The sequence below is a fragment of the Gemmatimonadaceae bacterium genome, from assembly GCA_016720905.1.
Taxonomy (GTDB): domain Bacteria; phylum Gemmatimonadota; class Gemmatimonadetes; order Gemmatimonadales; family Gemmatimonadaceae; genus Gemmatimonas.
The window spans coordinates 230,686-346,028 of sequence record JADKJT010000002.1; the positions used below are offsets into that span (position 1 = coordinate 230,686).

The 115,343-nt window shown below is 64.7% G+C and carries 91 protein-coding genes (2 of these 91 only partly in view); 38 read left to right on the forward strand and 53 right to left on the reverse strand.

The window, feature by feature from the left end; translation table 11 throughout:
- The 8 genes from sufC to IPP90_03385 all read left to right on the forward strand — a co-directional run.
- Positions 1-519: the 3' portion of a Fe-S cluster assembly ATPase SufC gene (gene sufC / locus IPP90_03350; protein ID MBL0169755.1), read on the forward strand. Its footprint begins 228 nt before the window's first position; only the last 519 of its 747 coding nucleotides appear in the window; its start codon lies beyond the left edge, outside the window; the stop codon is at positions 517-519.
- Positions 516-1,838 (forward strand): Fe-S cluster assembly protein SufD, encoded by a 1,323-nt coding sequence (gene sufD, locus IPP90_03355; GenBank protein ID MBL0169756.1) that lies wholly within the window; start codon positions 516-518, stop codon positions 1,836-1,838. Before sufC ends, sufD begins: the two co-directional genes overlap by 4 nt.
- A gap of 65 nt (positions 1,839-1,903) precedes the next feature.
- Entirely contained in the window at positions 1,904-2,368 is a 465-nt protein-coding gene (locus tag IPP90_03360) for an SUF system NifU family Fe-S cluster assembly protein (protein MBL0169757.1), read from the forward strand.
- 95 nt (positions 2,369-2,463) lie between these two features.
- On the forward strand, positions 2,464-2,796 hold the full coding sequence (locus tag IPP90_03365) for a non-heme iron oxygenase ferredoxin subunit (protein MBL0169758.1): 333 nt from the start codon (positions 2,464-2,466) through the stop codon (positions 2,794-2,796).
- Positions 2,797-2,839: 43 nt separating this feature from the next.
- Entirely contained in the window at positions 2,840-4,069 is a 1,230-nt protein-coding gene (locus IPP90_03370; GenBank protein ID MBL0169759.1) for a cysteine desulfurase, read from the forward strand.
- A 29-nt stretch (positions 4,070-4,098) separates the two neighbouring features.
- The gene (locus IPP90_03375) at positions 4,099-4,542 is read left to right on the forward strand and encodes an SUF system NifU family Fe-S cluster assembly protein (protein ID MBL0169760.1); all 444 of its coding nucleotides are present in this window, start codon (positions 4,099-4,101) and stop codon (positions 4,540-4,542) included.
- Between the two features lie 88 nt (positions 4,543-4,630).
- On the forward strand, positions 4,631-4,924 hold the full coding sequence (locus tag IPP90_03380; protein ID MBL0169761.1) for a hypothetical protein: 294 nt from the start codon (positions 4,631-4,633) through the stop codon (positions 4,922-4,924).
- Between the two features lie 11 nt (positions 4,925-4,935).
- On the forward strand, positions 4,936-5,451 hold the full coding sequence (locus IPP90_03385; protein MBL0169762.1) for an SRPBCC domain-containing protein: 516 nt from the start codon (positions 4,936-4,938) through the stop codon (positions 5,449-5,451).
- Here the strand turns inward: IPP90_03385 and IPP90_03390 are convergent.
- Complete coding sequence (locus IPP90_03390; protein ID MBL0169763.1) at positions 5,448-6,764, reverse strand: phosphodiester glycosidase family protein; 1,317 nt, start codon at positions 6,762-6,764, stop codon at positions 5,448-5,450. The two genes, IPP90_03385 and IPP90_03390, sit on opposite strands and share 4 nt — an antisense overlap.
- Before the next feature lie 11 nt (positions 6,765-6,775).
- Here IPP90_03390 and IPP90_03395 point away from each other — a divergent pair, with 11 nt between their 5' ends.
- Positions 6,776-7,420, forward strand: coding sequence for a DedA family protein (locus tag IPP90_03395; protein ID MBL0169764.1), 645 nt, complete (start codon positions 6,776-6,778; stop codon positions 7,418-7,420).
- A gap of 99 nt (positions 7,421-7,519) precedes the next feature.
- Complete coding sequence (locus IPP90_03400) at positions 7,520-9,448, forward strand: Na+:solute symporter (GenBank protein ID MBL0169765.1); 1,929 nt, start codon at positions 7,520-7,522, stop codon at positions 9,446-9,448.
- A gap of 235 nt (positions 9,449-9,683) precedes the next feature.
- Here IPP90_03400 and IPP90_03405 read toward each other — a convergent pair whose 3' ends face one another.
- Complete coding sequence (locus tag IPP90_03405) at positions 9,684-10,571, reverse strand: hypothetical protein (protein MBL0169766.1); 888 nt, start codon at positions 10,569-10,571, stop codon at positions 9,684-9,686.
- Between the two features lie 100 nt (positions 10,572-10,671).
- Between IPP90_03405 and ggt the strand changes: the two genes are divergently transcribed.
- Together ggt and tgt are read left to right on the forward strand one after the other, a co-directional pair.
- Entirely contained in the window at positions 10,672-12,459 is a 1,788-nt protein-coding gene (gene ggt, locus IPP90_03410; protein ID MBL0169767.1) for a gamma-glutamyltransferase, read from the forward strand.
- Positions 12,456-13,703 carry a tRNA guanosine(34) transglycosylase Tgt gene (tgt, locus tag IPP90_03415; GenBank protein ID MBL0169768.1) on the forward strand — a complete coding sequence of 416 codons (1,248 nt, stop codon included), beginning with the start codon at positions 12,456-12,458 and terminating at the stop codon, positions 13,701-13,703. The genes ggt and tgt overlap by 4 nt, the downstream gene beginning before the upstream one ends.
- Before the next feature lie 108 nt (positions 13,704-13,811).
- Here tgt and IPP90_03420 read toward each other — a convergent pair whose 3' ends face one another.
- Complete coding sequence (locus IPP90_03420; GenBank protein MBL0169769.1) at positions 13,812-14,483, reverse strand: Bax inhibitor-1 family protein; 672 nt, start codon at positions 14,481-14,483, stop codon at positions 13,812-13,814.
- Positions 14,484-14,622: 139 nt separating this feature from the next.
- On the opposite strand from IPP90_03420, the gene IPP90_03425 reads away from it, so the two are divergent.
- The 5 genes from IPP90_03425 (at position 14,623) to IPP90_03445 (ending at position 18,035) form a co-directional block, all read left to right on the forward strand.
- Positions 14,623-15,468, forward strand: coding sequence for a hypothetical protein (locus IPP90_03425; GenBank protein ID MBL0169770.1), 846 nt, complete (start codon positions 14,623-14,625; stop codon positions 15,466-15,468).
- 95 nt (positions 15,469-15,563) lie between these two features.
- A complete protein-coding gene (locus IPP90_03430; GenBank protein MBL0169771.1) occupies positions 15,564-16,130 on the forward strand; it encodes a PepSY domain-containing protein in 567 nt (188 codons plus the stop codon).
- A complete protein-coding gene (locus tag IPP90_03435; GenBank protein ID MBL0169772.1) occupies positions 16,130-16,864 on the forward strand; it encodes a peptidylprolyl isomerase in 735 nt (244 codons plus the stop codon). Before IPP90_03430 ends, IPP90_03435 begins: the two co-directional genes overlap by 1 nt.
- Positions 16,801-17,604 carry an MBL fold metallo-hydrolase gene (locus tag IPP90_03440; GenBank protein ID MBL0169773.1) on the forward strand — a complete coding sequence of 268 codons (804 nt, stop codon included), beginning with the start codon at positions 16,801-16,803 and terminating at the stop codon, positions 17,602-17,604. Before IPP90_03435 ends, IPP90_03440 begins: the two co-directional genes overlap by 64 nt.
- Complete coding sequence (locus IPP90_03445; protein MBL0169774.1) at positions 17,601-18,035, forward strand: hypothetical protein; 435 nt, start codon at positions 17,601-17,603, stop codon at positions 18,033-18,035. The genes IPP90_03440 and IPP90_03445 overlap by 4 nt, the downstream gene beginning before the upstream one ends.
- 34 nt (positions 18,036-18,069) lie before the next feature.
- Here IPP90_03445 and IPP90_03450 read toward each other — a convergent pair whose 3' ends face one another.
- Complete coding sequence (locus IPP90_03450; GenBank protein MBL0169775.1) at positions 18,070-18,912, reverse strand: Fumble domain-containing protein; 843 nt, start codon at positions 18,910-18,912, stop codon at positions 18,070-18,072.
- 230 nt (positions 18,913-19,142) lie between these two features.
- Here IPP90_03450 and IPP90_03455 point away from each other — a divergent pair, with 230 nt between their 5' ends.
- Positions 19,143-22,862 (forward strand): TonB-dependent receptor, encoded by a 3,720-nt coding sequence (locus IPP90_03455; GenBank protein MBL0169776.1) that lies wholly within the window; start codon positions 19,143-19,145, stop codon positions 22,860-22,862.
- A gap of 26 nt (positions 22,863-22,888) precedes the next feature.
- The gene (locus tag IPP90_03460; GenBank protein MBL0169777.1) at positions 22,889-24,364 is read left to right on the forward strand and encodes a hypothetical protein; all 1,476 of its coding nucleotides are present in this window, start codon (positions 22,889-22,891) and stop codon (positions 24,362-24,364) included.
- A gap of 179 nt (positions 24,365-24,543) precedes the next feature.
- Here IPP90_03460 and IPP90_03465 read toward each other — a convergent pair whose 3' ends face one another.
- The 6 genes from IPP90_03465 to IPP90_03490 form a co-directional block, all read right to left on the reverse strand.
- The gene (locus tag IPP90_03465) at positions 24,544-24,930 is read right to left on the reverse strand and encodes a hypothetical protein (GenBank protein MBL0169778.1); all 387 of its coding nucleotides are present in this window, start codon (positions 24,928-24,930) and stop codon (positions 24,544-24,546) included.
- Between the two features lie 37 nt (positions 24,931-24,967).
- Positions 24,968-25,393 (reverse strand): RidA family protein, encoded by a 426-nt coding sequence (locus IPP90_03470; protein ID MBL0169779.1) that lies wholly within the window; start codon positions 25,391-25,393, stop codon positions 24,968-24,970.
- A 158-nt stretch (positions 25,394-25,551) separates the two neighbouring features.
- Complete coding sequence (locus IPP90_03475) at positions 25,552-28,755, reverse strand: glycoside hydrolase (GenBank protein ID MBL0169780.1); 3,204 nt, start codon at positions 28,753-28,755, stop codon at positions 25,552-25,554.
- Positions 28,756-28,899: 144 nt separating this feature from the next.
- Positions 28,900-29,277, reverse strand: coding sequence for a hypothetical protein (locus IPP90_03480; GenBank protein ID MBL0169781.1), 378 nt, complete (start codon positions 29,275-29,277; stop codon positions 28,900-28,902).
- A 113-nt stretch (positions 29,278-29,390) separates the two neighbouring features.
- Positions 29,391-31,004 (reverse strand): hypothetical protein, encoded by a 1,614-nt coding sequence (locus IPP90_03485; protein ID MBL0169782.1) that lies wholly within the window; start codon positions 31,002-31,004, stop codon positions 29,391-29,393.
- 48 nt (positions 31,005-31,052) lie between these two features.
- A complete protein-coding gene (locus IPP90_03490; protein MBL0169783.1) occupies positions 31,053-32,234 on the reverse strand; it encodes a putative sulfate/molybdate transporter in 1,182 nt (393 codons plus the stop codon).
- Between the two features lie 49 nt (positions 32,235-32,283).
- Here IPP90_03490 and IPP90_03495 point away from each other — a divergent pair, with 49 nt between their 5' ends.
- Both IPP90_03495 and IPP90_03500 read left to right on the forward strand, forming a co-directional pair.
- The gene (locus IPP90_03495) at positions 32,284-33,249 is read left to right on the forward strand and encodes an ATP-binding cassette domain-containing protein (protein ID MBL0169784.1); all 966 of its coding nucleotides are present in this window, start codon (positions 32,284-32,286) and stop codon (positions 33,247-33,249) included.
- A complete protein-coding gene (locus IPP90_03500) occupies positions 33,242-34,528 on the forward strand; it encodes an ABC transporter permease (GenBank protein ID MBL0169785.1) in 1,287 nt (428 codons plus the stop codon). The genes IPP90_03495 and IPP90_03500 overlap by 8 nt, the downstream gene beginning before the upstream one ends.
- 70 nt (positions 34,529-34,598) lie before the next feature.
- Here the strand turns inward: IPP90_03500 and IPP90_03505 are convergent, their stop codons facing one another.
- From IPP90_03505 to IPP90_03595, 19 genes are all read right to left on the reverse strand, one after another.
- A complete protein-coding gene (locus tag IPP90_03505; GenBank protein ID MBL0169786.1) occupies positions 34,599-36,383 on the reverse strand; it encodes a serine/threonine protein kinase in 1,785 nt (594 codons plus the stop codon).
- A gap of 15 nt (positions 36,384-36,398) precedes the next feature.
- The gene (locus IPP90_03510) at positions 36,399-38,111 is read right to left on the reverse strand and encodes an NAD(P)-binding protein (protein ID MBL0169787.1); all 1,713 of its coding nucleotides are present in this window, start codon (positions 38,109-38,111) and stop codon (positions 36,399-36,401) included.
- Positions 38,108-39,646, reverse strand: coding sequence for a polyamine aminopropyltransferase (locus tag IPP90_03515; GenBank protein MBL0169788.1), 1,539 nt, complete (start codon positions 39,644-39,646; stop codon positions 38,108-38,110). The genes IPP90_03510 and IPP90_03515 overlap by 4 nt, the downstream gene beginning before the upstream one ends.
- A gap of 91 nt (positions 39,647-39,737) precedes the next feature.
- Complete coding sequence (locus IPP90_03520; protein ID MBL0169789.1) at positions 39,738-39,947, reverse strand: DUF350 domain-containing protein; 210 nt, start codon at positions 39,945-39,947, stop codon at positions 39,738-39,740.
- 15 nt (positions 39,948-39,962) lie between these two features.
- Positions 39,963-40,148 carry a hypothetical protein gene (locus IPP90_03525; GenBank protein ID MBL0169790.1) on the reverse strand — a complete coding sequence of 62 codons (186 nt, stop codon included), beginning with the start codon at positions 40,146-40,148 and terminating at the stop codon, positions 39,963-39,965.
- Positions 40,145-41,491 (reverse strand): DUF4178 domain-containing protein, encoded by a 1,347-nt coding sequence (locus IPP90_03530; GenBank protein ID MBL0169791.1) that lies wholly within the window; start codon positions 41,489-41,491, stop codon positions 40,145-40,147. Before IPP90_03530 ends, IPP90_03525 begins: the two co-directional genes overlap by 4 nt.
- A 15-nt stretch (positions 41,492-41,506) precedes the next feature.
- Positions 41,507-42,151, reverse strand: coding sequence for a DUF4178 domain-containing protein (locus tag IPP90_03535; GenBank protein ID MBL0169792.1), 645 nt, complete (start codon positions 42,149-42,151; stop codon positions 41,507-41,509).
- A complete protein-coding gene (locus IPP90_03540) occupies positions 42,148-42,585 on the reverse strand; it encodes an S-adenosylmethionine decarboxylase (GenBank protein ID MBL0169793.1) in 438 nt (145 codons plus the stop codon). The genes IPP90_03535 and IPP90_03540 overlap by 4 nt, the downstream gene beginning before the upstream one ends.
- A gap of 24 nt (positions 42,586-42,609) precedes the next feature.
- Positions 42,610-43,617, reverse strand: coding sequence for an SPFH domain-containing protein (locus IPP90_03545; protein ID MBL0169794.1), 1,008 nt, complete (start codon positions 43,615-43,617; stop codon positions 42,610-42,612).
- A gap of 140 nt (positions 43,618-43,757) precedes the next feature.
- A complete protein-coding gene (locus IPP90_03550) occupies positions 43,758-44,204 on the reverse strand; it encodes a BrxA/BrxB family bacilliredoxin (GenBank protein ID MBL0169795.1) in 447 nt (148 codons plus the stop codon).
- A gap of 13 nt (positions 44,205-44,217) precedes the next feature.
- Positions 44,218-44,607 (reverse strand): co-chaperone GroES, encoded by a 390-nt coding sequence (locus tag IPP90_03555; GenBank protein MBL0169796.1) that lies wholly within the window; start codon positions 44,605-44,607, stop codon positions 44,218-44,220.
- Positions 44,608-44,689: 82 nt separating this feature from the next.
- The gene (locus IPP90_03560) at positions 44,690-46,114 is read right to left on the reverse strand and encodes an aminopeptidase P family protein (protein ID MBL0169797.1); all 1,425 of its coding nucleotides are present in this window, start codon (positions 46,112-46,114) and stop codon (positions 44,690-44,692) included.
- A 5-nt stretch (positions 46,115-46,119) separates the two neighbouring features.
- Positions 46,120-46,626 carry a hypothetical protein gene (locus IPP90_03565; GenBank protein ID MBL0169798.1) on the reverse strand — a complete coding sequence of 169 codons (507 nt, stop codon included), beginning with the start codon at positions 46,624-46,626 and terminating at the stop codon, positions 46,120-46,122.
- A 94-nt stretch (positions 46,627-46,720) separates the two neighbouring features.
- A complete protein-coding gene (locus tag IPP90_03570; protein MBL0169799.1) occupies positions 46,721-47,767 on the reverse strand; it encodes a prolyl oligopeptidase family serine peptidase in 1,047 nt (348 codons plus the stop codon).
- Positions 47,764-48,258 carry a hypothetical protein gene (locus tag IPP90_03575; protein ID MBL0169800.1) on the reverse strand — a complete coding sequence of 165 codons (495 nt, stop codon included), beginning with the start codon at positions 48,256-48,258 and terminating at the stop codon, positions 47,764-47,766. Before IPP90_03575 ends, IPP90_03570 begins: the two co-directional genes overlap by 4 nt.
- On the reverse strand, positions 48,228-49,019 hold the full coding sequence (lepB, locus tag IPP90_03580; protein MBL0169801.1) for a signal peptidase I: 792 nt from the start codon (positions 49,017-49,019) through the stop codon (positions 48,228-48,230). The genes IPP90_03575 and lepB overlap by 31 nt, the downstream gene beginning before the upstream one ends.
- A 91-nt stretch (positions 49,020-49,110) precedes the next feature.
- The gene (locus IPP90_03585) at positions 49,111-49,557 is read right to left on the reverse strand and encodes a hypothetical protein (GenBank protein ID MBL0169802.1); all 447 of its coding nucleotides are present in this window, start codon (positions 49,555-49,557) and stop codon (positions 49,111-49,113) included.
- A 306-nt stretch (positions 49,558-49,863) separates the two neighbouring features.
- Entirely contained in the window at positions 49,864-50,718 is an 855-nt protein-coding gene (locus IPP90_03590) for a deoxyribonuclease IV (GenBank protein MBL0169803.1), read from the reverse strand.
- A 130-nt stretch (positions 50,719-50,848) separates the two neighbouring features.
- Positions 50,849-51,886 carry a hypothetical protein gene (locus IPP90_03595; GenBank protein ID MBL0169804.1) on the reverse strand — a complete coding sequence of 346 codons (1,038 nt, stop codon included), beginning with the start codon at positions 51,884-51,886 and terminating at the stop codon, positions 50,849-50,851.
- A 110-nt stretch (positions 51,887-51,996) separates the two neighbouring features.
- Here IPP90_03595 and pruA point away from each other — a divergent pair, with 110 nt between their 5' ends.
- A complete protein-coding gene (pruA, locus tag IPP90_03600; GenBank protein ID MBL0169805.1) occupies positions 51,997-53,631 on the forward strand; it encodes an L-glutamate gamma-semialdehyde dehydrogenase in 1,635 nt (544 codons plus the stop codon).
- A gap of 6 nt (positions 53,632-53,637) precedes the next feature.
- Here pruA and IPP90_03605 read toward each other — a convergent pair whose 3' ends face one another.
- Positions 53,638-55,161, reverse strand: a complete 1,524-nt coding sequence (locus IPP90_03605) for an arylsulfatase (GenBank protein ID MBL0169806.1) — start codon at positions 55,159-55,161, stop codon at positions 53,638-53,640.
- 68 nt (positions 55,162-55,229) lie between these two features.
- On the opposite strand from IPP90_03605, the gene IPP90_03610 reads away from it, so the two are divergent.
- Positions 55,230-56,168 (forward strand): PhzF family phenazine biosynthesis protein, encoded by a 939-nt coding sequence (locus tag IPP90_03610; protein ID MBL0169807.1) that lies wholly within the window; start codon positions 55,230-55,232, stop codon positions 56,166-56,168.
- Here the strand turns inward: IPP90_03610 and IPP90_03615 are convergent.
- Together IPP90_03615 and IPP90_03620 are read right to left on the reverse strand one after the other, a co-directional pair.
- Positions 56,152-57,450, reverse strand: a complete 1,299-nt coding sequence (locus IPP90_03615) for a GGDEF domain-containing protein (GenBank protein ID MBL0169808.1) — start codon at positions 57,448-57,450, stop codon at positions 56,152-56,154. The genes IPP90_03610 and IPP90_03615 overlap by 17 nt on opposite strands.
- Before the next feature lie 113 nt (positions 57,451-57,563).
- Positions 57,564-60,152, reverse strand: a complete 2,589-nt coding sequence (locus IPP90_03620) for a hypothetical protein (GenBank protein ID MBL0169809.1) — start codon at positions 60,150-60,152, stop codon at positions 57,564-57,566.
- A 257-nt stretch (positions 60,153-60,409) separates the two neighbouring features.
- Between IPP90_03620 and IPP90_03625 the strand changes: the two genes are divergently transcribed.
- Both IPP90_03625 and IPP90_03630 read left to right on the forward strand, forming a co-directional pair.
- Entirely contained in the window at positions 60,410-62,044 is a 1,635-nt protein-coding gene (locus IPP90_03625; protein MBL0169810.1) for a peptidase dimerization domain-containing protein, read from the forward strand.
- Positions 62,041-63,264, forward strand: a complete 1,224-nt coding sequence (locus IPP90_03630; GenBank protein MBL0169811.1) for an aminotransferase class I/II-fold pyridoxal phosphate-dependent enzyme — start codon at positions 62,041-62,043, stop codon at positions 63,262-63,264. The genes IPP90_03625 and IPP90_03630 overlap by 4 nt, the downstream gene beginning before the upstream one ends.
- 24 nt (positions 63,265-63,288) lie before the next feature.
- Here the strand turns inward: IPP90_03630 and IPP90_03635 are convergent, their stop codons facing one another.
- Entirely contained in the window at positions 63,289-64,485 is a 1,197-nt protein-coding gene (locus tag IPP90_03635; GenBank protein MBL0169812.1) for a metallophosphoesterase, read from the reverse strand.
- 129 nt (positions 64,486-64,614) lie between these two features.
- Between IPP90_03635 and IPP90_03640 the strand changes: the two genes are divergently transcribed.
- Entirely contained in the window at positions 64,615-65,268 is a 654-nt protein-coding gene (locus IPP90_03640) for a hypothetical protein (protein ID MBL0169813.1), read from the forward strand.
- On the opposite strand, the gene IPP90_03645 is transcribed toward IPP90_03640, so the two are convergent.
- Positions 65,265-66,572: a Zn-dependent hydrolase gene (locus IPP90_03645; GenBank protein ID MBL0169814.1), complete on the reverse strand. Its 1,308-nt coding sequence runs from the start codon at positions 66,570-66,572 to the stop codon at positions 65,265-65,267. The genes IPP90_03640 and IPP90_03645 overlap by 4 nt on opposite strands.
- Here IPP90_03645 and IPP90_03650 point away from each other — a divergent pair.
- Positions 66,558-66,701, forward strand: a complete 144-nt coding sequence (locus IPP90_03650; GenBank protein MBL0169815.1) for a hypothetical protein — start codon at positions 66,558-66,560, stop codon at positions 66,699-66,701. The two genes, IPP90_03645 and IPP90_03650, sit on opposite strands and share 15 nt — an antisense overlap.
- Positions 66,702-66,719: 18 nt before the next feature.
- Positions 66,720-68,951 carry a carbohydrate binding family 9 domain-containing protein gene (locus IPP90_03655; protein MBL0169816.1) on the forward strand — a complete coding sequence of 744 codons (2,232 nt, stop codon included), beginning with the start codon at positions 66,720-66,722 and terminating at the stop codon, positions 68,949-68,951.
- 13 nt (positions 68,952-68,964) lie between these two features.
- On the opposite strand, the gene IPP90_03660 is transcribed toward IPP90_03655, so the two are convergent.
- The 6 genes from IPP90_03660 to IPP90_03685 are packed head-to-tail and all read right to left on the reverse strand — an operon-like array spanning position 68,965 to position 79,251.
- Complete coding sequence (locus IPP90_03660; protein ID MBL0169817.1) at positions 68,965-69,423, reverse strand: hypothetical protein; 459 nt, start codon at positions 69,421-69,423, stop codon at positions 68,965-68,967.
- Positions 69,420-72,068, reverse strand: coding sequence for a PD40 domain-containing protein (locus IPP90_03665; protein ID MBL0169818.1), 2,649 nt, complete (start codon positions 72,066-72,068; stop codon positions 69,420-69,422). The genes IPP90_03660 and IPP90_03665 overlap by 4 nt, the downstream gene beginning before the upstream one ends.
- Positions 72,065-74,194, reverse strand: a complete 2,130-nt coding sequence (locus IPP90_03670; protein ID MBL0169819.1) for a hypothetical protein — start codon at positions 74,192-74,194, stop codon at positions 72,065-72,067. Before IPP90_03670 ends, IPP90_03665 begins: the two co-directional genes overlap by 4 nt.
- A gap of 28 nt (positions 74,195-74,222) precedes the next feature.
- Positions 74,223-74,618, reverse strand: a complete 396-nt coding sequence (locus IPP90_03675; protein MBL0169820.1) for a nuclear transport factor 2 family protein — start codon at positions 74,616-74,618, stop codon at positions 74,223-74,225.
- Positions 74,619-74,638: 20 nt separating this feature from the next.
- Positions 74,639-76,843, reverse strand: a complete 2,205-nt coding sequence (locus IPP90_03680) for a penicillin acylase family protein (protein ID MBL0169821.1) — start codon at positions 76,841-76,843, stop codon at positions 74,639-74,641.
- Between the two features lie 35 nt (positions 76,844-76,878).
- On the reverse strand, positions 76,879-79,251 hold the full coding sequence (locus IPP90_03685) for a protein kinase (GenBank protein MBL0169822.1): 2,373 nt from the start codon (positions 79,249-79,251) through the stop codon (positions 76,879-76,881).
- 127 nt (positions 79,252-79,378) lie between these two features.
- Here IPP90_03685 and IPP90_03690 point away from each other — a divergent pair, with 127 nt between their 5' ends.
- Positions 79,379-82,057, forward strand: coding sequence for a protein kinase (locus IPP90_03690; protein ID MBL0169823.1), 2,679 nt, complete (start codon positions 79,379-79,381; stop codon positions 82,055-82,057).
- 163 nt (positions 82,058-82,220) lie between these two features.
- Here IPP90_03690 and IPP90_03695 read toward each other — a convergent pair whose 3' ends face one another.
- From IPP90_03695 to IPP90_03735, 9 genes are all read right to left on the reverse strand, one after another.
- On the reverse strand, positions 82,221-82,799 hold the full coding sequence (locus IPP90_03695; GenBank protein MBL0169824.1) for a Uma2 family endonuclease: 579 nt from the start codon (positions 82,797-82,799) through the stop codon (positions 82,221-82,223).
- Between the two features lie 114 nt (positions 82,800-82,913).
- Positions 82,914-85,148, reverse strand: a complete 2,235-nt coding sequence (locus IPP90_03700) for a protein kinase (GenBank protein ID MBL0169825.1) — start codon at positions 85,146-85,148, stop codon at positions 82,914-82,916.
- Entirely contained in the window at positions 85,145-87,790 is a 2,646-nt protein-coding gene (locus tag IPP90_03705) for a protein kinase (GenBank protein MBL0169826.1), read from the reverse strand. The genes IPP90_03700 and IPP90_03705 overlap by 4 nt, the downstream gene beginning before the upstream one ends.
- A gap of 9 nt (positions 87,791-87,799) precedes the next feature.
- Positions 87,800-88,375 (reverse strand): hypothetical protein, encoded by a 576-nt coding sequence (locus IPP90_03710; GenBank protein ID MBL0169827.1) that lies wholly within the window; start codon positions 88,373-88,375, stop codon positions 87,800-87,802.
- Positions 88,359-88,553 (reverse strand): hypothetical protein, encoded by a 195-nt coding sequence (locus tag IPP90_03715; GenBank protein ID MBL0169828.1) that lies wholly within the window; start codon positions 88,551-88,553, stop codon positions 88,359-88,361. Before IPP90_03715 ends, IPP90_03710 begins: the two co-directional genes overlap by 17 nt.
- A gap of 43 nt (positions 88,554-88,596) precedes the next feature.
- Positions 88,597-91,191, reverse strand: coding sequence for a serine/threonine-protein kinase (locus IPP90_03720; GenBank protein MBL0169829.1), 2,595 nt, complete (start codon positions 91,189-91,191; stop codon positions 88,597-88,599).
- 28 nt (positions 91,192-91,219) lie between these two features.
- Positions 91,220-91,732 (reverse strand): nuclear transport factor 2 family protein, encoded by a 513-nt coding sequence (locus IPP90_03725; GenBank protein ID MBL0169830.1) that lies wholly within the window; start codon positions 91,730-91,732, stop codon positions 91,220-91,222.
- 113 nt (positions 91,733-91,845) lie between these two features.
- Positions 91,846-92,142 carry a hypothetical protein gene (locus IPP90_03730; GenBank protein ID MBL0169831.1) on the reverse strand — a complete coding sequence of 99 codons (297 nt, stop codon included), beginning with the start codon at positions 92,140-92,142 and terminating at the stop codon, positions 91,846-91,848.
- Positions 92,142-92,702, reverse strand: a complete 561-nt coding sequence (locus tag IPP90_03735) for a protein phosphatase 2C domain-containing protein (protein MBL0169832.1) — start codon at positions 92,700-92,702, stop codon at positions 92,142-92,144. The genes IPP90_03730 and IPP90_03735 overlap by 1 nt, the downstream gene beginning before the upstream one ends.
- Before the next feature lie 129 nt (positions 92,703-92,831).
- On the opposite strand from IPP90_03735, the gene IPP90_03740 reads away from it, so the two are divergent.
- Both IPP90_03740 and IPP90_03745 read left to right on the forward strand, forming a co-directional pair.
- The gene (locus IPP90_03740; GenBank protein ID MBL0169833.1) at positions 92,832-93,728 is read left to right on the forward strand and encodes a sugar phosphate isomerase/epimerase; all 897 of its coding nucleotides are present in this window, start codon (positions 92,832-92,834) and stop codon (positions 93,726-93,728) included.
- Between the two features lie 6 nt (positions 93,729-93,734).
- On the forward strand, positions 93,735-96,206 hold the full coding sequence (locus IPP90_03745) for a c-type cytochrome (GenBank protein ID MBL0169834.1): 2,472 nt from the start codon (positions 93,735-93,737) through the stop codon (positions 96,204-96,206).
- Between the two features lie 4 nt (positions 96,207-96,210).
- Here the strand turns inward: IPP90_03745 and IPP90_03750 are convergent, their stop codons facing one another.
- Positions 96,211-97,776, reverse strand: coding sequence for a hypothetical protein (locus IPP90_03750; protein MBL0169835.1), 1,566 nt, complete (start codon positions 97,774-97,776; stop codon positions 96,211-96,213).
- 303 nt (positions 97,777-98,079) lie between these two features.
- Here IPP90_03750 and IPP90_03755 point away from each other — a divergent pair, with 303 nt between their 5' ends.
- Positions 98,080-99,672 (forward strand): amidase, encoded by a 1,593-nt coding sequence (locus IPP90_03755; protein MBL0169836.1) that lies wholly within the window; start codon positions 98,080-98,082, stop codon positions 99,670-99,672.
- Positions 99,673-99,925: 253 nt separating this feature from the next.
- Here the strand turns inward: IPP90_03755 and IPP90_03760 are convergent, their stop codons facing one another.
- Positions 99,926-102,286 carry a carbohydrate binding family 9 domain-containing protein gene (locus IPP90_03760; GenBank protein ID MBL0169837.1) on the reverse strand — a complete coding sequence of 787 codons (2,361 nt, stop codon included), beginning with the start codon at positions 102,284-102,286 and terminating at the stop codon, positions 99,926-99,928.
- Between the two features lie 165 nt (positions 102,287-102,451).
- Here IPP90_03760 and IPP90_03765 point away from each other — a divergent pair, with 165 nt between their 5' ends.
- Positions 102,452-103,876: a cytochrome c gene (locus tag IPP90_03765; GenBank protein ID MBL0169838.1), complete on the forward strand. Its 1,425-nt coding sequence runs from the start codon at positions 102,452-102,454 to the stop codon at positions 103,874-103,876.
- 76 nt (positions 103,877-103,952) lie between these two features.
- Here the strand turns inward: IPP90_03765 and IPP90_03770 are convergent, their stop codons facing one another.
- Complete coding sequence (locus IPP90_03770) at positions 103,953-104,669, reverse strand: thioredoxin domain-containing protein (protein ID MBL0169839.1); 717 nt, start codon at positions 104,667-104,669, stop codon at positions 103,953-103,955.
- Between the two features lie 90 nt (positions 104,670-104,759).
- Here IPP90_03770 and IPP90_03775 point away from each other — a divergent pair, with 90 nt between their 5' ends.
- Entirely contained in the window at positions 104,760-106,217 is a 1,458-nt protein-coding gene (locus IPP90_03775; GenBank protein ID MBL0169840.1) for a vanadium-dependent haloperoxidase, read from the forward strand.
- A 942-nt stretch (positions 106,218-107,159) separates the two neighbouring features.
- Positions 107,160-109,931 carry a VCBS repeat-containing protein gene (locus IPP90_03780; protein ID MBL0169841.1) on the forward strand — a complete coding sequence of 924 codons (2,772 nt, stop codon included), beginning with the start codon at positions 107,160-107,162 and terminating at the stop codon, positions 109,929-109,931.
- A 14-nt stretch (positions 109,932-109,945) separates the two neighbouring features.
- On the opposite strand, the gene IPP90_03785 is transcribed toward IPP90_03780, so the two are convergent.
- Positions 109,946-110,779 (reverse strand): carboxypeptidase regulatory-like domain-containing protein, encoded by an 834-nt coding sequence (locus IPP90_03785; GenBank protein ID MBL0169842.1) that lies wholly within the window; start codon positions 110,777-110,779, stop codon positions 109,946-109,948.
- 261 nt (positions 110,780-111,040) lie between these two features.
- Here IPP90_03785 and IPP90_03790 point away from each other — a divergent pair, with 261 nt between their 5' ends.
- The 3 genes in view from IPP90_03790 to IPP90_03800 are tightly spaced (at most 27 nt apart) and all read left to right on the forward strand, a layout consistent with a single transcriptional unit that may run on beyond the window.
- On the forward strand, positions 111,041-113,344 hold the full coding sequence (locus tag IPP90_03790; protein ID MBL0169843.1) for a TonB-dependent receptor plug domain-containing protein: 2,304 nt from the start codon (positions 111,041-111,043) through the stop codon (positions 113,342-113,344).
- On the forward strand, positions 113,244-114,155 hold the full coding sequence (locus IPP90_03795) for a hypothetical protein (protein MBL0169844.1): 912 nt from the start codon (positions 113,244-113,246) through the stop codon (positions 114,153-114,155). The genes IPP90_03790 and IPP90_03795 overlap by 101 nt, the downstream gene beginning before the upstream one ends.
- 27 nt (positions 114,156-114,182) lie before the next feature.
- A protein-coding gene (locus IPP90_03800; protein MBL0169845.1) for a hypothetical protein crosses the window boundary here: on the forward strand, positions 114,183-115,343 show its 5' portion. 423 nt of this gene lie beyond the right edge of the window; 1,161 of the gene's 1,584 nt are visible here — the first part of the coding sequence; it begins with the start codon at positions 114,183-114,185; its stop codon lies beyond the right edge, outside the window.

The following is a 115,343-nucleotide window of genomic DNA, read 5'->3' on the forward strand; positions in this document are numbered from 1 at the left end:
CAGCAGGGGGTGTTTCTTGCCTTCCAATATCCGGTCGAGATCCCAGGCGTCACCAACGCCTACTTCCTGCGCGCGGCCTACAACGAGATCCGACGCGCGAAGGGTCTCGACGAAGTCGATCCCATGGAGTTCCTCGACCTGGTGGAAACCAAGTTGAAGCTGGTGGAGATGGATGCGTCGATGATGAGCCGCTCGGTCAACGCCGGGTTCTCCGGTGGCGAGAAGAAGCGCAACGAGATCCTGCAGATGGCGGTGCTCGAACCCACGCTGGCGATCCTCGACGAGACTGACTCGGGGCTCGATATCGACGCGCTGCGCATCGTGGCCGGTGGAGTGAATTCCCTCAAGCGTCCTGACAACGCCACGATCGTGGTCACGCATTACCAGCGGCTGCTCAACTACATCGTCCCCGACTTTGTGCACGTGCTGGCCGGCGGGCGTATTGTTCGGTCGGGCGACAAGTCCCTGGCGCTGGAGCTTGAGGCGCGCGGGTACGACTGGGTCATGGAGGCGGCGTGAGCAACCGCACTTCGCTGGCGCCATCGTTTGCCGGTCAAGTGACGGCCGCCGCACTGATCGCGACCCCGGAACCGTTGGGCGCCTTGCGGCGTGAAGGCGCCGAGGCGTTTGCGCGTCTGGGATTTCCCACGACGCGCGACGAGGATTGGCGCTACACCAGTGTGACCGCGATCGCCAGCACACCGTTTGTGGCGGCGATTGAGCGGGCGCCCACGACGCTGGTCAATCTGTCGGTGCTGCAGCCGTACACGTTTGGCGGACAATGGCCGCTGCTGGTCATTCACAATGGCCGGTTCGCGCCCGAGCTGTCGTCCATCCGCGCGCTCCCCGATGGCGTGCGCGTCATGGAACTGGCGCGCGCCGCACGGGAAGAGCCGGAACTGCTGCAGCGGCATCTCGGGCAGGCCGTTCCGGCTGATCGTGACGGTTTCTCGGCGCTGAACGCGGCATTCGCCGGAGAAGGTGTACTGATCCACGTGGCCAAGGAGATGGTCAGTGACGTGCCGGTGCATGTCCTGCATATCGTCGACGAACATGGCGCCGGGCTCATGGCCCATCCGCGGCATGTGATTGTCGTCGAGCGCCATGCCAAGGCCACCGTGGTGGAAAGCTTCATCGGCCTGGCTGATGTGGCGTATTTCACGAACACCGTCACGGAAGTCTTTGTGGAAGACGGCGCGACGCTCAATCACTCGCGCATCCAGCGCGAATCGGCCTCGGCGTTTCATGTGGGCACCATCGAGGCGCGACAGGGACGGGACAGTCATTTCATTCAGTTTTCGTTCCAGACCGGCGCCCTGCTCTCCCGCAGCAATGTGTACACCGTACTCAACGGGGACGGCTGCGGCACAACGCTGAATGGCGTCTACATCCTGGACGGCGAACAGCACGGCGACCATCAGACGCGGGTGGAGCACGTGGCACCCAACTGCTTCAGTCGCGAGATGTACAAAGGCCTGCTGGACGGCGGTTCACACGGCGTCTTCAACGGCAAGGTGTACGTGCACCCCGAGGCGCAGAAGACGGACGGCAAGCAGACCAATAACACGCTGCTGTTGTCCGAACGCGCACACATCGACACCAAGCCGCAGCTGGAGATCTTTGCCGACGACGTCAAGTGCACGCACGGCGCCACGGTCGGCCGCATCGATGAGATGGCGCTGTTCTATCTCAAGAGCCGTGGCGTGGGCAATGTGCTGTCCAAGCAGCTGCTCATGTACGCCTTCGCGGCCGACGTGCTCGAGACCATCGAGAACGACGCCGTGCGGGAGGAGTTGGAGCGGATGACGCTGGAGCGGTTTACTGGTTTGAGTACCTAGTACCTGGTACTTGGTACTTGGTACTTGGTACTTGCTACTCACTTTCCCCTTCGTCCCGACTCTCGTTGTCCGACCTCCAGGAGCTGTACCAGTCCGTCATCCTCGACCATAACCGCAAGCCGCGGAATTTTGGCGTGCTTGAGGGTGCCAACCGCTCGGCGGAAGGCAAGAATCCGCTGTGCGGTGATCAGGTGCAGGTGGAATTGCATGTGGACGGCGATGTGATCACGGACGTGCACTTCTCGGGACATGGCTGCGCGATTTCCAAGGCGTCCGCCTCGTTGATGACGGCGGCGGTCAAGGGCAAGACACGCGCGGAGGCGGAGCAACTGTTCCAGAAATTTCACGCACTCGTGATGGGACAGGACCCTGATGGAGGCGCCGCGCTGGGGCAGCTGGTCGTGTTCTCAGGCGTGTCTCGCTTCCCGGTGCGGGTGAAGTGCGCATCGCTGGCCTGGCATACGCTCAAAGCCGCGCTGGCCAGCGAAAGCGTGACCGTCGACACTGCGCAGCCGGTCAGCACGGAGTGATAGGTTGGGTCTACAGGCGTAACACCACGTCCGGGGATGCCGTGACATCCTTTCGGGTGGTTCCCGTTTGGACAGCTCCCTGACACGAGGTAGTCATGACCCAGGTCCAGTTGCAGCGAGCGGTGCGGCTCGCTGACTTGGAGGTGGGATTGCCGATGGCGGTGACACTGCCGGATGGCCAGCGCATCTGTCTGGTGCGCGACAACGGGACCGTGTACGCCGTGGCGGATCGCTGCCCGCACAAGGATTTCGCACTGTCCGGCGGAGACCTCGTCAGCCCCTGCGTCCTGGAATGCCCATGGCATGGCGCCCGATTTGACATTCGGACGGGACAGGTCCTGCACGGACCGGCAACCGAACGACTGCCCACCTATTCCGTGCGCGTGGTTGGTGAAGAAGTATTCATAGGTGCGCGTCGCCCCGCGTGAGACGACGCGACGCCGATTTCCGCGATTCTTGGCACGAGAACCAATGAGCACCCTGAACGCACTGGCGCCGCGCACCGACTTTCCCTTGCTCGTGGCCAATCCTTCGATGCACTACCTCGACTCGGCCGCCACGTCGCAGAAGCCGCGCGTGGTGCTCGATGCGATTCGCACGTTCTACGAGTCGGCGAATGCCAATCCGCACCGCGGCGCCTATGCCCTGTCCGCTGCCGCCACCGATGCCTACCAGGATGCGCGAGCCACGGTCGCCAGATTTCTCGGTGTGGCCGATGCCAGCTGCCTGATCTTCACGCGCGGTACCACCGAGGCGATTAACCTCGTGGCGTCCAGCTGGGGACAGGCAAATGTGCGCGCCGACGATGAGATCGTGGTCACGGCGCTCGAGCACCACGCCAACTTCGTGCCCTGGCAGCAACTGGCGAAGTCCAGTGGTGCCGCCTTTCGCATCGTCGAGCTGACGCCGGACCAGACCATTGATCTCGATGCGCTCCGGGCGATCGTCAATCGGCGCACCAAGGTCGTGGCGCTCACGCAGGTCTCCAACGCGGTGGGAGCCATCACGCCAGTGGCTGACGCGGTGGCCATCGTGCGCGCCCAATCGTCGGCGGTCATCGTGATGGACGGCGCACAGGCCGTGCCGCACTTGCCGGTGCACTTCGACGCGATGGATGTCGATTTCTTCGCCTTCAGCGGACACAAGATGCTGGGCCCGATGGGGATCGGCGGCCTGATCGGTCGTCGCGCGCTCCTTGAGGCGATGCCGCCGTATCAGTTTGGCGGCGACATGATCGAGTGGGTGAATGATCTGGACAGCACCTGGAACGCGCTGCCGCACAAGTTTGAGGCGGGCACGCCCAATGCCGCCGATGCCGTGGGTCTCGCGGCGGCCGCGCGGTATCTCGAGGCCTTGGGCATGGCGTCGGTGCGGGCGCACGAAGTGGCCTTGCTGGAACTGGCCGATGCGCGGCTACGCGTGATGCCGGGGGTGACGGTGCATGGTCCACCGGCCGCCCAACGCAGCGGCGTGATCAGTTTTTCGGTGGAGGGGGTCCATCCGCACGATCTGGCCACGATTTTCGATCAGCAGGGCGTCTGCATCCGTGCCGGCCACCATTGCGCGCAACCACTCATGCGGCGACTTGGCGTCAACTCGACGGCGCGGGCGTCATTCTATGTCTACAGCGATGCCGCCGACGTCGATGCGCTCTGCAACGCCGTGGTGTCCGCACAAACGATGTTCGCGGTCGTCGACTGACCGATGCGACGTGTCGAGGAACGTCAGCCGTGAACGTCCCGTCGGCGCCGCTGTCGATGATGTATCAGGAACAGCTGCTGGCCGAGTACCGCGCGCCCAGCAACCGGCGCGACATGCCCGATGCCACGGCGCGTGCCGAGCGCAGCAATCCCGTGTGCGGAGACGCCCTCTGCCTCATGGTGCGCGTGGTGGATGGGCAGTTGGCCGACATCTCGTTTACCGGACACGGGTGCTCATTGGCCACTGCATCGGCATCGCTGCTCACGCAGACCGCGTGGCGTCGCGGGATTTCCGATGGGATGTCTATGGTGGCGGCGGTGGAGGCCATGCTGAGCGGCGTGGACGTTCTCGAGGCACTGCCCGCTGCACTCTCACCGCTTCAGGGCGTCACGCCGTTTCCCGGTCGACATGGGTGCGTGATGCTGCCGTGGCTGGCGTTGCGTGACGCGCTGGGTCCATCGGCATCACGCTGACGGGAACGACGCGCCTCGGGTTGTCGTCCCGACCACACGGCGCTAGCGTGCGACATCCCGCTATCCACTCTCCTTCCGGGCCCATCGCATGTACGCCATCGCCATCATCCGCTATCGCCGACCATTCGAAGAGATCGCCCCCCACGTTGACGAGCATCGCGCGTACCTGCGCTCGCTCAAGGCTGACGGCCGATTGATGGTCTCGGGGCCGATGGACCCGCGCGTGGGTGGCATGCTGTTGCTGCGTGTGGACGATGCCGACGTGTTGGCCGAACTCGATCGGATCCGCAATGGCGACCCGTTCACCACGCGCGGTCTTGCACAGTACGAGCTGATTCCCTGGGCGCCGGTCATCGGCAAGGAAGATCTGGACCGCATCTAGAGGGCTGCCGGATGGGCAACACCGATTTTCGCATGGAACGCCACGTCATGATCTTCCGGCGACGATTCCAGGCGTCGCGGATGGCGGTGTACACCGCCTGGACCGACGCGAGTCGACTAGCGAAGTGGTTTGGCCCGCTGCGTGCCACCAATACCGTTGGTGTCCTCGACGCAAGCGTCGGCGGGGCGTGGCGTGTCGTGATGCACATGCCCGATGCTGTCGACTACCCGTTGAAAGGCGTGTATGCGGAAATCGTGCCCGGCGAGCGACTGGTGTTCACGATGGACACCAGCGAACACCCGGATGCATGGCAGGCGCGACTCGACGCGTTCCGCGACACGCCAACCGGGGCGCGTGCCGGCGGCATCGTCACCACGGTGACCTTCGTGGAGGTGGGCGAGGAGACCGAGATGACCGTGGCCCTGCGCTTCGACGAGGCGAGCGATCGGGACGCCCACTATCACATGGGCGCGCCGCAGGCGTGGGGCGAAAGTCTTGATCGACTGGAGCGCCTGCTGGCCGACTAGGGTCGCGACGCTCGGCACACGCCAAGAACGGCCAGGGCATCGGCTACCGGGCGCTCGCCAGCGGCGTCGGAAGGTCGGTTGACCAGTTGCACGAATCCGGTGTCCGCGCGTCGCACCACCATGGCGGTCGAGCCGCCGCCATCGAGGTTGAGCGCCTCGCGCGCACCCAGATCGCGCAGCAGTGCGGCGGTTTCGCGGGTCGTGGTGCCAGCGCTATAGCCATTCTGCCGACCATCAATCACCACCAGCAGCAATCGTCGTCCGTTGGCCGCAAAACCGGCAGCGGTACGCGGATTCACGGCACGAAAGCTCGCTGCGCCCATCGAGTCCACCCCGGTCACGATGACGCTGTCGTGCACCAGCATCGGGAAACCGCCCACGACCTCCAGCGGCGCCACTGGCCCCAGTGCAACCTCAACGCGCACCGTATCGCGCTCCAACAGAGACGCGCGGGCACTTCCCACCAGCATCAGCGTATCGCCGCGCGCCAACCCGCTATGCGCCAGGGGTACCGGCGCAATGCGATACCGGCGCTCGCCGAGTGGCACGAGCATCATGGCTCCGGGGCGCGACAAACTGTCGAGCGCCTGTCCCCAGGCGGCATCGACCACGCCGATGGCGTTGGCGGTAGGCCGATTCCACGTGATCACCGGCACCCGCGCCCGCGATGTCGTCAGGGTGCCCGCGGCCCGCATCACGCCGATGAACGGTCGATTGGACGCGTCAAACGCGATGACGGGCCGGTCGATAGGACCGGCGATCACTTGTCCCGACCGTACCAGCGCACCAACCGGTACGCCCGGCGGTGCGAAGAGGAAGAAATCGGCATTCACCGCCGCCAACGGCGTGTCGGAGGACGCCACCGCGCGCAGCAAATCGCTGGTGGTGGTGCGACCGACGGCCGTGGAGCCACCCTTGAGCGCGCGCACCGACACACACGATGCCAGGTCGACGTCGAGCACGTGCACCCGCAGCGGGACTGATGTGCGCACGAGGTGATGCAGCCAGACACCGGAGGCCAGTCGCTCGGAGGTGATCGAGTCCGCCACCGTGCGTGGGATCGTCCATCGTGCATCGTTGCGCGCGCGTCGACCCGTGGCGCAGGCGGCGAGCAGCACCAGCAGCCAAGGGAGGCAACGTGTTCGGCGACGAACGCGGCTGCGCGCGGCGACGCCATATGGCCCTTGGCGATATGGCCCTTGGCTAGATTGGCGGATTGCCTGGCCAGCGAGAGAAACCATCCGAGTCACTCCAACGTCCCCGCATCGCCAACGCCGTGTCATACGCAGCTGGACCAACATTGCCCGCTCCATGGTGAACTCCCGTGTCCCGTCGCTGCGGTTCCGTCAGCGCGAACCGGCGCCGCGACGCGCCGAATCCGGTCACCACTATGGTGGGTGACAACGGCGCCGCCGGCAACGGGCGTTTGCGACTGCAACATATCTTCGCGCGATTACAGCACTGGGCCGACGCCGGATGGTCGGGAACCGTGGTGTTCGCCTGGGGACTCCTGCAGGGGTGTGTGTTCCCCGGTCTGGCGGATGTGTTCTTCCTCCCGCTCGCGATCGCTCGACCCCAGCGAGCCTACGTGCTCGCGCTGATTGCGACGGCGGGAACGCTCATCGGCAGCCTGTTGCTGTATGCCGGCGGAGAACGCGCGCTCACGGTGCTGCATGGACCGTTCATCGAGTGGATGGGCATCACGGCAGACCATCTCGACCGCTACCGGTCGTCGCTCGCACGCTATGGGGCATGGGCAATCTTCGCGAGCACGATGAGTCCGCTCTCCACCAAGCTCACGAGCATCGCGTCCGGTCTCGTTGGGGTACCGTGGCACGAGTTTACCGCGGCGCTGCTGGCCGGTCGTCTGGTACGCACGCTTGGCCTCGCCTGGCTGGTGCGGAACGGCGGAGCGGCCGCTGTGGAGCGTTGGATCGGTCGGTCGCCCGCCAGATCGGCGAAGCCCTGAAGCGGGGTGGCGTGGGGATGGTGCGGGGGCGATACTCGGTGACGCCTGATCGATGGGCGCATCGACTGTCCGCCTGGCTCCCCTGAAACGCTCCCGCCCATGAACATTTCCTGGATCGATTGGGTCATCGCCGCCGCGTCCATTCTCATCTGCTTCGTGCCGGCCCTGTTTCTTGCCAAGCGATCGGGGAAGAGCACGACGGAGTTCTTCGGCTCCGGTCGCTCGGTGCCGTGGTGGCTGGCCGGGCTGTCGATGGTCGCGACGACCTTTTCGTCTGATACGCCCAACTGGGTCACCGAGCAGGTGCGTCGCTACGGCGTCGCGGGCAACTGGCAGTGGTGGGCGTTCGTACTGACCGGTGTGTCGACGGTGTTCTTCTTTGCGCGCATGTGGCGCCGGTCGGGTGTGCTCACCGACCTCGAGTTCTACGAGCTTCGGTATTCCGGCAAGTCGGCCTCGGTCGTGCGCGGTTTCCGTGCAGTGTACCTGGGCCTGTTCTTCAACTGCTTCATCATGGGGATGGTGACGTTGGCGGCGTGCAAGATCGCCAACATCCTCTTCGGGTTGCCGGCCTGGCAGACCATCGTGATCTGCGGGTTGCTGAACGTCGTGTTTGCCGCGCACTCGGGGCTGTGGGGCGTGCTGGTCATCGACATGATCCAGTTCTTCATCAAGATGACGGCGGTGTTCGCGGCGGCGTGGTTTTCACTGGTTGAGGTGGGTCGACGGCTGGCCGGTGAGGCCAACGGCTGGGTGGGTCTCAAGCTGCTCGTCTCCAAGCTCTCCACGCTGCAGGTCGTGCAGAGTACCGCCACCAATGCGCAGCCGGTGATGTCGGCCAAGGACGGCGCGGGACAGCCCATTCTCGACCTGCTTCCCAATTTCAGCATGTCGGAGTTGGCGCTCATGATCTTCATCATGCCCATCGCCATCAGCTGGTGGGCCAACTGGTATCCCGGCGCCGAGCCAGGCGGTGGGTCGTATATCGCCCAGCGCATGCTGGCGTCCAAGTCAGAAAAGGACTCGCTGGGCGGTACGCTCTTTTTCAACCTCGCCCACTACGTGCTGCGTCCGTGGCCGTGGATCATTACCGCGCTCTGCTCGATCATCGTTTACCCCGACTTGGCGTCAATTCAGGCGGCGTTTCCCGGCGCCGACGCCACGCTCATCGGGCACGATTCGGCCTTTCCGGCCATGCTCAAGTTCCTGCCCGTCGGGTTTGTGGGGCTCATGATTGGCGGGCTGCTGGCGGCCAACTCGTCCACCATTCTCACGCATCTCAACTGGGGCTCGTCGTACCTGGTGCACGATTTCTATCGGCGCTTCATCAGGAAGGACGCCGCAGAGTCCCACTATGTGAATGCCGGACGGCTTAGCACGGTGCTCTTGTACGTCGTCGCCGCCCTGCTCAGCCTCACCATGAGTTCCGCGCAGCAGGCGTTCCAGGTGCTGCTATCGATTGGCGCCGGCACGGGCCTGCTGTACATCGCGCGATGGTTTTGGTGGCGTGTGTCGGCATGGTGTGAAATCGTGGCCATGGTGATGTCACTCATCACGTCGCTGGCGGTGCCAAAGCTCATGCCCGGTGCCGACTTCGCCACCACCACCATCATTCAGGTCGGCATCACGACCATCGCCTGGCTCATCACGGCATTCGTCGGGCCGGTCACCGACCGCACCACGCTCATTGCGTTTGTGCAGAAAGTGAAGCCGGCGGGACCGGGGTGGACCGCACTGCGCGCGGCCGCCGGAATCACCGACGCCGAGATTGCGCAGGAGAATCGAATGGGCGCGGCGTTTGCTGGCTGGATTTCCGGATGCGTGGTGATCTGGTCGTCGCTGTTCGCCATCGGCAACTTCCTGTACGCCTCCGGCGATCCGTCACGCTTGCCCACCGCATGGATGCTGACCGGCGTGCTGGCGGTGAGTGGGTTCGTGCTGCTCAGGGTCACGCGGCAGTTGTGGTCGGATAGCACAGCGTCGCAGGCGCGAGCGGACGCGCGGGCGGCAGACGCGTCGGTGATCTAGTGTCTCCGCCATTTCCTGACATTCGTTGCTGAGGGGGAGCGGTGCGGGTCGTGAGGGGTGAGCAACTGAAGCGTCGAGCGTGAGAGGGGCGAGCCGGTGAGGGCAGGACTGGTTCCACCCTCGCGGGCTGGCCCCTCAACGCTCGACGCTTCAGTTGCTCACCCCCTCTTGCCCCTTATCGCTCCTCACCTCACCGCTCGGCGCCCCCCCGGTCGACTCCGGTTTCGGCGCCCCCCTAAAGCACCCGCGTCAACCAATGCAAAACGTTCAGCACGAACTGAGCGTTCTGCGCCGCGCTGGGACGATTGAATCCCATCAGCCCCTCGCCCTTGGGTCCCGAGCGCTGGGCCGAAAACATCGCCGCCTCGCCGGCCAGAAATACACGCCCTTCTCCCACCGAGAGCGCCGCACCGAAAAGCAATCCATCGCCTGCCACCGACGGTGTTGATGGCAGAAACTCCCATGCCGTGGTCGGCTGCAGCACGCGCGTGTGCGCCGGAAGCCGCAACACCGACGCGCCGCTGCCGCCTACGGAAAATGCTGATCCGGTGAAGACCACCAGCGAGTCGATGCGTTCAGATGGCGTCCGACCATCCGTGATGGCATGGGGGAGCAACGTTTCACCGCGTCGCAACGTGAAAATGCTGACGGCATCGCTGGTCTGCGAAAATCCATTGATGAAGTGCGCGCCGAATGACGCCCCCATCGCTTCGGCCGCGCCGGCAAACGGCATGTGGTCCGCAATCAGCAGGAGCGCACCGCCGCGTTCGACAAATGCGTGAACCGCCTGCACTTCATCCGGTGTGTAGGCCGACGGCGTCGGGAGCGACCACTTGCCGCCCCCATTCACCGCATTGAGTGGATTGGCGATCACCAACACATCGATCATCGCCAGTCGCTCGACGGTCAGGGCGCCGGTCATGCGCACCACGCGATAGCCGTCCTGTTCGGCCAGACGCGCGAACGGGCGATACCGGCCGATGGCGGTGTGGAAATTGTGGTGCGCCTCGTCGATGCCGATACGGGGCCCTCTGGCCGAGCCAAACGCGGGTGCCGACACCACCGGTTGGAACAGGGTGTCAGGCACCTGTTGGGCCGTGAGTCCAGCACCGGGCAGGAACACGGCTGCCAGCAGCAGGGACCCTGCCCCGTGCGCCAACGCCCGCGAAGCGCGACATTTCGTCGTTCCCGCACGTGGGCTCTCCCCCCTGCTCCGCCCCGCCATGCCCGTTCGCATTGCTGCTCCCTCGGTCAAGTTGTTCGCGCGCCTCCGCCACGTTGCCATCTTTGGGCTCGTCCTCTCCGCGGGGATTCTGCCCACTGCGTGTGCCTTCGGCAACAGTGGCAGCGGCCAGACGGCCGGCGCACCCAGCGGTCAGGCTGGTCAGGTCCTTCGCAGCACCGATGCGCCAAACGGCATGGTGGTGTCGGCCAGCGCGATTGCCAGCGAGGCGGGCGCACAGGTGCTGGCCAACGGCGGCAATGCCGTTGACGCAGCCGTGGCCACGGGATTTGCGCTGGCCGTGACCTATCCGACGGCCGGCAACATCGGCGGTGGAGGCTTTATGGTCATCCGCATGCCGGACGGGAAATCGACGACCATCGACTTTCGCGAGAAGGCACCGCTGGCTGCGACTCCGGAGATGTTCACCGATTCAAGCGGCGCCTATTCGGCCACCAAGCATCATCGCAGTCATCTCGCCGTCGGCGTGCCGGGCACGGTCGCGGGCTTTGCGCTGGCGCACAAGAAGTACGGTGCGGCGTCATGGAAGCAGTTGGTTGATCCTGCCGCCAAGCTGGCCGGCGACGGGTTTCTCGTTCCTACCGGATTGGCCGCGTCACTCTCCGGGGCCGTGACGCGATTGAAGGAATATCCAGCGACGGTGGCCGCGTATTCCAAGAACGGTACCGCGTACGCCGCCGGTGAGCGCATGAAGCTGCCGGATCTGGCGAAGACGCTGTCACGCATTCGCGATCGCGGGCGCGACGGATTCTACAAGGGCGAGACGGCGCGACTGATCGCGGAAGAGATGAAACGTGGTGGCGGAATCATCACCGAAAAGGATCTCGCGGGCTACGAGGCCAAAGAGCGTGCGGCGGTGAAAGGTTCGTTCAAGGGCTACGAGGTGATTTCGATGCCGCCGCCGAGTTCCGGCGGCATCGCCATGATCGAGATGCTCAACATCCTCGAGGGCTATGACCTCAAGGCTGCTGGACACAACTCACCGCGCTACATCCACCTGCTCACCGAAAGCATGCGTCGCGCGTTCCTTGATCGGGCCCGCTACGTTGGTGACCCGGATTTTGTGAAGGTGCCGGTGGAGAAGCTGACGTCAAAGGACTACGCGAACGAATTGCGAAAGACCATCCAGATGGACAAAGCGTCGTCGTCGCAGCCGGCGCAGATTGCCGATGGATACGAGAGTCTGGAAACGACGCACTTTTCCGTGGTTGACAAGAGCGGCATGGCGGTGTCGGTGACGTACACGCTGGAAGCGGGCTACGGTCTAGGCGCGGTCGTTGCGGGCGCGGGCTTCCTGCTCAACAACGAGATGGGTGATTTCAACGGCAAGCCTGGCCTCACGGACAGCACGGGTCTGGTCGGTACCGCACCCAACATCGCGCGCCCCAGCAAGCGCATGCTCTCCAGCATGACGCCGGCGATACTCGCGAAGGATGGCCAGGTGGTTGCGGTGATCGGCAGCCCCGGCGGACGCACCATCATCAACACGGTCCTGCAGGTTGCGCTCAACATCATGGCCTTCGACATGCCGATTCAAGCGGCGGTCAACGCGGCGCGCATACACCATCAATGGCTGCCGAACCGCCTCACGATCGAGCGTGATGGCGTGCCGGCGTCCACGGTCAGCGCGTTGGAAAAGATGGGGCACAAGGTGCAATTCGGCGGGCAGCAGGGCACCGCGCATTCCATCATGATCGATCCGCGCACGGGGCATCGCGTTGGCGCCCCCGATCCGCGCGACCGCGATGCGGGGGCAGTCGGCCACTGAGCAACACGGCGCATCGCACCACCGACGCCCCCTTCGCCTTTCGTACCGCGTCACCCGACGGTTCCGCACGACTGGGCTGGTTCACCACGCCGCACGGTGTCGTCGAAACACCGGCGTTCATGCCCGTGGGCACACACGCCGCCATTCGCGGACTCACCATGTCCGATGTGGCGGCTGTGGGTGCGCGGATGGTGCTCAGCAACGCATATCATCTCTATCTTCGTCCCGGTGACGCGATGGTCCGCGCGTTGGGCGGATTGCATGCGTTCGCGCGATGGAGCGGCCCGATGCTCACCGATTCGGGTGGCTACCAGGTGTTCTCCCTGGCGCGTTATCGAACGGTCCGTGAGGAGGGCGTCGAGTTCCGCAGCAAGCTCGATGGGTCACGTCACGCGTACACGCCCGAGCGGGTCATGCAGATCGAGCGTAATCTGGGCGCCGATGTGATCATGCAACTCGACGAACTGATCGCCGGTGGTTCCGACGAATCGGCGTCGCGCTCGGCGATGGAGCGCAGCTTGCGTTGGCTGGAACGTTGTCGAGTCGAGTTCGGGCGTCTGGGATGCGAAGGCCGGGCGCCCCTGGCCGAGATTCCCGTACCGCACGGTACGCCACCAGTGGCGTCGGCACGTGACGCCATGGAGTGTCAGTCGCCCGTGCAGTCGCTATTCCCCATCGTACAGGGGGGAGTGAACGCGGGACTCCGACGCGCGTCGATACAGGGTATCCTGAGCTGCGGCGCGTGGGACGGCATCGCCATCGGCGGGCTCTCGGTCGGTGAGTCCAAGTCCGATCTCTTGGCCACCCTCGAGGTCTGCGATCCGGAACTCCCGCGCGACCGACCACGCTATTTGATGGGTGTGGGATTTCCTGATGACCTCATCGAAGCCGTGCGTCGGGGCATGGACCTCTTCGACTGCGTGGCGCCCACGCGCATCGGTCGACACGGCACGGCGTTCACGCGCGACGGGACGGTGCAGGTGACCAAGAGCAGCTATCGCACCGATCGCCGTCCGCTGGATGACTCGTGCGCCTGCGCCGCCTGCACGGACTACGATCGCGCGTACCTGCGCCACTTGTTTGCCGCCGACGAGCCCTTGGGGCCGCGGTTGCTGGCGTTGCACAACCTCGCCTTTCTGCTGCGGCTCATGCGCGACGCGCGGGAGGCGCTTGGCGCTGGCACGTTCGCCGGATGGAGTGCGGAATGGCTGGGGCGATATCGGGCGCGCTCGACGGGGATGTAGCGCGGGCCTCACTGAAATCGAACCAGCAAACCGCAGGGGGCGCAGGGGACGCCGGGGACTCACCTCGATTCCCGGCGTCCCCTGCGCCCCCTGCGGTTCGCGGTTCCGCTAGCGCCGCCCGCCCAGCAGCCGCAAGACGGCCGTGAACATGTTCAGCAGATCGAGATAGATCTGCACCGCCGCGATCACGTAGTCGTCAGGCCCGTAGCGGTTGCGCAACCGCCACGTGTCGTACACCAGCATCCCGCTGAACACGAGCACCGTGGCGCCGGCAATCCACAATGACGCCGACTGGTTCTGAAAGAACAGATTGAGCAGTGACGTGCCGATGAGCACCCACAATCCGACCACGAAGAAGCTGCCCCACGCAGAAAAGTCCCGACGCGACACGAAGGCGTAGGCGGTCAGTACGGCGAACGCACTGAGTGTCAGGATCGCCGCCTGCGATGCCACGCCCGGCTGCCGCTGTTCCATCACGAACACCAACGGCGCAATCCACACGCCTTCAAGAAGCGTGAACAGCAGCGTCAGGCTGAGGTTCACAGGAAATTGCCCGCGGAAGTACTGCGCGCCCATCAGCGGCGCGAGTGTGGCCAGAAAACTGAGAAACGGATGCCGCGCCACCAATTCCATCAGCGATGGCTGCGACATGGCCCAGGCGCAACCGGCCACCGTCAACAGCACCCCTACCAGCACCAGCGAGTAGGTGCGGCGCACCAGTGTCGCCCGTTCGGTGCCGGTGCGTTCCGGCGCGACGGTCGCGCCGTAGGAAATTCCCATCGAGTCCTCCTCCATGATTGTCGGAAACCGTCGGTGATACCCTGAAAGATAGGCGAAGTTGCGGGGCCGGCGAGTGTGGTCACGTGCCCGATCCGTCTCGACCCAGATTCCTATCCGCTGGTCACCACCCGGATGCGGCATGGTTCGCACACGCACTTCGTACGGCATGCATCGCATTGCACGCCTCGTCGCAACGTTGCTGGCCCTGTTCTTCGCGGGCGCGGGGGCCTGCCAGCACGTCACCGGTCCGGCACCCGGCATTCCATATCGGCGCGTGCTGTTCGTGGGTAACAGTCTGACCGCCGTGAATGCACTGCCCTCGATGGTGTCCGCCGTGGCGAGCCGCGCCGCCGCGTCGATGTACGTGGAATCCGTGACGGGCGGCGGCCTCGCGCTGATCGATCATCTCACGGGTTCGACCGATGCCGCGCAGCGTATTCGCCACGGTCACTTCGATCTCATCGTGCTGCAGCAGGGCCCGACGCCCCGCGGGCTCTGTCGCGATTCCCTGGTGCTCTGGTCGCAGATGTTCGCGCAGCTCGCACATCAGGCTCATGCCGATGTGGCGTTACTCATGACGTGGCCGGCGCGCGGCGCGTCGGAGTCCGCGTTCGACGATGTGCGCGTGTCGTTCCAGCAGGCAGCCTACGAAACCCGTGGAGTGTTTCTTCCCGTCGGCGAGGCGTGGCGCGAGCTGATGACGTTGGACGCGACCCTGGAGCCATACGGACCCGACGGCTTCCATCCTTCGCCGATGGGCACGTATCTGGCGGCCCTGACAATTGTCGAGCGCCTGATCGGGATCGATATCCGCGAGGTTTCGCTCGCCCCACCCGCGATAGGTATCCCGTTGCTGAACGGGACGACGCTGGGGTCCCTGCAGCGAGCCGCGCACGCGGCGAATGCGCGATTCCCCACCCATCCCGATCAGTCGGCTGCGAACCCGACGCCTCCCGGAGCGACACTTCCCGGTGGCCACTGCTAGCGAAATCGGCGGCACCGCTAGCCCACACTTTCGCGCTGCGCGATATTCGCGACACCATTTGTGCTGTGTCGTTGAACCCGCCCCCTTCGCGCGTCATGCCCACTCCTGCCTTTTGGCGACAGTGGCACCGGTGGATCGGTGCCCCGGCCGCTCTGTTCCTGCTGTTCGTATCCGTCACCGGCGTCCTGGTGGCTGGCACCGAATTCTTCGGTGCCGATGAGGCGCTGCGTGAAGCCAATCGGGAAGTGGTGAGCGCGGTTCGTACCGACACGCCAATCGCCGAGTGGACCGTGACGCTGGCCACCGCCATGAAGACGGCCGCGGCACAGGCCCCCGGCGCGCCGGTGGACCGTGTCTCCATCGAACTCAAGGGCCAGTCGCCAACCATTGCGGTGTACGTGGGCAAGCCGGCCGGTGGTGAGGACAAGCGGCTGCTGTTCGATGCCCGATCGGGAGCATTTCTTCGCGCGGAGGACTACGTGGACAAACCGCTCATTCATCGCATCCATAGCGGTGAGGCCTTTGGCGACGGCGGACTGGTCGTGTCGATGGTCTGGGGGCTCGCGCTGTTGGCCCTCACGCTCACCGGCCTTCTGCTGTATTGGCGGCTGATGAACGTCGATCGCCCGGATCGCGTGGGCCTCAAACGGTTCTTCTTCTGATGACTACACGCATCGCGACCGCCTGCACCTCGGCGCTGCTGCTGGTCAGCTGTCATCAGCAGGGCGTGACGTCGGCCGCACAATCGCGCCCGTCGGGCATGGTCCCCATCGTGATCAGCACGGAACGCGGGGATATTTCCGTGTCGCTGGACAGCGCCCACGCGCCGGTCACGGTAACGAATTTCCTGCGTTACGTGGATCGCGGCGCGTTCACCGATGGTCGCTTTCACCGCACGGTCACGCGGGAGAATCAGCCGCGCGACACCGTGCGCATCGAAGTCATTCAGGGCAGCGCGAGAACGACGCGCCCCGACTCGAGCTTCCCCGCCGTGGTCCTCGAGCGAACCAGTGTCACCGGACTGCGTCATCTGGATGGCACCATCTCGATGGCCCGTGGTGGTCCGAATAGCGCGACCTCCAGTTTCTTCATCACCATTGGGACGCAACCGTCACTGGACGAGGGCGGCCACCGGAATCTTGACGGACAGGGATTTGCCGCGTTTGGTCGGGTGACCGCCGGTATGGAACTGGTGCGCGCCATTCAGCAGTCGCCGCACACCGAGCAGAATCTCACGCCGCCGATTGCCATTCGTAGCGTTCGCCGACTGTACCCGAAACGGACTGCCGATCCCGCGCAGCGGGCCTTGCCCTCACGGCCTTTCCGCGCCTCGTGCCGCTGGCCCCAAACGTCTACGGATACGAGGAAATTCGTCAGCCCGGCTTCACCACGGTGAGCCTCATTGTCGTCGGGAAAAGCGGGGTGTTGATAGCCGACGGTCAGGGAAGTCCGGCGGCCACCCAGACGATGCTCGATCGTATCAAGTCCATCACACCGCTGCCCATCAAATGGTACGTGGTGGGGTCCGATCACGGTGATCATACCGCTGGGAACAGCGTGCTACCGCCTGGCATCACGTACGTCGTGCACCCCACGTCACTGGCGCAACTCAAGCGCGACTCGGCCGGCGCGCCGGCCAACCGACGCGTGATCGTCCCGTCGGTCGCGATGACGGGCGATCACGAGACCATCGATGTGGGCACGATGAAGGTCGACGTGCGCTTTCTGGGTCGCGCCCATACCGGAGGCGACCTGATGGTGTACCTGCCGGCAACCAAGATTCTGTTCATGAGCGAGGCGTATCTCAATCGTGTGTTCCCCGCCATGCGTTCGGCCTATCCCAGCGAATGGGTGAAGACGGTGGATCGCGCCCTCGCCATGAACGCGTCGCGCTATGTGCCCGGGCACGGGTTCATCGAAGACCCGGCCACGTCGCGCGAGGAACTGGTGACGTTTCGCGAGTCGTTGCGCGCCGTCATCGCCGAAGTCACGCGACTGCGCGCGTTGGGCCTGTCGGCCGACGACGCGGTGAAGCAGGCGCAGTGGGGCCCGTATGCCGGTTGGTTTCTGGCCGACCAGCAGGCACCGGTTGCGGTCCGCAAGGTGTATGAAGAACTCGCCGGGACACTCAAATGACCATGCAATTCCCTTTCCGCGCCGTCTTTGCGTGCGCAAGTGTCTGTCTTCTCGCGATCGTGCCTACGGCGCAGGCGCAGAAGCTCACCAAGATCGGCGCAACGTCGGTTGGCACACCGGTGATGCTCGAAGCGCGATCGGTGACACGTGCCGGCGACGTCGTCACCGCCACCGTGCGCGCGGTGCTGCAGCCGCCCATGAAGTCACCCAAGGGCGACTACCGCAGCACACGATCGGTCGCGCTCTTCAACTGCGCCGAGCAGACGGTGGCGACGAAAGAGCGGTGGTTTTACTACGACGAGAAGGGTACGAAGGAAGCCCGGCATGACAAGCCGGGGATTCCGGGCTTCGGTCCAACCATCAAGGGGTCGCTGGCCGATGTCGCCTTGGTGTACCTCTGTACGGCGGGCGGCAAGTCGGGGGCGCGGTAGCGCGTATCAGCGCATGACGGTTTCGCACAGACCCCTACATCCCTTCAGCCACCAGGAGTGCGCCCGTGGCCGTCGCATAGCCCCCGAACTCCGGCACCTGCAGCGTCGCACCGTAGAATTGCCCCACCAGTCGGAACGTCTCGCGAACACTGGACAGGTCCGACAGATGTCCGACAATCACGATGTGCTCCTGCTGCGTGGCGCGCGCCGCGTTGATGGCGATGATGGCAATCACCTGCCCCACCATGTTCACCAGGGCCGCCGCCGTATCGGCCGGCGTGGCGGCCATCGGCTCACGCGCCACACGCCCGAAGTTCACGGCCGTGGTGTCGGGTGGCAGTGACCCGATGGCGCCACCAAGAATCTCGCCGATGGTGAGATTGAGTTCGGTTGGACTCCCGACGAGTGCCAGCTGGTCCAGGACATGCGGGTCGGTGATGTCGAGCAACATGCGCCCCAGACCCACCAGAGTACCGCCGCCAACCCCGGTACCGGTCACGTGACGGGCTCCGTCAGGTCCGGCGACCACGACTGCCGTCCCTGACCCTGCGCTGGTCACCACCGCGCGATCGAGGCCAGCCAGCGCGAGGCCGCCACGGCCGATCGCCTGCACTTCATCGACGCGATGCACGGTGCGTTCGTCGATCGCGGTTGGGAGTCGTTCGCGATTGCCGCCGGTCACCGCGATCCACCCGACGTCACGTGGTGACAATCCGCCGTGCGCCAGCACCTCTCGCACACGCCGTTCGTCTGGCTGTCCGCGGCTTGGCACATTCCATCGACGAAGCGCGGCGCCAGTCCTGACGACCACGTCCGTGTTGCTGGCACCGAAGTCGATGGCGACCACGGAGCGATTCATGGCGATCGGCGAACTCATGCACAACGCTGCCGCCGGTACCACGTCTCCGCAAGCAGCGCGCTCAAGGCCGGCGTGGCCGGAACCTTTGACGTCATGGCAGCGTATTGACCTCGTTTCGTGCCGTCCGCGACGCATGACGCGCTCTGCCGTGCGCTTCCTTGCTGACTGAACGATTGTGCGGCACTCGCTGTCCAATGCTGTGCTCGTCCCGCGCTCCCCCTTCCGCTCCGGGAACTGATCAACTGCCTATGCGTCCACTATTCGGGATTCTCCTGTCTGTGCTGTGCCTCGTCGTCCTGCCAGAGCAACTGGCCGCACAGGTTGACGTCATTCGCGGCAAGGTCACCAGCGCCGACGGAGCGCCCTTGAGTGGCGTGCGGATCACCGCCACGTCGATTCCCGGCAATGTCACGCGCACCGCGCGCACCGACAGTCGGGGCAGCTTTCAGATTGCGTTTCCCGGTGGCCAGGGCGACTACATGATGGGCTACGCGCTGGTCGGGTACGCCTTTCGTCAGTTCGAGATCAAGCGAACCGTGGACGAAGACGTGCTCGTTGCCGACACGCGACTCCAGCCCATGCAGCTGGACACGGTGGTCACCACCGCACCCGTGCAGCAGCGGGTGAGCCGCTACAATGCCGCGACACCCGATGTGAGTGGCACCGAGCGTCAGGTCCCTTCCAATGCACTGCCACCGGAGTTGCAGGGAAATCTCGCGGCCATCGCGGCGTCACTGCCGGGCGTGACCCTCGTCCCGGGCACGGACGGGGGAGCCGACGGCTTCTCGGTGCTGGGACTCGGTGCCGATGCGAACACGACCACGCTCAACGGCCTCACCTTCGGCGCCAACGGGTTGCCGCGCGACGCTGCCGTGTCGTCATCGCTCACCACGTCGCCATTCGATCCGTCGCGCGGTGGGTTCAGCGGTGGCAATCTCAATCTGCGCTCCGGGTCCGGTTCGAACTTCCTGAATCGCGGCATGAGCATCGTCACCAACACGCCACAGCTGCAGTGGACCGATCGTGCCGCGCAAGCGCTGGGCACGGAATTCACCAACATCTCCATCGGTGGCCTGACCTCTGGACCGATCAAGCTGAACAAGGCGTTCTACAATGTGTCGTATCAGTTTGACCACAATACGCGCGCCAACCAGACGTTGCTCAATACGGGCGCCTTGGGGCTGCAAACGGCTGGCGTGGCACAAGACTCGGTGACGCGATTCCTTGGCATTCTCGATCAACGCGGCATTCCGCGATTCGCCGGCCCCGATCGACAGAGTCGGTTCAACAAAAATGGCAGTCTGTTCGGCAGCATCGACATCCAGCCACCCAATGCCGTCAATGGCGACTCGTACAGCATCGCGTTCAACGGCAACTTCGGCAAACAGAGTCCGGTGGGCGGCGGTGCCACCCAACTGGCGTCGAGCAGCGGCGATCGCGTCAACTGGGGCGGCGGCGCGCAACTGCGCACCAATCGGTACTTCGGGCTCATTCTCAGCGAGTCGTCCGTGGGATTGAACATCGCCCGCAACTATGGCGAGGCCTATCTCGACCTGCCCTCCGGACGCGTGCGCGTCAATTCGATTCTTGAGAACGGGGCCAGTGGCGTGCAAAGCCTCGGCTTCGGCGGAAATCAGGGATTGTTCGGAGCGTCGCGCACGGTCGGTGCCACGGCCCAGAACACGCTCTCGTGGTTTGATGATGCCAACAAGCACCGCGTCAAGCTCACCACGGAGTTGCAGTACAATGGCTCGCAGCAGAATCTCGCCAACAACCTGCTGGGCAGCTTCTCGTACAATTCGCTGGCCGATTTCGAGGCCGGACGCCCTGCCTCGTTTACGCGACAACTCACGGCGCGCCAGCGCACCACGGGCCAGTACACGGGCGCCGTCGCGTTGGGTGACTCCTGGCGGCGCACACCCAACGTGCAAATCCAGTACGGCATTCGCGTGGAGAACACGCAATACGGCCAACGCCCCCAGTACAACGCTGATGTGTCGCGACTGTTCGATCGCCGCAATGATCGGGTGCCGACCCCGATTGCCATCAGCCCGCGTATCGGATTTTCCTGGACCCTGGGGACATCGAACGATATCGCGGCGTTCACGGGCGGCTTTCGCGCGCCACGCGCCGTGATTCGCGGCGGCATCGGTGTGTTCGCCAATGGTTCGGCCGGCGGACAGCTGGGCAGCGCACTGGACAACACGGGACTTGCCTCCGGGGTGCAGCAACTCGTCTGCAGTGGCGATGCGGTGCCGGTTCCCGATTGGAGTGGCTATTCGAACAATCGCTCCGCCATCCCCGAGCGCTGTGCCGATGGCACCAACGGCACCGTGTTCGCCAATGCCTCGCCCAATGTGGTGCTGTTTGCCAGGCATTTCGCGCCGCAACGTTCCGTACGATCGAATCTGTCGTGGCAGGGGCCCATTCTCGATGCACGCTATTCGTTGAACGCCGAAGGGACCTGGGCCCTCAATCTCAATCAGCAGCAAACGGTCGACCTGAACTTCCGCGCTGACCGGCAGTTCGGTCTCGACCTTGAGAGTGGTCGTCCGGTATACGTCGCGTCCACCAGCATCGATCCGATCACCGGAGCGATTGCCTCGCGCGATGCCCGCATCTCGTCGCTGTTCAATCGCGTGAGCGAACTGCGTTCGGATATCCGGTCAACCACGTCGCAGCTTCAACTGCGCCTTTCGCCGATCCAGCGCACACCAGCGCACTTCGGATGGAGCGCCGCGTATACCCTCACCTATGTTCGCGAACAGGTGCCGGGCTTTCAAAGCACGGCTGGCAATCCGTTGGGATCGGAGTGGGCCGTCTCCACGACAGGGCCCCACCAGCTCAGTTACAACCTGCGCTACAACTTCTTCGATTACATCACGGTCAACTGGAACGGGCAGTTCCGATCGGGCAATGCGTTCACACCCACGGTGGCGGGCGATATCAACGGCGACGGGTACTCCAACGACCGCGCCTTCATCTACGACCCGAGTGCGGTGGGTGACGCGGCGCTGGCCAGTGGATTGCAGCAGCTCTTCTCCACGCTGCCTGGGAGTACGCGTTCGTGTCTCGACCGGCAGCTCGGCCGGGTGGCCGAGCGCAACAGCTGCCGAGGCCCGTGGAGTTCGAGTGCCTCCATGACCATCACGTTGGATCGCGCGAAGTTCAGGATGCCGCAGCGCGCATCACTGAACTTTTCATTGTCCAATCCATTGGGCGCTGCCGACCTCGCTTTGAATGGGTCGGGCAACCTCAAAGGGTGGGGGCAGAGTCCGTTCCCCGATCAGTCGTTGTTTTATGTGCGCGGATTCGATCCGATCACCCGGCGCTACAAGTACGAGGTGAACCAGCGATTCGGACAGACCAGGCCGCAGTTCCTGACCCTGCGGTCGCCGGTGACGATGACCGTATCGATGAGAATCGACCTGGGCCCCACGCGTGAACGCCAGACCATCACGCAGCAACTCCGCGCCGGTCGTCAGACACCGGGAACGCGCATCAACGAGGCCAACTTCCGGCAGTTCGGCACGAATAGCGTGCTCAATCCGATGACGCAGATCATTCGGCAACAGGATTCGTTGCGCCTCACCTCGGTGCAAGCCGATAGCATTGCCTCCATGAATCGCCGCTACACCTATCGCACGGATTCGTTGTGGACGCCGGTGGCGCAATATCTCGCATCGCTTCCCGAGCGGTATCAACTTGATCAGGCCTTTGATCGCTACCTGCGTGCGCGAAGGGCGCAGGTGGACCTGTTGATCGGCACCGTCAAGGCGGTGTCCGACCTGCTCACCGCCGAGCAGAAGCGCAAACTCCCGTCGCAGATCACCAATTCGCTCGATCCGCGCTATCTCAATCAGATTCGCGAAGGCAGCGGCATCTACGTGTCGAGTGGCGGTGGTGGATTCGGCGGCTTCGGCGGTTTCGGCGGGCCTCCTGAAGGATTCGTGGTCCTGAGTCGCTGATGCATTCCTTCATCTTTCCTCGCCCAATGCGACGCATCCTCGTCGGTACGTGCCTGGCGTTCGTGTCGTCGTCCGTGGTGACCGCGCAGGCTGGCGCACCGGCGGTGGCGCCACCCCTCCCGGGTCCCGCCGTCCGGCGCATCGAGAGCGCGCAGGCGATCAGCAAGGAACCGCTGGGCGCCATTACCAATGTGCGCCATCTCTCCGACGGTCGTGTCCTGCTGAACGACGGCACCCGTCGTCGACTGCTCATGCTCGACAGCACCCTCACGCAGGTCACCGTCGTCCTCGACTCGCTGACCGAGGTGCAGAACGCGTATGGCACACGCGCCGGTGCGATGTTGGCTTATCGCGGTGACTCGACGGTGTTCATCGATCCGGCAACATTGGCGATGCTGTTTCTCGACGGTGCAGGCAACATCGTGCGCGTGCGAGCCGTGCCGCGCGCACAGGATATCAATGGAATCACCAATCCTGCCTTTCAGGCCGGTGTGCCGGGGTTCGATGCCCGTGGGCGTTTTATTTACCGGATTGCCGCCACGGCCGCGCCGCCGGCCGTCGCGCCGCCGCCCGGAATGCCGTACTTCCCCTCACCGCCAGACTCGGCGTTCGTGGTCGCTGTCAATCTCGATTCGCGAAAATCCGACACACTGGGCGTCGTGCGCATCCCCAGACAGGTGTACTCCCTGCGCATGGATCAGGAGTTCGGCTTCAGTATCAACATGGTCCCCAATCCGCTGCCACTCACCGATGACTGGGCGCTGCTGAGTGAAGGCTCCGTCGCGTTCCTTCGAGGGATCGACTATCGCGTGGACTTTCGTGCGCCCGACGGCACCCTCACGTCGTCGGACAAGCTGCCGTTTCCCTGGGTTCGCCTGACCGAAGACGACAAGGTCCGCTTCGCTGATTCGGCGAAGGCCGTGCAAATCAAGAATGCACAAACGGACTTTGCCACGCAGATGGTGGCATGGTCGAACCTGTTGAACAAACCGTATCCGGCCACGTTTACGCCGCCCGAAGGCTACGTGCCACCTGCCGGTTTGCCGAAGGACTGGATTCTGCCCAAGGGCGTGTCGTTTCCAGGCAATTACGTGCCGGCGTGCCCGCCCGGAACCCCACCGCCCGCACCAAGCGGGACCGGGCCGCCCAGTTGCACGCAGACGTACTTCAGCGAGATGTACGGCAGCGGCTACACGCCGCCCGCCCCCACGTACCGGGCGCCGACACTGGTCCGACCGCGTGACTTGCCCGATTACAAACCGCCTGTGGGAACCTCAGCGGTTCGCGCGGACGCTGACGGCAACCTCTGGGTGCGCACCATTCTGATGCGTCCGTCGCCAGGCGGCGTGATTTACGACCTCATCAACCGAAAGGGCGAGTTGTTTGATCGCATCCAGTTGCCCACTGGCTATCAACTGGTGGGTTTCGGGCAGGGGAAACTGGTGTACCTCAGCAACCGCGATGCGACCGGGCTGCATTTGTCGCGGGTGCGGCTTAAGTAGACGGGAGACGGGAGACGGCAAGACGGGAGACGGGAGACGGCAAAACGGGAGACATCCGTTGCCGGACGTCTCCCGTTTTAGTACCTGGTACCCGGTACTTAGTACTTGGTACTTGGTACTTGGTACTTGGTACTTGGTACTTGGTACTTAGTACTTAGTACTTGGTACTTAGTACTCAGCTACTTCTTTCTCGTCGCCACGAACGGGAATCCACCCATACCGGCCGCCTCGATCGTGCCGCCCAGATTGTCCGCGTCCTTGAGCGCGCCGATCACCTGCAGCGACAGCTGCTGGCCGCCCATGTCGATGCCGAAGCTGACCTTGATCGAATCGCCCTTCACCATGCCGGACACCGGCGCGTTGCCGATTTCGGACTGGAATTCACCGGAAATCGTGTCGCCGGTCTGCTTGAGCGTCAGCATCGAGTTCATTGGCCCCTGCGGGCCTTCCACGGTCACATTCCACGCGCCGCTGAAATCAGCAAGGATGCGTTGAGCAGTTGCGGTCGCGGCGCCGAAAAACAGGGCGGCCACGACGGACAGGCGAGCGATACGTTGTCTGGTCATGGGCAGTTCTGGAGAGTGGGAATACAGGCTGATGCGATCAGCCGGGACGACGAGCAACAAGCTCGATTTCAACCTCTGCGCCGAGTGGAAGTCCGGCGACAGCGACGGTCGTGCGTGCAGGATATGGTGCCGTGAACCGTTCTTTGTAGGCCTGGTTCATGGCGGCAAAATTCGCCATGTCCGTAAGATAGACGTTGCACTTTACCACGTCATCCATGGTCAGTCCGGCATCCTCCAGAACCAACTGGAGGTTGTCGAAGGCGCGGTGAGTCTGGGCTTCGACATCCCCTGATACCAACTGGCCCGTGCCGGGGTCCACCGGCGTCTGGCCGGACAGGAAAAGCTGACGTCCCGACCAGACAGCGTGGGAGTACGGCCCGAGCGCCGCCGGGCCCCGCGGACTGGCAGCCGCCTTGCGGGCAGACGCCTTTGGGGGCTTGGGCGTGGCAGGTTTACGAGGCATTGGCAGACTCCTGAGATCGGCTTGGCGCCGGAGTGATTGGTGCTTTTGGCCGTGAGGTCGGGAGCCGTGTGGCCGTACGCCGCCAGCGACTCCCGGGTTGCAGATACCGAAGCTTACAGCAATACGGGGTTCGTTGCCGTCCGGGCCCGCTCCTCCCGTCAGTCCGGCATCGAGACGGTGGGTTGCCCGGCAGCCTTCCGTTTGGCGTTGAACGCGGCAATTCCGGCACGCGCCGCGCTCCATTCCGGCATCACCGCCGCGGCCTGCTTACGTGCCGCCGCACACGCGGCAATCTGTACCGCCGTCGGCGCAAAGTCGGCGGCCTGCATCCCCATCGCCGCCGCCAACAACATATTGCTGACGGTCTCCAGTGACGGTGCCTGCGCCGCACCACCGCCAGGTCCGCGACGACGACCGCGCGCCCGTTGCGGCGAGCCCGAGGGGGAGAGCGGCTCCAACTTCGCCTTCAGCGCATCCACATCGGCGCCGCCCAGTTTCTCCAGCTGCTGCATCACCCCGCGCGCCTGACCGAACGCTTGGTGGGCGTCCACCGCTCCGTTGTACATCTCCATCGACAGCGAGTTGAGCTGCGCGAGGCCGACCGCCGACGTCTTGAGGCGCGGGTCGAGCTTCAGCGTGATGGGTTGCGTGTACCGCTGCCCATCGACCGTCAATCGCACGGTATAGCTGCCCGCCGGCGCCCACGGGGCGTTGACCAACGGATAGGTGTGGCGCGGCACGGCCCCCTGCGCTTCGTCGTCACCCACCGGCACGAGATCGAGCGGATCGACCGGATCGAGATGCAGGTCCCAACTGAAGCGGTGCATGCCCGACTTGGCCGAAACGACGATGGGCTGCGCGGGCCAATACAGCGGCAACCCGCAGAACGGCGCCGACGGCGTCTTCTGACACACCTTGTCGTAGGCGACCGGATCGAGCGCCGGATGCGGATTGAGCACCGAGTCCCGACTGGTGTACGTGCGCACCACGCGCCCGGCCGAATTCAGGATTTCCAACGACACCGGTGCGCTGGCATCTTTGGCGAGGTAATAGTCGATGACACCACCCGGCAGCGGATTCTCACCGGCTGGCAATTCCGGTGGCCAGGGGGTCGGTTCGTTGGTGCCAAAGCGCACGCGCACCGCGGTGGCCGGCTTGAACAGATACGTCTTGCTGGCATTCTTTGCCGCAAGCGCCAACGCGGCCTGACGCAACGGCGTGACGTTGTCGAGAATCCAGAAGCCGCGACCATGCGTGGCGGCGATCAGGTCGGAACACAGACACGTACTGTCGTCCTTGACCTGGATATCGCGCACCGAAATGGGCGGCATGTCGTTTTTCAGCGACTGCCAGTGATCGCCGTCATCGAACGACACCCACACCTGCAAATCGGTCGCGGCATACAACAGCCCCTTCACCCGCGGATCTTCACGAATCGCGTTGGATACCGCGCCTGCCGCGATCCCGGTGTTGATTTCGGTCCAGGTCGCACCGCCATCATGCGTGCGATAGAAGTGCGGATTGAGATCATCGAGTCGCAGCGTGTTGGCCGCAGCGTACGCCGTCTGCGAATCAAAGTGACCCGCCTCAATATTGAAAATACGAGTCCACGGCTTGATGCTGCCGGGCGTGACATTCTTCCACGAGGTGCCGCCGTTCATCGTGGTTTGAATGGTGCCGTCATCGGTGCCGGTCCAGATGATGCCGAGTGACCGCGGCGAGGCCGACAGCGCGGTGATGGCGCCCATGGGTCCCGGCGTGACGCTGCTGGCGTACTTGCCGGCGGTGGCGGGTACCGCCCATGTCTGACGCGTGAGGTCCGGGCTGATGCGCGTCCAGCTGTGGGCGCGATCGGTCGACTTCCACACCGCGTTGGACGCGTAGTACAGCGTGGTATTGTCAACCGGCGACCACAGGATGGGCATTGTACGCACATTGCGATTATAGCGCTCGCCCTTGGGGCCGATCTCGCTCATGTCCGGCCCCACTTGCGTGGTTTGCGCCGTGCGACGGTCGTACAAGGACACGCCACTGCGCTGACTGCCGAACACCTTGTCCGGATCCTTCGGATCGGACGCGGCAATGCCGTATTCCTGGATGTTGACCGGATGCCAATCGTGGAAGGAAATACGCCCGTCCATGGAACGACTATCCACGCACGCTGACCCCGAATCCTGCTGTCCACCGCACACGCGATACGGAAAGTTCATGTCGGTGGACACATGGTACATCGCCGCGGTGGGCTGGTTGTACCAGTTGCTCCAGCTGACACCGCGATTGGCCGACACCACACCACCCTGATCGGCCACGGCCAGAATGATGTCGGGATTGAGCGGGTTGATCCACGTCTTCTGGTAGTCATCGCCACCTGGTGCACCGCGAATGGCCGACCAATTCAATCCCGCGTCTTCGGTGCGCCAGAACACGGTCGAGGAACTGTACACAACTTTTTCGTTGGTGGGATCAACCACAATGGTGGGCAGATCTCCGCCGCCGATGCGCGCCAGCGGACGCGGGTCGGGCGTGCCGCGCGCACCGGGCTCGGTGGCGTGCGCCACGACCTGCCAATGCTCACCGGCATCGGTGGACTTGTAGAAACCCACGGGCCCTGACGCGCCCGGCGGGCCGCTGGTGGCCGCGCCCGCGGCCATGGCGTAGAGCGTGCGCGGATTGCTGGGCGCCAGCGCGATGTTGGCCTGCAAGATGTTGGGCAGCCCGTCAGTGAGCGGCTTCCAGGTGGCACCGCCATCGATGGACTTGAAGATGCCGTTGCCACCACCACCAAACCCTTGGCCTTCAATGAAACTCTGCTGCTGTTGCCACAGCGTGGCATAGACGATGTTCGGATTGGACGGATCGATCCGCACATCGTTGCCACTGGTGTACTCGTCCTTGTACAGCACGCGCTGGAACGACTTGCCGCCATCCAGCGAACGGAAGATGCCACGCTCGGTGTTCGGTCCGTACGGATGCCCCAACACCGCGACAAACAACCGATTGGCATCCTTGGGATCGACGTCGATATGCGCGATCATCTGCGATTCGCGCAGACCCAGGTGCGTCCACGTCTTGCCGGCGTCGACGGACTTGTACATGCCGTCACCGACGGCGAGATCAGGCCGAATGATGCCGGCACCCGATCCGACGTAGATGGTTCTCGGATCGGACGGCGCCACCGCGATCGCGCCGATGGATCCCGTGGCCTGCTGATCGAAGATGGGCTCCCAGTTCGAGCCGTAATCAGTGGACCGCCACACGCCACCGTTATCAAAACCGATGTAAAACACACTCGGCTGCGTGGGAACGCCCGAGAGCGCGCGAGCGCGACCGGCGCGGAGTGGGCCGATCTGGCGCCAGTGCATGGCGGACCAGAGATCGGGGGTCTGGGCGTGGCTGACAACGGGCGCCGCAACCACTAGCGCAGCAAACAGGAACCGGCGAATCACTGGAAACTCCGAGGGCGGAAGGTTGGAGATAACCTACCGCCTCCATCCGCATTCGCGAGCCTACGGGTTCCGCGTCCCGGTAAACGTGGCCGTACCCTGTCCGGCCAGATCGACGACACCCTTCATGTTGTCTTTGTCGACCACGATCCCGATGAAGCGGAGCTCCACTTCCCCGCCCTTGAGCGCGAAGTTGATGGAATCCTTCTTGACGGTGCCTTCGATGGGGCGGAGACCCATGCGGGCGGATTCGTACGTGCCGGTGAGTTTTTCGCCTTCCTGCTTGAGGACGACGGCCGGGGTGCCGGTGCCGTTTTCCGTGACCACGGCAAAGGTCCACTTGCCGGTGACGTCAACCAGGATGCGCTGCGCGACCGCGGACACGGCGGTGAGTGCGGAAGCAACAATGGCGATGGCGGCGATGCGATGAGAGCGAGTCATGGGATGGTGAGGAGAATGGGGGATGTTTGAACCGCGAAGTGCGCCAAGTTCGCGAAGTACCACACATTCACCTTCGCGTCCTTTGCGGTAGAAATGTTCTTGATCAGACGGCGTCAGTAACGCCAGCTCCTGAGATCCGCACCAGCCGGCGCCGAGCGTTCCATCTGCTTGACCATCTTGCCCATGAGTTCCGGCATCGGCGGCCCCCAGCAATGCGGCGCCATCGACTGGAATACGATCTCGCCACTCCACTTGGGTGACGTGGTCTTGGACAAGAACTCGTCGATGAGCCGTACACCCATGTTGAGATAGTACGAGTCGGCATCGCCGACATAGATGTTCAGCTTGTCGGCCAGCTTGGGCCCCAGCGTCCCCCACTTGGTTTCCAGCAAATAACGCAGGTCGTAGTGCTCTTTCCAGTACTGCGCCACCTGCTTGTCGATGACACCGGTGCGCTTGTCCCAGATGGGTGTCGGGAAACCATCGGCCGACACGGGACCGTACGTGGCCTCCCAGATATCCCACTGCCCGCCGGAACGCGACTTGGTGCCGGACACCAACTCAAACCAGTTCTCGTCCTTCATCATCGCCGTGATGTTGCCGTCGGGTTTCCGCTGTGTGGGGCGATCGATCTTCGACCAGTCACGCTGCAGCCAGTAGGCATTGGTGTCGGCGTACACGTTCACAATCTGGTGGTACCGAAAATCCACCGCATCAGGGCACAGCGACCACACGCCGCCGTAGAAGTCGGGATAGAACACCTGGTGCGCCAGCGAGATCCATCCGCCCGTGGACCCGCCGGTCAGCAATCGCGCCCATGGTTGCCCGATCACCCGGAACTTCGATTCCACGGCGGGAATCAATTCCTGCATGATCGCATCGCCGTAGGGTCCGTTGTTCGCCGAATTGACGCCGTATGAATCATCGTAGAACGGCGACGGATGCTGCAGCGTGACGATGATCATCCGCGGTGTGCCATCCGCATTCCAGTACGGACTGGTCCCCACCTGCGGAGCGCGCAGCGAAAAATGCCCGTGGCTGTACACCACCGGATAGTGCGCCTCCGGATGCCTGTCATAGTCCTTGGGCAGCAACACGACCGCGCCAAGATAGATGGGATGGCCCCACCACTTGGTGAGGATCGTGCTCTGGATCTTCAGACGCTTGACCGTCTCGGTTTCGGCCGGCACCACCACGGGCGGAATCACTTTGTCAGCGACCAGCTTGATGGCCCGGGTCGACACCGGATCGAACGTGATCTTGACGGGATCGCCGAACAGATTGCCCGGTGAGCGGCGCCAGTTCTGTCCTTCCCACTGGTCCATATGCGCCCAGATGGTCTTGCCGTCGGCCCGCGCGAACTTCGTGTAGACATTGATGAACGGCTGCACCCAGTACTCGCCGGGCGGGATGTCCCGCAGGCTCTGCACCGGGTGACCGAAGGTCGACGTGTCAATCAGCGCGGCCTTCCCCGCTGCGAGGTTGCTGATATCCACCGCGTAGATCGGCACACCGTTTTCGCCGGCCTGCGCGATCGGTCCGCGATCCGGCGTGGCGACACGGCTCAACGCCACGTACGCGCGACCGGTAATGGGCTGGGGATGAGCCGCCGCACTGAAGGCAATTTCGAAGCGCGAACCCGGTTGCGCGACGACGGTCGATGTCGCGGCGACACTGAGCGACGCGACGCACAGCACCAGGAAACGGGTGAATGAACAACGGGTCATGCCGACGGTGCTCCGCGCGCAGGGATTCGGGAGAATCAACCCTGAATTCTACTCGGCCCGTCGGCGACGCGCAGCGAGATGCCACACGACGGTTCCAGCAACCAGCGCCACCGCATAGCCATACGGCGCAAACGCCGCCGTCACGCCGCAGGCCACCGCCAGGGCAAACGCCCACCGTTGCGGCAACATATCGCGCACCAGCAGCAGAATGGACACCGCTTCCACCAGCAACAACACGCCGAGGATCGGCCCCGGAAACAGCCGTTGAAACGCGGCCGGGTCGCCCAGCAGAAACAGTCCGGCCAGCAGCAGGAAGGCGCCGTAGATCACGACGCTGCCACCGGTACGCGCGCCGAACGCATAGTGCCCCACCATCCCTCCCGAGCCGTGACATACCGGGAGTCCGCCAAGGGGTGCGGCCACCAGATTCATCATGGCATAGGTGGTGCCGATACGTCGGACCGTGAGTGGTGCACGGTCGGGAAAGAGATCCCCCACCACCTGCCGCGTGGCCAGTACGGAATTCCCCAGGGAGAGCGCCAGCTGTGGCAACGCCAACAGCAGCGACGCACGGGCGAACTCGTTGCCCGTGGGCCATCGTGCGGGCAGTTGTGGCCACCGGAACCCGAACGGCAACGCCACCGCGCTTGGCCACTGAAAGGCCGCATAAACCAATCCCAGGCCAATCACCACAAGAGCGGCCGGCACCTTGTGATTGTCTCGAAGCGCCAGCACGATCACCACGGCAGCCGCCGCCAACATCAGGCCGCGCTGGCCGTCTGCCGGAATGAACCGCGTCAGCGCCAACGTACCAAGCTGCAGACCCAGTCCCACCTGAATGCCGCGCACCACCGCCTTGGGGACGGTGCGGGCAATCCATTCCAGCGCCCCGCTGTTGGCGAGCACCAGCATCACCACGCCGACAATCAGCCCGCCCGCCGCCAGCAACGGTGGCGCGAGCTTGGTGCTGATGGCAATCGCCGCCATGGCCTTGAGTGGCTGCACCGGCATGGGCAATCGATAGGCGAGTCCGGACAACACCTGCAGCAGGCCAAACATCACGAAGGTCGTGGTGGGATCCATCCCCGTCGCCACCACCACCCCCACCAGCAATGGCAGGTCCGTCCCCAGATCACCGAAGGCGCCGGCAAACTCGCGTCGATTGAACTGGAGCGCCGGCAGGCTGCGTTCGGCGACGCTATGGGGCATCTCGAGTGACGGAACGGACATGCGGGAAATATGCCTGCCGATTCACTGCGCGCACCTGCATCTTTCTCCGATGTCCACTTCCGCCATCGAAATACAGGGGATCGTCAAGCGCTACGACCATCATGTCGCCGTGCGATCCCTGTCGCTCACCGTGCCGCGCGGCGCCGTCTATGGCCTGCTGGGTCCCAACGGAGCCGGCAAGACCACGACCATCCGGATGATGCTCAACATCATCGCACCCGATGAGGGCACCATTCGCGTGCTGGGTGTTCCGCACGACGACCCGTCGCTGGTCGATCGCGTGGGCTACCTCCCCGAGGAACGCGGACTCTATCGCAAGATGCAGGTACGCCGCGTGCTCAGGTTTCTTGGCGAACTGAAGGGACTGGGCGGCAAGGAACTCGATCGACGCATCGACATGTGGCTGGAACGCCTCTCGCTGAAGACGGCCACGGAAGACTGGGGTGCCAGCAAGGTCGATGAACTCTCCCGCGGCATGCAGCAGAAAGTGCAGTTCATCGGTGCCCTGCTCCACGACCCGGAGCTGGTGATTCTGGACGAACCGTTCTCCGGACTCGATCCGATCAATGCGCAGGCACTCAAGGACACGGTTGTGGACCTCAAGAAGCGCGGCCGCACGGTGATTTTCAGCACGCACATCATGGACAACGCCGAACGCATGTGCGATTCGGTGTGCATCATCGCCAACGGCGAAAAGGTGCTGGACGGCGGTGTGGCGGAAGTGCGCGAGGCGCACGGTGCGCGCATGATTGCCTTGGGGTTGGACGGCGCGCCGTCCGCTGCGGTCGAGGCGGTTCTGCGCGATCCGCGTTTGGTTGCGCGCGTGGACGACTCCAATCGGTATCTGGAGCTGGAGATGGCGGCGGGCGCCAAGGCACCTGAGGTGCTGAGCGCGCTGGTCGCGGCCGGTGCGTCCATCGAACGATTCGAACTGGTACGTCCTTCACTGCACAGGATTTTCCTGGAGAAGGTCGGTGCCACTCACGTTGACGCGGGGATGAGCGGCCATGGGTAAGCTGATGGCGGTCATCCGCCGCGAGTATGTCGAGCGCATCCGCAGCCGGTGGTTCCTGATTGCGACGGTGTTCGGACCGGTGTTCTTTGGCGCGCTGATGTTCCTGCCGGCCCTCATCGCGTCACGCGACAAGGGGGCGGCGGACTCCTCGCACATTGTGATCATCGATGCGACCGGTGCCGGGTTGGGCGAACGCGTGTCAGCGCGACTCGCCGGGGGCATCAGCGGCGGTGGCGGCGCCACGCCGCGCGTCATCGTCGTCCCTGCCGACAGCATCGCACCGGCCGAAGCGCTTGCCACCGGCGAGGTGATGCGCGAAGCGGTAAAGGGTTACCTCATTCTCGACTCGTTGTCGCTGGCCGGACGGAAGGCACGGTACGCGGGCAGCAATACCACGGCGCTGTTCGACATGCAGAAGCTCGAACGCGCCGTGCAGCACGAAGTGCTGGCGCTTCGCATGCAGACACTGGGCATCGACCCGGACGTCGGTCGGCAGCTGACGGAAATCAACATGAACGTGGCCACTGAACGGCTCACCAAGCAGGGCCGTGGCGGTTCAGGTCAGTTGAATATCTTCTTTGGTCTTGCCGTGGCCATGCTGCTGTACATGACGATCTTCATTTACGGCCTCAACGTCCTGCGCGGTGTGCTGGAGGAGAAGCAGACACGGGTGGCCGAGGTGGTCATCTCCAGCGTTTCGGCCTCCAAACTGCTGGCCGGCAAGGTGCTCGGTGTGGGCGGCGTCGGGCTGACACAACTGCTGCTGTGGTTGTCCATGAGCTTCATGATGTACAAGGTCCGCGCCCCGATTCTCGCCAAGTTTGGCGCGGCCTCCGCGCCCATCACGTTGCCCAACATGTCCTGGGGCACCGGGGCGATTCTCGTCGCGTTCTTTGTGCTGGGATTCATGCTGTACGCCGGACTGTTCGCGGGCGTCGGCGCCACGGTCAACAGCGAGCAGGAAGCGCAGCAGGCGCAAATGCCCGTCGTGCTGCTGCTGGTCAGCAGCATCATGTTTGCCCAGAACATCCTGCTACAGCCCGACAGCACCCTGTCGCGCGTGCTGAGCATGCTGCCGTTCAGCGCGCCCATCGTGATGCCGCTGCGCATGACGGTCGCCCCCGTGGCCAACAGCGAAATCGCCATCGCGCTGCTCTCGGTGGCACTGGGCGCGTGGGCCGCCGTGTGGCTGGCGTCGCGCATCTATCGCGTGGGGCTGCTTATGTATGGCAAGCGCCCCAGCATTGGGGAAGTGCTGCGCTGGGTGAAGCAGCGCTGAGGAGAGAGACGGGAGACGGGAGACGTCCAGTCGGGTAGCTCAGTAACAGAGCATCAGGTACATCGCCGTGTCAGACCGGATGTCTCCCGTCTCCCGTCTCCCGTCTCCCGTCTTGCACCAGCGGCCGCTCCAACCGTTTCGGCCCCGCTTTCTCCTCCAGGATCTGCTCCGCGCGCGCAATGACGCGTCGCAGAATATCCCGCAGCTGCGTGTCGCGCTTCCGCACTGTGCGCCCGAAGATCGCTCGACACGTGCTGTACACCGTCCCAATCCACAGCACGACCGCGCCAATGACCACCGGCGGACTGTGCGTGGCATTCGCGGCCAGCCCGCCCACCATCGCGCTCACACCCGTACCCAGGCCAATCCCCAAGCCGGCAAACCACTGGCCTGCGGTGTTCCCGAGATCTTCGTAGACACGCACCTGCGTGCGTCCATTGCGTGACGTGAGATGCAATTGCAGCGCACGCACGGAGCCCATCTGCCGCCCGCCGGCGTGGGTGGTGTTGATGGTCAGCGAGCGCCCGACGGCACTCACCGTGACCATCTCGCCCAGCGCACGACGAACTTCCTCGGCGATCTCTTCAAAGTCGTCGCCAGCCAATTCCCCTTCGAACGCGGCGGTGTACTCCAGTTTGGTGCGCGCCCCGAGAAAGAAGTTGGGTTTCTTCTGCATCAGTTCACCGGGCGTCACTTCGGCCAGTGACACGCGCTGGGCGTGCGCCTTTTCCACCAGTGCCCGTGCCACGTATTTCTCATCAATACCCGCGTCAATGGCCGACGCCTTCACCACGGCCGCATCGTACCCCCGCGTCACCTGTTCTTCGTGACTGCGCGGCGTGAACACCGGCGGCGGCGTGATCATCCCGGTGTTCGCCTGCAGCTCGGCAGCCCGCGACCAGACTTGCTGTGCTTCCGTACTGGAAAATACGACATCCGTACCGCGCGTCGCCCCGGGCGTGGTGTACTCGACCTTTCGCGGCAACGGCGGCGGTCCCGATGTCATCTCACGCAGCGCGCGCCGCAGTGCCTCGGCGTCTGGATATCGGTCGCCGGGCGCCTTGGCCAACAATTTCGCCACCAGGGCATCCAGTTCCGGCGGGCAATGCAACAGCACATCGTGCAGACGCCAGGGCGGCGAATTCACGTGCGCCACCACCACGGCCGACGCTGTCGGGCGCTCAAGGGGGAAGCGGCCAGTGAGCGCGAAGAACGCGAGGACACCAAGGGAGTACAGGTCACTGCGGCCGTCGAGCGCATCACCGGTGACCTGCTCAGGGCTCATGTAGTGCACGGTGCCCAGCACGGTGCCCGTCGCCGTCAGCGGCTGTGTTTCCGCCACGCGTGCAATCCCGAAGTCGGTGACCATAGCGCGCCCGGTCTTCCGATCGAGCAGCACGTTCTCCGCCTTGACGTCGCGATGAACCACTCCGTGCGCATGCGCGAACCCCAGGGCCGCCGCCAGCTGATCCAGCAGCGGTACCAGATCCGCCGGTGACAACGGACCCTGTCGCGCAACGCGTTCGGCCAGCGACTCGCCGTCCACGAATCCCATCGAGAAATACACCACGCCATCGCGCTCGGCGGCCGAGTAGATGGGGACGATGTTCGGATGGGACAATTGCGCCGCCGTGCGGGCCTCGCGCAGGAAGCGGGTGCGCACCTGCGCATCGGCCGCGAGATGCGGCGGCAGCGTCTTGATCGCCACTTCGCGCGCCAATTGCACATCGAACGCGCAATACACGATGCCCATACCGCCGCGGCCGATTTCCCGATCGAGTCGGAATTGCCCCTCGACGGCACGACGCAGTGCGTCGGCCGTTGGATCAGCGACGTTGTTCGTTGGCTCTTCCATGCCCGCGGCCCCGGTTCAGTCTCGCGGCAAACGGCCGCGTGCGCTTCCCAACATGCCGACCACCCTGTCGGCAGCCTCCACACCGTGCCACTGCGCCTCCTCAAACAAACTGAGACTGCTCAAATCGGCATGGGCCACCACCAACTGCGGCGCGGGTGCCCATCGACGAAGCCGCTCGACACGCGCCATGAGTCCAGGTACCGGACGCGCCATGGCATGTCCCCATCGCATGATGTCGATATGCGCGACGCACTCGGTGATATCGGCGTGCGCACGCGACAGATCAGACAGAATCTGATCTCTCCACGCGCTCCACGACCGGTCCTGCATCCACTTTCGCCCATCGGCCGATGGGCGGTCGACCACGGCATGATACCACGTCCAGACACGGCCATCCGGCCGGGTCGCCAGTGACTGGTGCCCCGCATCAACGTAGCCCAACGACGGGCTCCCGTAGATGACGTTGTCCCACGCGGGTGGCGCGCCCTGCTCAGCCGGTGGGCGCTTCAGCGTCAGGTTGGCCACGACCCAGGGCGCATAGTCGGTGGTCACCGGCAAGGTGACCGAGGGAAGCACCTTTGGGAGCACCAAGAGCGGGGCGGCCCAGATGACCGCGTCACACGTGACGTCGACCAGCGGCGTGTGCACCACCCACTGTGTTCCTTTCCGCTCCAGCTGCACGGCCGGTGCGCGAGTCACGATGCGCTCACCCGCGCGTGCCGCCAGTTGTCGTGCGATCCAGTCGTTGCCTTCCGGCCACGTCAGCGGCCCCTGCTCGTCCGGCTCCCGCGCTGCGGAGTAATGGACCGCCGCCCAGGCACTCGCCTGCGTGAGTGACGCACCATAGTCGTCGCGCATGCCGTACTCCACCCACCACCGAAGCGCCGGCGATGTGAAGCCCTGTTCGCGCAGCCAGGCATCGGCAGTTTGGGCGTCCAGCGCGCGGGCCCTATCGGCAACTGCCCGTGGCACACGTCCGCTGGCGAGGCGTTCGTGCCCCAGCGCTGTGGGCACACTGAAGACACCGCTTGCGCGCCATTCGGCGATGGTCTCAGCCAAACGCGCGAATTGCGCGCGTTCATCAGCGGACAGCGCGTCCAGCGGCTCCAGTCCCTCATGCCACCGGCCGTGCTGGAACAGGCGTTCCTGCGGCGAATGACAGAGCGTGCGTTCGTCCCATTCCCCGTTGGCATCGAGGACACCAAGTTCGCGCATCAGTTGACGCACGAGCGTCGCCTGCGGCCCGGGCACCGGGAGATAATGTGCGCCCCACGGATATCGTCCAGCGTCGTTCCGTCCCGATCGCGCATTGCCGCCCGGCGTGTCGGCAAGTTCCAGCAACAGCCAGTCGCGCATCCCGAGTCCATCCAGCCGCCAACCCGCCGACAGGCCGCCCATTCCGCCGCCAACAATGGCCACCGACACGCGACGCTGCTCACGGGCTCGTGTCGACAGCGTCCCATCCCGCAACGCGTGACCAAGCGCGCTGTTGTCGTCGACGAATCCACCGGTGATGGCGGGACCGCTCTTTCGCGCGAGTCCAATGAGGGCGGGAGCGGCGGGAGCAGCGATCAGCGCCGCCAGAAACTCACGGCGAGTGTAAGCCGGGAGACAGGAGACGGCAGACGGAAGACACCCAGTCGGAGAGTCACTGCCAGCACAAGCGGTCGTCGGCAACCCGTCCGGCGGGACGTCTCCCGTCTCCCGTCTCCCGTCTCCCGTCTTCATCGATTGATCGCTTCGAATTCCCGCTCGTAGTACCTGACCAGCACCTGATCGTTCAGCCGATTAGGCAGCGCCGCCACCTTGCCCATATCCGTGGGGAACTCGAACAAGGCCGGCACGGACGCGGCGCTGAGATACCGCAGCCCCGACGGCAATGACGTCGGTGGCGCATACGACCCGGTGCCCGCCAGCACGAATCCCCATTCGCCAAAACTCGGCACGTACACATGATACGGCGACGTGCGCAGTCCCGCCCCTTCCAGCGTGGCCACGATGCTCCAGAACGACTGTCGCGCAAACATCGGCGAGGTGCTCTGCACCGTGAGGAATGCACCGGGCGCCAGGTGCTGCTTCACCAGCCGATAGAACGCGCTGGTGTACAGCTTGCCCACGTGATAGTTGGACGGATCGGGAAAATCGATCACCACGAAATCGAACAGCGCCGACTGCTGGTCAAGCCAGGTGAAGGCATCGGCATTGATGACGCGCACGCGCCGGTCATTCAGCGATCCCAGGTTGAGCGCCGTCAACCGGGAATGCGTGCGGAACAGGTTTGTCATGCCATCGTCGAGATCCACCAACGTGACGTGCTGGACATCCGGATACTTGAGAATTTCGCGAACCGCCAACCCGTCGCCTCCACCCAGCACCAGCACGTTGGCACGCGAACGTGCCGCGGCCAGACCCGGGTGCACCAGCGCCTCGTGATAGCGATATTCGTCGCGCGACGCGAACTGCAAGTGCCCGTTGAGATACAGCCGCAGATCGTCCTTCCAACTGGTAAGCACGATGCGCTGATAGCGCGTATCCTTGGCCAGAATGATGGGATCGGCGTACATCCCCTCCTCGGCCAGCGTGGTGATGCGCTGCCCCTGCCACAAGCCAACGCCCAGCAACGCCAACGACACAAGCCCCAGCGCCTGCAGCGCGCGCCGACGCGGCAGGACGTCGCGAAAGAGCCACGTACTCCACAGGCCCACCAGCACATTCACGATACCAAACAGAATGGCCGAACGCACCAGGCCCAGTCGCGGCACCAGCAGCAGCGGAAACAGCAATGACGCGAACAGCGCGCCGATATAGTCAAACGTCAGCACATTCGAGACGACATCCTTGAAGTCGAAGCGATCCTTGAGAATGCGCATCAACAGCGGGATTTCGAGTCCGACCAGAATGCCGATCAGGATGACCGTGCCATAGAGCACGGGGCGAAACGCATCGGTATAGGCAAATGCCAGAAACAGCACCAGCGACGAGAATCCACCGATGATGCCGACCAGCAATTCGATCACGACGAATCGCGTGACCAGTCCGCGCCCGATGAATCGCGAGAGCCAGCTGCCGATGCCCATCGCGAACAGATACGTGCCGATGACCGTCGAGAACTGCGTGACGCTGTCGCCCAGCAGGTATGAGGCCAGCGCACCGGCTACGAGCTCATAGATGAGCCCACAGGCGGCGATGAGGCAGACGGAGATGAACAGCGCGGCATTCATGGGAGTTGAGACGGGAGACGGGGGACGGGAGACGGGAGACATCCAGTCGTACAGATCGACGGCGATTTCGCATGGCGCGTTGCGCCGTCAGCCGGGATGTCTCCAGTGTCCAGTCTGCCGTCTCCCGTCTCCCTCAGTGTATCGCGGCGGCGACGATGATGCCCAGCGCAATCGCCACGCAGCCCATCAGCGTCGCCGCGGCCTGATTCCGCTTCTCGCCGATCTCATCCCACAGCTTGCCGGGCGTGAGCAGATCGAGCACGACGAACGCCACCACGAACAGCACCACGCCGAGTCCCGCGAACACCGCCGCACTGGCCACGTTGCTCCAGATCGCATCCATGATGGTCAGACTCCGTCACTTCCCGCGCATCGTGCGGCCGGGAATGTAGTAGGGTGAACGATACGCACCGGGATTGGCGCGAACAGACTTGGGATTGGTTTTCCCCTGCGCGGTTGACGTGAATGACCACCCGCGATACTGCGCGGTGCCCAGCAGCAGCAGCACCGCCACGCCCCAGAGGGTGTAGAGCCGCACACTCATTCGTCATCTCCGCTGTCGTCGTCATCACTCGAGGCCGAGCCGGTAGCCGAGCCGTAGTCGCTCTCGGCCCATCGACGCGACTCGAACGCGTTCTTCGTGACGAACGCCAGAAACGCCGGCACCAGCAGGCCGCCCAGGGCGAGCAGATAGAAGCCGAAACTCGGCACATCGCGTCGCACCCGCAACACATAGTTCACGCTGGCCGTCGTGGCTTCTCCCCCTTCCGGCGCGACCCGCAGGAAGTAGCGGCCGGCCGGCACCGAGGCCAGGCGCACGTCTGCATGACGAGAGCCTTCCGACCAGTTCCCGTCGCTGTCGCGGCCGTGATAGTAGCTCACTTGTTGTGAAAACTCGCGCGCGATGCCGGACGCTTCGTCGATCAACGTGAAATCAAGAAAGATCCAATCGTTCTCCAGATCGGCGTCGATGTCAACGGTGACGCTGGACGGGCGTCCGTCCAACACGAAAGCCGGCGTCACAAACGCCGACGAGTCATCGGTGCCATGCACAAACGCAAAGCGATTGGTGTACGCCACGGCGCCGCGCGAGAGCGCGATGTTGGCGAACAACATCGCCACCAACAGCACCAGAAACAGTCCCAGCCGACGCAGGATCTGCCCGGCACCGACGTCATTCGGATTGGGCTGGTTCGCAAATACGCCAACCGGCGACGACAGCCGACCGTCCTGACCGAACGCCTTGGCGATCACATCGGGCGGCGTGTACGTCCCCATCGACCACGTGGTCTCGCCGTCAGATGCCTCGGCGCTCAGAATGTGCGGCGGCGCGATGAAATCGCGGGCCACCACCGTGTCGCCCACCTGCAATTGCCAGGGAAATTCACCGAGCGCCAGTGTCGTTCGCGCCGTGGCGGTCTGGAAGTGCTTGAACGTGCGCTCACCCAAGTGCGCCACGGGGCGCCCGCCTTCCGCATCGATGCGCGGACGGCGACGCAGTTTCTCGATGACATTCCAGTGTCCCTGATACTCGGAGAGATACAGGAAGCCGCGAAAGGGATTGAACGCGACGTACTCGGTCCACGAGTAGTCCGTGCCCTCGACGGTTATCGTGACCACCTGGAACCCGATCAGTTCCCAGGTCACGCCGTGCCAGGTACCGCGCGTGCCCAATGGCAATTGCGGCGTGACGGCAATGGCGTCGGCTTGGCGTTGCAGGACGCGAAGATTCGGATCCATCGCATCGAGCACGGCGCCACACGAACCGCAGACGACCGTGACCGCCCATCCCTGCGCGTGCAGCGCAATGGCGGCACCACATGACGGACACGACAGCGATTGTGCCCGCGGGCGGGGCGGGGCGGGGTCGAGCGGCAGGCCGGTCACGCGACGGTTCTCACGTTACCATCCCTCGAATTCACGCAGGTGCGTGAAGGCAAAGGACTCGAAGTCACCGTATTCGCCGAGATACAGGGTCGGCGTGTCATCACTGAAGTCCACAGTGGCCAGCTGACCCGAATCATTCTGCAGGTCGATGAACAGACAGCTTTCGCGTGTGAACGAGGTGAATGGCAACTCACCTTCGGTGCCCAGGTAGCTGGCATGCGTCATGGTGGCCACATCGTAGGCGTGGTCATTCCAGTAGAACGTGTCGCCCACGCGTACGGTGTTGGGATCGGGAAGCGGTCCGCCTGGCGTGGCCACCACCGTCATGGCGTACTCAAGCTGGGCATCGGACAGCCACGCGCTGGTCCCGTCACTCACGCGACAGTACCACTCATTCCACCGACCGCGCGCCCAGGCATACGCAATACGCCCGACGACCACGAACGCGCGCCCGCGCCACTTTCCTTCGGTGCCAATCTGAATGGGCGAACCCGTCTCGGGATAGTTGGCCTGCAATCCCACCGTCTCGAGGTCGAGATCGTGTCGTACGAGCACTGCCTTGCAGTAGGCGCACGTGGTTTGCACGGCTTGCGCCCAGAGAAAGCGAATGGACGCACCGCAGTTGGGGCAGGTGGTGGCACGGGGCGCCGGGGAGGTCATGGACTCTCAGACGGGAGAATGGAGACGGGAGACGGGAGACGCTGGAGGTCCGAACGTCTCCCGTCTCCCATCTCCCATCTCCCGTCTTCCAACGCATACACGCGTTCCAGGCGGCGGACGCGCACATCCGTCGCGCCCACCAGTTCCGCCAGGCGACTGGACCAATCCCAGTCCTTTCTCGCCGTGCAACAGAACAGGTTCACGCACAGCGAGGCGTGCTCGGGAAACGTGTGCACCGTCAAATGCGACTCGGCGAGCATCAGCATGCCGGTGACGCCGCCGGGCATCGGGAAACGATGCCACAAAGGGTTGCCCACCGGGTGGAGTGAAAGCTCCTCCACCAGGGCATCGAACACCTGTCCGAGTGCGCCCACGTCGCCGAGGCGCACGGGATCACACCCGTACGCCTCGACGACCCACTCACTGCCGTTCATCGACAATTCCGGTTGATGGCGCGGCTACGACTGTGAGCCGCCGCACTCCGGACAGAACTTCGCGACTGCGGCAATCGACTTTCCACAATGCAGGCAGAACTTGACCGCTCCCGTTGGTGCGGCGGCGTCGGAAGCCGCCGGAACGCCGGGCGAGGCCGGCGGCGCGCCACCCATCGTCCCCCGCATGGCGTCGGCCATGGCACTGCCCATACCCATCCCCGCGCCGAGTCCAACGCCCATTCCCGCCATGCCACCGGAATTGGCGGCGGCAATCGGGATGCTCTGCGCCGCCTGGAACTGGGTGTAGGTGCGCATGTCGCCGATCATGTTCATCGAGATGCGTTCATCGAGACGCTTCTGCAACTCGTCGGGGAGGGACAGGTTCTCCACCGTGAACGTCTCGAGCTTGAGGCCCAGCTGTTCGAATGACGGGGCCACGCTGGCGGCGATCTGCTTGGCCAGCTCGCCCTGATTGGCCGCCATGTCGAGGAACGGCACCTGCGCGTTCGCGAATGCATCGGTGAAACCGTTGATCACCGCGTTGCGCAACTGCGGCTCGATCTGCTCGACCGTGTACTCCGCGTCGGTGGCGCCGATGCTGGACTGGAACACCACGGGATTGGCCACGCGAAAGCTGTACACGCCGAACGCGCGCAGGCGCACGGCGCCGAATTCCTTGTCGCGAATGGTGATGGGCTGCTGCGTGCCCCACTTCTGCGCCGTCTGGATGCGCGTGGAGAAGAAGTAGACGTCGCTCTTGAACGGGGACTCGAAAGCCTTGTCCCAGTTCTGCAGGTTCGTCAGCAGCGGCAGGTTGCTGGTGATGAGCGTGTGCAACCCGGGTCCGAACTGATCGGCCGCCTTGCCTTCATTGACGAAGAGCGCCAGCTGCGACTCACGCACCGTGAGCTTGCCGCCGCTTTGGATTTCCATGTCCCGCATGGGGAAGCGGTACATGAGGACTCCAGGGCCCGACTCGGTCCACTGGATGACATCGATGAACTGTTTCCGCAGAAAGTCGCCGAGCGCCATGACCGTCTCCTGGATGCAGCAGTGGGGTGCACTGCGGCTGGTCGCGAGAACGCGCCCCACTCCAACCGGAGCGGGGCGCGCACTTGTGGTAGTCCTACGTTAGGACCGTTTTCACCCTACGGCAACCGTGCCGGAAAGTGTCAAACGGGTGAGGTGGCTGACGCCGTCGCCGGCGCGCAATACTGGTCGAATGCGGCCGTCAGGTCGTGGGCAATGTCCTGCGCCGTCCGGCCTTCGATGCGGTGCCGGCCCAGCATGAACACCACGTCTCCGTCTTTCAGCAGCGCGATGCTTGGCGAGCTGGGCGGATACCCCACGAAGTAGTCGCGCGCCCGATCGGTGGCTTCGCGATCCTGACCGGCGAACACCGTGGTGGCCACATCGGGCTTGATGGCGTGAGCCATCGCCATGGCAATGGCCGGCCGGGCATTACGGGCGGCGCACCCACACACCGAGTTCACGACCACCAAGGCCGTGCCCTTCTGATCCTTCAGCAGGGCGTCGACCGCGTCCGCCGTGCGCAGTTCCTCAACACCGACGCGGGTCAGCTCCTGACGCATGGGGATGAGCAACTGTTCGGGATACATCATGTATGCTACCTCAGTATTCGGGGATGTCTTCACGGGCCGTGTCGCGGACAAGCGCGAGAATCGCGGCTTGCGGCACCACCAGGTACTGCTCGTTCTCGAACGTGATTTCCACTGCTGCCTTGCGGAAGAACAATGCATAGTCGCCCACGCGGGCCTGCATCGGCACGTAGCGCGCCTCGCGATTGGAACCGCCGATACGCCACGGTTCGTCACCCTGGTCGGTCAGGTCTGGCATGGCCAAGCCGGGACCCGTGGACACGATGTCACCGCCCTGCACCGCCTGACTGTCGATCGCCGACGGCGGCAGGTAGAGCCCGACTTTGGTGCGCTGCTCACCGTCCTCGACCTTGACGAGGACACGGTCGCCGACGACGAGGAGGCGCTTTTTCGGGATGGTCATGGGGGAAATCTAAGTGCGTTAAGACGGGAGAAGGGAGACGGGAGACGGGAGACATCCGGCTGGACGTCTCCCGTCTCAAGCCTCACCGCACCAGATGAAACGCGGTTTGCCGCTTGAACGCCCAGCGGACCTTTCCCGCCGCGTCAATGATCACGTCCTCTTCCTGCATCGAACGCACCTGCTGGTTGCCCCACTCGGCCACCGGCGTGGTGGCCTGCAATTCAACCGAGTACCACATGCCCGGGATGATCGTGTGATCGCCGCGACCCGGGACGCCGTCCTGGTAGTCCCACAGGCCGATCAAGGCGCCGGCGCCGTGGCCATGCAGACCGATGGGATGGGAGTACAGCGTGCCGTCGATGCCGTCTTTCTTCATGCGTGCCAGGGACGAGCTCAGCACCTGATTGCCGGTGCGCCCCGGCCGCAGTTCCTCGACGGTGATGTCCTGCAACCGGTTGGAATTCTGCAGCGCTTTCTTGAGTCCCGCCGGCACGTCGGTCTCGCCATCGCGCAGCACGTACGCCATGTGTTGCGTGTCGGTGTTGAGCCCCATGGCCGTCACACCAAAGTCGCAATGGAGCACGTCGCCCTTGAGGATGACAGGGTTCACGCCAACCAGTTCTCCAACGCCAAACTGGCGCTGCACCTCGATGCTGGGTTGGAACCAGGTGCTCAGGCCCAGATCGTTGAGCCGTTGGCGCATCCACCACACCACGTCTTCCGTGTGCGTCACACCGGGTGTGATGACCTTCGCGGAGAACGCTTCCTGAATGATGTCCCAGGCCACCCGATTGAGATTCAGGAACTCGGCTTCCTCTTCGGGCTGGCGTGAGGCAATGAGGTCGACCGCCATCGCTTCGGCCGGCACGATCTTCGCACCCCACTGCGGACCGAGCGCCTGCAGCATGCCGTCGCGTTCGCCCGACGACAGGCCATCGGCAAACGCGAACGTGCGCGACGTGTTCACAGCAATCTTCTTCGGCTGCCGTTCTTCAATGACTTGCTTCAGCACGTTCCACTGTTCATCGCCCCACAACTCGGCGGTGCGCTCGTTCGTGCCGCTGCCGGCGGCGGGGGCCGCCACGGCTTTCATGCTGCGCACGGCCTTGAACACGTTGCCCTGCGACGTTCCGCCCAGCGCCAACCGCTCAACGCCGTCCTTCGGTCCCTTGTCGAAGAAGACGTAGATGGTGCGGCGCCGTGCGGCGAAGGTGGTGGGCGACGTGATGGCGGTGAACAGCGGGTCCTCGGCATACTCACGCATGGGGACCACCCACATGTCCACGCCGGCTCGACGCATCAGCGCCGGCAGCGTGCGTTCCATGCGGAGTTCCAGCCACTTCTGCTGTCTGAACGCTTGATCACGCAGCGTGCCGAACGGTCGAAGCGTATCCGCCGCCGGCGATCCGGACGTGCGGGCGCCGGGCGAGGCCGGCACCACCACGGGCTGCGCCGCGGCAGCGGCGAATGGCAGACTCAGGGCAGCAAGGAGCGCGAAGCGATGCATGACGTCTAGGCCGGATGTGCGGGATGTGGAGGTCGTTTGTCGAGCGAGCGCCGCACGATCTGTACGCTGGCGGCCAGCACCAATGCGAACAGCGTGAGCATGATGCCTCGTTCCATCAGGGTCTGGCCAGCCATGGGCCACCAATCAGCCCACGTGGCCAGGCGCGAGCCCAGTCGTTCCCGACCGAATCCAATGAGCAGAGAACTCATGCCCAGTTCGGCGGCCACCTCGATGAGGATGAACGCCAGCACGCGCATCGGCCAACGTTTGATCGGGAAGTTGCCCAAGTGCCAGGTCAGCATCCCGCAGAGAAACAGCGCGCCGACAATGAGGCCGCCCACGAACGCCGCCAGACTGCCGGTGGCGGTGAGCCCCAGCATGAGCGCCCGATAGAGTCGCAGCACCAGCCCGGTGATCCCCGCCGGTTCCAGCGTGCGCACGGCAAACGCGCGCAGCGGATGCAACCGCTCCTCGCCCCAGTGCACCACGTCGCGCGGAAAGAACCGAGACATATCAGGCAAACTACGCTTGGGCCTGCCGCGCGCCAGACGACCATCGCCGCGAACGGGAACGAACCGTCACCATTGCCCGCGCCGGAACGGTGCTTCAGGGCGCGCCGACGGTGGCCAGGAGGAAGGAGACACTTTGTGGCGCATGCGCCGTCCAGTAGCCCCACGTGTGCGCTCCCGGCCATTCGGCATACTGGTGAGACACGCCGAGTCGCAGCAGGGTTTGGTGAAAATCCCGATTCTGATTGATGTACTGATCGTTCACGCCGCAATCGATGAGCAGGCGCGGCAGCGCGGGTGCCCTGGATGCACCCATCCGGCGAGCCGCCATGGCGCGCCGTGCGAGTTCCGCCGGATCACGTGCGGCCCAGCCAATGGTGTCGCGTCCGAACGCCGGCGCCATGTATCGCCACAGACCGCGCGACGAGCGCTCCAGTTCCGCCGTGGTGCCCGCGTACTGTGGCGGAGAGGCGAATGGCGTGGGGCCGAGATATCGGGGTGACAGCACGCCAGAATGGCTCGCAGCGGCCGCAAATACGTCCGGATAGGCCAAGGCCAAGGCCACGGCCCCGTAGCCGCCCATGCTCAGGCCGGCAATTCCCCGGTGACGTCCGTCTGCATACGTGCGATACCGTCCGTCGACATGCGCCACGATATCGCGGGCGATGTAGTCGTCGTAATGCTGCCAGGGAACGCAGTACGCATCGGCGGGCTCTTTCCGAACACGATCAGCGCGGCAGCCGGGCAGGTCAGCCAGTCCGTTCCAGGTGGTATACCACCCGTCGTCGCCGTCGGGCATGACCACGATAGCCTCCGGCTGACCGGCCGCGAACAGCGAGTCGAGCGTGCGATCGAGTCGCCCCGCGTCGACCCAGTTGCGTTCATCGCCGGTGAGGCCGTGCAAGTACACCAGCACCGGATATCGGCGCGCCGACGAAACGCGATACGAGGGCGGCAAGTATACGGTGAGTGCCTTGGTGGCGCCCAGGGACTGCGACCACAGGCTGTCGGTGTGTACCGTGCCGCGAGGGGGCGCGGCTTGCCCGTGTGCTGCGGTCAGGCCTGCGCCAAGCAGCACCGTGCCCACCCACCGGCAGGCCATTCGCCGATGTCGCGACAACGATTCCTGCGTGTGTTGGCTCATGGTACGAATGTCAGATGGCGGGTCACGTAGGTCACCTCGTCGTCGACTGCCTGCTTGATCGGATCGAGTGCCACCGTGGTGGGATACCCCGTCGCCGGGTCGAACTCGACGCTGTTGAGCGTGCCTGGCACACCCAGCGCCAGACGGATCTCTTCGAACAGCTGATCGACGGCTCGAAACATCGTGAACTGCGCAGACCGCATCTCGACCCCGGTCTCCAGACTCCGGGCGCGCACGATGGTGCCGGCGGCCACGGTGACTTCGAAATTGGTCGCGCCCGTGACACAGAAGCAGCTGACGCGCTGCTCCATCGTGTAGCTGTTGGACGCCGGTCGCGCGCTGGTCCATCGCGCCCGGGCCGCCGCCAACTCGGCGCGTTGCGGCGCCAGCGGGCTGTCGTCACCGCATGCGCCCGCGAGCGACAGCAGCAGCGCCAGAGCGAAGGCGCGCGCGGGTCGCGCTACCGGAGAATGGTGCCGATGCGTCCCCATCGGATATCCGTGATGAATGGCAGTGGGCGATCGCTCTCGTCAGCGCGATACGAGTAGTACACAAAGACGGGTCGTCCCCGGACATTTTCGCGCGGCACGAACCCCCAATAGCGCCCGTCCTTGGAGTCGTAGCGATTGTCACCGAGCATGAACAGATGCTTGGCGGGAACGACCATGGGCCCCCAATCATCAAGCGCCGGCTGCGCGGCGGGCTCACCGATGGGCGCGCCATGGAGCTCGAACTGCTTTTGCCACTGGAAGAGTGGATGCGAGAACGTGCCATCCCCCTTGGGATTCTGGGAGGCTGCGAAGCCCTGCTTTTGCGGCATGCCGTTCACGTACAGCAACCCACCGCGCATCCAGATCGTGTCGCCGGCAATCGCCACGCACCGTTTCACCAAGGTCGGATTGGGATCTTCGGGCTGGTCGACCTGGTTGGGCGACTTGAAGACCACCACGTCACCGCGTTTCGGCTCGGCATACCCCGGCAGGTTGATGTCGGTGAACGGGACGTGCGGGCCGTAGGCCAGCTTGTTCACGAACAGCCAGTCGCCGATCAACAGCGTGGGGATCATGCTGCCCGACGGGATCCGATAGGCCTCGATCAGGAACGTTCGGAAGAAGAGGAAGAACGCCAGCGTGACGAGAATCGCCTTGACGTTTTCCCACAGTGGCGACGGCCCGGTGGACTTGCCCGAGGCACCGGCGCGCATTGCCGCGACGGAACCGGACGGCTTGGAGGACTGCTTCTTCGAGGCCACGGGAGACGTATGATCGGAGTTGAGGGGTGCAACGAGGGGGCGCGTCCCGTCGGGACGCGCCCCTCAATTTACGCCGGAAGAGCTCCGGAGGTTACGACAGGTGCTTCGACACCAGCTTGGTCATGTCGAACATGCCGACCTGACCCTTGCCGCCGAAGACCACCTTGAGCTTGTCGTCGGCATTGATCATGCGACGGTTCTTCGCATCCTGCAGGCCGTTCTTCTTGATGTAGACCCACAGCTTCTTGACCACTTCCGTGCGCGGAACGGCGCCAGCACCGATGACGGCGGCGAGCGCCGGCGACACCGTGAGGGCCTTCATGAACGCGGCATTCGGCTTGCGCTTGGTGGCGGCCTTCTTGGTGGCCTTCTTCGGGGCGGCGGCCTTCTTGGTGGCCTTCTTCGGGGCGGCGGCCTTCTTCGTCGCCTTCTTCGGAGCCGCCTTCTTCGTCGCCTTCTTCGGGGCCGCCTTCTTCGTCGCCTTCTTCGGGGCCGCCTTCTTCGTTGCCTTCTTCGCGGACTTCTTCGCTGGGGCCATGAGATCTCCTGAGAGTGTTGACCGGTAGGTCACGTCGTGCGGAAAGGTGCTCCGACTGTCGCGCGAATGCGCGGACGCACTACACGGACGCGCCACAAACTACAATCACGAGTGCGCTGCGCAATAGGGATTTTCGCAATTTTCCCTCTGAAAATGCAAATTTCTCCTCTGACGCGATCCGTTTCTCCCTCGACAGCGCACCGTTTTCACGGGAGGATGCGCCATGTTCGCGGCGAACAAGCGTGATATTTCCCCTCTGAAACACGCTGTCAGGCACGGCGGCCACCGGGTCGCCGACGCGCGCGCTTACGTCGTCAAGGCGGCCAGTGCGCGCAGGTGTGCGATCGACTCCACATCCCACGCATCCGGTGTGTCGTCGTCGTCGCCGACCTCGTTCGCATGCTGCGGTGTCTCGAGAATCAGCGGGATGCCGAGCGCGCGTCGATCCTGCAGGAGCCATCTGAATGGCTCGGCGCCAATCAATCCTTCCCCGACCCGCATGTGCCGATCGCGATTCGATCCGAGCGCACCTTCGCTGTCGTTGAGATGGAGAAACGCCGGTGCTTCGCCGGTCGCGGTCTCGAACGCATCGAGCACGGCCGTCAGCGCCTCACGCGAGGCGCCGATGGGATGGCCGGAGGCGAAGAGATGGCAGGTATCGAGTCCGTAGCCCGTGCGTGAGCGCTGCGCGGCAGGGATGCCCTGCAACATGGCGGCGACCTCCTCGGCCGTACGTCCCACCGTCGTGCCGGCCCCTGCGGTGTTTTCAATCAGCAATCGCGTCGCGCCCTCCGGCACGGCGGTCAGCGCGCGCCGCATCGCTTCGCTCACGCGGGCGATGGCGGCATCGCGATCTCCGTCGGTCGCGGCGCCGGGATGGAAGCACACGCCGCCGACACCCAGCATGGTCGACCGTTCGAACTCCTTGGCCAATCCACCGGCAGCGCGCGACCACTTTTCCGGGTCCGGCGTCGCGCAGTTGAGCACGTATGCCGCATGCACGATGACGTGCTCCGGGCGAATGTTGGCCTCGTGCAAGGCCTCGCGAAACCGCGCCACCCGATCGGGTTTCACGCCGACCTTGTCGTTGTAGTACTTGGGCACAGCGCTGAAAATCTGCAGCGCCTGCATGCCGCCACGACCGGCGCGGCGCGCAGCCATGGGGATGCCGCCGGCGTCGATGCAGTGGGAGCCGAGTAGCAGTGCGGGAGACATGACGGGAGACGGGAGACGGGAGACGGGAGACGGGAGACGGGAGACGGGAGACGAAGACGGGAGACTGCCGATGTCGCTATCTCACTCTGGCGCGCCGGGTCCTGAACACCGGGGCGCCGCCGGTCACGGGCACCTCGCTCCATCCCTCCACCACGGCGCGCCCGCGCACCGCTACGTACGGGTCGTGGGCGACGGCCGTGGTGCCGCTGGCGATCATGCGTTCCTCGAACAGATGCCCCGCGACGCGTGAGACGGCGAGCCCGATTCGCGGACGTGCACCGCTGTTGGGATCTTCGTACGCGACCGCCACCACGTTGCCTGACGCGGCGACGCGTGCTGCACCCAGTCGATCGCCGTACACAATCGCCACCGGCGGCTCAAACGCGGCGCGGGGATCCATTTGATGCGCATAGAAAACACCGGCTCCCTCGGGTCCCACCAGCACGTACGCGACGTGCACGTAGCCCAGCAGGTCATCGACCACCAGTCCGGGGGCAGGACGCGCGCACCCGGCGGCACCTCGCTCCGCGGCGCGCGCGTCGCCAGGTCCTTGGTCAACCGAATCGATGACAATCGGACCGCGCCACGGTCCAAGACGACCTTCGGCGGGGATCGAGTCCCGCCATGCCGCCTGCAGCCACACTCGGCTGTTGGCGCGACGCGACCACCACACCGCTACACGACCGCGACCGGGAGCCAGTGCAATCCGCAACGACCGTACACAGCGGGCCGAGTCGGCAGGTGCATCACCGTCGCCGAGCGACGCTTGCGTCGCCATGGCCATGTTCATCACCGGCATGAGCGCGGCGCTCGGGACGCTGTCCTTCGCCTCTGGCATCGCCAACAGCGCTCGCGTGATCAGTGTCGCCGCGCCTGCCTCGCGCATGAGGTCCTGAACGAGCAGGAATTCCGCTTGCGGAGTCCCGTCATTCATGGTCGAATCGATCGGGACGATCGGCGGATGGGCGAGCGGGGAGGGCGCCGAGGAGTTCTCGGAATCGGCATCCACCCATGAGACAGCTGGCTGCTCACAGGCGGTAGCGAGGACCAGCGCGGCGGCGGCCAGCGAGCGCGTGCGGAGGCCGCGGCGAATCTGCAGGGACATTTCAGCCATGGGCGAAGGGTACTACATGGATCGCGTGACGCTAGCTTTGTGAAGTCCGACGCAGAGGCGATTCGAGGCCACCGTCGGGCCCATTACCCTGGCCCCTCCGGAGAGTTCTGATGTCTACTGCCGCCTTCGATGGCACGCGTCGCGTGCCGCCCGCTGTCAACGAGCCCGTCCGTTCCTATGCGCCGGGTTCGCCCGAGCGCGCCTCGCTGGTGAAGCGCCTTGAGCGCATGGCGGCGGAAACCGTGGAAATCCCGGTGGTGATCGGCGGGAAGCGCATTCATACTGGCGACACCGGCACGGTGACCATGCCGTGTGATCACGGGCACGTGCTGGCGACGTACCACAAGGCCACGCGCACCAACGTGCAGGAGAGCATTGCCGCGTGCGCCGCGGCGCACGCTGATTGGGCCAGTTGGCGCTGGGAAGACCGCGCCGCCGTGTTCCTGCGCGCCGCCGAACTCCTGACCACGACGTGGCGCGACACGCTCCTCGCCGCCACCATGCTGGGCCAGGCCAAGACGGTGCATCAGGCGGAGATCGACGCGGCCTGCGAGCTGATTGATTTCTGGCGATTCAATGCGCAGTTCGCCCAAGAGCTGTACGGCGAGCAGCCGAGTTCGGACCATTCGATGTGGAACCAGCTGGATTATCGGTCGCTGGAAGGATTCGTGTATGCCGTGACGCCCTTCAACTTCACGGCGATCGCCGGCAACCTGCCGGGCGCGCCGGCGCTGATGGGCAACACCGTGCTCTGGAAGCCGGGCGCCACCGCCATGCTGTCGTCCTGGTACGTGTACTTGTTGCTGGAGGAGGCTGGCCTGCCGCCGGGCGTCATCAACTTCGTGCCTGGCGATGCCGCGACGATCTCCGACATCGCGCTCAATCACCGCGACCTGGCGGGTGTGCATTTCACGGGCTCGACCGGCGTGTTCAACAGCATGTGGGAGACCGTGGGCAAGAACATGAACACCTATCGTTCCTATCCGCGCATTGTTGGCGAAACGGGCGGCAAGGATTTCATCGTGGTGCACCCCAGCGCCGATCCGCAGGCCGTGGCCGTGGGCATCGTGCGTGGCGCCTTCGAGTATCAGGGACAGAAGTGCTCGGCGGCGAGTCGCGCGTACGTGCCCAAGTCGATGTGGCCCGATGTAAAGGCCCGCTGTCTGGCGATGATGAGCGAAATGAAACAGGGTGACGTGCGCGACATGAGCAACTTTGTGGCAGCCGTGATCGACAAGAAGGCATTCACGCGTATCAAGGGCTATCTGGACGACGCGAAGAAGAGTGCCACGATCGTGGCCGGCGGCGAGTGCGACGACTCGAAGGGCTGGTTCGTGCAGCCAACCATCGTGGAGACAGCCGATCCCACGCACCGCATGTTGTGCGAGGAGATTTTTGGGCCGGTCATCACGGTGCACCCGTACGAGGATGCGCAGTGGAGCGAGATTCTGCGCATCGTGGATCAGACGTCACCATATGCGCTGACCGGTGCGGTCTTCTCTCGCGACCGCGCCGCCGTGCGCGAGGCGTCGCTGGTGCTCCGGAATGCCGCCGGCAATTTCTACATCAACGACAAGCCGACCGGTGCGGTGGTGGGCCAGCAGCCGTTTGGTGGCGCGCGCGGGTCGGGCACCAACGACAAGGCGGGTTCGAAGATGAACCTGTTGCGTTGGGTGAGCGTGCGCACGGTCAAGGAAACGTTCGTAAGCCCGTTGGACTGGAAGTATCCGTTCCTTGGAAAGTAGGAAGTACTACCGACTCTTTCCCGGCGCACAGGTGGTGTAATTCACCGGATTGCGCGCTCTCGCGGCCGAGTCAACCACGAAGTTCCACGCCGGGATGCGGGCTGGTGTACGCAGCGACGACATCAGCCCGGTCAGACGCGCGACGACCGTTGGGTTCTGCACCGCAACGTCATGATACTCACTCGGATCGGCCTCGAGATCAAATAACTGTACGGGTGCGGGGGCCGGTGTTCCCGTACCCAGTCGTACCGCCTTCCACCGGCCGTCGCGCACGGCCTGCTGACCGCCGCACACGCCGTGATGTTCCCAGTACATGGGTGTGTGCATGGTCGCCTGACGGCGGCCCAGCAGCGTTGGCGCGAATGATACGCCGTCAATCGTCCCGCGTATGCGCGCCCCGCTGAATTCCGCCAGCGTGGGCAGCACGTCCCAATTGGCGGCAACCACGTTGGTGGTCGTGCCCTTGGGGATGCGGCCGGGCCAGCGAGCAATGAACGGCACGCGAATACCGCCCTCGTACACGGCGTCTTTGAGTCCGCGCAGATCGGCCACGCTTTCAAAGAACCTGGGGTCGACGCCACCGGTGTAGGTGGTGCCATTGTCGCTGGTGAACACCACCAGCGTGGTGCTGTCCAGCTGGAGCTCGCGCAGCAATGCCATCACCTGCCCCACATGCTTGTCCATCCGGCTGATCATGCCGGCGTAGGCCGCCCGCGGTCGGGGATGTGGCAAGTAGCTCTGCTTACCAAGGTACGGCGTTTCCGGAAAGTCGTACGCGGCCAGTTCTTCGTCGGGCACCTGGAGCGCCAGGTGTGGAATCGTGAACGCCAGATAGAGAAAGAACGGTTTCTGGCGTTGGGCGCGAATGAATCGCAGGGCTTCCACGGTCATCAGATCGGGCGCGTACGCGGTGCCCTTGTACGCGTCGTAGGCCCCCGGATCGGTGGGCACGCTGTCCAGCTTTTGATGCGGCGAGAAGTACTTCTGCGGCAGCGTGTCCCAGACTTCGTTGTGCCAGAGGTGCGACGGATAGTGGTTGTGCGCCTGCTTCTGGTCGAGATAGCCGTAGAACAAATCAAATCCGTGGCGATTGGGCACGCCTTCCGAACCCGGTCCGCCGAGACCCCACTTGCCGACGATGGCGGTGGCATAGCCACGCGCTTTCAACACGGTGGCGATGGTTTGTGTGCCCGCCGGCAAGGGGTACTGACCTCGCTCCTCACTGTCGAGATATCCACCCAGTTCGAAATTTCCCCGCACCGGTGCATGACCCGTGTGCAATCCTGTCAACAACGCCGAGCGTGAGGGCGCGCATACCGGGCTGCCACTGTAGAACTGCGTGAATCGCATCCCGTCGCGGGCAAGCAGATCGAGGTTCGGCGTATGGATCTTCTGCTGACCGTAGCTCCCGAGCTCGGCCCAGCCAAGGTCGTCGGCCATGATGTAGATGATGTTGGGCGGTCGCTGGGCCTGTGCTGGAGCGACGACGAACATCAGCAGCGCGAGGGGTACGGTGAAGCGTGGACGCATGCGCCGTAAGTGAGCACCCGCAACGCGACCTGACAACCCGGGGGGCGATCTGGCGCTACATTTTTCCCATGCCACGACTCCGCTATGTCACGGCCGATGTGTTCACCTCGGCCCCGTTCACGGGCAACCCGCTGGCCGTCGTTTTCGGTGCCGATGCGTTGCCGACCGAAACGCTCCTGTCCATTACGAAGGAGTTCAATTACTCCGAGACGGTGTTCGTGTTTCCTCCGGACGATCCGTCACATACCCGCCGCGTGCGGATCTTCACACCCGAGGGAGAGTTGCCTTTTGCCGGGCATCCAACGGTCGGCACTGCGCACGTGTTGGTGGCGCTGGGCGAGGTTCCGGCCGATGGGACGAGCGTGACCGTCGTGCTGGGAGAGGGCGTTGGCCCGGTGCCGGTGCGCGTGCGGATCGACCACGGCGTACCGGTGCATGCGCAGCTGACCACCGCCATGCTTCCCGAGGAGCGCGACGATGTTCCGACGATTGCGCAGCTGGCGGACATTCTCTCGTTGGCGCCGGGCGATTTCGTGGGCGGTGCCCACTCACCGCGCGCAGTCACCTGCGGCATTCCCTGGCTGATTGTGCCGCTGGCATCAGTCGATGCCGTGCGGCGCGCGCGGATCCGCATGGAACCGTGGGAGCGCGATCTGGCCGGACGGTGGGGCGCGTGGCCGTTCGTGTTCGCGATGACGGACGGGAACGTGGATCGTTCGACGCCGGCTCATGTGCACGGGGTCGACATTCGCGCGCGCGCGTTCCTGCCGGGTGCGGCGGTGCCGGAAGATCCGGCCACCGGCTCCGCCAATGCGTGCCTGGCCGGCTATCTGGCGGCACGCACGCCGCGCGATGGCACGTTGCAGTGGGAAGTCGCGCAGGGTGTGGAGATGTCACGCGCCAGTCGACTGTCCCTTGAAGTGCAGAAGTCGGCGGGGGGCATCGAGGCCGTGCGCGTGGGAGGGGCCACGGTGCTGGTTAATGAGGGGACTATGCGCGTTCCGTAAGTACCGAGGCTGGTTTGGGCGGAACGGCATCGTCTCCGGGTTGTCCCAGCCGCAGTGCGTCCAAGCCATGCGACCAGAGCACCACGCGATTGCGCCCGCTGCGCTTGGCCGCGTACAACGCTTCATCCGCGCGAGCACGAAGGTCCTCGGCGATGTCCTCGTTCGTCACGACGTCGGCCACGACCCCTATGCTCACCGTCACCGCGATTCGTTCGTCGGGTTCACCAAACGTGCGTCGCCGGAATGCCTCGACGATGCGGAGCGCGAGATGCTGGGCGCCAGCCATTGAGGTGTTGGGGGCCAGGATGACGAACTCCTCTCCGCCCGTGCGCGCCACCAGATCTCCCGCGCGGGCGTTGGCCCGCAACAGTTCACCGGTCTCGACGATGACACGGTCGCCGGTCAGGTGCCCGTAAGTGTCGTTGATCTGCTTGAAATGATCGAGATCGATGGACACCAACGCGAGATCCGTACTCGTTCGCGCGGCACGGGCCAGTTCGCGTCGGTAGTGTTGCTCAAAACCGCGCCGGTTGGCGCAACCGGACAACGGGTCATTGAGCACGATCGAGGCCAGCTGGGTGCGCATCCGGTTGTAGGCGCGGCCCACCACCGTGAGCGCATCGGGGCGTGCATCCGCCGACACGTCGTATTCGTTGGTGAAATCACCGTCCTCGGCACGCTCAAAGATGGTGACCAGGGTGGCCAACCGCTGATGCAGGTTGCTCTGCACGATGGTCACGAGCATGGCACCGACACCGAATATCCCGAGCGTGATCAACGCCTCGGCCCAGGTGACGTCACCGGCGTGCCGGATGGCAATGTCCACCAGCAGCAGGTAGCTGGCCGCGATGGCCAGCAACATGAGCATGGCGGGCGCGCGACCGAAGTAGACGTGCGTGAGCTGCAGCGAAAACAATGCCACGAGCAGTGCGCGATGATAGTCACGCGCATCGGCCAGCAGGAATACCAGCCAGAAGACGACCGCGAGATCGGCGACGACCATCAGGGTGGACATCGTGCGACCAGCGCGTCGCGTGCGGCGCACGCGCGACCGGATGGCCATCACCAGAATCACGTACAGCACACTGACCAGTCCCAGCATCCAGTCAGCGGCGTCGCGGCCAATGGTGACGGCCGCGACCGGCGACAAGGACAGTACGCCGGCCGTGCGCAACGTGACGGCAACGACGCTGCCGAGGAGTGCGAGCGAGACACGATAGCCGGTCTGCCAGAGCAGCACGTCGGCGTTCGCCTGTTCGGAGCGGGGACTGTCAGGGACCATGCGCGGGGATGCGAGTGCGCCGGCAAGTGATGCTCTCTCGGCCAAGCATAACACCCTGTCCCGTCAGGCGTGAGCGCCCCGCCGACGCCGTCGTGCTTCGCGTGCGCCTCGGACTACAACGGCGCCTCGAGGTACAGGTCGGTCCGCCACCGCTTGTAAGGATACAATCCTCGCGAGAGGTCGACGCGGAACAACCCGTCGAGCAAGCCCAGCCCGATGCCCGCCCCGCGCTGCGGCTGCGTTTTCCCAATGGCCGTCCGACTACCGGCCCAACCGACATCGTAGAACGCCACCGGTCGGAACGCGCCACGACGCGTGCCGATCTCGCCGCGGGCCAACCAGAACGCGTCACCCGATTGCGTGCCGGCAATCTGACCACGTACCGAGCGCAGGCCACCCATATACCAGTTGCGTTGCACCGGCACGCGGCCGATTGAACTTCCGATGCTGCCAGTCAAGGCGGCCGCCACTCGACCAACCGGACGGGAGACGGTGCCCTCCACCGACCCGCGTCCGTATTCGAACGTGCCGGTGCCGCCCTCGAAACGCGTGGTCGTGATGAGCCGGAATCCCGCCGGATCGTTGCCGAACGCCCGAAGCCATGAACCGGCCACGCCCGTGAGTGCGATCGGTTCTGACACGATATTCTGGCGAAAGCGGCGATTGCCGAACGCGCGGGCCAGCGAGAATGTGTTCACGACATCGGTATCACCTGCGGTCCATTCGCGTTCGAGGAACAACCGATACTCGAGCGATCCGCGACGCCCCTCGCGCTTCTCACCCAATTCGACACCCATCGAGCGGTAATAGAACCCTTCGTCACGCGCGTACAGCAGCGCCGGCAGCGACGGACCCAGTGACAACGCGCCACCCCACTCGGGGTTCGCGGCGTTGAGTCGGTGATAGATGGTGCCGGTCACCGTGCGCTTGCCGTTGGAACGCGCCAGCGACAGTTCTCCGTTCGCGTGCAGATCGGCGTGCCCGATACGTCCGAGTGCGGTGGCGGTGTACCCCGAGCCCAGCACTTGCGTGGCCAGAACGCCCACCGAGAGTCCCTCCACGCGGTTGTAGTGCAGAAGGTCGGAGCCCGTACGAATGGTCGGTCGCTGCGGCGCAAAGGCCGGCTGCAACGACAGGTCAAGGGCGGCGAGGAGTTCGTCGCGACTCTTGGTGTCGAAGAGTTCTTCATCGGCCGCGTAGGCCGGCGGCAGTGACGGCGAGTTGGCCAGCTTCTTCTCGTCGCACGGCATGCTGTAGGCAATACGCAGCGCCCCCTCGTATCGCGTTTCCGTGCGCGTCCAGACGGAGTCGGTGGCACACTGGCGCCGCTTGGCGGCGGGCATGCGCGCCAATCGAATGGAGTCGGCGGTCACGCTGTCCTTGGCCGTGCGCGGCTTCCTGCTGTCGCCTCCGGCACTGACGTTGACCGTCACGTCGCCACTGGGATCATCGGCAATCGCGGTGCTGTCGCGCTTGGTGGAATCCCCTGATGCGGTGCGCGATCGCACCGCGGGCAATGGTTTCAGGCTGAAGTCGCCGTTGACGTCTTCATACGTGAATTTCTCATCGATGCGGAACGGCACGCGCATGAAGCCCAGCTGCGCCGAGGCGGTGGCACTGTTGGCACGCGGCAACCAGAACTTGCCCTGATACAATCCATACTCGACGGAGATGGCGTCGAGCTTGGCTTTGGCCGGCCGGAAGGTGGCGGTCACCCAGCCGGGTACGTCGTCCTCGTTGTTGCCGGCGCGTGCTCTGGATGCGGCGGCCTTGGCGCGTGCGGTGGAGTCTTTCACGTACAAGTCGCGTGGCAGACGAGCCCGCGCAATCGAGTCACGCACTATTGCGGACTCGCGGTTCTCCAGCGCATCAAGCTTGCTTTCGGATTGCGCCACATCCCAGATCTCCAGATCGGCCGCCATCCGGTACGCGGCGCGCACCAACTGGCCACCGTCGCGGTCAAACCAGAACGACCCGACGAAGAGACGGAACTCCGGGCGCCGCGCGGTAATGCGCAATTCGCGCACTTTGATGACGCGCCCCTCCTGCAGCTTGATGTCGACCGAATCGTTTGTCTCGTAGCGGTAGTAGTATTCTGCGCCGTGGGCCAGCGGATGAATCATGTCCCGTTCATCCACATCGCTTTTGACCATGCCAAAATCCGACGACGGAAACCAGAGCGTTTCCCGACCAGGATAGTAGGGAATGGAAATCGCACTGGCGAAATCGCCGTCCACCTTGTCGGCCATCGGGACCGTCATGCGAGAGCCAATCGGCGTCACCCACACGCCCACACCCCGTTTCCACGAGATTTGCGAGACATTATCTCCGCGAAACAACAGCTTTTCGAGACCCACATTCCGCACGCCCATGCTCACCGACATGCGCTGCGTGGTGGTCGCCCGGTATGCGGTGAGCGCGCTGTCCTGGCGGGTTCTCGCGTCGCGGGCCTTTTCCAGAATGGCGCGTGCCTCAGGTGAACCGAAGGCGGTGGCAGTTGCCGAGTCGGCCCGCAGCCGACGCGTCAGGCTGTCACCACTCAATCGACGACGGGCAATCGCACGAGCATCGCGCGACGTTTCCCGCAGTTGGGCGCGCTCGTCGGTGGACATCGTGTCTTTCGGGGGGGCCTTGCCTGCCGCCTTTGCCGGCGGTTTGGGCGGCGCGGGAGGCTGCTGCGCGGCGAGTTGGGAGCCCAGCATGGCCGCGAGCGCAAGGATCAGCGGCCCGTAGGACGCAGGTCGAGGGGAAGAAGCGGCGGCAGATGACACGAGGAAAGGCATCGGAAGGGATCATCGGTACAGCGAATCGACATACAAGGCAGGAGTCGCGGACCCCTACGCGCCAGTGACGGGAAGGGTTTCCCGACGTAACTTCGCACAGTCCACTCCCCGCGTCGCCCTGACCGCATTTTCGGAGACTGTCCGTGCCCGTCTTCCCGCGCCCCTTTCGCGTCCTCATGTCCGCCGCACTAATACTCGGCGGGACCGCTTTTCGTGCCACGTTGCCGGCGCAGGAGCCGCCCAAGCCTGCGGCGGCACCTGTTGACCCCCGTCTCGAAAAGCTCAAGGCGGAAGCCCTGACGCTGGTGGAGGCGAGATCAAAGCAGGTCCAGGAAATCGTGGACATGCTGTTCTCGTTTCAGGAGCTGGGTTTCCAGGAATTCGAGTCGCAAAAGTACCTGACCAATTTGCTGGAAAAGGAAGGCTTCAAGATTGAGCGCGGGACGGCGGGCATTCCAACCGCCTGGACGGCTCGCTGGAGCTACGGCAGCGGCAAGCCGGAGATCTCGTTGGGCTCCGACGTGGACGGCATCCCCCAGGCCGGACAGAAGCCGGGCGTGGGCTACAAGGATCCGATGATCAGCGGCGCGCCGGGTCATGGTGAAGGCCACAACTCCGGCCAGGCGGTGAACATCGTTGCGTCGATCGTGGTGAAGAAGTTGATGGAGCGCGACAAGATTCCCGGCACGATTCTGCTGTGGCCCGGCATCGCGGAAGAACAGATGGCCGGCAAGGCGTTTCTGGTGCGCGCCGGGGTGTTCAAGAACACCGACGTGACGCTGTTTACGCACGTGGGCAACGATCTGGGCGTGTCGTGGGGCGCCAGCGGTTCGAGTGCCTTGATCTCCGCCGAGTTCCGATTCAAGGGTTCGAGTGCGCACGCCGCGGGCGCGCCGTGGCGCGGACAGAGCGCGCTGGACGCGGTGATGCTGATGGGTCAGGGATGGGAATTCCGTCGCGAGCACCTGCGCCTGCAGCAGCGTTCGCACTATGTGATCAAGGATGGCGGTGATCAGCCCAACGTGGTGCCGAGTACGGCGAGCATCTGGTTCTACTTCCGCGAGCAGGACTATCCGCGCACGATGGCGCTGTTCGAGTTGGGCAAGAAGATGGCCGAAGGCGCGGCGATGATGACCGACACCAAATTGGATACGGTGATGATTCTTGGATCGGGCTGGTCGGGTCACTTCAGCAAGCCGATCGCGGAAGCGATGCACAAGAACATCCAGACCGTTGGCATGCCGAAATGGGATGACAAGGACCAGACGTTGGCCAAGGGCATCCAGAAGGAACTGGGCTCGCCGGATTTCGGACTGGAAATGCAGGTGAACAAGCAGTTGCGTGGCGCGGAAGTGCCGCTGAACTGGATGGGTGGTGGCTCGGACGACATTGGTGACGTGTCGTGGAACGTGCCCACCATCACGCTGCGCTACCCGTCCAACATTCCGGGCTTGCCGGGGCACAACTGGGCGAATGCGATTTCGATGGCCACGCCCATCGCGCACAAGGGTGCGTTGGCCGGCGCCAAGGTACAGGCGCTCACCATGCTGGACATTTTCCTGACGCCTACCGTGGTGGCCGATGCCTGGGCCTACTTCAAGGATGTGCAAACGAAGGACATCAAGTACCAGCCATTCATCCGCCCGTCGGATTCGCCGCCCACGTGGTTGAACGCCGACATCATGGCGCGCTTCCGCCCGCAGATGGTGAAGTACTATTACGATCCCACCAAGTACAAAACGTATCTCGAACAGTTGGGCATCGAGTATCCGACGGTGCGACCCCAGGCACCCAAGCCGAAGGGTCCGTGATGGGCGTAGTGGAGCAACTGGTTCCGGGTCGGCGTCAGTTCGATGGCGCCGACATCATCTTCACGATGAATGCGGCCGCACAGAAACGCGCGGCCGCCGGTGTGTCGGTGATCAATGCCACGGTTGGCGCGTTGCTGGATGATTCGGGCAAACTGGTGGTGCTGGATTCCGTGATGGCGCAGTATCGACAACTGACGCCCATGGAGATCGCGCCGTACGCCCCAATTGCCGGTGATCCGGCGTACTTGCTGGCGCTCACGCGGCGGCATTGGCCGGAGCTGTCGAGCTACGGCGTGGGTGCGGCCACACCGGGCGGCACCGGTGCGCTCGCGCTCAGTCTGCGAAATTTGCTGGAGCCGGGACAGCGCTTGTTGACCGCAGCGCCGTACTGGGGGCCGTACGCCACGCTGGCCATTGAGAATCGCGTCATGCTGGATACCGTGCCGTATCCGGCCGCCGGTGCATCGTTGGACATTAGTGTGTGGCGCGTGCGTGCTGAAGCAATTCTGCGTGAACAAGGGCGGCTGCTGTTGTGGCTGAACGATCCATGCCACAATCCCACGGGCCGCACGTTGTCCACGGGTGATCGGCGCGCACTGCTGCAGATGTTGCGCGAGGTTGCCGCGTTGGGACCGGTGACGCTGCTGCTGGACTTTGCCTATCTGGATTACGCCCGTGACCCGGCCGAGGTGCGTGCGGCGCTGGATGACTATCGCGCGTTTGGTGCCGAGGGCGGGGTGCTGGTGGCGGCGAGCTTGAGTTTGAGCAAGGCGTTCACGTTGTATGGTGCGCGCGCCGGCGCATTGGTGTTTCCGTGGTGCACGGAGAAGTCGCTGGCGGCGGCGTTGGCCACGAGTTGTCGTGGCACGTATTCCAACTGTGCGCGCGCTCCGATGAGTGTGATGTTGCGCATGGCGGCCGACGCCGAGTCCACGGCCGCGTTGGCACGCGAGCATGCGCACTGGAGCGCGGTGTTGATTGAACGCGCGGCGGCGCTGGATGCCGCGTTGCGCGCCGAAGGACTGCCGGGCGCGCCGTGGGACGGCGGGTTTTTCGTGACGATTGAGACGCCGGAGCCGATGGCGATGAGTGATCGGCTGATGGAGGAAGGGGTGTTTGTGGTGCCGATTCCGGAAGGGTTGCGGGTGGGGGTGTGTGGGTTGCGAGTGGCGGATGCGGGGCGGTTTGCGGGGGCAATCAAAAAAGTACTTAGTACTTAGTACTTAGTACCCAGTACTCAGTACTCAGTTCTTATCCAGCGGGACGAATCTTCCCTCATCAATGCGGGCGCCGGTGATCCGGTATACGGTGATACCGCTGGTGAACATCACGCCGGCGGTGGCGGTTGGGGCGACGATGGCGGCGGATTGTTCGAATCGCGTTGGTGTTCCCTCGAACCGCAGACGTTCGCGGACGTGAATGTGGCCGGCGAGGGCCAGCGGATACGGATGGTTCTTGAGTTTGGCCAGCACGTCTGACGCGTTGGACACGGTGTGTCGGAACTGGGCTTTGCCGCCGATGGTGATGACGCTTGGAGCGGGCGGCGCCTCGCTCAGGCCGTGCACGGTCTCCATCGATGAGAAGAACGGGATGTGATTGAACGTCACCACGGGCATGGCGGGTGGGACCACCGCCAGATCGCGTTCCAGCCATGCCAACTGCGCGCTGTCGACGTGGCCGTAGTAGCGCGTATCGTCGATGTCGACACTGTTCAGTCCCACGAAGTGCACGCCGCCGGCGTTGAACGAGTAGTAGTCGGGCCCGCGATAGTGTCGGTACATCACGCGGCCGTACAACGGGTGATCGGACTTCACGCCGGACTTGTCGCGTTCGATGCCAAACGCCTCGTGGTTGCCGGGGATCGTCCACACCGGGGGCCTGACCAGTGCCATTTCGCGCTGGAACAGTTCGTAATAGCCGGTGGCTTCGGCTTCGCCCACACGCAACGCGTCGCGCACCAGGTCGCCGCTGATGATGACGAACGCGGGGCGGATGGAGTCAATCAGGGCGCGCAGTCGTTTTGTGCGGGGCAACGATGCGTCGGCAATATGCGTGTCGGACGAGTGGATGAACGTGAGTGTCTGCATGACGGGCGCAGGCGCCATCGCGAAGTCAATCGGGCCCCGGTTGGACGCACTGCTGTCAATGGTCCGATAGAAGGTTCCGCGACTGGTGTAGCCATTGGGAACACTCACAAACACGACGCCAGTGGATCCCGGCCCCGGCAGATGAAATGCGCCGTCGGCGTCACTGACGACCACCTGGTCCTGGTTTGACACCGCAACGCCGCGCAGGCCACGCTCGCCGGCATCGTAGAGGCCGTTGCCATTGCGATCGACGTACACATGGCCGGAAATCGTAGCGTCGACCAGGGGTGACGACGGCGCTCGCAGTCCGGACCAGAGAACGAGGGCGAACACCGAGAGGGCTCCAACGCGCATAGGACGGTCCGTTTGAAGGTCGCGCCGATCGGGCAAATCAGCGTGATTCCCGATGGCGTAATAGTATTCGTCAGGTGGTCGGTCGGGCCACCGTTTCACCGTCGACATCTACCGTTTGGGACACACACCGTGACGGAACCCAGATACTCGGAACAGGAGTTCTCGGAAATCCTCCGGGACGCCGCCGAGCGTTCCGCGACCGACCAGCCGCAGTATTCGCTGTCGGAAATCCAGCGCATTGCAGAACAGGTGGACATCGCGCCGGAGCATGTGGCGCGGGCGGCCGCCGCACTGCCCGCGACGTCGGCCGAACGCCCATCAGTGCTGTGGGGCGCGGCGTCAGCGATGCAACTGGTGCGCCGGGTGGACGGGGTCGTGTCGACCGACCAGATCATGGACACTTTCACCATTGCGCGGCAGCGTCTCGGCCATTCCGGCGAAACGCGCGACCTGGGAGGAGGCCTCGAGTGGCACTATGACTCGGGCTACAGCAGCGCGGTGGTTTCGGTCGTACCGGGCGGGAGCGGCACCATCGTGCGCGTTGAAGGGCGCGCGGAAGGGCGCCGGTTCATCCTGTACGCCGGCGCGCTCGCCGCGGCAGTGCTCACCGGATTCTTCGCCACCAACACCGCGACACCGACCTTCAGTCTGCTGTCGGCTGTCGTAGCCTTCGTTCCGTACGCGGCGGTCGCGCGCGCCTGGTGGAATCGCTCGGCGCGCGCGATGCAGCGCGATCTGACCAGATTGGCCGATGAAGTCGCGGCGCGGCTCGGACGCGGTTAGGCCTTGTCTGCGGCGATCACCGCGTTGAGCAACACGTCGGCGCCGTGGGTGATGTCCTCGGCCTTGGTGAATTCCTTCGGCGAGTGACTGATCCCGCCGACACTGGGCACGAAGATCATGCCCATGGGCGCGATGTGGGCGATCTCCTGCGCGTCGTGGCCGGCACCACTCGGCATGCGCTGTCGCGACAGTCCGAGCGCAACGGCACTGCTCTCGATCCAGTCCATCACCTGCGGGTTGGCGATCGCCGGATTGCTGTCCGTCAGCGGCTTGAAAGCGAACGAGGTGCCGGTGGCTGCGCCGATCTGCTGTCCGAGTTGTTCAAAGCGCTGCTGAAATCGCTTGAGTTTGCCGGCGTCGAGATCCCGCAGGTCCACGGTGAGCACGACCTGCCCCGGAATGACATTGGTGGTATTCGGCAGCACGTTGAGGCGGCCCACCGTGGCTACCTGCCGGCCGGGTTCACCAGTGACGGCGTCATTGACCGCGACCGTGAACTTCGCGGCTGCCAGCATGGCATCGTGACGCTGATCCATGGGCGTGGCGCCGGCGTGATTGGCGAAGCCGGTGATCGTGACCTCTGACCAGCGCAGCCCCACGATGCCCTGCACCACACCAATCTGCAGTCCCGCCTTTTCCAGCAGTCCGCCCTGCTCGATGTGCAGTTCGAGGTAGCAGGCGATGTCGCCGGGTTTCTTCACGGCGTCCCGGAGACGGGCCACGTCGCCCCCCACGAGACCGATGCCTTCGCGAACGGTCTTGCCCGAACGCGCCACCTTGTCGAGATCGGCGTCGGTGATCTCACCGATGGCGATTTTGCTGCCGATGGTACCGCCTTCCTCGTTCTGCCACACCACCACGTCAAGGGGGTGACGCAGGCGCACGCCCTGCTCACGCAACGACCGTGCGACTTCGATCGCGCCAAACGACCCGACCGGTCCGTCGAAGTTGCCGCCGTCAGTGACGGAGTCGACATGCGACCCGATCAGGATCGGCTTGAGCGACGCATCGCTGCCGTCGAGGCGGCCGATGATGTTGCCGGCGGCGTCGATGTGCGGTACCAAGTTGGCTTGTTTGAAGAGGTCGAGCGTGAAGGCGCGTCCGGCCAGATCGGCGGGCGAGTAGGCCACGCGATTGATGCCGCCGGAGGTGCGACCGATGGCGTCGAATGCCGACAGCCAGCTATTGAGGCGTGCGCCGTTGACGTGCAGTGGTGCACGGATTCGGGCGGGGGGCGTTGGGAGCCCGACGAACGGCACGGCGGCGAGGGCGGCGGAACGCTGCAGGAATTGACGACGCTTCATGATGTGCTCACATGGGGATGGACGTCGGAAGGCGGCTCCGAGCGCCATGCGAAGGGTGTGCTGCAGATGGTCGGTCGCGAGATGAACCTAACATGCGTGGCCGCATCGTCGATGGACAGCGACACGTGACACCGCGAACTTTGTCGCATGACGATGACCCTCGACCGACGGCCCGCAATTCCATCTTCGTGGCTGACCCTGGCGGTGGCGCTTATGGTTGGTGCCTCGACCACCAAGGCGCAGATTGCGCAGGTTCCTGAGCCCACGGACGCCACACGCCGGCACCTGACCGCCCGCAAAGCCACTGGCCGTATCGTGTTGGACGGGCGCCTCAGCGAACCCGATTGGTTGGCCGCACCGGTCGCGTCGGGGTTTGTACAGGTTCGTCCGGACTATGTTCTCACCACCGACTTTCCCACCACCGTCCGCGTGGTGTTCGATGGCGAGTACTTGTATGTCGGCGCTTTCAATCGAGACAGTGCGGGACTGGCGTCGCTCCGGATGCCTGACCTTCGCCGTGATTTCGATTCGCCCGAGAGCGATGTATTTGGAGTGACCTTTGGGCCACTCGGCGATCGGCGCACCGCGTTGCAGTTTCAGGCGTCACCATTAGGGTCGCAGGCCGACGTGCAGGCGTTTGATGGCGGTGACGCGTTCAGCTTCAATTGGGATGCGTTGTGGCGCGTTCGCACGACTCGAGCCGACTCCGGCTGGATTGCCGAGATGGCCATTCCGTGGCGTTCGCTTCGATACGCACCGGGGTTGATGTCGTGGGACGTGAACTTCGTGCGAAACACGCGTCGTGTCGCGCAATGGAGTGCCTGGGTGCCGTATCCGCGTCAATTCTCATCGTGGCGGCTGACGTTTGCAGGGGTGCTTGATTCGCTGCAACCACCGCCGCCGGGCACCAATGTTCGCATTCGACCCTTTGCGCTGGGTCAGCGCTCGCGCGATGCCACGCCTGATGCGTTCAACGGTTCGTCAGGCGATGTGGGCGGCGAAGTGATCTGGGCGCCCACCGCAAACAGTTTGGTGGAAGCCACAATCAACACCGATTTCGCCCAGGCCGACGTCGATCGACAGGTGGTCAACCTGTCGCGCTTCAATGTGTTCTTCCCCGAGCGACGTCAGTTCTTCCTCGAGAACGCCGACCTGCTCAGTGCCGGTGGACTGACCGGCCGGTACGTCGTACAACCGTTCTTTTCCCGTCGTATCGGTTTGGCTGACGACGGCACATTGTTACCCATCGACGGTGGTGTGCGGTACGCGTACCGTACCGGGCGCACCACGGCGGGGGCACTCGCCATGCGACAAGCCGCGTTTGGCGGACAAGGGGCCACTACGTTCGGCGTGGCGCGCGGCAGTCAGTTCTTTGGACGCTCCACGCGACTGGGGGCCACCATGGCCATGCGCGATGGCGGCAGTGCCAGTGGCACGGTTGGCAGCACGAGCGGTCAGAACGTGGTCACCGCCTTCGATGCGTTTACGCGGCTTGGCGAGCAGATCCAGGTGAACGGCATGGTGTCCACCTCCACCGCCGGCGGTCGCACCGGACTTGCGGCCACCTACGGACTGGGCGGCGCCACACCAATGGTGACTGCCGGAATCACCGGTGCGCTGGTCACCCGTGAATATCAACCGCAAACAGGGTTTGTTTCGCGCTCGAACGTGCTGATGACCAGTCCATACGCGACGTTCACGATGCAGCCAACCTGGCGTCCGCGCAGCGTCGTATGGTTCAAGCATGGACCCACGGCCATCACCTATCAGGACCCGCACTCGTGGCAGCTGCAGGAGGGCAGCGTCTCGTACTCGGGTGAACTGCTCTTTCGAAGCGGAGCAAGCATTCTCACCGCGATCGAGCAAACCTTTCAGCGGCCGACGGTGCCGATCACGCTCTTTCCGAATGTGACGATTCCCGCAGGGACGCACGACTACTTCCGAGTGGGCGCCGTGCTCAAGAGCGACCAGAGCGCGAGTATCGCCAGTACCGCCACCGTGTTGTTGGGTGGATTCTTCGATGGGTCGCTCGACCGCGTCGAACTGGCCACGCGCTGGTCGCCCAACCCGTATGTATCGATGCGCGGGTCGTATGAAGTCAACCGCCTGCGTTCGCTGGGCATGCGCGACTCGAGCTTTGTCACGCACTTGGCCGGGCCGGAGCTCCGGGTGTTTCTCAACCCGCGCGTACAGTGGAGTGCATTTTATCAGTACAACACGGCTGTGGAGCGCGGCACACTCAACGCCCGCTTCAGCTGGGAGTTTTCGCCGCTGTCTTACGTATACATCGTGTACAACGATCGACAGGCCGTGCAGAGCGGTACCACGCCCACTGCGCGCTCACTGATTGTCAAGTTGACCTGGCTGCGGCAGCTCTGAGCGGTGTGGTCGACTAACGTCGGCGCGTGGCACCGACTACCGCGCCAATCACGAAGCCAATGGGCGCGGTGAAGAATGCGAAAATCGGCGTGAGCCCCGGGTCGGTGCGTTTTTGCACCAGCACCACCCAGGCGCTGATCAGTGCCACGCCCACGATGTTCCACAATACCCCGGCGGCGGTGCCCCAACGCAGCGCCACCGCCCACCGCGGTTCCGGCGAGAGTGACCACCCGCGCCACGCCCACCACAGCAGCGCAACCGCGAGGCCCAACGGGAATACACCCAGAACGATCAGGGGAACCAGCACGTCCGCCAGGCGTTTGTTTGCGGCGTCGCCGAGAAAGAGCTGACTGACACCCGTAACGCTGAAGCTGGCCAGTGATAGCGCCGCGAACGCGGAGAATGCGCGCTCGCCGATTCGGCGCCCGGCCTGCAGTGCCACCGATGCAGTTGGTGTTCCGTTCGTGGTCATTTCCGCGTCTCCAGTTTCAGGACCGACAGATCGCTCTCGATGCTGCCGATGGTCAAATAGAACATCCGGCCATCGGTGGCGAATCCATAGCGTGCAGGTTGACGGGTCGGATCGTTGAACGTGACCAGCGGGCGCGACCTGCCGCCGGTTGAGGCAATCGCGCGAATCTCCCATCCGGTTTTCCGGCGGGACAAGTAGTATAGCGTTTTGCCATCCGGCGACCATACGCCTCGTGAGACGACGCCACCGTCGTTGTCGTTGTCGACGATCAGCCGACCGCTGTCAGCCGCCGAGCCGGACACGCGCATCCCCATGCGCGAGTGGTACGCCAGCATTCCAGTTGGCGACCACGAAAGGAAGTCCCCTACACCAGCCAGTGGACGCCATGCGCCCTCGCCCTCCTTCAATGGCACGACACGGAATGCGGTCGTACTATCGCCAAAAATCTGGAACGCGACCATGGACCCGTCGGGCGACCACTGCGGATCAAGTTCCTGCGAAGGCCACGTGGTGCGCCGGACCACGTTGGTGCCGTCAGCATTCATGGTGTAGATGTCGCGAGTTCCCGCACGCACCGAATGAAAGACGATCAGCCGTCCATCGGGCGACCACTCCGGGGAATAGTCGCCAGTGGAATCGCTGGTAAGTCGGGTGGCCTCACCGCCGCTTGCCGGCATGCGATAGATGTCGGGGTTGCCGTTACGATCGGAATCGAACACCAGGTCGCGCCCGTCGGCCGACACATCGAGGAACTCGATGATCTGCTGGCCTGTGGTGACCGCGCGCGCCGCGGATACTGACACCGGACCCACGCGTGGCACCGCGATCGCGTAAATGTTGGAGAACGTGCGAAGGCTCGCATAGGCGAGATGCATACCATCGGCCGCCAGCGCGATACCGTGCGCCTCCACCCCTGTGGTCAATCGGGCGGGCGCCGCCGTGGCCATGCCGCGCGTGTCGAGTGGTGCGCGATAGATATCGCGACTGCCGTCTCGGTCAGAGATCCAGTAAAGGGCGCGGCCATCCGGCGACCAGGTGGGGCTGATGTTCAGGTGCGTATCGGTGGTGACGCGAGAGGCGGGGCCACCAGCCACGGGCAGCACCCAGATGGATGCGGGGCCGGCGTTACCCAGATATTCGGTGCCGAACACGAATTCCAGGTTGCCGGCCGCCACGGCGATGAACTTGCCATCGGGCGACCAGGCAGGCGAGAACGCGAGAGCGGGCGCGGACAGGCGAGCGGCCTCACCCCCATTCAGCGGGACAATCAACAGCGCTCCGCTTGGCTGAACGTATGCCAGTCGCTGACCATCCGGCGCCCATGCGAGTCCCAAGATCGGCGTGCGCGCGTTCGCGTTCGGGACTGCGAGGGAATCGAGTGCGAGCACTCTTCGCGGCTGGCCGCCCAAACTGGGCACCACGAAGATCCCGTCATTGCCGTGATAGGCGATCTGCGTCCCGTCCGGCGACCATTTCGGCGAGCGAAAATGGTCCGTGCTATCGTTGGTGAGTGCCACGCGCCGTCCGCCGTTCACTTGCTGCACGTAGATCTGCATGTGTGTGGCCGGACCCTGCGCATAGGCGATCATGGTGCCGTCGCGCGACAGCGCCGGATCGATCTCCAGTCCCGGATCTCGCGTGACTTGCGCCGTGCGACCAATCGTGGGCATCGACATCATGAGGGGCTGATTCCGGCGCACGGTGAGCCACACGACGGTTCCCAGCACCGTGAGCGCCGCGGCGATCACGCCAAACGCGATCAAACCGAATCGCGATGATGGCGCCGCTGCCGATACCGACACGCTACTCACGGTGTCGCTCACCAGCGCTCGCGCGAAATCGCCGCATGTGGCGAATCGATCGGCGGGCGATTTCGACAACGCACGCCGCACGGCCGCGTCCACAGTGACCGACACCGCCGGACGGACGGTACGAATGCTGCGCGGCGTTTCCGACATCACACGCGCGATGATCATTTGCGCGGTGGCCCCGGTGTGGGGTGGCTCGCCCATGAGCATTTCGTACGTGAGCGCTCCCAGTGCATACTGGTCGCTACGCGCGTCGACCGCCCGCTCGCCCGCCGCCTGCTCCGGACTCATGTAGCGCGGCGTGCCAAGTGACAACCCCGTTTGCGTCACGCGCTCACCACCCGACTGGGCCACCGCAAGGGCAATGCCGAAATCGGCAATGACCGGCTGCCCCGCCTGCACCAGGATGTTCTCCGGCTTCAAGTCGCGATGCACCACTCCGCGCGCGTGCGCGAAATCGAGGGCGGCGGCCATCAAGGTCACCAGCCGAATCACCTCGTCGACAGGCAGTTGCTGTTCGCGCTCGATCCTCGCGCGCAGCGTCTCCCCCTCGATGTACGGCATGACATAGTACAGCAGCCCATCGGCGCTACCCGAATCGAACAACGGCAGCAGGTTCGGATGTTGCAGGTTTGCGGTCACCCTGATTTCGCTCAAAAAGCGCTCGGCGCCGAGCACCGCGCCGAGTTCGGGACTGAGCACCTTCACGGCGACTTGCCGGCCATGCTTGAGATCGTGCGCGAGGTACACGGTGGCCATACCGCCTCGCCCCAGTTCGCGCTCCACGCGGTAGCGGTCCCGAAGCGCCGTCGACAGGTGCTCGATGGTGCTGCTCACGATGTCAGATACCGGACGCGCCAGTTGATGCGCTGCGACCGCGCAACCACCAGTCGTATCGTTCGGATGGCGCCCGCGCGCGTACTCGAAATGACCCGCGCGTCGTCGACCGTTACGCGCGCAAAGCGCGCACTCGTCGGCTCGTGGATGATCAGATCGTACGGTTCCCCGGCCACCAGATCGCTCGCCCCGCTCAGGACGCCGTCCTGCCACGCGACCTCATGCAGGTCCAGCGCACCACAGTTGATATGTCGCGAGGTGGCAACCACCTGCGGGTGCGCCACCCGTGCACGAATGCACACCGACTCGGCGCCGATGGCAGCGTCGATCGCGCCGAGTGTCAACTGGCCGCGCTGTACGCCGCGGAAGCGATGCGTCCACGCTTCATACACGAGGTAGTCGGTGGAATCGGCAAGCCCGAGATCGGTAAACCGCAGCTGTTGGGGCCTGCCGCCGGTTCGACCGAGCACGGTCCACTGTTCGAACGGTCGATTCACGTCGAGCAGGTAGAGCTCCGTGACGCGGGCCTGGTCGGCATCGAACGGGCGGGGGCCCGCGCCGCTGAGTTCAGTGATGGCGTCGTTGATCCGCATGCTGCGCGAGGGGTCCACATCAAAGAGTTGACCGGGCAATGTAAACGGCACCGGCGCCGCGCGGCGCGCGAGTTCGGAGCGTTTCGTGGCGTAGAACTCCGGCTTGTCCGTGAGCATCAGGTGCGAGCCTGTGAGACTTGTCGCGGTGATGGCGGCATAGGCGTCGGGTTTGCTGAGCTCGATGTGATCGGGGTCGTTGCGCCAGACCACGTTGTTGAACGAATTGTATTGCGCGAGTCCACCGTAGCCGAACCCATCGTCGCCGATGCGGACGGCGTCGACGAGGCCGATGAGTTCCGGCCGTGCGCCCCAGCAGGCGAGCAGAAACGCGCGATCGCCGATAGTCGCGCGCACCTGCTGCACCATGTGACGGAACACCGAGTCGCGGTCGATACCGCGCGACGTGAAGGTGCCCGCATTGCTGTTGTAGCCTTCATACTTGAGGTGGCGCAGTGCGTCGAGCTTGAAATAGGTGTAGCCCATGTCGCGGAATCCGCGGTAGACGGGCTGCAACAGGTCGGGGAACGTGGCCGGATTGGTGCCGTCCATGGCATACCCCACCCAATTTCCCCGCACGGGCACACCGCTGGCATCGCGGAGGAAATACGCGGGGTTGGCCTTCGCCCACGGCGCATCGGCGAATGCCACGTTGGTCCAGATGGCGGGTGTCAGGCCGCGGGCTGCCACGTAGCGTGCCAGCCCATCCATCCCCGCCGGGAACTTGCTGTTCGGGCGCAACCAGTGATCGGGCACTCCGATGGGCAACGTCTGATATCCATCGTCCAGCTGCAATACGCTGTAGCCCCACGGCGCGAGCCGAGCCGCCATCATGTCGGCGGTGCGGTGGATATCGCCTTCAGTCACCTTGTCGAAGAAGGCAAACCACGAGGTCCATCCACTTGGCACATCGCGTCGCACGCGATATGTCCAAGGTTCGAAGCGGGCGAGCCCGCGATGCCGCTGGTAGAAGCGCGGGCGAAAGCGCAGGCTCACCTCCTGCCCGTCCTGCTCCATCGTATACTCGATGCCGGCAGCACTGCTGTCGTGCGGCGCGATGCGCACGCGAGACGGGAAGTCCGCGGAGAGCACCCAGTCGCGAGTCCGATCGTACACGCCACGATTCAGACGCGAGTGACTCAAGCCGATGCTGTGACGCACCACCATCAATCCATCTTCCGGACGATCGGCCTGCGCCGGAAACGACTCGTCGCCGGCAAGCACGCTTCCCCGAAGTGACAGCCGCGACCGGGAGAACGAGGTCCACTTGAGCACCTGCGTGACCCGTCCGCCACTGCTGTCAACAAGCGTCTGAAACGTCGTGGCACTGTCGGCGCCACTGACCGTTCCTGAAAAAATGGTGCGCCCGTCGTAGGTCAGGCGGAGCTGCGAGCCGGATGTGGCCACGGCGGCCGCGCTGTTTGAGGGCGGTGTTTGCGCGATCAGGGTGCGCGGCATACACAGCCAGACGGCGACGGACAAACCGCCCGCCAGGCCGCAGATCGCCCGGCAAATCTTGGCAGCAGAGGGGTTCATCGTGGTGAAAGATACGCGTTGGCCATCGTCACGCATCGTCCGCGGCAAAGGCCTCGGACTGTATGAACCATCCCAATTCCGTCAGGCACCACTCGGCCTGGTAGGTCCCATGCATGACCTGTTCCTTCCTCCCCTGTCGCCAGCGACCGACCCAGCGCCCGCGTTCGGTGGCCCGCGTGGGTGGATCGTGAACCACGATGTCCATCGGATCGCGGACATACCCTGCGAACTGCCGATCGGCAAACTGCGCAGCGAAGGCGACGCGGGACGCCTCTCGCCCGGTGAGCACCGGGCCGAGGGCCACGGAAACCGTCACCTCCGGCATCATACAAGCCACGACGCGATCAGCGTCGCGCGCGGCGATGGCCTGATTCGACGCCGTGCGCCTCGCGCGAATCGCTGCGGCGCCATCGGAGGGTTTCATGCACCGGTCGGCATTGGGCGCTATCTCCCGCCGGGACGGTAGGTCTTCTCGGCATGCACTTCCACATCCGCCCGATAGAACCACACGTCGCGCAAGTTGCCGCTGACATAGCGCTCAATCTGGTCGGCGAAATGCGGAGACGAGGGATCACCGCTCTGCCCGCCCGCCGACACCGCCTTGGCTTTTACGCGAGGTCCGAACTCCACCACCGCAACGAACGTGTTGCCCTCGTTGCCATAGTTCTTCTTCGTGGTCTTGGTTGCACCATAGAGTGAGTATGCCGCCAGCGATCCCCATTCCTCCGTTGTCGCGAAGGGAACGGCCACGCTCGGCTTGCTGTCGTCAAACTCGGATTCGATTTTGTTGTTGATGCGCTGAAAGCGATTGATCTCTCCCCACGGCATGCGCCACGTGCCGAAGGTGGTGGTCAGCCCGCTCACTGCGCGCGTGAGCGCCGAGAGCCGCTCGTCGGGCGTCGCACCTTGCGCCAGATATTCGAGGGCATTGATGCCCCTTTTCGCGGCGATGGGCGAGGCCGCAACCACGGCCTCGTGTCCCCAAGTGTCGGCCAGCGTCATCGGCACCGATGTCGCACCCCACGTGCGCGGCCATCGGCGAAGCGAGTCAATTGGCTCAGCCAACGCGGCCTTGCGCGGGTCGGCAATTGTCAGCGCGTCATAGTCGCCAAGGAGTGGCGGGAGTATCGCGTCGAAGGCCGGCAGCTGCGGATCGAACGCCGCACCAATCAACTTGTCGAGCGTGAAGTCGCGGCGATCCTTGAGCACGCGCACGGCGTGAATCCCGCGATAGTTCTCGGGACTGGGGGCCATGTACACCGGATACCGATCCTTGCGCGGACTGTCCGAGCCGGACGCCGTGAACACCGTGCTGTTCGTATTCTGGATCCACCCGATTTTCGGATTGACGATCTTGATGGTCTCGGTGAGTGGGTGCAAGCCCTGCCATTCCGTGGCGGGGTTGCTGCCATCAACGGGGTTATTGAAATCGAAGGCTGTGCTGCGCCGCGGCACGAAATTGCCGTGCCAATAGGCAATCGTGCCATCGGCATCGGCGTACATGGTGTTGTTCGACGTGTTCGTGCGCAGCTCCATCACCTTGCTGAACGTCGTGTAGTTGGTGGCCTTCATGCGGCCGTACGACTGCATCAACGCACGCGCCGGATCGTTCATCAGCTTGATGGCAATCCACTGGCCGTTGGCCTGACGCACAATGGGACCGTGATGACTGTAGTACACGGCGACAGAGCGGACCTGCGTGCCGCCGTTTGCGGATTTGTACGGCAGATCGATCACGCGCCGACGCATCTTGCGGGTGGTTGCCCCGTACTTGTAGTACACGCCATCCGGCTTCCTCGTGATGCGTTCGGCGTACTCGTCGATGGCGTCGGCCGCCGTTGAGGTGTGCATCCACCCCAGCCGCTCGTTGAAGCCCTGGTAGATGAAGAACTGTCCCCACGTACTGGCACCGTACGCGTTGAGTCCTTCTTCACTCACCATCTGCAGTTCGGCGCGAAAGTAGAACGACGTATGCGGATTGATGAGCAGCAGCGCGCGCCCGGCCGTCGTGTTCGAGGGCGCGATGGCGATCCCGTTGGAGCCCGACATCTGCTTGTGTCGACGCGCCTCGTCGGCTTCGCTGTCTGATTCCTTTTGTGTTGAGCCACCCGCGCCATACATCGCTTCGAGCTGCGCGAGATCCACGTTCTCGATGTCGCCGCCAATGCTGCCTTCGCTGAAGGTGAGCGCCATCCACGGCTCGAAGCGCGTGATAAGCTCCGGCTTCACCGTCGGATGGGTGTGGAGGTAATAGTTGAGCCCATCCGCCCAGCTGGTCATCAGGCGCTGCATCCATGGCGGACTCATGGCGTACTGCCGTTTCATTTCGGCCGGCTCGATGAACAGCTTCATGCGCAGGTCCCGATACAACTCTTGCTCACCCAGCACTTCGGCCAGACGGCCCATCGCATTCACGTAGTTGCGCTCCACGCGATGGAAGTCGTCTTCGGCCTGCGCGAAGATGGCCCCGAACACGACGTCGGCATCGGTCTTCGCGTAGATGTGCGGGATGCCCCACGTGTCGCGGATGATCGTGACGCGTGTGGCAGTGGCCTGCCATCGCGCAACGTCCGCTGGTGACGACTGGGCGTAGCTGGCGAACGGCAGTGCGCACAGACCGAGGGCGAGTCGCAGGAATCGGCGGGACATGCGACGGCGTTCCGGAAGGGGGTTGGGGGCAGTCATCAGCGCGGTATCGAATCCCCGCGCACCCCGCGAACAATCGCCGCCCAACGCGGATCCCGGTGCATCGATTCGAAATTGGGGCTGGTGATGACGAGAAAAGTGCTGGCGTCCCGTTGCGCGACGGCCTGCTGCAACGCGTGGAACGCGGCGGCGGTATCACCCAGTTGGGCCAGGAAGTCGGCTTGCGAGGCGAGCGAGAAACCGCCCGAACCCTTCAGGATGGCCAGCGCCGCCGACTTGTACGCTGCCTCACCTCGCAGGCCGCGGACCATCGCCGTACAAAGGTCAATTGGGTACCCCGCGCTGCACAGTCGGATGGCGTCATCCACGCGTCCACCGGTGACGTAGCTGACTATCAGGACCGTCCTCCATCTAAGCGCGCCTGGCGCCAATGCAACCGCACGCTCGGCGCTCACAATCGCGCTGTCGTTCATGCGGGCACTCCGGAACCAGCTCGTCCGCACCGCGTGCACCACCGGCGCGAGCCGGTCGAGCGCCAATGCCTGTCGCAAGGCGATGCCCGCCGCCTCCTGTTGGCCGAGCCCCTTCAGCAATTCGCCCTTGAGAATCCAGGCGAACAGGGACGTCGAGTCGGCGTTGATCACGCCATTCACGGTGCGCAGCGCGTCCGCCAGTCGGTACTGCCCGGCGAGCACGCGTGCCTGCGCCAGCCGTACATCCACCGCCGCACTGTCCAGCGTCATGGCGCGCTGCGCGGCGACCACGGCCTCCTCGAGAAACGCCAACGATCTGCGCGTCGTGTCGCCGTATTCGGGGAGCAAGACGAGCGACTCGGCCAGCCCTGCCCAGGCGCGTGCATACGTGGAGTCGATACCCACCGCCTTGGTGAACAGCGTGCGCGCCTCGCGAAGCTTCTCCAATCCTCGCAGCCGCAACAACGCACGCGCGCGCAGCTGCGCATCGCGCGCGGCGGGCAGTGTTGGGTCGTTCCGCTCGAGCGCGACGCGTTGCGCCTGGCTGAGCGTCACCGACAACGCATCCGCCACCCGCACGGCCACACTGGCCTGCACCCGAAACACGTCGCGCAATCGCTCCGTGTAGGGCTGGCTCCAGACGCGCTCGCCGGCCGAGACTTCCATTAACACCGGCACAACTTGCACGCGCGCATTGTCGTCGAGCGAGTCGCCCGTACTGCGCGCCCACTGCACGGTGCCACTCAACACGTACTGCGCACCGAGCGACGCAGCGAGTTCGCGCGGGCGCATGCTAGCCACGGTCACCCCGCGTACCCCCTCGCGACCAATCACCTTCACGCCCGGCAGCTGCGCCAGCTGATTGGCGATCTCCTCGCTCACGCCGTCGGCGAAATAGGCATCGGCAGCGTTGCCGAGGTTCTCAAACGGGACCACGACGACGATGCGGTTTGCGCGATCGATGCTTGGGCGCGCGAGCACGCGCAGCAGCACGATCAGCGTGATCGCAAACGCGACGAGCGCCGCCGCCTTGAGCGGGAGACGGAATTTCGACACGGGCCGGACCGCCGTCGCAAACGGGGCCGGCGTGGCAACCGTGTCCAGCTGCGCCAACACATCATCGGCCGATGGCGGACGATCGCCTGGCAGTTTGGCGAGACAGCGCGCGACGAGCTCCGACAACGCCGCCGGAACGGTGGGCGCGACAGACGCCACACTGGGCGGCGTTTGTGTCATGTGCGCCGTGATCAGCGCGTGCGCTGACGTATGCTGGGCAAACGGATGCGCGCCCGTGAGCAACTCGTACGCCAGCACACCCAACGCGTACAGATCGGCCTGATGATCGGTGGACGGATCGCCCGCCGCCTGCTCCGGCGCCATGTACGCCGGCGTGCCAATGGAGGTGCCCACTGACGTCAGCGTCGCGCCAGGTGCGTTGGTGGCCGATGCGGACAGCGCTTTGGCGATGCCAAAGTCGGTGACCACCGCCGTGCCGCGCGACAGCAGCACGTTCTCCGGCTTGATATCGCGATGCACAATGCCGCGCTCGTGCGCATACGCCAACGCTTGCGCGATGTTGCGCAGAATCCCAACCGCCTCGGCCAGCGGCACGGGTCCGGCCAGCATCCGCGCGCGCAACGAATCGCCGCGCACGAACGGCATGGTGTAGTACGGCAGACCGTCGCTCGTGATACCCGTGCTGTGCACCGGCACGATGTGCGGGTCCTGAAGCGCGGCGGCCAGTTTGATTTCGCGCGTGAAGCGCTCCACGCTGAGCGACGCCGACAGTTCCGGCGACAACACCTTCACCACGATCTCGCGCGCGAGCGCATGATCGCGCGCCACGAACACGCGCGACATGCCGCCCCCGCCGAGCTCGCGCTCAAGGGTGAAGTCAGCGCCAAGCGCCGATTGCAGCGTGTCGCGGAGGTCAGTCATGCACAGACGGAAGGGGGTCACCAACGGATTCCGGAATCTACAGCGCAACACCCGTCGCGTCCTCGACCAGGAACGCTGTGCGCAGAAGCCCGCTAGTCGCCGCTCCTGCGCACTGGTACATTCGGCCATGCCCACCCTCGACCGCCTCACCGCCGCGCTCGCCGACCGCTACCGCATCGAGCGTGAGCTTGGGGCTGGCGGCATGGCCACCGTCTACCTGGCGGAAGACCTCAAGCACGACCGCCGCGTCGCGATCAAGGTCCTCAAGCCCGAACTCGCCGCCGTGCTCGGCGCCGAGCGCTTCGTGGTGGAGATCAAGACCACGGCGGCGATGAGTCATCCGCATATTCTGCCGCTCTTTGATTCCGGCGAAGCGGACGGCTTCTTGTACTACGTGATGCCGTACATCGAAGGCGAAACGATTCGCGAGAAGCTCACGCGCGAAACGCAGTTCGGCATCGACGAAGCGGTGCGCATCACGCGCGAGATCGCCGACGCCCTCGACTACGCGCACCGCCGCGGCATCATTCACCGCGACATCAAGCCGGAGAACATTCTCCTGCACGATGGGCGCGCGATGGTGATGGACTTCGGCATCGCGCTGGCGGTGAGCGCGGCGGCGGGTGGGCGCATGACCGAGACGGGCTTGAGCCTCGGCACGCCGCACTACATGAGTCCCGAGCAGGCCACCGCCGAAAAGGAGATCACGCCGCGCAGTGACGTGTACTCGCTGGCCAGCGTGCTCTACGAGATGCTCGCCGGTGAACCGCCACACAGCGGCGGCTCGGCGCAGGCGATCATCATGAAGATCATCGCCGAGCCGGCGCAGCTCGTGACGCAGCTGCGCAAGTCGGTGCCGACGAACGTGGCCGCGGCGCTCGACATGGCGCTGCAGAAGGTGCCGGCCGATCGGTTTGCCAGCGCGGCCAAGTTCGCGGAGGCGCTGGCGAATCCCGCGTTCACGACGCGCGGGACGGCGCAACTCACGGGCGCGACGGGCAGCACACGCGGCGTTGCCACACCGTGGTTCGTGGCCACGGCGGCCGTCGCACTGATCGCCACCGCGGTGGCGGGCTGGGGGCTGCTGCATCCGGCCCCGGTGCCTCGCGTGGCGCGCTTTCCGTTGCTCCTGCCCGAAGACCAGGCGCTGTTCGCGAACTCGCAGGCCACGCTCGCCACGTTGACGCCCGACGGCCGCACGCTCGTCTACCTCGGCAGCGAAGGCGCAGGACGGCGCCTGTGGGTGCGCCCGCTCGATCGGCTCGACGCCACGCCGCTGGCCGGCACCGAGAACGCGGACGCCCCATCGGTGTCGCCCGACGGCACACGCATCGCCTTCCTCGTCTACAACGACGGGAGCTCCGGAACGGCGCGCCGGAACGCCCTCAAGGTGGTGCCGATCGGTGGAGGACCGGTCCTTACGCTCATCGACACACTGGTGGACGCCTACGGCGGCGTCTCGTGGAGCGCTGACGGCTACATCTATTACCACGGCTACGGCAGCCTCGAGGGCAACGGGATCGCGCGGGTCAAGGCGACCGGGGGACGGGCCGAGATTGCCTCTCGGCCCGACAGGAGCCGCGGCGAGAACTTCCACTACAGACCGAGTGCGTTGCCCGGTGGCCGTGGGGTGCTGCTGGCCAGCCGAACGAGGACCGCGAAGGGAACCACGCAGGAGATCGCGGTGCTCGACACCCGCACGGGGACCCACCGCATCCTCACCGCTGGCGTGACTGCGGTCTACGCCGAGAGCGGTCATCTGCTCTTCGTGACGGAGGGGGGCGCGCTGATGGCGGCGCCCTTCGACCTCAGCGGGCTTCGCCTCACCGGGGAGGCCGTGCTCCTCGGCGATAGCGTCGCCGTCGGCGGTGAAAACCTGCAGAACGCCACCATCTCCCTGTCACGCGACGGTACGTTAGCGTACGTCGCGGGGGTGGCGCTGCGTGCGACGCGGGAGTTGGTGTGGGTCGGCCGCGACGGCATCGCACGCGCTGTGGACTCCTCCTGGTCGGGCGAGATGAAAGGGCGCCCGGTGCTCTCACCTGACGGGCGCTCGGCGGCCGTGGTGAGTGAAGGGCAGATCTGGGTCAAGCAGCTTGATCGCGGCCCGGCGATGCGCGTGGCGGCCGTTGGCAACGCGCCCTCGTGGTCACCCGACGGCAAATCGTTGATCTTCGAGACGACCGAAGCACTGCAGGCGGTCCCCGCCGACGGGAGCGTGCTCCCGTCGGGCATCCCAGGCCGCGGCGCATCGCCGCAGGTCTCGTCCGATGGCCAGTGGGTGATCTACGCCCGGAGCGGCGACATCTTCGGTCGGCGCACCTCGGGCGACACGGCGGAAGTCCCGCTCGTGCAGGATCTCGGCCCGCAGTGGGTCCCCTCGCTCTCCCCCGACGGTCGTTGGCTCGCCTATGCATCACAGGAGACCGGGACCCCGCAGGTGTACGTGCGCTCCTTCCCGGCTACCAAGGTGGCCAAGCGCCAGGTGTCGACGAACTGGGCTTATGGGCCGCGCTGGTCGCGATCGGGGCGTGAGCTGTTTTTCGTTCAGAACGACGAGACCGGGACGATGTCGCTGTTCTCAGTGGACGTAGACCCCGGGGCCGTCTTCAGGAGCGGTACGCCGAAGCGGCTCTTCTCGGCCGTGGCGTACGGCCCCCACCGTAACCATCACTTCGACGTCAGCGCGGACGGGCAGCGGTTCCTGGTCACGCGTCCGGTGGGTTCGGGGACTGGCGACGCGGCGAAGGATCGGATCGTGATCGTGCAGAACTTCGCGGCGGAGCTCAAGGCCAAGGTGCGCTGAACGGCGGCCGCCACCGCAGGCCGGGAAAGCGCGCGAAGTCCCGATCGGTCGTGACGAACTCCGCCCCACCTCGATGGCCAAGGCGGCATGATACGCGTCGGCAACCAAGTTCCCGCGCGCGCCGCGGGCGCATCCAGCACAAGCGACTGACAGCCGCACGCTATCAGTCGGGCGCGAACAACTCTCGCAACGAGAGCGCGAAGCCCGGGAGCAGCGCATCGCCGCTTAGGGTGTCGTTCACGCCGAGCACGTCGACACTGCCATCGGCGCGATACACCACGACCGATTCGCGGGGCGGATCGACGACCCAGACGAGTTGCGTTCCGGCCGAGAGCCAATCGCCGACTTTCGCGACGATGGCGCCAGTGCGATCGGTCGGGGAGAGCACTTCGACGGCGAGGTCGGGTGCGAGTTCCGGGAAGCCGTCGGGCATGGGACCGCCGAATCGCTCGCGTGAGACGTAGGCGATGTCGGGTGCGCGCACGGTGTCGGGGCGCCGCGCTAGGGTGAAGCCGGGGTCGGCCGTTGCGAGGCGCCCGCGCGTATGTGACCGGCCGCGCGCTTCGCGCTCGCGCGCGAGGTGATTGGTGAGCGCCACACCGATGCGCAGCGTCAGCGACCCATGATAGAAACCGGCGGGTTCGCGAACGATCAACTGTCCGCGCACCAGCTCCACGCGCTTGCCCGGCGCTTCGTAGCCCAGCAGTTGCTCGGCGGTCATCCCAACTGCGGTAGCGCCCATCGCAGACCTCCGGCGTTTTGATCGGGTTCGTATCATGAGTACAGCATACGTGGCGGTGTCAGCGCCGCGTCACCGCGTTGCCATGAAAAGCTATATTCGGCGGGCGGGCCGAGTCTACAGCCCCATCGCCCGCAGCAGCTCCGGATAGCGCGGGTGCGCCCGCACGGCATCGGTGGCAAACGGCAGCCGCGCCCACCCCGGGTTCAAGCCGTCGCATTGTTCGACAGACTCGAGCGCATAGCGTACGGCATCGTCGGCGCGACCGAGCCGACTCGCCGCAATCGCCAGCACACTCCGCTGTACCACATCGATTTCCGATCGGGCCAGCAATTCCGCGTAGGCGGCCTCCGCACGTCGCGTGTCACCGGCTTTGACATAGGCCAGCACGAGAAAACTTGCGAAGAGCGGATGCCTACCGAACCTGGCGATTGTTTCGTTGACCGCGGCAATCGCGCCACCTGTTTCGTCGCAATATCCGAAGGCCATGAGGCGCCCGTACGCTGCCGTGAACGAGTGCGGATCGAGTTCCTGTGAACGTCTTGCTTCGGCCATGGCGGCGGCAGAATGCCCCGTAAGCGCGAGTATCGCGCTGTTAAAGCCAGCGCAGTTGGCGCTCAACGGGTCGTCGGTCACCGCGCGCGCGAGCTCCGCGAGGGCGCGCTCATCATCCTGCTTGATGCAATACAGCCCGTTGACCGCGTACGCGCCGCGGACTTCGCTGAGTCGTGGCTGCAGCGCGAGCGCGCGCTCCCACCACGCAAACGCCGAGTCCGGATCTCGCTCCAGAAACAGACTGACCAAGGCCAGCGCGCCCATGGCTTCGGCGTGTGTGGGCTCGAGCGCAAGGGCACGCGCGAGTGCGGCCTTTGCTAGCGGGAGCGACTGGGCGACCGGCAACAGGGAGTAGCGCGCCATGTTCACAAGGGTGTCGCCCAGTAACGCGTACGCGTCGGCATTGTCGGGCGTGAAGGCGATCGCGCGCTCGAAGCAATCGCGGGCGGCCAACAGTCTGACCCCGCGCTGCGCCAGCAGGGCCCGCCCTTTCGCGACCAGCTCGAACGCTTCCACTTCCGCCGTCGTGGCCTTCACCACCGGCTGCGCCGGCGGCACGAACGTCACCTGCAGCTTGGCCGAGATGGCGGCGGCAATTTCGTCCTGCACCGCGAACACGTCGGTGAGTTCGCGATCGAAGCGCTCCGACCACAAGTGGTACCCGTCGCTCACCGACACCAGCTGCACGGCAATGCGCAATCGATTGCCCGCCTTGCGGACGCTGCCTTGCAAGACCGTTGCCACGGTCAGCTTCTCGCCGATCTCGGCCAGTGCCGTGCTCCTGCCACGAAATGAGAACGCGGAGTTGCGCGCGGCGACGTGCAGCCCGTCGATCTGCACCAGCGCATCGAGAATGTCGTCGGCGATGCCGTCGGCGAAGTACTGATTGTCGGGGTCGGCGCTGAGGTTTTCAAATGGCAAGATCGCCAGCGACTTCGCGGGTGCGGCTGACTTCGTCGGCGCGGGTTCCACTTCGCTGAGTGCCGAGACGAAGCGTGCGGCGGTTTCGTGGCGATCCACGGCGACGCGTGCGAGCGCTTGCTGCACCGCACGCGCCACCGGCCGCGGTACACCCTCGCGCAATGCCGCGACATCAAGCGGTGTTTGCACGAAACGCTTGGCGATCACCGCTTGCACCGTGGGTCCCGTGAACGGCGGCTCGCCGACAATCATCTCGTACAACACGCAACCCAGGCTGTAGAGATCACTGCGTCCGTCCACGTCCTGGCCCACCGCCTGCTCGGGACTCATATACGCCGGCGTACCCACGCTCATGCCCGCTTGCGTGAGCGTGTCGTTCGTGGTGTCGCTGATCGCCTTGCCGATGCCAAAGTCGGCCACGAGTGCGTGACCGTCCTGCAGCATGATGTTCTCGGGCTTGATGTCGCGATGGATGATGCCTAAGCGATGCGCGTGATCGAGCGCACCTGCGACTTCGCTGGCAATGCGCACCGCCTCGTGCATCGGCAACTGCCCCTGCGCGTCCATGCGATCGCGCAACGACTGCCCCTGCACGTTGGGCATCACGTAGTACAGCGCGCCGTCGGCGTCGCCCGAGTCGTAGAGCGGCAGGATGTGCGGGTGACTCAGCCTCGCCGCGAGTTGGATCTCGCGCAGAAAACGCTCGCGACCGACCGACGCAGCGACGTCGTCGCGCAGGACCTTAATAGCGACATCGCGGTCGTGCTTGAGATCGTGCGCGAGATACACCGTGGCCATGCCGCCCTGGCCGAGTTCGCGGTCGAGGCGATAGCGGTCGGACAGGGCTTCGCGAAGCCGAGTCGCGGCATCGCTCACTTCGCCGCCGTCGCCCACTCAGCGCGCACGGCGTCGAGCCAGCCGTGTGCCAGCACGAGGCGCTGCGAGTTCTCCATCGGGCGGAACAGGACCAAGCGCCCGTCGGCCATGACGTCGAAGTTGGCGTGACCGCGAAAGGGCGGCAGGTCAAAGCCGCCGCGGACGAGGGTGTCACGGGTGACCACGCGCACAGCGGACGTCACGTCGAGGCGGGCGCGCACGAGGACTCCGTCGCGCGGGATGTAGTAGGCGGACTTGCCGTCGCGGGACCACACGGGTTGTTGGCCGCCCGATTCGGAGATGCGATACGCGACCGCGCCGTCGGGGAAGGCGCGCACGTACACCTCGAGTCCGGTGCCCGCCTCGTCGGAGGCGTAGATCACCCAGCGTCCATCGGGTGCGAAGCGCGGTGTCTCCTCACCAGCAGGCGTCGCGACGAATGGGCGCGATGCGGTATCTCCCACGAGACGTCGATAGCGCAGATCGGCCGTGGAGCCTGAGCCAGCGCGGTACATGAGGTACTGCGCATCGGGCGAGATGACGCCTTCCCAGAGCGAGATGTTCGCATCGCGATGAAGCACCTCGGTGCCGCCGGTGCCGTTGGCGGCGCGCCACACGAGCGTTGATCGTTCGCTACCGGCTTGCTCGCGCATCACGAGTCGCGTGCCATCCGGCGTCCACTCGGGACGTCCAAACAGCATTGGCGACGATGCCGCATCGCTGAAGCGCGTCATCGAACGCGCGCGAAGATCGTACGTGAGCACTTCCGGCACGCGACCCCTCGTCAACGCGATGCGCGTGCCGTCGGGCGAGAGGCGCGGTTCCGCAGCACTTTCCAGACCATCGCTCAAGACATCGACTGCGCCACCCGGACTGAACATGGTGAGGGCGGACTTATTCTCACCGAAGCGATAGAGCAACGAGCCATCGGCGGTCATGACGGCGACAAGGATGTCCAAGTCGCTCGCGGCGACCTGGTTCATCAGGCGCGGCTCACCCGACACGACGCGACGTTTTGCATCGTACGCGACGCCGTAAATGGCACCGCGCTCGTTGCCGTAGATGAGGAGCCCATGGTTGACACCCAACACGCGTGACCCACTCACGCCGAGCGGCGCGACCGAGTCTGACGACAGCGAGTACGACATGAGTCGTGAACTGCCGACATTGCCACCCCAATCGGTGAAGAGCAGCGTGGTGCCATCGTCGAGCAGGCGCGGTGATTGCGACAGCCGTCCGGTCTGTACGAGCGGGCGCAGCGTCTTCACCGCACCGCCGTTTTCCGGCACGACGACGATGCGGCCGGCGTCGCCGAGGTAGATGTGGCCGTCCGTCGCCCACTGTCCGTCGCGTGGATTCCGAATGTCGGCTAAGAACTCGACGTTGCCGCCGGCGGCGGGAACCTTCATCAGCTTCCCGTTGTTCGCGAAGGCCACCCATGCACCGTCAGGGGAGAGGAACAGTTGCCTGACCCCTTCAGTGCCTTCCAAGCGATGCGCGCGCACGTCATCGAAATTGCGCACATACGCGCGGGATACACCGGCACTATCGCGGGCGATGAAGGCGACGCGTCGCCCGACGGAGGACACGCCGATGGACGCATACGAGGCGATGATCTGCGCGCCATCGGGTTCATCGATGCGGAACTGCAACGGCACGCGATTGCTCGCCGTGCTGGCGTGCGATGCGCGCCACCAACCGAATCCCGCGACTCCCGCGACGATCGCGAGCACCGCCGCGACGATGAGCGGACCGCGCGACGATTTCGCACGTGCGGTGGCATTGGTCGCGCGTGACGTCGTCGGTTGTCCTTCACGCCCGAGCGCGTCGATGAACTCCTTCGCACTTTCGAACCGATCGGCCGGCAACTTCTCGAGGGCGCGCAACACGGCGTCTTCAACGCCTGCGGGCACCGCTTTGCGTTGCACACTGATGGCGCGCGGTTCTTCGGTGAGCACGCGCGCGATGATCGCCTGCACGCTCGGCCCCGTGAACGGCGCTTCGCCGACGAGCATTTCGTAGGTCACGGCCCCGAGCGCGTAGAGATCACTGCGCGCGTCGATGGTGCGTTCGCCCATTGCCTGCTCGGGACTCATGTAGTTCGGCGTGCCGAGCGAGAGCCCTGTTTGCGTCATGCGTTGGCCACCGGCCGTTTGCACCGCGAGGGCGATGCCGAAATCGGCGACGAGCGCCGAGCCATCATGCAGGAGGATGTTCTCCGGCTTGATGTCGCGGTGGATCACGTTCTGCCGGTGTGCATAGTCGAGCGCGCTGGCGACTTCGCGCGCAATGCGGACTGCGTCGGCGATCGGCAGTTGCCGTTCCCGGTCGAGTCGCGCACGCAACGTTTCGCCGGTCACCAGTGGCATCACGTAGTACAGCAACCCATCCGCGTCACCGCTGTCCAGCAGGGGCAAGATGTGCGGATGCTGCAAGCGCGCGGTCGTGCGGATCTCGGTTAAGAACCGTTCACCGCCGAGTGCGGCGCCGAGATCGGGATGCAACACTTTGATCGCGACATCGCGGTCGTGCTTGAGATCGTGCGCGAGATACACGGTCGCCATGCCGCCGGCGCCGAGTTCGCGGTCGAGGCGGTAGCGGTCGGCGAGCGCGCGCTGCAATCGCGTGAGCGTCTCAGTCATGGCGCACCGTCAGTCCTGACCGGCCATGGATTGCGCACGCGCCCACCGCTCGGCCAATCCAAAATGGGCGATCCATCCATCGAGTACCGCGTTGTCGATGTCCGACTCGTTGACTTCAATCATCCGCGCGATGTCCCGGAGGTGGCGATCGGATCCGCCCATCTGGGCGTACCGCAGCTTGTACACGATGACATACTCGATCGGCGCGAACCGGACGGTCTCTCCCTGAATCTCGCGCTCGACGCGATGTGCCAGCGCCCATTCCTGGAGCGGATCGTTCCCCGCGAGATATACATCGGCGCGCATCGCGGTGTCGTGGTGAATCACGTTGAAGTGACCGTGCGATTCGCGCGCCCGTTCCTCCTCGATCACGTCGGCCGGCGGGCAGTAGAACTCGCCGGGCGACCAGAGCGACGCGAACGTCACGGTGTCCGTCGCGCCGAGTCGGATGACGAGGTCGACGTCGAGCGTCAGCCGCGGATGGCCGTAGACGATGGCGGCGAGTCCACCCGTCACCGCGTAGTCGATACGAGCGCGATTGAGTGGCGCGACGAACAAGCCGACGAGACTAGGCGCCCGCGTCACGCATCAGCTCCCGAACGTGTTCCGCTACTTGTTCCGGCGTCCATGTCGGGTGACGCGCCTGAACACCACTCGCCATCACGTCGCGCGCTTCGATCCACAGCGCCTGTGCGACGCGCACCTTTTCGTCGGCCGTCATGGCGCGGATGCGATCCGTCTGGCGGAAGAGGGCGTCAGTCATGTCGGAATATCACACCCGAGCGCGACCGCCCCAAGGACAACCGTCACTTCGCGCGCCAGCGCTGCTGCCAGTTGAGCACCAGCAGTTGTTCACGTCGACCCGCGTTCGATTGCCGCACCATGACAAACTGTTTCCCATCGCGCCGCACATCCCAGAGCGGTTCGTACAGACCAGTGATGGATGGCACTACCACAACGAGCATCGGTTTGCCAATCGCCGGCACGTCGGTCCCCGTCACGCGCGCCACAAACACCGAGTCGGCGTGGCGGTAGAACAGTTCACCACTGGCCCCCCAGCGTGGCTCGGCGGCGCCGCCCTGGGTCACTGCCCAGCGAGCCCCGTTCTTTTCGAGTCGACAGAGGTACACCTCATTGCTCCCGGACTCGTTGGAGGTGTAGGCCAGCCATTTCCCATCACGGGAGAGCGCGATTCCGCGCTCGTCCAACGGGGACACCCGTAGCGGTATGGCGTCGGCCGGACGATCCAGCGACGCCATGAGAATATCGCGACCGGTGCCCGGGGCATCTTCGCGCCACACCAGCGTGCGCCCGTCGGGCGTGATCTCCAGCTCGTAGATGAGGGTGGGCCGCTCCAACAGGGTGACCGGTGCGCCACCTCCCTCCGCCGCGACGCTGATCACACGCGACCCGCCCCCGCGACCGGTTGCGATCAACAGCCGGCGCCCGTCTGGTGTCCACTGTTGTGCCAGCCTCGCTGAGTCTGACCCGACCCATTGCCCCGTTCCGCGTGTCAGGTCGGTGACCCAGAGCGGGCCGCCAAATGCCGGCCCGCGAATGCTCGCGATCTGATTCCCGGACTGTGCATACCGCGGGCGCACGTACGCCAGGCGCTGGGGCACCGCAATCGCGGTACGGCCATCGCGTCCCACCAGCAAGAGCTCGCGCTCGGACGCGCCTGCGGAGCGGAGGGCGATCAGGCTCCCCGACTGCGAGGCCGCGAACGCCGTGATCTCGTTCGAACCGTCAGCGCCGAGCACCTCGCGTCGCGCCCCCGTGACCGTACGCCGATTGCGTGCGAGGGGCAGCCCCCAGAGGCGTCCCTCGTCTATGAACAGCAGCGCGTCGCCAACGAGTGCGAGCCGCGTACGAATATTCGTCAGTGGGTACAACGAGTCGATCTGCCGACCGCCCTCGCGAATGGCCACAAGCAGTGCACCTCCACCATAGTGCGAGGCCACTGCAATGAGGACGCCGTCGCTGGTCGTCGCAATGCCTCCGAATCTGAGGCTGTCGCCCCGCCCTTGGATGAGCACCCGCGAGGGCGCCCCAGTCAGCGGATACTGGGTGAGCACGCCGCCCGCCGAACTCGCAACGAGTGTGTCGTTGGACATCCACGTCAGTCCGCGTGCCGACACCCCAGGCGCCAGCGTGCGGACAACGCCCGACGCGAGTTCCCTCACCATCAACCCCTGTGTGGCAACGTCGATGTATGCCAGCTGCCGCCCGTTGGGAGAGAAGGCGATCGACAGGGCCGCCGCCGCATGCACGCGGCGTGGAGGCGCGCCGGTTAAGGAGTGGAGGAGTACGACGTCGGCACCAGTGGAGTCGACGTCCCGACTAGCGTACATCGAGCCGTCGGGGCTCATCGCCAAAACAGAGTTGACAATTTGGGGCAGCATGGGGACCACCTGAAACGCCTCGGATGGCACGGGGCGCAGCCATCCCCATGCGGCGAGCGCTGCCACGGCGGTGAAGGCCGCGGCGGTCAACGCCACCCTGAGACGACGGGGCTTTGCGTGCGCTGCAGGTCGCGCACCGGCGTAGGCCGTGGTGTTCCCGATATCCCCACCCGACTCGATTAATGCCGCAAACGCCGCCGCCGTGGCCGGCCGATCGGCGGGCAGCTTGGCGAGGGCCGTCAGGACCGCGCGCTCAATGTGCGGCGGCACGGTGTCGCGCACCGTGGTCAGTGCGGTTGGCCGCTCGGTGAGCACCTTGGCGACAATGGCCTGCACGCTGTTGCCGCTGAAGGGCGCGTCGCCGGTGAGCATTTCATAGGTCACGGCGCCGAGCGCGTAGATGTCGCTGCGCGCGTCGATGACTCGTTCGCCCATCGCCTGCTCCGGCGACATGTACTGCGGCGTGCCGAGGCTCAGGCCCGTTTGCGTCATGCGCTGCCCGCCGGCGGTCTGCACCGCAAGCGCGATACCGAAGTCCGCCACCAGCGCACTGCCATCGTGCAGGAGAATGTTCTCCGGCTTGATGTCACGGTGAATGACGTTCTGGCGATGTGCGTAGTCGAGCGCGCTGGCCACCTCGCGCGCGATGCGGACCGCGTCGGCGATGGGGAGTTGTGTTTCGCGGTCCAGTCGCGCGCGCAACGTTTCGCCGGTGACGAGCGGCATCACGTAATACAGCAGGCCGTCGGCCTCGCCGCTGTCGAGCAGCGGCAGGATGTGCGGATGCTGCAACCGCGCGGTGGTGCGGATCTCGCTCAAGAACCGTTCGCCGCCGAGTGCGGCGCCGAGATCGGGATGCAGCACCTTGATGGCGACGTCGCGATCGTGCTTGATGTCGTGCGCGAGATACACGGTGGCCATGCCACCGGCGCCGAGTTCGCGATCGAGGCGATAGCTACGGCCAAGCGCGGCACCGAGTCGGGCGAGCACGTCACTCATCACGACACGCGTGCGTAGGCCAGGCCATTCATCGTGCGCTGACACCCTCTTTGAGCTGGCGCGCGTACTCCGCTTCGTCGTAGTGCCCCAGCGACGCGGCGATCAGTCCGTCAGCACCCATCGTCCACTCTTCGTACCCGTGGATGCGCACCGCCTTGCCCGTTCCACCGGGACCGGTGTTGGTGCCGGTGAGTGTCCAGTGATACACGGGATGCGCGCCGGTCGTGGTGAGTGAGTCCATCGCAACGATCATGTCCGGAAACGCGGTCATGAACGCCTGCGCCGACGCGGTGATGGCCTCACGTCCAACTGCCGGCGAGCCCGCGTTGATTTTCAGCGAGCCGTGCTCGGCAAAGTGCGCCGCCACGCTTGCCGCCTGTTCGCTGCACCAGGCGGCGGTGTAGCGGGTGGCGAACTCCTTGAGTGCGGAATCGTTCACGGTGGACTGCTCCTTGGGCGCACACGCGTTGACAGCGAACGAGGCGGCGAGCGTGACTGCGAATGCAGATGCGGCAAATACCGTGTTCCGCGTTGTCTTCATGTGGGAAACCATACGACGCATGCCGCAGTATGTCGAGCCGTGTCATCCGCAGACATCCGTCGAGCAACCGCATGAGACGCGGAAGGGTCATCCCCTGATCCCGGCGAGGCGACCTATCGCGATTCCCTCGGCACCACGCGTCGCACGATGATGGTGATGTTGTCGGTGCCGCCGCCGTCGAGCGCGTCCTGCAGCAGCGCCTCGCACACCTGCCTCGCGCTGGTCATGGTGGCCAGACGTTCGGCAATCCGCTCGTCGCTGACGTGCTTGGTGAGCCCGTCACTGCACAGCAGATGCACGTTGCCCCAGTCGGCCGGCAGGTGCGTCACCACGGGAGCGGCCTGATCGCCGCCAATCGCACTGGAGAGCACGTGCGCCAGTCGCGTGTCCTTCGCCACGGCGGCCGTCATCACCCCATGTCCACCAGGTCCTGCGCCATGGTCTGGTCGCGGGAGACCTGCGTGAGGGTGCCGTTGCGCCAGCTGTAATAGCGAGAGTCGCCCACCTGCAGCAGGTAGTAGTTGGGCCAGACTCCCATGTACAGCGTGAGCGTGGTGGCCATGCGGCGGTGCGCGCCCTCTTCACGGCGCGCCGCCAGCACCGCCTCGTGCGCTCGCATGGCGGCGGCCTGCAGTTCCTCGATGAACTGGGCCTCCGACGAGTCGGTGCGGTAGTAGCAGTCCATACTCTCGGTCACGTACTGCATGGCCGTTTCGAGCGCGAGTGCACTGGCCTCTTCACCGCTGGACAACCCGCCCACGCCGTCGGCGATCATGGCGATCACCGCCAGTCGCTCATCGGCCAGGGGCAGACGTTGGTGGTCCGTCAGACTCGTGGCCTGGACATGAACGCGCTTGTGAATGGACGCCAGCAAGAACGCGTCCTCGTTGTTCTTGCGCACATTGCCCTGGTGCGTAAGACCATGGACGTCAAGTTCGTCGTCGAGCGGTTTGCGGGAAGGGTCGGGCATGATGTCTCTCGCTGTGTGGCCGGTGTCCACGGCTACCATAACTCGCAAACGGGACCTTGGACAGAGACCATGTATGGCCGCACCGGCATACCATGCGTATGATTGTCCGACCCCACTCGCCCGCCACGCGTGCCCCACCTCTCACAACAGGCCATGGACGAACTCGCGCGACGTACCTTTCTCAAGACCACGGCCCTCGCGGTTGGAGGCGCGACCTTTGGATTGACACCGGCCTCGGCCGCTGCCGACACGCCAATCCCGTTGCGGGCGCCGAGCGTGCGCCTGGGGATCGCCAGCTACTCCCTGCGCAATTTTTCCCGATCGCAAGCCATCGCGATGCTCCGCACGCTGGGCGTGTCGTACGTCAATATCAAATCGGCACACCTCGGATACGACGCCAATGCGCAGGATTTTGCACAGGCGCGCGCGGAGTTTGCGGCGGCCAACCTGCAGATTGTCGGCGGCGGAACCGTCACGTTCGAGGAGGATTCCGACAGCGGCGTGGACAAGTACTTCGCGTACGCCCGAAACGCCGGGATGCCGCTCATCGTGGCGTCGTGTGATCCGGCCATTCTGCCGCGTATCGAGCGTCATGCCGTTCGGTACGATATCAAGGTGGCCATTCACAATCACGGTCCGGGGGACAAGAACTTTCCCGCGCCCGCCGACGTGCTGAAACATGTGCGCCATATGGATGCACGTATGGGGCTGTGCATTGACATCGGCCACACCGTGCGTACGGGCACCGATGTGGTGGCGGCCATTCGTGACGCCGGACCCCGGTTGCACGATCTCCATCTGAAGGATTTGCGGGACTTGCGAGAAGTCAGCAGCCAGTGCGTGGTGGGGGAAGGCGCGATTCCGATTCCCGACATTTTGAAACAGCTGTCGGCCATGAAATTCGCCGGCTGCGCCAACCTCGAGTACGAGATCGAGGCGACCGATCCCCTGCCCGGCATGCTGCGCTCAATGGCCTACCTGCGTGGTGCGCTGGCCGGCATTGATGCCATGCCGAAGCGTGGCTGACCGTACGTGAAGCGCGGCGATGCTCGCACACTGACGGCCTGCGCAGGTGTGCTGGCGCTGGTTGGCTTCACTGCCTGTGAACGGGGCCCCGCGCCGGTCGCACCGGTGCTTACGCCCACCCAGGCGCTCGCCACGTTTCGATTGGCGCCGGGGTATTCCATCGAGCTGGTGGCGGCCGAGCCGCTGGTACACGATCCGGTAGCGGTCGACTTCGATGCCGATGGTCGTATGTACGTGGTCGAGATGAGCGGCTTCATGCCCAACGTCAGCGGCACGGGCGAGCAGGTGCCCGACGGCAAGATTGTCGTGCTGGAGGACACCGACCACAACGGCACGATGGACCGCCGCACCGTGTTTCTCGACAGCCTGGTGCTGCCTCGCACCGTCGCGGTGCTGGAACACGGCGTGTTGGTGGGCGCACCGCCGTTCCTGTGGCTGGTGCGCGATACCACCGGCGATTTGCGCGCCGATTCGCGTGTGGTGGTGCGCGGCGACTACGGCAGCACCGATGCCAACCCCGAGCACAATGCCAACGGCGCGCTCTGGGGCCTCGACAATTGGCTGCATTCGGCCAACGATACACGGGAACTGCGCCTGCGCGCCGACGGCACCTTTGAGTCGCGCGCCATCCCATCGCTGGGCCAGTGGGGCGTGTCCAGTGACGAGTACGGCAGACTGTATCGCAACAGCAACGAAGACCCGCTGCGCACCGATCTCGTGCCGGCACATTACGGCGCCCGCGAGGGCGCGGCGTCGCCGGGGCGTGGCGTGTATGCGGCGCTCACCGCGAACGTGCCGGTCTTTCCGTCGCATAAAACGCCCGCCGTCAATCGCGGCTACCGCGAGAAGACGTTGCGCGCCGACAGCACGCTGGCCCACTACACGTCGGCAGGGAGTCCCACGGCGTATGTGGGCGATCGATATCCGGTCGCCATGCGACACAGCGTGTTCGTCACCGAGTCGGCGGGCAATCTGGTGGGCCAGTTTACGGTCGCGGATAGCAGTGGTGCGCCGATCACGGCGCGACGCGCGCAGGACAGTACGGATTTCCTCACGTCCACCGATGAGCGGTTTCGTCCGGTGAGCCTGGCGAACGCGCCGGATGGCACGCTGTACGTGGTGGATATGTACCGTGGCATCATCCAGCACCGCACCTACATCACGGACTACCTCGAAGAGAAGATTCGCGAGCGCGGCCTGGAGACGCCGCCGGGCCACGGTCGCATCTATCGCATTGTGTACGACAGCACCGGGCGAGGTGCGCCACCACGGCTGTCGGCGATGTCATCGACACAACTGGTGGCCACGCTGGCGCACGCCAATGGCTGGTGGCGCATGACTGCGCAGCGGCTGCTGGTGGAACGTCGGGACACGCTCGCGGCCCCCGCGGTGCACGCGTTGCTGCGCCACACCGATGCCCGCGTTCGACTGCACGCGTTGTGGACGCTGGATGGGCTGGGCATGCTCGACGCCGCCACCGTGATGTCAGCGCTTGCCGATGCGTCGCCGCATGTGCGCGCGGCAGCGGTGCGCCTGGCCGAACCGTGGATTGCGCGCGACGATGCCACCATTCGTGCGGCGGCCGTGGCGTTGGCCCAGGACTCGGCGGTATTGGTTCGACGGCAGCTGGCCGCGTCGCTGGTGGTGTTTCCCGAAGCGCGGCGGTTGGCGGTGGCGAGCATGATGCTCCGCGATGGCGTATCGGACATCGTCGTTGCGGATCTCATGGCGCACGCCGCGGGACCTCGCGCCTTGACGCTGCTGACGCCGGTGATCGCGCGTGCTGCCGCCGGGAATCGCGACGACAGCGCTGTCGTGGAAGCGTTGGCGGCGCAGGTCGCACGGAGTGCTGATGGCGCACACACTACCGCCGCGCTGGCGTGGACTGGTGAGGGCGCGCGGCGTCGGTCACTGCAGGTCGCGTTGTTGAGCGGCCTCACCCGCGGCGCCACCGGATTGCGAACGCCTGTGGAGCTTGCCACTCGCCCGGCCTCACTGCTGGCCCTGACGCGCAGCAACGACACGGCGCTGGCGGCCGCTGCGCGTCGTCTTGAGGCGCGATTGCATTGGGCGGGGAAGCCCGCGCCCGCCGTGACAGCGCGAACGCTCACTGAGGCAGAAACGGCGCGCATCGCGGTGGGACGTGACGAGTTCGGAAAAATCTGCGCCGCCTGTCACCAGGCCAACGGTGCCGGGTTGCCCGGTGTCGCGGCCAGCCTGGTCGGATCCGCCTATGTGAATGGCGCGCCGTCCAGACTCATTCGCATTGTCCTGCAGGGCAAGGACGGCACCATGTTGATGCCGCCGATTGGTGCCACCATGAGCGATGAGCGCATCGCCTCGATCCTGTCATTCATTCGCCGCGAGTGGGGGAACCGTGCCGATCCGATTGACGCCGCGGCGGTGAAGGAAGTGCGCGGCGCCACCACGGGACGACACCGCGCGTGGACGGTGGAGGAGTTGGCGAACGTCAGGTAGGTGCTTAGCCGCCCGGCAGGAGTCGGCGGTATTCAACGCCGCCAATCGTCGCCGTGGTTTCGGACGTTATGGCAAACGGGATGGGCGCCCCGTTGCTCGCGGAAAAACCCGCGCGATTGTTCAGGTCGATGGCCGATTGGCCGCTTGGGCGACACGTCGCCGCCAGCGAAATGGTGAACGTCGCGCCGCTCAGCGCGTAGCATCCACGCTCATAGCCGGCGAGGTTCCCCGTCGAAGTCGCATCCTGTGCCTCGTTGTAGAGATATGTGCCATCGGGTTCGAAGATGACGAAACTCCCATCGATGCCATCGGCGCGCGTGAAGGAGCCCACCAGGCCAGTGGCGACGTTGGCCACCGCATCCAGGACAACCGTTCCGCCGGAGAACGTAAGCGTGAGCTGGTTCCCGTTGCGCACCAGCTTTCCCGAGAGCCCCACCGCCGGAGTGGCCTGCGAATCCCACACGCCGCATCCGCCGTTGCGATCGGTGTAGGCAACGAGAATGGAAAACGTCCCATCGGTTGCTCGCTTGTACGCGCCGTACTCGGTGCCGTTGCCATTGTTGAGGCACGTCGGATCCTCGTCGCGAATGGCCGACGAGAAATTCCCCGACGACCAGAGGGTCAGATAGTTGCGGCGTCCGTTGACGACGGCCACATACGTCCCTTCGTAGGCTTCGAGGGTGGCGTTCCCGCGGCAGTTGATGCCGATGTCGACGACGTTTGCCGTTGCCACACGCCCCTTGGCCCGGGCCAGGGAGCACGTCCGCAGCGGCGCGCGAGGGTTCGTGGCCACGACCACGCTGTAGTCGGTGCCCGTGGGTAGCGCGTTCGGGAAGGTGAACGCCTCGGCCAGCGCGGCGACGGCCAATGGTGCGCCACCGTTCAGACGCAGCGTCAATCCGTCACCACCAAGTCCCGAGATCGATCCGCCGATGGTGATGCCCGGCGCGCCGCAGGTGATGGTGAGGTTAGTGACGTCGGCGCCCTGCACGGCGCCGACGCTGTTGTTGATGGCGCACGTCTGCCCAACCGGCTGTGCCGAAACCGTGATCGCGTACGGCGCCTGGCTGGCCACTCCCGGAAAGGAGAACGTCGTGGCGCCGGCGGCGAGGCTTTGTGGATTGGCGCCGTTGAGCTGCAGCGTGAGCCCTGTGCCCGTCAACCCGCTCACGGAGCCTTTCACGGCGTAGGTATTGGTGGTGCAGGTGAGGGTGATGTTCTCGACGTCTGCATTGGCGGTACCGGTCGCGTTCCCCAGTACGCACGTCTGCCACGGGAAGGTCGGCTGGGCCTTCACGGTGATCGCGTACGTCGACTTCTTGGGGACATTGGTGAAGAAGAAGTCGGTCCACGCACTCTGCAGGGTCTGATCGTTGGCACCATTCAGTTGCAACACCGCATCGCCGCCCTTCAGGCCGCTGATTGTGCCATGCAGACGCACCCCCTCAGTGGTGGGGCCGCCGTCCGGCCCGCTGGACGAGTCGCCGCCTCCGCCACAACCCGACGCGAGGACGAGCAGCGCCGGAATGACGAGTCGACGAGGGCGGGAAAGGCTTTGGGATGCGCGCATGAATCGGGAACAGAGAGTGAAAGGTGGTTGTCGCGAAAATTACGCGGCACGGCACAGTTCGCCAGCAGCATTGCGTTGCTACCGTCGGCGTCACTGCGCATACTCTGGGTCGCGCTCCCATTCACCCGCACATCCGCCGCCGTCGCCATGCATCGATTCACTTTCGTCCTGAGCACGACATTGTTGTTCAGCGCACGGGCCCTTCCGTCGCAGCCGCCGAGTCCTCGACCGGCCCGGTCCGGCGCGGGCGGCTCTGTGCCGCAACGCCCGGTGTTCGACGTGGCCGACGCGACCATTCCGCAGATGCAGGCGGCGCTCGCCGAGGGTCGCGTGACATCGCGCGAGCTGGTGCTGCTGTATCTGGCGCGCATCGCCACCTACGAGCACACACTGAACGCGGTGATCACGGTGAGCCGCACGGCGCTGGCCGAAGCCGATGCCCTTGATCGTGAACGGGCGCAAGGACGCGTGCGCGGACCGCTGCACGGCATTCCCGTCGCCCTCAAGGACAACATTCACACCACCAACATGCGCACCACCGGTGGGGCATTGGCCTTCAAGGATCTTGTACCTCCGTACGAAGCGACACTGACAAAGAATCTCAAGGACGCCGGCGCGATCATCATTGCCAAGACGGTGATGACCGAGCTGGCGAACTGGGTGGCCGGGAGCCCGACACCGATGCCCGGCAACTACAGCGCGGTGGGTGGCTATGGCATGAACCCCTACGATCCGCGTCCCGATCCGCGCCCAGGCTTCAACGACGGACGCCCCGTGATGAACACGGGCGGATCAAGTTCTGGAATCGGTACGGCGGCCAGCTTCTGGGCGGCCAACGTAGGCACCGAGACATCAGGCTCCGTGCTGAGTCCGTCCAACCAGAACATGATTGTCGGCATCAAACCCACGGTGGGTCGCATCAGTCGCTACGGTGTTATTCCCATCACGGCCGATCAGGACACCCCGGGCCCCATGGCGCGCACGGTTGAAGACGCCGCCATCATGCTGGGCGCGCTCGAGAGTGCGGCGCCCGATCCGCAGGATGCGGCCACCAAAACCTGCGCACCGCCGGCCAATCGCGACTATCGTCCGTTTCTCAAGCGCGATGGACTGAAAGGCGCGCGCATTGGGGTGCCACGCGCGTTTTTCTTCGACCCCTTCACGGTGCCTGGTACGAGCGCGCCGCGCGGCGGGATCAGCGCGGCGCAAACGGCAGTGATCAACGAGGCGATTGCGGTGCTCAGGAAAGAGGGTGCCACCATTGTGGACCCGGCCAACATCCCCAGCGTGGTCACCGCCGACACCACGCGCAATTTCCTGTTCTGGAATACCTGCAGCGGTGTGGACAATCGCAAAGGACAGAATGCGAATTGCTCCATCGACTTCACCTACGGCATGAAGCGCGACTTCAATGTGTGGCTCGCGTCACTGGGTACCACGGCGCCGTTCAAGACACTGTCGGAGCTGCGCTGGTTCAACATTGCCAACGCGCCACGCGGCGCCATCAAGTACGGCCAGTCGCTGCTGGATATTTCCGACGAAATGGACTTGGTCGCGGACAACGCGAAGTACACTGCCGATCGCGCCAAGGATATCGACCTGGGCGGCACGCACGGCCTGGACGAAGTGATCAATGCCGAACGCCTTGACGCCGTGCTGTTTCCCGGCGCCAGCGGCGCGTCCATCTCGGCCAAGCCGGGGTACCCCACGGTGGTCGTGCCCTTCGGGCGGATTCCCAACGCCCCTACGCCGGCGTTTCCTGCCGGCTTTGATGCGCAACCCACTCCGTATGGCGTGAGCTTTGCGGGTGGGGCGTGTAGCGAGCCCAGGTTGATCGAACTGGCCTATGCGTTCGAGCAGGCCACCAAACGGCGAGTGGCGCCGCCGCTCAAGTAACCCAGCCTTCAAGTGTGGTGCTGCGGGGTGAGTGGGTAGAAACGACGATCGGACCGCACGTCAGGCGTGGCCACATGACCACGCGGCCTGGCCGAACCCCCTGAACGTTTTAACCACAAAGTGCGCGAAGTGCGCGAAGAACTGACAAGGATCACCTTCGCGAACTTTGCGAACTTTGCGGTAGAATTCCCCATTCCAGTGTTGGCCGAAAGCGGAGAAAGGATCGTGTACCAACCCTGCGCGAGCCCGAAACTCAGCCGCTGGTGCCGAACTGCCGGGTGAACTTCACGAACAGCGAACGCTGCTGCGGGCGCGTCCAATCGAAGAACCCGGCGGCCTCGCGTCCGTCGTTGAACACGATGAACAGCCCGGTCCCGGCGGTATTGAGCCACCCAAAGCGCACGTTCGCCGAAAAGATGCCCGCCTGGTTGTTGTACTGCGTGAGCGTCTGCACGAACACGCGCGGCGTGAAGAAGTAGTTGAGCCGCACCGCTTGCAAACTGCTGATGAAATGGCCCTGCGGCAGGCGCACATCGTTGTAGTCGGCGGTGAACGAACCCGAGATGGCGGCACCGCGTCGCACCGTGAGCGTGCCACTGCCGCCACTGCGACGGCCCGTCCAGAATTCGCCGACATCGAAGCGACCGGTGGCCGAGACGTTTTCGCTGGGATCGGTGGTGTAGTCGAACCCGAACGTGCCCCAATCGTACGAGCCGACGGGGATCACCACGCCGGGCGCGATGGTGAACGGCGTCTGCAGCCCTTCGTGCGAAATGTTGTACTCGGGGCCGAACTTGGTGCTGTTCGCCAGCTCGATTTCGGTGAGGTCAAGATGGATGTATCCGGTCTGGTAAAAGTTATCGGTCAGTCCGGTGAATGCGCGGTAGCTCACGTGCGGGTTCCACTGCTTGAACCAGTTCCACTGCGGTTCGCGCACCAGCCGCATGAAGGTGGCATCGAACGCCCGGTACCCCCCCGGCCGACTCATGAAACCCACTTCCGGATTGAAGTCGTCTCCCACCTGCGCAATACGCGCGTTGTGATTCCACACGCTGGTCTGGTACGCCAGTCGTCCGCTGTAGGCGTTGGCGTCACCGTCTCGACCACGGGTGGTGGTGCGCGCCGCCCAAAGATCGCTCGTCCAGCGTTGGCCAAGCCCGAGGCGTCCATCGATGGCGAACGTGCGATTGACATCGTCGCCGTCCTTCGTGGAGAGGCGCTGTACCATCATGGCGCCAATGCGGGAACGCGAGGACAATTCGCGCGTGGCGCGCGCCACGCTGAACGATTGCCCGGACGAGCTGGTGTCGGAGGCGTCGGTGACCATCTGCAGCACGCCAACCGTGGTGCCGCCGACACGCCCCGAGAGGCGGCCGCCGCCGATGATGGATTGCGGCGTGCCATTGTTGTCGATGCCGATCCGTCGCGTGAAGAACAGGTCAACCGCCTGCGGCGTGCCCGCCGAAAACGTACCGGCGTTCTCGAGGAAGAACGGACGCTTCTCGGGAAAGAACACCGGAAAACGCGTCAGATTGACGCGCTGGTCGTCCACCTCCACCTGCGCGAAGTCGGTGTTGTACGTGAGATCGAGTGTCATGGCCGGAGTGACACCGTACTTGATTTCACCGCCCACCTCGGTGGGAGTGGTGGACCGCGCGATCCCCTGCGTCCACTGACGCTGCGCCGACGTGAGCACATACGGTGTCACGGTCTGAATGCGCCGCGTGGGCACCGTGAGACCAACCAGCTGCCCCGCCATGGACAACCGATACAGGCTGAACTGCCGCGGAATGAACGACCAGTACAGCTCTTCATTCTTCCGACGAATGGTCCGGGACACATTGAGCCCCCACGTCTGCTCGCCGCTCCCCGACTGATAGCGCAGCGTGGAGTACGGAATGCGAAACTCCGCCGTCCATCCCAACGAGTCGATGTGCGTGGCGACCGTCCAACTGGCGTCCCAGTTCACGTTGAACCCGCCCAGTGCACCGGCTTGCGCACGATTTTGCCCGACGACAGCCGCACCGCCGCCCTCGCCCTCGCGGATCACCTGCCCGTCGTACTCGATGCCCGACGGCGTCGTGGCAAACACAAAGCCGTTCTGGTGATCGTGATAGGTGTCAAAGATCAGGGCGATGTGATCGCTGCTGCCCAACTGTCCGTCGCGTACTTTCTCGCCCGGAACAATGAGTTGCGGTTCGCGGTCGAACATGCGTGCGCCGATGTAGAGGTACACGCCGTCGGTGGCCAGCCGCACCTCGGTGCGCTCCGAGCCCGGGACGCCTTCGTTCAGCTCGCGTTGGACGAAATCAGTGATCGGTGCGCCACCACTCCATATCGCCTCGTCCAGGCGTCCGTCAATCTCGGGCGCGGTGGTGATGCGCTGCGCGCGGGCCACGGGTTTGGGCCGCGCACGGGCTGCGCGCGCGAACGAGTCGGCCTGCGCCGCGTCCAGGCGCGTGGGGGTCTGCGCACGCGTAACCGTCGCGCTGGCGATCGATGCGATCGCGATGGACCCGACCACAACGCGTGTGCGTTGCGCGAGGCGGACCAACAGGTGGCCGCGACGAGCACGGCGGGACAGGGCGCGCGGAAGGCTGAGTTTGCTTGGCATTTCAGGAGCCAAGTCTGCGCGCTCGTGGTGGATTTCGCTACCGGAGGGTGCGACGAAGAGAGACCGGTCGCTGGCGGACGGTGCCCCACTCTCTCACATTTCTGTCCGACATTGTCCTGCGGCCACCATGCGGCGGGAGAGTCCTGACCTCAGGAGGCATTGCAGATGACGAAACCCATACAGCCGCATGGGCAGCCAACCGCCCGCTTCGGCAAGACACGAGTTCTGCAGCTGGCCGGCGTCGCCGTCGTCGCCCTGGCCGGCCTCGTGGGCACTCGCCCGAGCAAGACGCTGGTTGCCCAGGACGCCGCCCCCACGTTCACCAAGGACGTGGCTCCCATTCTCTACAAGAACTGCACCACCTGTCACCGCCCCGGTGGACTGGGCCCGTTCACGTTGCTGGACTACGACACGGCGAAAAAGAACGTGGGCGACATTCGCGATGCCGTGAAGACCGGTTACATGCCGCCATGGCACGCCGAAGGGCCTCACGGGGCATTCGCCAACGATCGACGCCTGTCCGACACCGAGAAGCAAACCATTCTGCGGTGGATTGAAGCGGGCGCCAAAAAGGGCGACGTGAAAGCGTTGCCGCCGGCACCGGTGTACGCGACCAGCTGGGAGGTGGGGACACCCGACGCCGTGGTGACCATGCCCAGTGACTTCACCGTACCCGCCGCCGGTACCGTGGAATATCAGTACTTCGAAATCCCCACCAACTTCACCGAAGACAAGTGGGTGCAGGCCATCGAATTCATGCCGGGAGCGCGTGAAGTGGTGCATCACGTGTTGGTGTATGCCAAGGTGCCGCCGGCGCCTGGCGCTGCTGAAGCCGCCGCTGCGGCCGCGGCCGCGGCGAAGGCCGCTGGCACCCCGCCGGCACCGCGTCCAACGCCGCTGTTTGTGCGCAAGCAGCAGTACGAAGGAACCGAGGAGCCACCAGCGCGCATCGATTCACGCAATCCACCGCCACGTCAGCTGGGCACGTTGATTGGCGGAACGGCCCCGGGCACCAACGTGATGAAGTTCCCGGCCGGTACAGCGCTCAAGATTCGCGCCGGAACGGTGCTCACGTTCCAGATGCACTACACCGCGCGTGGCCACGAAATGCACGACCGCACCAGCGTCGGCTTCAAGTTCGCGTCAGCCGCGCCCGATGAAGAGATTCGTATGGCCGCCTTCGTGAACACTGCCCTGAAGCTGCCCGCGGGAGCGAAGGACGTGCCGGTGAACGCCGAGCTGGAGCCCACGCAGAACATTCGCATTTGGGGATTGCTGCCGCATACGCATTTGCGCGGGACCGGCTGGAAGTACACGCTGGAAAAACCCGACGGCACGTCGGATGTGGTGCTTGATGTGCCGCGCTACGATTTCAACTGGCAGACGTACTACTTCTTTGCCACACCGCTGGACGTTCCGGCCGGTTCCAAGCTCAAGTCCACCGCCTGGTACGACAACTCGGCCACCAACAAGAGCAACCCGGACGCCAGCAAGGACGTCAAGTGGGGCGACCAGACGTGGGAAGAGATGCAGTACACCGCGTTCTTGTACAGCGTGAACAGTCAACGGCGCACGGCGCCCGCGAAATAGCACCTGCGCCACTCACCTGCGAAACACTGAACGGCCGCGCTCGCGGCCGTTCAGTGTTTCATCCGCCTGACGATCGCTATTTCCCTGACACTGCCGAATCGATAGCCGCCCGCAACGTCGACAGCGGTGCGGTGCCCGGAATACGGCGGGCGCCCACCACGACCGTGAGGGGCGCGCCAACCCGCGCCGTGTCCGCCCACGCGATGTCGGTGCGTATCTGGCGCAGCATGCGATCGCTCTCTGTGCAGTTGCGCAGCGCAAACGCGTCGATGCCCGGCACCGAAGCCAGCGAGTCGAGCAGCACCTTCACGTCACGCGACCCGCCCCATCGCTCCTGCGCCGCAAAAATGCGGGCGCTGGTTTCCCAGAACTTCCCTTGCGCGGCGGCGCAGAGCGCTGCACTGGCGGCGCGCACCGCATCAGGGTGCTCACGCAGCGGATAGTGCACCCAGGCCAGGCGCACCGTACCGGGTTCGATGTACTCGGCGCGGATGGTTGGCAGCGTGGTCTCAAACCAGGCCCGGCAGCCGGCGCACTGGTAGTCACTCACCACAAACAGCTGCACGCGGGCCGAGTCTGCGCCAAGCACGCGTCCATGGTCGGCCTCCAGCATCATGAGGTCGAGGGAGCGTTCATTGCGCCCCGGGGGCAACTTGCGGACATCCGCGTAAGACACATCGGCGGCCGCGCTGCGCGGCGTATCACGGCAGGCAGCCGTCAGCAGCAGGGGCAGCACGCACAGAGTGCGCCGCACGGCCACGCGAATCGGGATACGAACAGTCGACCAAAGCATGCGGTAAGATACTCTCACTATCGGCTCTCGCCCACTCGTCGTAACCTACACGCTCACGCCCAATCGGCTGTTCCTCTGCTGGAGTCTCGAATGAACGTGCTTCGCTGCGCCCTCGTGGTCAGTGCCGCCGCGACGGCCGTCGCCGCCGCGGGTTGTGCTCGCGAACGGCCCCCGGTCGATCCACAGCTGGTCTCGCAGTGGATGCGCACGTCGCTCGCCTTCGTGCGCAGTGAGCGCCTGGGTCCGCCGGTCGCCGCGCGTATCTCGGCCTACAGCGCGCTCGCACTCTACGAAGGGTATGCCGCCGACACGCGATCGTCACTGCGGTCGCTGGCCGGTCAGTTGAACGGACTGCAAACACTGCCCCTGGCGCCCGCGGGCGACGCGCTGGACGGCCCGTCGGTTGCCGCCGAGGCGGAGCGCGTCGTCATGGATTCGCTGTTTCGGGACGGCATGCCGGGCACACGACGGACCATCGACTCACTGGCAGCGGCGCAGGTGGCCGCGCGCGCGGCCGCCGGTGTCAGTGCCGCCGATCGCGATCGGGCGCTCGCCCACGGGCGCGCCGTGGGCAATGCCATCCTCGCCTGGGCGGCCACCGACAGCTTTTTCGCGACGCGGGGTCGGCCGTGGGCTCCGTCGGGAAAGCGCGAGGAGTGGACCAATACCGCCAACGTGTCGCAGTTCGTACCGCAGACCCTGTCCGGTCAGTCCGACCTGGTGCAGCTGGCAAACCCCAATGTGCACGAGGACGTGGAAGGCGCCACCACGAAAGGCACGTTCACCAACCGGCCCAAGGCCGAGGGGGCCACCACACTGCCCGCGTTCAATCCGATGAAGCCGACCGAGCCGTATTGGGGCACGTTGCGCCCGTTCGTGATTGCCAACGGTGATGAATGCGGGCCGCCGCCGATGCCGGCGTACTCGGAACAGGCGTCATCGGCATTCTACAAAATCGGCAAGCAGTTCTACGACACGGTGAGCGCCCTGACCCCTGACCAGAAGCAGATCGCGCTCTTCTGGGCCGACAATCCGGTGGCCACCGGGACTCCGGGCTTTCATTGGATCAGCGTGGTGAACCTGATGGTGGCGCGGCGCGGTCTCAGTGCCGACGATGCCGTGGCGCTGTACGCCCTCACGTCGATCGCGATCCACGACGCGTTCATCGGCTGCTGGCGCGAGAAGTATCGCTCGAATGTGGTGCGACCCGTGACCTTTGTGCAGCGCGTCTTCGACAAGAAGTTCCAGACCGTGATCCCGACGCCGCCTTTCCCGGAGTATCCGTCGGGGCACTCCGTGCAGTCCGGCGCCGCGGTCGAGGTACTCATCGCGATGCTCGGCGACACGATTCCTTATATCGACTCCACCCAAGTGGACATCGGTCAACCACCGCGTGCGTTTGCGTCGTTCTCCGCGGCACGCCGTGAAGTCGCCATCTCCCGCGTGTATGCCGGCGTGCACTACTTCCCGGCCGTCGCGGACGGTCTCACGCAGGGACAGTGCATCGGCCGGAAGGTCGGTGCGCTCAAGACTCGGCGCGGTTCGTGACGTTTCAACGTCGATGGCGCGGCACGGTTATCGCCGGTGCCACAATCGTCGTCGGGGCGTGCGGTGACACCGGCGCGCGTTCGCCGGTGGATACCAGCTGGCATGACGCATCGGGGTATCGCTGGCGCGCGCTTGGCGTCGCAACCAGCGGAGGCGTCGGCTTCACGATGCTCACCGCGTCCGCCACGGGTCTCACGCATCAGAACGACATCGACGAAACGCGGGGCCTGGACAATCGCGGCTTGTTGGATGGTGCCGGCGTGGCCCTGGGTGACGTGGACGGCGACGGTCTTCCCGATATCGTCCTCGCGTCCATCGAGCACCCTGCAGCCCTCTATCACAACGCGGGGAATTTCCGCTTTTCCGATGTGACGGCATCCAGTGGCCTCGACTTCACCGCGCTCGCCACCACAAGTGTGGTGTTGGCCGACGTCGATGGGGATCGCGATCTCGATCTGGTGGCGGGGACCTTTGGCGGACCCGTGGCGTTGTTCGTGAATGACGGGAGGGGCCATTTCACCAACGGCACCAGTGCGAGCGGTCTCACCGGCGGATACAACGCCACCACGATGACGCTCGCGGACGTGGACGGGAACGGGTCGCTCGATCTCTATGTGGGCACGTACAAAACGCACAATGCGCTGGATGCCTTTCCGCCGCAGGCGCGGTCGTTCGACCAGGTGCTGAAGAAAGTCGGCGATTCGGTGGTGGTGGTGGATGAGTGGAAGAAGGAGTATCGCGTCGAAGCGCGCCCGGATCTGGGCGGTTTCATGCGCTCGCAGCGAGCCGAGCCCGACCTGTTCTTTCTCAATGACGGCGCCGGGCACTTTACGCGCACGCCGATTGTTGGCACCCGGTTCCGCGACGAACATGGCACCCCGTTGACGATCGATCCCGACTACTTCACGTTGGCGGCGCGGTTCTACGATGTGAATGGTGACGGTGCGCCGGATCTGTACGTGCAACGACCTCGAGGATCCGGATCTCTTCTGGCTGAACGACGGTACCGGCAACTTCCGGCTGGCGCCGACGCTGGCGCTTCGCGAGACCAGCAACACCTGCATGTCGGTGGATTTCGGCGACGTGAACCGCGACGGTCTGGTGGACCTCTTCACCACCGATATGCTGTCGCCCACGCTGGCCGCGCAGCAGCGTCAGATTCCCACGCACACGCCGCTCCAGAAACCGGTGGGACTTTCGCCCGAGCGCACGCAGTGGATGCGCAACATGCTGCAACTTTCGCGAGGCGACGGCACCTGGGCGCAGATCGCCGATTTCGCCGGCGTGACCGCCACCGACTGGACGTGGGGGTCGGCGTTTCTTGATGTCGACCTGGACGGGTATGAAGATCTGTTGGCGCTGAACGGTCACCGCTACGATGTGCGCGAGGCCGACCCGTACGACCGCATCCGGAACAGTTTTCCGCGCGTGCCATGGAACCGGGAGTCGAAGGAGTTCCCCACACTGCGCGCCACCAATTTCGCGTTTCGCAATGGCGGCAAGCTCGCGTTTCAGGATGTGAGCCGCGCGTGGGGCTTCGGCGCGGACAGCGCCATCTCGCAGGGGATGGCGTTGGCCGATCTCGATGGGGATGGAGCGCTCGATGTGGTGGTGACCCGTCTCGATGCGCCATCGGTGGTGTATCGCAACCAATCGGGCGCGCCACGCGTCTCGGTGCGCCTGCATGGCCTCGACGGCAACACGCAGGGCATCGGCGCGGTGGTGACCGTGCGTGCCCCGCGCTTGCCGGTGCAATCCCGGGAGATGACATCCGGCGGATACTATCTGTCCGGCAGCGATGCCCAACTGACGTTTGCCGCAACACTCGACAGCGCCATTACCATCGACGTGCGGTGGCGAAGCGGTCGACACAGTGTCATTGCCGGCGCGCGGGCCGACCGCTTGTATGACATCACTGAGGACGCTGCCCTGCCCATCGTGCGGGACAGTACGCAGGCGCCCACCCCGCTCTTTGCCAACGCTTCCGCGCTCCTCGGTGGGGCTGCACACGTCGACTCGCTGTTCGCGGACTTCCGGCGGCAACCGTTGCTGCCATCGCGCCTGAGTCAACTTGGCCCCGGCGTAAGTTGGATCGACATTGATCGTGATGGACGGGACGATCTGGTGTTTGCCAGCGGCCGTGGCGGGCGACTGACGGTGCTGCGCAACACCGTTACCGGCTTTGTCCCGCTTGCCGTGCCGGGTGACCTACAGGCGTACGATCTCACCACCGTGCTGCCCGCAAGCGATGGCCGCGGCGGCCTGTCGCTGTTGGTTGGTCAATCCAACTACGAGGCGGCGGATGCCGTCGCGGCGCTGTCGGTTCCCTCGGTGCTCCGCTACCCCATTGGCAGCGGGACGCGCATCGGTGCATCGAGCCGCGTGTTGGCTGGCGACACCGCCGGTATCGGTGCCCTGGCCATGGCCGACGTCAACGGCGACGGTCTGCTCGATCTGTTCGTTGGCGCGCGGGCCATTCCCGGTGCGTGGCCCTTGCCGGCCCGATCGCACCTGCTGCTTGGCACAACCGGCGGTGGCTTCGTTGCCGATACGATCAACACGAAGGCACTGTCCACGCTGGGACTGGTATCGGCCGCCGTGTTCGCGGATCTCGACGGCGACGCGCATTCCGACCTCATTGTGGCCACCGAATTCGGGCCGGTGCGCGTGCTGCGCAACGAAGGCGGTGCGTTGCGTGATGTCACGCGCACGATGGGAATGGGCGAACACTCCAGTCGCTGGAACGGCGTGAATGTGGGAGACTTCGACGGCGATGGACAACTGGACATCGTGGCCACCAGTTGGGGCCGCAACATCCCGTGGCAGGCGTCGGAGTCGCGTCCGTACGCGCTCACCGTGGCGCGTCTGCCCGACGAGCGACTGGGTCTGGTGTTCGGTCGCGCCGATTCAACGACGCAGCGCGAAATGCCGCTTGATGGCTTTTCGCGCATCGGGGCGGCGATCCCGTCGGTGAAGGAACGATTTGCGACATTTGCCGAGTTCGCCCGCGCCGACGTCGACGCCGTGCTGGGCACGGCGGCCCGCAGCGCGGTGCGGGTAGGCGCGACAACCTTCGATCACGTGCTGTTCCTCAATCGCGGCGACCATTTCGAGACACGCGCCCTGCCCACGGCGGCGCAGCTGGCGCCGGCGTTTGCGGCCGTGGTGGCCGACTACGATGGTGACGGACGCGAGGATCTTTTCCTGGCGCAGAATTTCTTCCCCACCGAGATCAATACCATGCGCTTTGACGCCGGGGTGGGGTTGCTGCTGCTGGGCGACGGGACCGGCGGGTTTCAGGCGCAGACGGTGCAGGCCAGCGGCATCGCAGTGCGTGGCGATCAACGCGGTGCGGCCGCAGCGGACTACAATGCCGACGGTCGCGTGGACCTCGCCGTATCGCAGAATGGCGCGCCGATGACGCTGTGGCGAAACGTGACCGGCACCCCGGGACTGCGCGTACACGTGCAGGGTCCGGCGGCAAATCCGCTGGCCATCGGCGCGCAATTGCGGGTCATGGCGAATGGCACGGGCGGTCCGATTCGCGAGATCCACGCCGGAAGCGGCTACTGGTCGATGGACGCGGCCACGCAGGTCATGGCGTTTCCGGCGGGCAGCACGGCGCTCTCGATTCGCTGGCCCTCCGGGCAGCAACAGACGGTGCCCGTGGCACCGGGTCAGCATGAGGTGCGGCTGACCAGTCCTCAGCCCTGATCAGCGCGACGGCGCTATTTCTTGCGTCGCGTCGGACCGGATTTGGTCCAGATCACAATGACCCCGCAGCCCGCATTGCGACCAGCGTACTCGCCGGGCACGTCGGCCGGTCCGGTATAGACCTCCAGGGCCTCGATGTCCCGCACCGGGATGGTCGGCCCGAAGATGTTGTCGACGTTGTCATCGACAACGTATTCGGGCAGACAGCGCATCGGCGCGCGCACCATGCGGATGTGACAACCGGAACCGCCGCCACACTCCACCGTGACGCCACGCATGCCGCGAGCGACATCCTGCAACGAGGAATAGCCGCCCTTTTCAATGTCCTCGCGGACGATGTACTGGCCGGCTCCGGTTTTTCGCCGGCGTTCGAAGTTGGCGAAACGCGGACCCAGACTGGGGGCGGCCTCCACGGACACCATGGGTAACGATTGGGCCCTTGAGGCGGACTCTGCTTTCACCGGAGCGGTCGCGGCGGCGACCGCGGCGGCGAGCGTTATCGAGTCCAGTACGACGCGCCGCTCGAGGACCTCACCCTTGCCAATCGCCACCACCAGCCCGAACGACGAGAATCCCTGGGCGCGCACCAGAAAGCGGAGGAGTCCAGTCGGCAATCGGTCGAACCGAAACGCGCCGGTGGAATCGGTGGTGATGGCGCGGCCGTCTCCAAGAAAGACGACGGTGGCGGCGGCGATCGGCCCATTGCTGCTGCGGTCGATGACCGCACCCACCAACCGCCCATCCGGTTTTTGGGCCAGGCCGGGCGCCGGGAGCGCCAACAGGGCGACCAACGGCAGAAAAATCAGGCGGTTTCGCGGCATGGGTGTGCCGAACGATACGTTCGGCATTGCCGCGGTCAAGTCATGCCCCCCCACAACTACTGAGTGTCTAGGGACGAAACGCGCGAAAATGCCATTGCCGACTGGGAGTTTCAGCAACATAATGGGACCAATCGTTGCGTGACCGATACTCGGTGCGCCACGGAGTACAGGATTGTGCCCTGTCCCACCTCGCGAAGCGCCCGGTCCCGCAGCGGTTTTGCGGGACAAGACGCGCCCTCCTCTCGCGATTCGTACGTACCCGCCCCCTTCACCGCACGAGGTAAAGCAATGGATGCTGTCCTGATCCGAAGGTCGCTGCGCACGGCCACGGCTCTGGCGGCGCTCGCGTTCTTTGCGAGCGCAGCGCAGGCGCAGACACAGGTCTTCGCTGGCAAAGTCACGTCGGCCGGTCAGCCGGTTGGTGGCGCCAGCGTTGGGATTCCGGAAATCGGCGCCGGCACGATCACGACCACCGACGGCAAGTACAGCTTTACCGTCGACGTCGCGAAGTACGGCGGCCGCAATGTGAACCTTGTGGTGCGCTACATCGGCCTCAAGCCGAAGCGCCTGCCGATGGTGATCGCCGCCGGTCGGGTCGACAAGGACTACGACCTCGAGAAGGACATCCTCAATCTCGAGCAGGTCGTGGTGACTGGCGTGTCCGATGCAACGTCGCAGAAGAAGACCGCGTTCGCGGTTGCCGTTGTTGACGCCACGGCCATCAAGGAGGCCCCGGCGATCTCGCCGATCGGCAGCCTGGCCGGCAAGATTGCCGGTGCCAGTGTGGCCACCACGTCTGGGTCGCCCGGATCGGAGCCCGCCATTCGTTTGCGTTCGGCCACGTCGCTGGCCGGCCGTCAGGATCCGCTGGTCATCATCGACGGCACGATCACGCGACTGGGACTGGCCGATGTCAATTCGCAGGACATCGAGCGGGTGGAAGTGATCAAGGGTGCGGCCGCAAGCTCGCTGTATGGATCTGATGCCGCCAACGGCGTCATCCAGATCTTCACCAAGCGCGGCGCGAATCTGGCCGAAGGGCAGACCAACTTCACGTTCCGCAACGAGTACGGGCAGAGCTATCTGCCGCGAAAGGTCGGGTTGAATAACTCGACCGCGTTTGAACTGGACCCGACCAACACCACCGGCTTGCTGAAGGGATTCAAGCTGGATGCCAACGGGCAGCGCATCGCGGCTCTGGACGACATTTCCGACAACAGCTACCCGTTCATCTACGACGCGCTGAGCGAAGTGTTCAAGCCGGGGTCGACGATGAGCAACTACATCTCGCTCGGTCACCGCAAGGGTGCGACCAACTTCAATGCGTCCATCCAGAACATCCAGGAAACGGGCGTGTTGACGCTGCTCAAGGGCTACAGCCGCCAGAACTTCCGCATCAACGTCGACCAGGCCGTGAACGACAAGTTGAATGTCTCCACCGGCATGTTCTACGGACGCTCGCGGGCCGATCAGACGAACGAAGGCGGCCTGTTCTTCGGCATCCGGTTCCTTGAGCCGAACGTCGATATCACCGCCCCGAACCCCGACGGGACGCCGTATCTGGCGAAAATCCGTCAGCCACCCTCGTCGGGCAACCTGAGCAACCCGCTGTATACGCTCAACAACCAGCAGGTGCAGAACGACCGTGACCGGTTCACCGGCGTATTGAAGGCCACCTACCGCCCGCTTGAGTGGCTCACGGCGGAAGGCAACTTCAACTACGACCAGTCCACCGGCAACAACAAATCGTTCACGCCGATCGGCTTCCAGAACTCCATTGGCGGCAAGGGACAGGGCGGGTTGTCGCAGGGCTACACCAGCGACCACACGTTCAACACAGGCGCCACGCTGACGGCCATCCGAAGCCTCGGTGACTGGCTCACCAACACCACCAAGCTGGCCATGGTCTACGAAGACCAGACGGCCAACTCGCTGGGTGTCAGCGCGTCGAAGCTCACCGTTGGCGGTGTGACGGAGTTCGGCGCCGCGGCGCAGGATCCCGAATGCGCCCAACATCCCGGGCTCGAGCACCATCACCATCCGGAATCGCAACCTGTTCGCGATCACCACGTTCGACATCAAGGATCGCTACATCATCGACGGTCTCGTGCGTCAGGACGAGTCGTCGCTGTTCGGCGCCAAGGAACGCAAGGCCACCTACACGCGCGCCTCGGCCGCCTACCGGTTCAGCGAAGACTTCAGCCTTCCCGGCATCGACGAGGGCAAGATTCGCGTGTCGTACGGCACCGCCGGCCTGCGTCCGCAGTTCGATGCGCAGTACGAGGTGTTCTCGGTGGCGGGTGGCAGCCCGTCCAAGGTGACGCTGGGCAATCCGAACCTGAAGCCGGCGTTCTCGAAGGAAACGGAAGCGGGTTTCAACCTCAACTTCCTGAAGAACTACACGTTCGAGTACAGCTACTCCGACAAGGTCACCAGCGACCAGATCCTGCTGGTACCGACGTCGTCGGCCACGGGCTATCAGAACACGTGGGTGAATGCGGCCACGCTGGCCGGCACCACGCACGAGTTCGCGTTCGGCGCGGTCCTCGCCTCCAGCAAGGACTTCTTCTGGCGCCTCAACGTGACCGGTGATCGCACGCGCTCCAAGATCACCGAGCTCAACGTCGGTCCGTACCTGGCCGGCCCGGATGGCGGCGGCGGCAACACGCGCATCTTCCGCGTGGCGCCCAACCAGGTGTTCGGCATCATCTACGGCTCCTCCTGGATCAAGACCGCCGATCAGTTGGCCACCAACATCACCAACGGCACGCTTTCCGGCACCGCTGCTGATTACACAGTCAATGAGCTGGGCTACTACGTGGCTAAGACCGCGTATCACACGAAGGACGAGCGTCCGCTCAAGTACTTCGACGCCAAGGGCAACTCGCTGCAGGCCATTGGTGACGTGAACCCCGACTTCACGCTGGGATTCAACAACACCATCCAGTGGAAGGGGTTGTCGCTGACGGGCGTGGTGACCTGGCAGAAGGGCGGTGACGTGTACAACTACACCCGCCAGTGGCCGTACAACGAACTGCGCGACTCGGACTTCGACCAGCGCACCGTGCCGACGGCCGAGAAGAAGCCACAGGGCTTCTTCCAGGCGTTCTACAACAACTTCGATCCGAACAGCAAGTTCGTCGAAGACGGCAGCTTTGTCCGGCTGCGCGAACTGTCGCTGAACTATCAAGTGCCGAAGTCGATGGTGAAGGGCGCTCGTTTGGGCGGATTCGAGACGGCACGCATTGGTCTCGTGGGTCGCAACCTGTGGACCAAGACCAAGTACACGGGCTACGATCCGGACGTCTCGGGCCCCGGCGGCAACCCGTTCGGGTATCGCGTGGACTACTTCACGTATCCTGCGTACCGCACGTTTACGCTCATGTTCGAACTCGGCTACTGACCACCCGCCAACACAGGATTTGACTCGATGCAGATGACTCGATTTTTGCGAGCAGTCAGCGTGCTGGCGGCCATGGCCGTTGCAGGATGCAACTCGCTCGAAGTAGCAAACCCCAACGCGCCCGACGCCAAGCGCGCGTTGTCCGACCCGGCGGCTCTCGAGGCCGTCGCGGGCGGAACGCTCCGCACCTGGTTCAACACGTTCGAAGGATGCGAAGGCAACTGCGTGCTGGTCACGCAGGCGCAATCGTTCTCCGCGTCGTGGAACAACTGGAACATGAACTTCTATTCCAGCTACGATGCCGACGGCAAGCGCCTCACGCGCCCCTGGCAGAACGATCCGGCCGCCGCCGGACGCACCAGCATCGAAGTGCCGTGGGGCGGCATGTACTCGGCGATTTCCTCGTCGGTGGACGTGCTCAAGGCCATTCGCAAGAACAACGTGGTGATCAACAGCGCGGCCGACACCAAGCGTGCCGAAGCCGTGTCGGAACTCATGTTGGGCGCGGGACTCAGCTACATCGCGCTCAATTTCGACAAGGGCTATGTCGTTGATGAGAACACCGATCTGGCCACGTTGGCGTATTCGAATCGCAAGCAAATTCGCGATGCGGCCGTGGCCAAGCTGCAGGCAGCCGCCACAATCGCCAAGGCGAATTCGTTCAATACCCCGGCATCGTGGACGAACGGCGTGAGCTATTCCAGCGCGCAGATTGCCCAGATTGCCAACACCATGTCGGCCATCACGCTGGCGTACTATCCGCGCAACGCGGCGGAAAATGCGGCCGTGAACTGGGCGCAGGTGCTCACGTACACGCAGTCGGGTATGTCCAGCGGCACGCCGTTCAACTTCGTCTTTGTCGGCGACGGGTGTGTGTCGTTCTGCCATCAGATCCTTACCTGGTTTGATGACTTCAACACCGGTCGCGTGCACACGCGCGTGGCCAACCTGCTGGATCCGGTCACCCAGAGAACGCCGTTCCCGCTGGACGCGGCCGGCAATCCCGTGGGCAATCCCGTGCCGAACTCGCCCGACAAACGGCTGGGCGACGGTTCGTTTGGCGACGCGTCCATCGTTGACGGATTCGGCACGAATCCCAAGACGGCCAACGCGGGTACGGACTTCGCGTACTCGCGGGACCAGATCTTCCGTCCAAGCCGTGGTTCATACCATCAGTCGAACATCGGC

Bases quoted from the DNA above. Each gene is read 5' to 3' on its own strand.
- IPP90_03365 (MBL0169758.1), top strand. From the start codon at position 2,464: ATGACCCAGGTCCAGTTGCAGCGAGCGGTGCGGCTCGCTGACTTGGAG.
- IPP90_03370 (MBL0169759.1), top strand. From the start codon at position 2,840: ATGAGCACCCTGAACGCACTGGCGCCGCGCACCGACTTTCCCTTGCTC.
- IPP90_03380 (MBL0169761.1), top strand. From the start codon at position 4,631: ATGTACGCCATCGCCATCATCCGCTATCGCCGACCATTCGAAGAGATC.
- IPP90_03385 (MBL0169762.1), top strand. From the start codon at position 4,936: ATGGGCAACACCGATTTTCGCATGGAACGCCACGTCATGATCTTCCGG.
- IPP90_03390 (MBL0169763.1), bottom strand. From the start codon at position 6,764: ATGGAGCGGGCAATGTTGGTCCAGCTGCGTATGACACGGCGTTGGCGA.
- IPP90_03400 (MBL0169765.1), top strand. From the start codon at position 7,520: ATGAACATTTCCTGGATCGATTGGGTCATCGCCGCCGCGTCCATTCTC.
- ggt (MBL0169767.1), top strand. From the start codon at position 10,672: ATGCCCGTTCGCATTGCTGCTCCCTCGGTCAAGTTGTTCGCGCGCCTC.
- IPP90_03420 (MBL0169769.1), bottom strand. From the start codon at position 14,483: ATGGGAATTTCCTACGGCGCGACCGTCGCGCCGGAACGCACCGGCACC.
- IPP90_03425 (MBL0169770.1), top strand. From the start codon at position 14,623: ATGGTTCGCACACGCACTTCGTACGGCATGCATCGCATTGCACGCCTC.
- IPP90_03430 (MBL0169771.1), top strand. From the start codon at position 15,564: ATGCCCACTCCTGCCTTTTGGCGACAGTGGCACCGGTGGATCGGTGCC.
- IPP90_03435 (MBL0169772.1), top strand. From the start codon at position 16,130: ATGACTACACGCATCGCGACCGCCTGCACCTCGGCGCTGCTGCTGGTC.
- IPP90_03445 (MBL0169774.1), top strand. From the start codon at position 17,601: ATGACCATGCAATTCCCTTTCCGCGCCGTCTTTGCGTGCGCAAGTGTC.
- IPP90_03450 (MBL0169775.1), bottom strand. From the start codon at position 18,912: ATGAGTTCGCCGATCGCCATGAATCGCTCCGTGGTCGCCATCGACTTC.
- IPP90_03455 (MBL0169776.1), top strand. From the start codon at position 19,143: ATGCGTCCACTATTCGGGATTCTCCTGTCTGTGCTGTGCCTCGTCGTC.
- IPP90_03460 (MBL0169777.1), top strand. From the start codon at position 22,889: ATGCGACGCATCCTCGTCGGTACGTGCCTGGCGTTCGTGTCGTCGTCC.
- IPP90_03465 (MBL0169778.1), bottom strand. From the start codon at position 24,930: ATGACCAGACAACGTATCGCTCGCCTGTCCGTCGTGGCCGCCCTGTTT.
- IPP90_03470 (MBL0169779.1), bottom strand. From the start codon at position 25,393: ATGCCTCGTAAACCTGCCACGCCCAAGCCCCCAAAGGCGTCTGCCCGC.
- IPP90_03475 (MBL0169780.1), bottom strand. From the start codon at position 28,755: ATGCACTGGCGCCAGATCGGCCCACTCCGCGCCGGTCGCGCTCGCGCG.
- IPP90_03480 (MBL0169781.1), bottom strand. From the start codon at position 29,277: ATGACTCGCTCTCATCGCATCGCCGCCATCGCCATTGTTGCTTCCGCA.
- IPP90_03485 (MBL0169782.1), bottom strand. From the start codon at position 31,004: ATGACCCGTTGTTCATTCACCCGTTTCCTGGTGCTGTGCGTCGCGTCG.
- IPP90_03490 (MBL0169783.1), bottom strand. From the start codon at position 32,234: ATGTCCGTTCCGTCACTCGAGATGCCCCATAGCGTCGCCGAACGCAGC.
- IPP90_03495 (MBL0169784.1), top strand. From the start codon at position 32,284: ATGTCCACTTCCGCCATCGAAATACAGGGGATCGTCAAGCGCTACGAC.
- IPP90_03500 (MBL0169785.1), top strand. From the start codon at position 33,242: ATGGGTAAGCTGATGGCGGTCATCCGCCGCGAGTATGTCGAGCGCATC.
- IPP90_03505 (MBL0169786.1), bottom strand. From the start codon at position 36,383: ATGGAAGAGCCAACGAACAACGTCGCTGATCCAACGGCCGACGCACTG.
- IPP90_03510 (MBL0169787.1), bottom strand. From the start codon at position 38,111: ATGAAGACGGGAGACGGGAGACGGGAGACGGGAGACGTCCCGCCGGAC.
- IPP90_03515 (MBL0169788.1), bottom strand. From the start codon at position 39,646: ATGTCTCCCGTCTCCCGTCCCCCGTCTCCCGTCTCAACTCCCATGAAT.
- IPP90_03520 (MBL0169789.1), bottom strand. From the start codon at position 39,947: ATGGATGCGATCTGGAGCAACGTGGCCAGTGCGGCGGTGTTCGCGGGA.
- IPP90_03525 (MBL0169790.1), bottom strand. From the start codon at position 40,148: ATGAGTGTGCGGCTCTACACCCTCTGGGGCGTGGCGGTGCTGCTGCTG.
- IPP90_03535 (MBL0169792.1), bottom strand. From the start codon at position 42,151: ATGACCTCCCCGGCGCCCCGTGCCACCACCTGCCCCAACTGCGGTGCG.
- IPP90_03540 (MBL0169793.1), bottom strand. From the start codon at position 42,585: ATGAACGGCAGTGAGTGGGTCGTCGAGGCGTACGGGTGTGATCCCGTG.
- IPP90_03545 (MBL0169794.1), bottom strand. From the start codon at position 43,617: ATGGCGCTCGGCGACTTTCTGCGGAAACAGTTCATCGATGTCATCCAG.
- IPP90_03550 (MBL0169795.1), bottom strand. From the start codon at position 44,204: ATGTATCCCGAACAGTTGCTCATCCCCATGCGTCAGGAGCTGACCCGC.
- IPP90_03555 (MBL0169796.1), bottom strand. From the start codon at position 44,607: ATGACCATCCCGAAAAAGCGCCTCCTCGTCGTCGGCGACCGTGTCCTC.
- IPP90_03560 (MBL0169797.1), bottom strand. From the start codon at position 46,114: ATGCATCGCTTCGCGCTCCTTGCTGCCCTGAGTCTGCCATTCGCCGCT.
- IPP90_03565 (MBL0169798.1), bottom strand. From the start codon at position 46,626: ATGTCTCGGTTCTTTCCGCGCGACGTGGTGCACTGGGGCGAGGAGCGG.
- IPP90_03570 (MBL0169799.1), bottom strand. From the start codon at position 47,767: ATGAGCCAACACACGCAGGAATCGTTGTCGCGACATCGGCGAATGGCC.
- IPP90_03575 (MBL0169800.1), bottom strand. From the start codon at position 48,258: ATGGGGACGCATCGGCACCATTCTCCGGTAGCGCGACCCGCGCGCGCC.
- IPP90_03585 (MBL0169802.1), bottom strand. From the start codon at position 49,557: ATGGCCCCAGCGAAGAAGTCCGCGAAGAAGGCAACGAAGAAGGCGGCC.
- IPP90_03590 (MBL0169803.1), bottom strand. From the start codon at position 50,718: ATGGCTGCGCGCCGCGCCGGTCGTGGCGGCATGCAGGCGCTGCAGATT.
- IPP90_03595 (MBL0169804.1), bottom strand. From the start codon at position 51,886: ATGGCTGAAATGTCCCTGCAGATTCGCCGCGGCCTCCGCACGCGCTCG.
- pruA (MBL0169805.1), top strand. From the start codon at position 51,997: ATGTCTACTGCCGCCTTCGATGGCACGCGTCGCGTGCCGCCCGCTGTC.
- IPP90_03605 (MBL0169806.1), bottom strand. From the start codon at position 55,161: ATGCGTCCACGCTTCACCGTACCCCTCGCGCTGCTGATGTTCGTCGTC.
- IPP90_03610 (MBL0169807.1), top strand. From the start codon at position 55,230: ATGCCACGACTCCGCTATGTCACGGCCGATGTGTTCACCTCGGCCCCG.
- IPP90_03615 (MBL0169808.1), bottom strand. From the start codon at position 57,450: ATGGTCCCTGACAGTCCCCGCTCCGAACAGGCGAACGCCGACGTGCTG.
- IPP90_03620 (MBL0169809.1), bottom strand. From the start codon at position 60,152: ATGCTGGGCTCCCAACTCGCCGCGCAGCAGCCTCCCGCGCCGCCCAAA.
- IPP90_03625 (MBL0169810.1), top strand. From the start codon at position 60,410: ATGTCCGCCGCACTAATACTCGGCGGGACCGCTTTTCGTGCCACGTTG.
- IPP90_03635 (MBL0169812.1), bottom strand. From the start codon at position 64,485: ATGCGCGTTGGAGCCCTCTCGGTGTTCGCCCTCGTTCTCTGGTCCGGA.
- IPP90_03645 (MBL0169814.1), bottom strand. From the start codon at position 66,572: ATGAAGCGTCGTCAATTCCTGCAGCGTTCCGCCGCCCTCGCCGCCGTG.
- IPP90_03655 (MBL0169816.1), top strand. From the start codon at position 66,720: ATGACGATGACCCTCGACCGACGGCCCGCAATTCCATCTTCGTGGCTG.
- IPP90_03660 (MBL0169817.1), bottom strand. From the start codon at position 69,423: ATGACCACGAACGGAACACCAACTGCATCGGTGGCACTGCAGGCCGGG.
- IPP90_03670 (MBL0169819.1), bottom strand. From the start codon at position 74,194: ATGAACCCCTCTGCTGCCAAGATTTGCCGGGCGATCTGCGGCCTGGCG.
- IPP90_03675 (MBL0169820.1), bottom strand. From the start codon at position 74,618: ATGAAACCCTCCGATGGCGCCGCAGCGATTCGCGCGAGGCGCACGGCG.
- IPP90_03680 (MBL0169821.1), bottom strand. From the start codon at position 76,843: ATGTCCCGCCGATTCCTGCGACTCGCCCTCGGTCTGTGCGCACTGCCG.
- IPP90_03685 (MBL0169822.1), bottom strand. From the start codon at position 79,251: ATGACTGACCTCCGCGACACGCTGCAATCGGCGCTTGGCGCTGACTTC.
- IPP90_03690 (MBL0169823.1), top strand. From the start codon at position 79,379: ATGCCCACCCTCGACCGCCTCACCGCCGCGCTCGCCGACCGCTACCGC.
- IPP90_03695 (MBL0169824.1), bottom strand. From the start codon at position 82,799: ATGGGCGCTACCGCAGTTGGGATGACCGCCGAGCAACTGCTGGGCTAC.
- IPP90_03705 (MBL0169826.1), bottom strand. From the start codon at position 87,790: ATGACTGAGACGCTCACGCGATTGCAGCGCGCGCTCGCCGACCGCTAC.
- IPP90_03715 (MBL0169828.1), bottom strand. From the start codon at position 88,553: ATGACTGACGCCCTCTTCCGCCAGACGGATCGCATCCGCGCCATGACG.
- IPP90_03720 (MBL0169829.1), bottom strand. From the start codon at position 91,191: ATGAGTGACGTGCTCGCCCGACTCGGTGCCGCGCTTGGCCGTAGCTAT.
- IPP90_03725 (MBL0169830.1), bottom strand. From the start codon at position 91,732: ATGAAGACAACGCGGAACACGGTATTTGCCGCATCTGCATTCGCAGTC.
- IPP90_03730 (MBL0169831.1), bottom strand. From the start codon at position 92,142: ATGACGGCCGCCGTGGCGAAGGACACGCGACTGGCGCACGTGCTCTCC.
- IPP90_03735 (MBL0169832.1), bottom strand. From the start codon at position 92,702: ATGCCCGACCCTTCCCGCAAACCGCTCGACGACGAACTTGACGTCCAT.
- IPP90_03750 (MBL0169835.1), bottom strand. From the start codon at position 97,776: ATGCGCGCATCCCAAAGCCTTTCCCGCCCTCGTCGACTCGTCATTCCG.
- IPP90_03755 (MBL0169836.1), top strand. From the start codon at position 98,080: ATGCAGGCGGCGCTCGCCGAGGGTCGCGTGACATCGCGCGAGCTGGTG.
- IPP90_03760 (MBL0169837.1), bottom strand. From the start codon at position 102,286: ATGCCAAGCAAACTCAGCCTTCCGCGCGCCCTGTCCCGCCGTGCTCGT.
- IPP90_03765 (MBL0169838.1), top strand. From the start codon at position 102,452: ATGACGAAACCCATACAGCCGCATGGGCAGCCAACCGCCCGCTTCGGC.
- IPP90_03770 (MBL0169839.1), bottom strand. From the start codon at position 104,669: ATGCTTTGGTCGACTGTTCGTATCCCGATTCGCGTGGCCGTGCGGCGC.
- IPP90_03775 (MBL0169840.1), top strand. From the start codon at position 104,760: ATGAACGTGCTTCGCTGCGCCCTCGTGGTCAGTGCCGCCGCGACGGCC.
- IPP90_03785 (MBL0169842.1), bottom strand. From the start codon at position 110,779: ATGCCGAACGTATCGTTCGGCACACCCATGCCGCGAAACCGCCTGATT.
- IPP90_03790 (MBL0169843.1), top strand. From the start codon at position 111,041: ATGGATGCTGTCCTGATCCGAAGGTCGCTGCGCACGGCCACGGCTCTG.